Here is a 115,343-nt window from a genome sequence, read left to right on the forward strand (position 1 = left end):
GCGGCCGGTCCTGATCGTGATGATCGCGATCCCGCTCCTCATCCAGTCCTACGGCATATTCGCGTTGGCCTACGGCGCGGCGTGGCTGTGGCGGGTTCCCTTCAACGTCGCTGCGCCATGCGCGATGATCGGGACGTCCAACTTCTTCGAACTCGCCGTGGCAGTGGCCATCGGGCTGTTCGGCCTGCAGTCGGGCGCGGCTCTCGCGACGGTCGTCGGGGTGCTGGTGGAGGTGCCGGTCATGCTCTCCCTCGTCGCATTCGCCAATGCAACGCGGGTGCACTTCCCGCAAGGCTGAGTCCGGGTGGGTCTTCCGGCGGGTTCCGGAAGAGCCCGTTCAAGCGGCGACCGGAGTCGCCTACTCCCACTCGATGGTGCCGGGCGGCTTCGACGTCACGTCGTAGACGACGCGGTTGATGCCGCGCACCTCGTTGATGATGCGGGTCGCTGCATTGCCGAGAAAATCCATATCGAAATGGAAGAAATCGGCGGTCATGCCGTCGACGGACGTTACCGCGCGCAGCGCACAGACATACTCATATGTGCGCCCGTCACCCATGACGCCGACTGTCTGAACGGGCAAGAGCACGGCGAAGGCCTGCCAGATGGCATCATAGAGGCCTGCCTTGCGGATCTCGTCGAGATAGATGGCGTCAGCGTCCTGGAGAATGCGGATCTTCTCGCGCGTCACGCCGCCGGGGCAGCGGATGGCGAGTCCCGGCCCAGGGAACGGGTGACGGCCAATGAAGTGTTCCGGGAGGCCGAGTTCGCGGCCGAGCACCCTCACCTCGTCCTTGAACAGCTCACGCAGCGGCTCGACGAGCTTCATATTCATGCGCTCGGGCAGACCGCCGACATTGTGATGGCTCTTGATGGTCACCGACGGACCACCGGTAAAGGAGACGCTTTCGATCACGTCGGGATAGAGCGTGCCCTGCGCAAGGAAATCGGCGCCGCCAAGCTTCTTCGCCTCGGCCTCGAAAACCTCGATGAACAACTTGCCGATGGTCTTGCGCTTGGTTTCAGGATCGGCCTCGCCTTCCAGGGCGGAAATGAACGTGTCCGACGCGTCCACATGGACAAGCGGGATATTGTAATGCTCGCGGAACATGGAAACGACCTCGGCCGCCTCGTTCTTGCGCATCAGGCCATGGTCCACGAGGATGCAAGTCAGCTGGTCGCCAACGGCCTCGTGAATCAGCAGTGCAGCGACGGAGGAATCGACGCCGCCGGACAGGCCGCAGATGACACGGCCGGAACCGACCTGCGCACGAATGGCCGCGATCGCCTGTTCCTTGTAGGCGGCCATGGTCCAGTCGCCCTTCAGGCCGGCGATATTGTGGACGAAGTTGGCGAGCAGCTTCGCGCCGTCAGGCGTGTGAACGACCTCGGGATGGAACTGGACGGCATAATAGCCGCGCGACACGTCCGCGATGGCGGCGTACGGTGCTCCCGACGAGGTGCCTATGACCTCGAAACCTTCTGGAAGTGCGGCAACACGATCGCCATGACTCATCCAGACCTGGTGGCGCTCGCCAGCTTTCCAGACCCCATCGAAGAGCGGATTGTCCTTTTCGATATCCAGCCAGGCACGGCCGAATTCCCGGTGGTCGCTGGCCTCGACCCTGCCGCCGAGCTGTGCGCACATCGTCTGTTCGCCATAGCATATGCCTAGGACCGGCAGGCCGCTTTGCCAGATAACGTCCGGCGCGCGAGGGCTGCCGGTCTCGACCGTCGACGCCGGGCCGCCGGACAAGATAACCGCCTTCGGCTTCAGCCGCTCGAAGCCTTCCTCGGCGGACTGGAACGGCACGATCTCGGAATAGACGCCGGCCTCGCGCACGCGACGCGCAATCAGCTGCGTCACCTGACTGCCGAAATCGATAATGAGAACTGTATCGGGGTGGTGGGTCATGTCGGGAGCGCTCATGTCGAGCGTTTATGCCGATGCGGATCACGATGCAATCGCCAGTGTTGACCGCGCACCGGATTTTTTGCACCGCACACCGATCACGCCCTCATATCGTTTCGCGGATCACGCGCGGCCGGTTGTGATCGCCGGGCACCGCATACTGCATGAATACTCGGTCGCACCTGCCGCCGCTTGCCAGCGGCACGTCCTTCTCGATCTTCCGGGGAACGAAACCCATTTTCTCGTAGTAGGCGAGTCCGCCGACATTCCCGGCGCGCACGATCGCGCTCAGCATGGCAAGGTCGTATCTTTCCGCAAGTGCCGCAGTCTCGGCAAACAAGGCGGTGCCCACGCCGGTGAGGCGGGGCGATGCGCGTACGAACGTGGAGATATCGGCCCAGTCGTCGGGAAGCTGCTCGTGATAGGACAAGACCTGGAATCCGAGGATCTGCCCTCCCTCGTCCTCGGCGACGAGGCAGCTGATCATGATCTGCTGGTTGAAGAAGTGGTCGACGAAACCCGATACGGTGAATGGCGTTTCCAGCAGGGTGGTGCCGCCGATCCGAATGATCTCGTTGACCAGATCGCACAGTTCGGGAAGGTCCTCCGACCGGTACGGGCGGATCGCATGTTCGATGCGATCCTTACGCATCAGAGCGCGCCGTCCGCCAGCGCGGCCTCGACAAGGTCGACCACCGCCGCGAGTTTCTCGTCAACGACATGCAGATATTGCGTCCAGTTATCATAGTGGTGAAGGTCGGCGGCGCCGTCGGAAACACCGCGCAGCCCGATCAGCGGCACATCGAAGGTCATGCAGGCACGCAATATGGCAAAGGTCTCCATATCGACCATGTCGGCATCGATGGCATCATAGGCGGCTCCGGAAACGATGTTCGCTCCGGTCGAAAGACGCGCCGCCGGCAATCCTTCGAGGCGATAAGGCAGATCAACCTCCGCCGGCAGGTCGAGGAAAGGCGTACGGCCCTTCTCAAATCCCAGGGGCGAAGCGTCCATGTCGCGATAGGACACCGAGGCAACCTGGTATACCTCGGCCTGCTCAAGCGTGCGCGAACCGGCAGAACCAAGAGAAACGACAACGTCCGGCCTCGCCCGGCCGAGCGCCCGCGTCACGTTGACTGCCGCCTCCACAGGGCCGACACCGCACATCAGTGGCTTGATACGGTGCTGAAGATGCGGCCCGTACTCGGCATCGACTGCCATGACATAGAGGACGTTCCGGCCGCCGATGTTTTTCATGCCCGGCACCCAGTCGACTCTGGCGGCATTGATCCCGCGAAATTCCCGTTCATCCGAGTTTTGAAACACCCCATGGTCAGGCCCAGCGATCCCCATCGAGGACTGCCACGCGGACGGCCCAGGCCGGGTACAGCTGCTGCAGATCGGTACACTTACATCGCAACCGGAAGTCTACCAAAAGAATCGAAAAACAAACCGGCCATCAAAACAACCGCGAGATGCTTCCGTTCGGATGAAATCACGTTGAAAAAACACGGATATCCACATGAAATCACGTCAGGACAGATCGTCGCAAGCGCATGACGCAACGTCATGACTGGCCGGAGCTTCGCCGTCAGACGCGCCGCTGCATTACCGCGAAGAAAAATCCGTCAGTACCGGTAGCGCGTGGTGTCAGCGTGATGCACTTCATGTCACCTGACCATGGCTGCGGCTTGGCAAAGCCGAAAAGGTCCTGCCAGGCCTCGCCGGCCGACAGCAGCTCGTAATCATCGTGCCGGTCGCCAAACGCATAGACCTGATATTCGTTCTCCTGCGGAAAGAGCGAACAGGTGACATAGACCAGATAGCCGCCCGGCTTGACGTATCTTGATGCCGCATCGAGCACGGCAACCTGTTCTTCCAACCGCTTTTCCAGCGCGGATGGTTGCAACCGCCACTTGGCGTCGGGATTGCGCCGCCATGTACCCGAGCCGGTACAGGGTGCGTCGACGAGGACCCGGTCCATGGTCCCTTCGAGCGGCGACAAGTCGGCATCGGCCGCGTGAACCTGGACATTGCGTGTGCCAGCGCGCTTCAGACGGTCGAAGATCGGCGCAAGACGATTGCGATCGGCATCCCAGGCATGAACCTGGCCCTTGTTGTCCAGCGAGGCAGACAGCGCCAACGTCTTGCCGCCGCCACCGGCACAGTAATCCAGTATCTGCTCGCCGGGCTGGGCATAAACGAGATCGGCAACGATCTGGCTGCCTTCGTCCTGGATCTCGAACCAGCCTTTCTGGAAAGCCGGCTCGGCCTGGATGTTGGGAAGCCGTTCCGCGCCCTTGCCAGGCAAGATGCGCAGGCCATGGCGCGCGATCACTGTGGGCTTCGCGCCGAACTTGGCAAGCTGCTTCCGCACCTTCTCGCGATCGGCTTTCAGCGTGTTGACACGCACGTCAAGCGGCGCGCGCTCGGACAGGGCAGAGGCTTCCATGACCCATTCGTCATCGAAATTTTCCTCGAACAGATCGGCGCACCAGTCCGGAATGTCTGCCTCCACATGCGGCGTGGCAAATGCGAAATCGCGCTTCGCAGCCGCTTCAAGTACTTCGATCGGCACTTCCGGTGCAAAGCGATCACCGTCAAACAGCTCCTGCATCTCTTTCGGCGAAACGCCCCATTGGCGCCACAACGCACCGAATGCGAGCGAGGACGGACTGTCATCGTCCATCAGGTAGGCTGTCGAGAGCTTCTTGCGCAGCGCGTCATGAACAAGATTGCCGATGGCCGCACGGTCACCGGATCCCGCAAAGCGGTGAGCGAGCCCCCAATCTTTCAGAGCTTCGGCGGCAGGGCGCCGCCGATCCAATATTTCCTGCAGCACTTCTATTGCCGCGCTGACCCGTCCGCCGAGGCGCATGATTGTCCATCATCCGGTGATTTTCGTTTCCTTGGCGCAGCATCTAGCCGGAAGTGCGCGAAAAGGCCATCGTCTGGCCGAATGAACGGAAAATCTTGTGTCGGTTGATCCTGATCAATCCCTCCACAGAGTGCGAAGAATATTCCGTTCCCATGGGACCGATCAGGATCGTCCCATACCGGTTGATCAGCCGGGTGCGTTCCTCCTGACGGGAAGCTACCAGCCTCTTCCTACCCCTCCTCCCTCAGGCTGGGGCATCCCAACGAAAAGCCGGGGCAATTGCCCCGGCTCTTTTTCTCCGCGTTTCCGATCGAGATCAGGCGATGTCGAATCTGTCAGCGTTCATCACCTTGGTCCATGCGGCGACAAAATCGTGGACGAACTTCTCGCGCGCATCATCCTGCGCATAGACCTCGCAATACGAACGCAGGATCGAGTTGGAACCGAATACGAGATCGAGACGCGTAGCGGTCCACTTGACCTGATCGGTCTTGCGATCGCGAATCTCGTAGATGCCCTTTTCTGCAGGCACCCACTTGTAGGCCATGTCGGTCAGGTTGACGAAGAAGTCTGTCGTCAGGGCTCCCACGCGATCGGTGAACACGCCGTGGCTAGTGCCGCCGTGGTTCGTGCCAAGCACGCGCATGCCCCCGACGAGAACCGTCATTTCCGGACCGGTCAGCCCCATGAGCTGCGTGCGATCAAGCATCAGCTCCTCCGGGCTGACAGCATAGTCCTTCTTCAGCCAGTTGCGGTAGCCGTCATGAATCGGCTCGAGCGGGTCGAAGGATTCCGCATCGGTCATCTCGTCGGTCGCATCGCCACGGCCGGGCTCGAACGGCACCGAGATGTCGAAGCCGGCGGCCTTCGCGGCCAACTCGATCCCGACATTGCCGGCTAGCACGATGGTGTCGGCAATGCTCGCGCCTGCCTCCTTCGCCATCGGCTCAAGGATGGAAAGCACCTTTGCCAGACGTTCAGGCTCGTTGCCCTCCCAGTCCTTCTGCGGTGCCAGGCGGATGCGCGCGCCGTTGGCGCCGCCGCGATAGTCGGACCCGCGAAATGTGCGGGCGCTGTCCCAGGCGGTACAGACCATCTCGCTGATCGAGAGACCGCTTTCCGCGATCTTCCGCTTCAGGGCTCCAATGTCGTAGTTGGTAGGACCTTCCGGCACCGGATCCTGCCAGATCAGGTCCTCCTGCGGCACATCAGGCCCGAAATAACGCGACTTCGGCCCCATGTCGCGATGGGTCAGCTTGAACCAGGCGCGGGCGAATGTATCGCGGAAATATTCCGGATCGGCCATGAACTTCTCGCAGATGGCACGATAGGTCGGGTCCATCTTCATGGCCATGTCGGCATCGGTCATGATCGGGTTGTGGCGGATGGATGGGTCGCTGGCGTCAACCGGCTTGTCCTCTTCCTTGATGTCGACCGGCTCCCACTGCCATGCCCCTGCCGGACTCTTCTTCAGTTCCCATTCATAGCCGAACAGGAGATGGAAATACCCCATGTCGAACTGCGTGGGATTGGTCGTCCAGGCCCCCTCGATGCCCGACGTCACAGCGCGGCTGGCCAGACCATTCTGATTGGGATTGTGCCAGCCGAGACCCTGCATCTCGGGACCGGCCGCCTCCGGCTCGGGGCCGAGCGCACCGGCATCGCCATTGCCGTGGGTCTTGCCGACGGTATGGCCTCCGGCCGTGAGCGCGACGGTCTCCTCGTCGTTCATGGCCATGCGGGCGAACGTCTCGCGCACCTGCGCTGCCGTCCTCAACGGATCCGGCTGGCCGTTGACGCCTTCCGGGTTGACGTAAATCAGGCCCATCTGCACCGCCGCCAGCGGATTCTCCATTGTCGCCGGATTTTCGACGTCCTCGTAGCGGTTGTCGCTGGGGGCAAGCCACTCCTTCTCGGCACCCCAGTAGACATCCTTCTCCGGGTGCCAGATGTCCTCGCGGCCGAAGGCGAAGCCGAACGTCTTCAGCCCCATGGATTCGTAGGCAATGTTGCCGGCAAGAATGATCAGGTCAGCCCAGGAGACCTTGTTGCCGTACTTCTTCTTGATCGGCCAGAGCAAACGGCGCGCCTTGTCGAGGCTCGCATTGTCCGGCCAGGAATTCAGCGGCGCGAAGCGCTGGTTGCCGGTACCGCCACCGCCACGGCCATCGGCGAGACGGTAGGAGCCGGCAGCGTGCCATGCCATGCGGATCATCAGCCCGCCATAATGACCCCAGTCGGCTGGCCACCAGTCCTGGCTGTCCGTCATCAGGGCGTGAAGATCCTTCTTCAACGCCTCCACATCAAGCTTCTTCAGCTCTTCACGATAGTTGAAGTCCTTGCCCAAGGGATTGGTCTTGGTGTCGTGCTGATGCAGGATGTCGAGGTTAAGAGCATTCGGCCACCATTCCATGTTCGAAACGCCGGCTTCGGTGATCGAGCCGTGCATCACCGGACATTTGCCGGTCCTGTCAACTTTCGCGTCCATGATATCCTCCTGTCAGGGGTCGGGGCTCCATCTTTCTGGAACCGTTCCAAGGAAGGTGATGAGCCAGCAGCGCCATAATTTCAAATTGTAATTTCCGATATTGATGATAACTAAAACCTATGAAGTTGACACTCCGGCAAATGCACTACTTCGACGCGCTGGCGAGAACACTGCATTTCGGCAAAGCGGCCGCGGCGGTGAACATCTCGCAGCCCGCACTGTCGGCGCAGATCATGGACATGGAGGCCAAGCTTGAACGCAAGCTGGTCGAGCGCAGGCACGGGCGTATTCTGCTGACAGAGGCCGGACAGCGGCTGCTTCCGCACATACGCCGGATCCTGCGCGATGTGCAGACGCTGGAGGAGATGCTGCTGCAGGATCGGGGCCTGCTGGTCGGAGGCCTGCGCGTCGGCATGATTCCGACCATCGCACCCTATCTGCTGCCGCGGCTGATCCCGCACCTGCAGGAGCGCTTCCCCAAGCTGGACCTCAAGGTACGTGAAGCCATCACCGACACGTTGACGCGCGAATTGCTCGACGGTTCGCTAGACGCCATCGTCGCCGCGCAGCCGATCGACGAACCCGGCCTGCATGCGGAGCACCTGTTCCGGGACCGCTTCTTCATCGCAAGTGCCGCCAACGGTTCGGACGTGCTGCAGTCGCCGCTTACCGAAGACAAGGTCGCGCTGGACAGGCTGCTGCTTCTCGAGGAAGGCCACTGCCTGCGCGACCAGGCGCTCGCGGTATGTGGCAATGGCCGCGCAAATAGGATGGTCAATTTCGGGGCAACCTCGATGACGACGCTTTTGCAGATGGTTGTGAACGGCATGGGGCTGACCCTGCTTCCCGAAATCGCGATCCCTGCCGAGACCGAGGGCCTGCGCGGCCTGGCAGTCACGCCGTTCGCAGAACCGATGCCGCATCGCAACATCGCGCTGTTCTGGCGCAAGTCGTCGAAACGGCTACCGGATTTCGGCGCAATGGCACAGGCGATCCGCACCGTGGCAGGCGAAATTCTGACGGGCGGAGAAGACGGCCTAGCCGAAGAGCGCAAGGCGCAGCGCGAACCAGAGCCATAGCAGGGCCACCACCAGATAGCCGACGATGAAGACCCGCCGCCGCAGGATCACGATGTTCGACGTCACATGAACCCAGGCATGCGCAAGGCGCGCAGCAACGAAGAGCCATGCAAGGACCAGGGCGGCAAAATCGACGATGCCGACCTGATGGAAAGCCAGGCAGGCCACGTAGAACAGCACCGGAAGCTCGAACTGGTTGGAGACGTTGCGCGCGGCTGTCGCGCTCATTTCCGGATCCCTTGGAATCGCGAAGTCGCGGGGTTTCGCCTGACCGGCCTTCACGGCAGCGATGCGGCGCGCGCTCATGACGAGATACATCGCCAGCGAAAGAACCACCTGAACAATTACAGGCCAGAAGATCGCATTGGACTGCATTTCAAAAATCCTCCCAACCAAGCCGAAAAAAACCGAGACTCCGCAGGTTCACAAGGCCTTCTAACCCTGCGACGAGGAAACCGGCCTGCCCCGCCCGCGGAGTGCCGTCACCCCATCGCAGGCGGGAAACGTCGGCCATATTCGCCAATTCACATGCCACCCGGATAGTTCGGGCTCTCGCGCGTGATCTGGACATCATGAGCATGGCTTTCGCGCTGGCCGGCGCCGGTGATGCGGACGAAAGTCGCCTTCTCCGTAAACTCGACCAGCGTTTTGGCCCCCGTATACCCCATGGCAGCGCGCAAACCGCCAGCCAGCTGGTGAAGAACAGCTGCAACCGGCCCCTTGTAGGGCACCTGACCTTCAATACCTTCCGGGACGAGTTTCAGCGTGTCGCGAACCTCTGCCTGAAAATAGCGGTCCGCAGAACCGCGCGCCATTGCTCCAACCGATCCCATACCCCGATAGGCCTTGTAGGAACGGCCCTGATGCAGATAGACTTCGCCCGGGCTTTCATCCGTTCCGGCAAGCAGGGATCCGACCATCGCGGCCTTTGCACCCGCCGCGAGCGCCTTTGCAAGATCGCCCGAGAACTTGATACCGCCATCGGCGATAACCGGGATTCCGTGCTTGTCTGCCTCCTCGGCTGATGCCATCACGGCGGCAAGCTGCGGCACGCCGACCCCGGCGACAACACGGGTCGTGCAGATGGAACCCGGCCCGATACCGACCTTGACCGCGTCCGCACCGGCATCGATCAGCGCCTTCGTACCATGCACGGTCGCTACATTGCCGGCGATGATACGCACCGAATTGGACATCTTCTTCACCCGCCCGACGGCGTCGAGCACGCGCTGGGAATGACCGTGCGCGGTGTCGATGACGATAACGTCGACACCGGCGTCGATCAGGCGCTCGGCGCGCTCCTCGGCATCGGTGCCGACAGACACCGCGGCACCGGCGCGCAGTCGCCCTTGGGTGTCCTTGGCGGCGTTCGGATTGAGCTGCGACTTCTCGATGTCCTTCACCGTTATCAGGCCGACACAATAGCCCCGCTCGTCGACAACAAGCAGCTTCTCGATGCGATGCTGATGGAGCAGACGCTTCGCTTCTTCCGTGTCGACGGTCTCCCGCACGGTGACAAGGCCCTCCCGCGTCATCAACTCGTAGACCTTCTGGTCAGGATCGGAAGCAAAGCGCACGTCGCGATTGGTCAAGATACCGACGAGACGGCCGGGTTTCTGGCTGCCAGTCCCGGCGTCCTCTACGACGGGAATGCCGGAGATGCGATGCGCCTTCATCAGCGCAAGCGCGTCGGCCAGTGTCGCGTCCGGCCCTATGGTGACTGGATTGACCACCATGCCGGATTCGAACTTCTTGACCTGGCGAACTTCCTCGGCCTGTGCCTCGGGATTGAGATTGCGGTGAATGATGCCGAGACCGCCGGCCTGTGCCATGGCGATGGCAAGGCGCGATTCGGTCACCGTATCCATTGCGGAGGAGATGATCGGCAGCGTCAACTCGATGTCACGCGCGATCGTGGTGCTGATGTCGGTCTCACCCGGCATGACCTCGGAATGCCCCGGCTGCAGGAGCACGTCGTCAAATGTAAGCGCTTCCGCGCCGGTGATCGTCTGAAGGATGGTCGCCATCGCTGTTCGTTCCGTTTTTATCGATGAGCCGGGGAGGACTCGGCACTGCGTTGGCAGTGGCAGGTACCACGCTTGTCCGGGATGCGAAAGCCTTCGGAAGACGATTGACATCGCAATATATAACGATATAATTAGAAACATGGTTATTTTAGACAACATTCCCATCGAGGAAGCGGCACAGGGTTTTGCAGCCATCGGCTCGGAAGCCCGACTGCAGGTCCTGCAAACACTGGTCAAGGCCGGCCCGCCAGGCCTGACCGTTGGCGACATCCAATCGCGCACCGGCATGGCGGCTTCGACTCTTGCGCATCATCTGCGCTTTCTGGCCTCTGCCGGACTAATCACCCAGGAAAAGGAAGGACGCTCGGTAATCTCGCGTGCCGACTACGACCGGCTGGAGACACTGGCAGAGTTCATTCTCAAGGAATGCTGCAGTGACGCATGCAAAGGAGAGGACACATGAGTGATGCCCTGCAGGCACCGGCACCACGCCGGTTCGGTTTGAAAGAACGGCTCGCAACGCCTTGGACGATCACGATCGCCGCGCCGCTCCTGGTCGCGGCTCTCGATCCCGAACGCCTGGACGAGGTTCTCGCGATCGCGGCAAAGGCCTTCACGGGCACCCTGCCCTATATTGCGATTGCCGTGCTACTGATCGCCTTCCTGAAGGCATCCGGGGCCGAAAGCCTTGTCGCCAAGGCCTTCCAGGGCCGCGAAAACCGGATGATCCTGCTTGCCGCGCTGTTCGGCGGACTGGCACCATTCTGCTCCTGCGAGGTCATCCCCTTCGTTGCCGGCCTGCTGGCAGTCGGCGCGCCGCTGCCCGCAGTCATGGCGTTCTGGCTGTCCTCGCCGCTAATCGATCCGCCGACCCTGTTCATCACCGCCGGCGCGCTCGGCTGGGACTTTGCGATTGGCAAGGCGGTAACAGCGGTGGGTCTCGGCCTGTTCGGCGGCTTCGCGTTGCAAGCAATGATTGCCGGCGGCTGGTTCGCCGAGCCGCTGAGAGCGCGCTCGGGCGGCGGTTGTGGCTGTGGTCCCTCTCCGTTCGAGGGAACACCCGTATGGCGCTTCTGGCGCGAAGACGTCCGCATGGGCGTATTCCGCGGCGAACTCGCCGCCAACGCCATGTTCCTCGTCCGCTGGCTGGCCCTTGCCTATGTGCTCGAGGCCTTGCTGATCCTCTACGTGCCCGCTTCGCTGATTGCCGGTGTCGTCGGCGGTAACGGCATCGTACCCATAGCGATCGCCGCATTCGTGGGCATGCCTGCCTACCTGAACTCCTATGTAGCACCGCCACTGCTCGCCGGCCTGACGGAACAGGGCATGAGTGCAGGCGCGGCAATGTCCTTCATGGTAGCCGGCGCTGTCAGTTCCGTTCCCGCCATGGCGGCGGTGTGGTCGCTGGTCAGACGCGGTGTATTCGCGGCCTATCTCGGCTTGGGAGTCACCGGCGCCATCCTGTCTGGCGTACTGTTCCAACTGATCGCGTGAGGATTACATGGTCACCGCGGACATAACCGGCATCACGGTCGAGGTCGATCCGGAGCCCGCCTTGGACGGAAGACTGCTGGCCCCGGTCGGCATTCCGACCCCCTACCAGCTACCAGTAGCATTCACGGTCAAGGGCGGCACGTTCAGTTTGACAGGAGAGACGACGAGCGGGCAAACGATGGCGCTGATCGAGCCGGACGGAACCGGCAAGGTCACGCTCGGCTACCGCTTTGCGGAGATCGCCGGACACTATCCCGATCCGATCTTCCACCCCCGGGACAACCGCTACACCCGCGCGGCCGACGAACTCGTGTCCGACGCGCGCGGCATCGCCGGCAGGGCGCGCGACGGCCATGCGGCCATCGCGGCCATTGTCAATGACACGGCAGAGAAGTTTACCTACGGGCATCCGACGACTCGGTTCTACGAGGGCAAGGAAGAAATCCCGCATCTCGGCTGCGGCCTGACAGAAGGATCCTGCGTCGATATCAACACCTATCTGATCGCGGCGCTGCGAGCGGCCGGCTTCGAGGCAGGCTACGTTACGGGATATTTCTTTCCCGCGGAAAAGAACGGCTGCTGCGAGGACATGCATTGCTGGGTCGTCACGCGGCACGAGGGGGTAGTGCTGGAATGGGATATCGCCCACCACCTCAAGATGGGCAGGCGAGACATCTGCTCCGGCCTTAACCCGAAGCCCGGCAGCCGCGTCGCCATGGCCCATTCCATGGGGCTCGACTTTCCCGAACTCGGCATAGCCGAGCTCAAGCTGGTCGGCGAGCCCCTCTGGCTCGATGGCAATGGCGGTGTCATGCCCGCAACGCCGGACATCAGGATGGCGCGCATTCCGGCCGACGGAAACGCACAGCGCGCAAGCGGTTGACCGGAAGGACCGGCAGGGCACAGACGGACGAAGTCGTACCACTTGCCATATGCACGGCAATCGCCATAAGAGCGAGAGCCTCCCATCAAAGAAGACCGTCCGTTGACCCGTACAGTCCCCCTCGTCCTCGCGATCGCCCTGTTCATGGAACACATGGACTCCACGGTGATCTCGACCGCCCTGCCGGCGATCGCCGCGGATATCGGCACGACGCCGATCGCGCTGAAGCTGGCATTGACGACCTACCTGGTCGCGCTTGCCGTCTTCATTCCCATATCCGGATGGATGGCCGACCGCTTCGGCGCCCGCCGTGTATTCGCCAGTGCGATCGTGGTGTTCATGGTCGGATCAATAGCTTGTGCAGCATCCGGCTCGCTTGCCCAATTCGTCGTTTCACGCTTCCTGCAAGGCATGGGAGGGGCGATGATGACGCCTGTCGGCAGGCTGGTGTTGTTGCGTTCGACAGAGAAGTCGGACCTGGTCAATGCCATGGCATGGCTGACCATCCCCGCGCTCGTCGGACCGATGGCCGGGCCGCCGATCGGCGGTTTCCTGACGACGTTCTTCTCATGGCACTGGATATTTCTTGTCAACATCCCGATCGGGGTTGCGGGCGTGATCTTCGCGGTTGCCCTGCTGCCGACGGACAATCCGCCCCCGCCGCGCCGTGTAGACTGGACCGGCTTCATGCTGGCTGGCACTGCCGCCGCCGGCATCGTGTTCGGCCTGTCGGTGATTAGCCTTCCGGCCCTGCCCCCCGTTTGGGGCGTTGCCGCCACTCTGGCCGGCATTGCCGCCTTCGCAGGCTACGTCACCCATGCACGGCGTGCGACCGACCCGCTGCTCGATCCGAAGCTTTTTGCCAACCGGACATTCCGTTCCGCCATCATCGGCGCGAACCTGTTCCGGATCGGGGCCGGCGCGGTCCCGTTCCTGCTGCCGCTCATGCTGCAAATCGGTTTCGGATTGACGCCCTTCCAGTCCGGCATGGTGACATTCGTGTCGGCCGGAGGGGCCATCGTGATGAAATTCACCGTCAAACGCATACTCAGAACGGCCGGTTTCCGCATGGTGCTGATCGGTGCGGCCGGAGGGGCCGCCGTCTCGATCGCGGTCAACGGCTTCTTCACGCCGGCGACGCCGATCGCGGCGATCATGTTGCTGCTATTCGCAAGCGGCCTCGTTCGGTCGCTCTTCTTCACGTCCGCAAACGCGCTGACATTCGCCGACATTTCCGATAGGGAAGCCGCCCAGGCAACCGCCGTCACCTCGGCGATGCAACAGGTGTCCATCGCGGTGGGTGTTGCGCTGGCAGGCGGGGTGCTGGATGTGGTCACGATATTGAACGGCGGCGAACTGGGGCTGCCGGCATTCCACATGGGCTTCTTCGTCGTCGCGGCGATCTCGGCGCTGGCGATCATTCCCTTCCTCTACCTGCCGCCGGACGCCGGTCGAACGGTCTCGGGCCACGCACTGCGCGAAGCCGGATCGCGGGCCGCCTCACCCGTCCGCCAGTGAGGCCTCGTCGGTGTCACGGCCCTTGAACTCCTTGGCGAGAATGTAGAGTTCAACCGACTCGGCGCGCGATGCCGGCGGCTTCACGTGGATGACGCTCCGGAAATTGCGTTTCAGCAAATCCAGCAGCGCCTTTTCCGTGCCCCCCTGGAAGGTCTTGGCCAGGAAATGGCCTCCCGGCTTCAGCACGCGGATGGCGAAGTCGGCCGCCACCTCGATCAGGTGCATGGTGCGCAAGTGGTCGGTCTGGCGATGGCCGATGGTCGGTGCCGCCATGTCGGAAAGAACGACATCGGGCATGCCGCCAAGTGCCTCGATCAGCTTTCCGGGCGCTTCATCGTCTAGAAAGTCCATCTGCAGGATCTCCACGCCCGGTATCGGATCGAATTCAAGATAGTCTATGGCCGCGATGCGCTTGTCCTCGTCGGTGGAGCCTATCCGCGTTGCCGCCACCTGGCACCAGCCGCCGGGCGCGGCGCCGAGGTCGATCACCCGGTCGCCCTTCTTCAGGATGTGGTGCTTGTCGTCGATCTCGATCAGCTTGTACGCCGCCCGCGAACGCATGCCCTCAGCCTTGGCGCGCTGGACATAGGGATCGTTCAGCTGTCGCTCAATCCAGCGACGCGACGAGTTTTTCAGCCCCCTGCCCTTCTTGACACGCTGGTTGATCGAACGGCCGCCCCGCCCCGACAACGCACCGCCCCTGGTGGGTTTCCTGCCGCTCATTTGCCATTCCTCTGAGATCGATTGCGCCAGGGATTGGCGCCGCGCCGCCAGACACCGTCCGCGGCCATCATTTCGGTTAGTATGCCCTCGCGAAGACCGCGGTCGGCGACACGCAGGCGCCGGGACGGCCAAACGCGCCGGATCGCCTCCAGAATGGCACAGCCGGCGAGCACGAGGTCAGCACGATCCGCGCCGATACAGGGATTGGCAACGCGCTCGTCGAACGACCAGGAAAGAAGCCGAGCGTTCATGGCGTCGACCTCCTCCGAGGTCATCCACAAGCCGTCGACGCGACGGCGGTCATATTTCGGCAAGTCGAGATGAATCCCGGCAAGCGTAGTCACCGTGCCCGATGTCCCGAGAAGATGGAAACCCTCCATTCCGACCCTGTCGGCCAGCCGATCCCGCTCCTCGAAACGAAACAGGAGCTCGGTGGCGTAATCGGTCATGTCGGCGAAAACCTGCGGGCTGACATGGCGCCCGTCGAACTTTTCCGACAGCGTGACCACCCCCACCTGCAATGATGTCCATGCAACGATGTGATCGGCGAGACGACGCGAGCGGCGATCCTTGACATCGACAAGCGCAATTTCCGAGGAACCGCCCCCTATATCGAAAAGCACGACGGAATCGGTGTCGCGACCAACGAGCGACGAACAGCCACTCACGGCGAGCCGGGCCTCGGTCTCGCGATCCACGATTTCAAGCGCCAGACCCGTTTCCTCGCGCACCCGCTCGAGAAACTCCGTGCCGTTTTCAGCCGCCCGGCAGGCCTCGGTAGCTATCAACCGCATGCGGCGTATCTGGCGAGCCTGCAGCTTGTCGCGGCATATCTTCAGCGCCTCGACGGCACGCCCCATCGCGGCTTCCGACAGGCGGCCGGTACGCGACAACCCCTCGCCGAGACGTACGATCCGCGAGAACGAGTCGACGACGCGGAACTGGCCGGGTCGGGTCGGGGTGGCCACGAGCAGACGACAGTTGTTGGTACCGAGATCGAGCGCCGCATAGTAGTCCGGATACCGTTTTTCCCGCCCCGACGTCGCCTCTGTCGGTGATTTCGGCGAGACGGAAGCGCTCTGTCGGATGCCGGGAGTGGCATCCTGTCCGGAAACATGAACATGCGGCTTCTTGCGACCGCGCCGGCGCTTGCGGCGCTGCGGCGAGCCGGGAACCACCGGCTCGGCAGCATTTTTCGTCGGCGGCGACTCGCCAGCGGGAACCGATGCTTCCGCGGCAGGCTTTTGCCTGCCACGGCGGCGACGGCGGCGCTTGCGCCCTTTCTTTTCCTTATGGTGATCGAGCCTTCCATCCTGCGAAGCGTCGACGAAATCTGACGATTTTCCATCGCCGCCGAGCTTCCGTGCGGATTGCCCGGATGCGACCGCGGAAGAGTTGTCCGAGCGATCCCGTTGCACTCCGGCCGGTCCAGACCCCGCAGGATCGAAACCGGTGCGGGAAGGCGCCGATCCGGATGCCAACGCATCCGTGTCGGGGTCCTTCACTCTCTACCTTTCCTGCGCCGCGCTGCCTCAAGGGCGCTGCTTGCGCATCACGATTGTCGTTGAGAACATCGTATCAGCAGCCGGCAATTTCACCAAGTGCATTTGTCGCGGATCGGGAATTGCATTTTTTTTCCGAACGCTCTATATGGCCGGTCTCGACAGCGTTGGGGAATAGGTTAACGGTAGACCAGCGGACTCTGACTCCGTTAGTCCTGGTTCGAATCCAGGTTCCCCAGCCATTTTCCATTCAAGCGATTGATTTCATTGGGAAATCATCATCGCTGCGAATCCTTCGAAAGCCATCCGGACCACCTTGTGCACGAAACTGAGGCACAGGGCTGAGGCACATTGCGCGCCGAACGCCCCAACGAATCGAGCGGTTCGGTCATGGCAACGCGACACGAAGTGCAGAATCTCGTCCGGCGAGGACATCATTTCTACTGGCGGCCCCGCATCCCCGCACTGTTCCGGTCGGCACGCCGGTCATCCCATCTTTCACTGAGCCTTAGGCATTCCGATCATAGGAAAGCTGCGTGGATGGCCAGACGCCTGAACACGCTGCTGCATGAAATGAAACTGGGGCCGACCGCACATATGACGACCAGGGATCAGCTCGAAGCGCTGTTCCGCGCCGAGATCGACCGGATGACAGACCATCTCGATTCGCTGGTCTTTGCCGCACGCAGAAGCGGATCGGATCCGCGCGACAGCCTTCGCGCCGACCTCGAAGTCGGCTGGGCCTATCGGTTGATCCAGCTTTACGGAACCATGCGGCGACCTGACTTCGGAGAGAGTTGTCCGGCACGCGCGATCCTGCTCAAGGAAGGCATCCCGGAGAACATGATCCCGACCATCGCGGAGACGTTCAGGCAGGAACAGGTTGCATGCCGCAGCCGCGCCTTCGAAGACGCGCTTGTCGAGGACATGAAGCGCCACGGCATCGAAGACACGCTCGTCAATCGCGAAAAGGCGATCATGGAACTGATGCGCGCCAAGGCGGATGTCCTGCTCGACACTGCAGGCCGCTATCTTGAACCCGGCGTGTTTCCTCCTTCCGGCATCGTGCCAGCAGTCGATGAAAACGACCAAGCGCAGCACATGACCGACGTTGCGCAGGCAGTTCAGTTGCCGGAACATGATCCGGACGAAAAGTTTTCCGCGCAATCCGACGATGCTACCGAAACAGCGGAAGCGATCGGTTCAGCGGCAGGAGAGGCCAAGGCAGATCGGTACAAGGCTCCGGACTTGAAGCCCCTCCCCCGCCACGAAGGTCCGGCCAATCAAACCCGCGACGGGATTGAAGGCGAAATCTGCCCTGTTGCTCAACTGAACGACCTTATGGAGCGCTATGCACAATCGCGTGCACATGAGATCGACGAGGGTACTCTTAAGGACATCCGTGTCGCGGTACGCACATTCATCGGCGTATTGCAGGAACACGGCGTGGAATACACCAACGAGATCAGACAGTTCCATGCCGGAAAATTGTGCGAACACTTCAACAGCGTTCTGGCCGACTATGGCCGCAGTTCTCGACTGCGATCCCTGTCTCCGGCGGAACTGAGGGAAGCAACAGCAAAGCGGAAAGAATTGGCGGAAGCCAGAGGCGAAAGACCTCCCCGCATCGGCTTGGGGCCGCAAACCATCCGGAAGCATCTTGGCAACCTGGACGGTTTCCTGAAACACGTCCGGGGCAAGGGATACCAGATGCCGGAAATTTCCTTCGAGGGATTGCGCCCCAGAAAGCCCAGGCAGGGCGATATCCGCTACATGACCGACAAGCCGGAACCCGAACGTCTACGGCCCATGTTCAGGATCCCTATATTCACAGGCTGTCTTGGGTCGGAAGACCAGGGAACGAGCGGCCCTTATGTATTCCACTGTGCGAACTATTTCGTGCCGATGCTGCTTGCCTATCTCGGCGCGCGGCGCGAAGAAATCGCGGGGCTTTCTGTCGACGAAGTGACAGAAACGCCGAACGGCTGGGCGATCGACATCCGGCCTACTGCCCTGCGGCGCATCAAGAATATGCAATCCAACCGAATGTTGCCCGTTCCGGATGAACTGATCCGCCTGAATTTCATCGACTACGTACAGGCCATTCGCGAACTAGGCTATGAGGCCCTGTTCCCGGAACTCTATTCGCCTCACGGCACATCCAGGCCCGGAGATCGCTTCTACAAGGATTTCGTGCCCGCGGTGCTGCAGTCCCCTGAAATCAACAACGCCAAATGGAAACGGTTCCTGCACGCGCTCCGCCATGGTCATGCGAATACGCTGAAGCAGGCAGGCGTACACCCGGGCATCATTGACGATATCGCCGGGCGCATAGCGAAGGGCGAAACGAGCACGCGCTACACGAATGCCGCCGGCCTTCCGCTAATCCGTCAACATCTGGCCGTCTATCCCAAGATTACCGATCATCTCGAGCCGCAGCCAATCCGGCTGCTTCCGTGGGTGGCAGAGCGTCGGGCTCCCCCATGGGCGGGGAAAACGCCTGCACAAAAGCTGGAACATGCACGCAAGATGCGGGCGAAAAAGCGCGAAGGCGGGGAAATTCGTTAGCTCGTACAATAATGTTATCGACGTAGACAACGTTTCCGGTCGCGGGCATGGTACGCGCCCCCTCATGAAGGTGCATTTCAATCACCCCCCCAGGGCGACGCGTCTCGCAGCAGCCCTGCGCGCCGCCCGGGCGGCGTTTCAATCCACGCCCCCGCGGAGGGGGCGACCGCTCACCGAAGAACACATGCGCGTTGCGGTTCCCTGTCTGACGTCAGCGCCTATAGGACAAGTTTGAGTTTTTCGTAACGGCGGATTTCTGGTTCATCGCCGCCACCAAGGAGCGAAGATGAACAAGCAATCCGGAACCTCGATTGACGCGGCTACCAAGCTGGTCAAAGGGATCAAGCGCAAGACGCGCAAACAGTATTCTGCGGAAGAGAAGATCAGGATCGTGCTGGCGGCCTGCGCGGGGAGGAGAGCATTGCCGCGCTGTACCGGCGTGAGGGCATTAGCGAGAGCCTGTATTCCACGTGGTCGAAAAAATTCTCCGTAGCGGGCTCGCGCCGCCTGGCCAGGGATACCGCTCGCCAGGCGACATCGCCTGAGGTTACGGAGCTACGCTCGGAAACGGCTGCGCTGAAGGAAGTCGTCGGCGAGCTGACGCTGGAAAACCGCCTGCTCAATAAGGCATGACCGGGGATGGAGAGTGCGAGGCATGAGGTATCCGGCATCGGAAAAATCTGGAGGTAATCCGCACCGTCGAAGCCTCGCATCTGCCCGCCGTCAGACACTGGCCATGCTCGGCATCCCGCGCACGACCTAATACCGCTGGTGTGACCGATGGTCCTCAGGCGGGCTTATCGCGCTCAATGACACGGTGCCCCACCCGGAGTCCGTATTGGACATGATTGATGCCGTTCCCGGGAAGAGAGTTCAAGCTGTCATCCGCCTTGCTTGCGCACGCTTCAGCATACCAAAGATATCCTTTGGATCATCAGGATCGGCGATAATGTCTAGCATTTCGCGTCGTGTTGACATTGCCAAGCGATCCCGCAACCAGCGCAAGACAGAGAAGTCTTCGATCGCGAAGCCCACGCCGTCGAACAGGGTGATCTGCCGGGCATCGGTCCTTCCCGAGGCGGCGCCGGTTACCACCTGCCAAAGTTCTGTCACCGGAAAGTCGCTCGGCATCTGCTGAATTTCGCCTTCAATGCGCGTTTGCGGGGTGTATTCGACGAACACGGAAGAACGTTTCAGTATGTCTGCATGAAGCTCTGTCTTGCCGGGGCAGTCGCCACCTATGGCATTGATGTGCACCCCAGCGCCAACCATATTGTCATGGAGGACCGTGGCATTCTGCTTGTCGGCGGTGCACGTCGTAATGATGTCGGCCCCTAGTACGGCCTCTTCCGCGGATCGACAGGGTATTACTTTCAGGCCGCTATCAGCAAGATTTGCACCACACTTGCGCTCGGCATCCCCATCGGTGTCATAAAGCCGGACAGTTGTGATCCCGCATATCCTCTTTAGCGCAAGGGCCTGAAACTCTGATTGGGCGCCATTGCCAATCATGGCCATGACTTGCGAATCTGGTCGCGCCAGATGTCTCGTTGCCACGGCTGAGGCTGCGGCGGTACGAAGTGCCGTCAATATGGTCATTTCTGTCAGGAGGAGAGGATAACCGGTATCGACCGATGCCAAAAGCCCGAAGGCCGTGACAGTCTGAAGACCGTCTCGGGTGTTCTTGGGATGCCCATTGACATACTTGAACCCGTAGTCGACGCCATCCGATGTCGGCATCAATTCAATTACACCGTCACGCGAATGCGACGCAACGCGAGGCGTCTTATCGAATAATGGCCAGCGGCGAAAATCCTCCTCGATGTATACGGCGATCTGCGCCATCGCATCTTCGACGCCTTCGTCGAGGACGATCTGCATCATGTTTTCGACACTTACAAACGGGATCGTGGAAAGGTTGGATGAAAGCTTGGTCATGTTTTACCCACCGGCATCATAGGTTTGATTTCGAAACCGTCCCGTCGGACAGCAGTCTCCACGGCGTCACCGCTAACAGAAGCGATCTATCAGGTACGGGGTAGCGTCCTTGCCTGGACCGCCGCGCGCAATCATGCTTCGGATCATCCGCGCGGTCGTCGCAGCCATTGTGACACCCAAATGTCCGTGTCCAAACGCGTAAAACACATTGGGATTTCTCGGTGACGGCCCAATAACCGGAAGCGAGTCCGGCGTAGACGGCCTGAAGCCCATCCACTCATTCCCGACCGGCTGCCCCGTCAGAGCGGGCAGGACTTTGTGGGCCTGATTTTTCAGCTGGCGGATGCGGCGATAATCCGGCGGCGCATCAAGACCAGCAAGCTCGGTGCCATTCAAGACCCGAAGCCCACCGATCATCGGGGAAAGCACCATCCCAATGCCCGGGAAACAGACTGGTCTCGATAGCAGCGCGTCGCGGCCCGTCGCGAATATCATGTGATATCCGCGCTCGGCATCCAGCAGAACCCGATCGCCGACATCGCGAACCAGACGCCGTGACCAAGCTCCGGCCGCCACGACGATCTTGTCGAAGGGCCGGTTCATCCCACAGGCGCCGACTAGGCTGGGCCCGTCCTGCCTCGACACAATGCGGTCAACCTTGGCACGCACATGGCGCGCGCCTCGGGATTGCGCGGCCCGTGCAAAGGCCTCGGCCAAGCCTCGGGGATTCGCAACAAACCCGGACCGGCTCTGAAACAGACCCATGCGACAGACTTCGGGAGATAGCGCGGGTTCCAGGCGTAGCAAGGCATCCCTGTCCAGGACCTCGGCTTTGATTCCGGCTTTGGCCTGCAACCGCCGCTCAAGCCTGGTCGTCGCGAATTCTGCCTCGGAAGCATAGACTTTCAGCCAGCCAGCCTGCCTGATGCAATTATCTGCACCACTTAGCCGCAGAAGCGGCTGGTAGTCTTCGAGCGCTTGCGTGACGAGAGGCCCAAGCGCACGCGAGATGCGCTCGACCTCAGTGATCCGGCCAGCGCTGACAAAGCGCCAAAGCCAAGGCAGCGCGCGGGGCAGGTGCGCAAGCCGCAATACCGCCGGCCCATCCCGATCGAGCAGATAGCCGGGGATGGATTTCAGGACATCCGGTGTGGCGTTCGGCATGACAGAGCCCGTAACGATGGCTCCGGCATTGCCGAATGACGTACCCGAGCCCGGAGCGGCCGGATCATATACAGTGACGGTGTGGCCGTCTTCGGCCAGTGCCAGCGCGGTTGCGCTTCCCACGATACCGGCACCGATCACAGCGATCTCCAGACCGCCTCGGCTATTGTGGACAGCATTGTTTTTCATTGGATCATTCGACGACGAAAACAGGGCGCCGGCGCACCGGCTTTCCGGCCGCAGCGGCAGCGGTCAATGCCGCAATACCTGGCCCAGGAAGCTTTTTGTCCGCGCATTGACCGGAGCGTTGAAAAAGGTTTCCGGATCCGCTTCCTCGATGATTCGTCCGCCGTCCATGAAAACGACCCGATCGGCAACCGCCCTCGCGAAACCCATCTCATGAGTAACGCAGACCATGGTCATGCCGTCTTTTGCCAGCGAGACCATGGTTTCCAAGACTTCGCTTACCATTTCGGGATCAAGTGCCGAGGTCGGTTCATCGAACAGCATCACCTTGGGCGACATGCACAAAGACCGTGCGATAGCCACCCGTTGCTGTTGCCCGCCAGAAAGCTGGCCGGGATACTTGTCGGCCTGATCCGCAATACAAACGCGCTCAAGGTATTTCATGGCGTTTTCCCTAGCCTGACCCTTGGTCATACTGCGCACCCAGACCGGCGCCGCCATCAGGTTCTCCAGAACGGTCATGTGCGGAAATAGGTTGAAGTGCTGGAATACCATGCCGACATCGACACGAACCGCATCGATGTCTTTCATCTTGCGATGCAATTCCCGTCCGTTGACGACAATCCGGCCATTCTGGTGGGATTCAAGCCAGTTCAGCGTCCGGATAAGCGTTGATTTTCCCGACCCCGATGGTCCGCATATGACAATACGGTCGCCTTCGTTGACGGTGAAATTGATGTCCTTCAGGGCGTGAAAGTCGCCATACCACTTGTTGACGTTTTCCATGCGGATGATCGGATTCGTCATGTCTCGATCCTCAATGCGAAGCTCTGCGATAGTGGCGCTCGATTCGCGACTGGATGAGTTCCAGAACGATCGACAAAACCCAGTAAATCAGCGCGGCAGTGATCAGCATTTCCATGTGCTTGAAATCCTTTGCCCCCAGTGTGCGAGCAAGAAACATTAGCTCCCAGACGCCAATGACCGAGACAAGCGAACTATCCTTCAGCATGGAAATGAATTGGTTTCCGGTCGGCGGAATAATCAACGGCAATGCCTGGGGCAGTATGATGCTGCGCATCGTACGACCGAACTTCATGCCCAAGGACCGCGACGCTTCCCATTGCCCCTTGTCGATTGACTGAATTCCGGCGCGGAAAATCTCGGTCATGTAGGCGCCATAACACAGGGTCAACGCCAGAATGCCGGCCGGCACCGCGTCGATCACATAGCCCAGTTGCGGCATGCCCAGGTAGATCAGGTAGACTTGCATCAAAAGCGGCAAGCCGCGGAAGAATGAGGTGTAGAAACTGGCAATTGCAAAGGCAAAGCCATTTGCAGACAGTTTGGCGATAGCCCCGATCAAGGCCAGTGCAGAGGCGAGAACAATCGATATTCCCGAGATGTAAATTGTGGTCAGCACACCTTGGGCGACCATGAACCAGATCTTCGAGCGGATGAACGCGAAGTCGAGGTTGAAGCCATAGAAGAAGGCCAGGAACAGCCCCAAGAGTTCCATCCAGACAACGAACATCTGCACGCGAAACGCCAGGAAACTGACCAGGACAATGTTGATCCCCAAACAGATCGACAGGGCGAAGGCGACGGCAAGCCGACCGGTCATCCCCGACTGCGTCGGCTCCCCGATTGCAGGGCGAAGCAAGTCGCCAAAGATCGTGCCAGTCAGATCAATCACGCCGAACAGGACCGTCAGAACAGCGACGACTCCGGTCAGAAACAGCGGATTACGAACCAAAGGGCCTTGGACTACAGTGTCTTGGTAAAGCATAGCGCCCCCACGCGGAAAAGATGGTCCGGCGCGCACCGTCCGCGCCGGACCGGCATCCTCATTCGGCCTTGGTGTAATCGAATCCGTACCACTTCATCGAAAGAGCGGTCATGGTGCCATCGGCCTTCATGTCCGCGACGATGCCAGCCAGCACATCGTTGAATTCGCCGTCACCAAGATCAATCGCCAGCGCAAGGGGCTCATAAAACAAGGGCTCACCAATCACCTTGATCGGATAGCCAGTCTCGATGGCGTCATTGATGGCCGGCAGACCTTCAACCAAACCGTCCAAGCGCGTGCCGTTGCCAAGGCGCAGATCATCGAACGCAGGCTGCGGCCCCTGGTAAGAACGGATTTCGCCCGGTGCGATCTGGTATTCGAATGTCGGAACGCCCACAGCATCAATAGTCAGATCGCGCTTCAGATAGAGCTCATATGTGCAATTGGCACAGGCACCGACGACCTTGCCATCAAGATCGGATGGCTTGACGGCCTTGCTATCGCGATGCACGGCGACGGCAGCTGGCGTGTAGTAGTAAATTGCGGGAAAGGCGAGGACTTCTGCCCGCTTGGCCGTCGGCGTCATCGAGCCTACAGAAATGTCCCACCGCCCGTTCCAGTTGCCGGCCGTGATCACGTCCCAAGCTGGCGTCACAAACTCGACTTCGACGCCGAGCCGCTTGGCGATCTCCTTGGCAACATCGACGTCAAAACCATCCATTTCATTTTGTTCGTTCAGAAAGCTCTGGGGCGCCCAGTTGGCCGAAGTGGCCACCTTCAGCACTTTTGTTTCCATGACACGGTCCAGAGCTTCTCCGGCATAGGCCGTGGTGACAACGAAAGCGCAAGCAAGACCGGCCAACGCCATTTTGAAGTGTTCAGCAGGTTTCATGTTCCCTCCCTTGGAATACCGATGGCCCGGAGGCCAACGAACCACCCAGCCATGCCAGCAGTCGGCGGAGCTTCGGATGCGGACAGTGCGGGCTGATGCGAAGAGGCTAGGGCGGGAGTTGTCATGATACAAATGAATAGTTATCAGCTTCTCATAACCAAATGGAATTGCGCGCCGGAGCATGAACCGGTTCAGGATTGACCAATGAATATCAAGCACTTGCAGGTGTTTTCAGCCGTATACGAAACCGGATCCGTCACTCGGGCCGCGGAAACAATGCACCTCAGCCAGCCGGCAATAAGCAAGTCTCTGGCAGCGCTGGAAGCGGAAATCGGCTACAGCCTTTTCCGCCGTGAGGGGACCGGCCTGCAACCTACACCTGAAGCGAACCTGCTCATCGAAGACATTTCGGAGTTCCTGCACGGCTTTGAGCAGTTGACCGCCAGCTTCAAGCGCGCTGGCCGAGGAGACCGGGGGTTGGTCCGGATCGCGGCAACGCCGGGACCTTCATTGGGATTCCTGCCTGGTCTGGTAGCGGAGTTCATGCGCCAGAATCCCAGGACCAACGTCTCGTTGAAAATCCGAAACTCGGCCTCAATCCGCGAGTTGGTAGCAACGGGAAATGCAGATATCGGCATTGCCGACACCGGATTGCAGTCACCCCGCTATGACTCGCAGCCGCACCGAATGGTTTGTCTTTGCGCCGTCCACAGATCCCACCCGGCTGCCGCGCTTGATGTAATCCAGCCCGAGGATCTTGCCGGAACGAACTGGATCACCCTTGGTCAGGAACATGAAACCTTCCACCAACTGGCATCAGCACACCAGCAGGCCGGGGTGCAATTCAACTCGACCCTGACCGTCGACTCCAGCATTCAGGCCCTTTTGATGGTGGAACTTGGTGCTGGCGCCGCCGTTCTGGACCCGCTGAGCATCAGATTGTTCACCACGCGGAACAAAAGAGACAACCGCGACGTTGTTCTGAAACCGTTCCAACCGACCATTTACGAGTCGATAGACGTGCATTCTGTCAATGCGCGGCCTATGTCTGCAGCAGCAAGGTCGATGCTCTTGTACATTCTGAAGGCACTTGACGCCTAGCGGAACCGCCACTCCCCCAATGAATGAGTCCGCAGCGATGTTTACGAGGAGAAAAAGGCACGAAATTTCGAACGAGCGCACCGGCAGCCTGCCCCGGTAGCGCCGCGAGCCGGGACATGGATAAAAGTCATAGGCAGATTGACCAGCGCCATCATCGCTTTCGCCTGCGAACATCTGACCTGCCACTGGACTTCCATCCAATCGCAACTGAAGCCCAGTTGTTGAGTATGCCGATCCGCGCAGGTTGAACAATCGCCCACCGGAAAACTTTTCCTGCACTGCCCTGCCTCCCCCTAATATCTTCGCGATTCATCTGCAAATGGCGCTACGAGGAGTAACGGGGAGAACAGGCTGGAGGTTGGGCAAACGGAGTTTGCACGGGGATCGGGCGTTTGGTCCGGACACCGACATGACAAACCGACGCCGGATCAGAAACGGCGGAACCGTCAGTCAGACCTGACCGAAACCCGGCTGGGACCATAGAACACCGAGACCAAACCGACAGGGGCCCCGAGCCGGAACAGCAGCCCCCCTCGACCAACTCTCCTAATCTTGGGCACAGCCGGACTGCGTCACCTACCCTTTGCCGCGTGCTTCCGGATCAGCCTTTCTCGCTCCCGCCGTTGGCGCCGCCACGCCTGCCCTCGCCGTCTTTCCCCTCAGACAAGCTTCGAGAACCTGCGCTGGAAGCACCAACCGATCCAGTAGCGCACCCCATAATACGAAAGCGTCTACCTGCGCGCTTGGAATACCGTATCGCAGGCAAGAACCGGTGTCCGTAAATGGGTGGAACTCTAAGTCCAGATACAGTCCCACCCTTGGTGGCAAACAATCTACCGTGATCTAATGACAGGCTGTCGACCAACTCCAAACTGATCAGCAGGTGCGAAAACGCCGAAAACTGTCCAATGATCGGGGTACAGGTCATCCTGTCGCCCCCGACTTTCATCAATCTGTAGCGACCAGTCCAAGTTTTCTGTACTGAGCCCTGCAATAGGGAACAGAGGTAAGCAGATATCAGAAGCCGGCCCCTTAAGCGCGCATCTTACGTCGATCGCGTGCAGCAGGCCTGTTGAGCGCGGCTTTTATTCCGGCGAAGCTCCATAGGGAAAGCGTCAGGATACCCAGAATAGCGGACCCCGGACGCTCAAAGAACCCGGCAACAGAGCCCTGTGTGCTGATGAGCGACTGCATCAGGTTCTGTTCGACTATTCGGCCCATGACGATGCCCAGCACCGTTGGCGCGAGAGGCAAGCCCGAAGCATTCATCAAGAGCGCCAACGCACCAAGTCCAAGCATCACCAGCAGTCCGCTCATGTCATTGTTTATGGCGAAAGCTCCAAGACATGCGAGGACCAGTAGAGACGGCGCGATGATTGTTGTGGGCACCCTCAGCACAAATCCAGCGATCCGGATCGCCATCCAGCTGAAAGGCAGCAAAAGGAGATTGGCAAGGAAGAACACCAGAAAGACGGCGTATACCATCTGGGAATTCTCGACAAACACCATCGGCCCCGGATTCACCCCTTTCAGATAAAGCACGCCAATGGCGATGGCAGTGATCGTGTCTCCGGGGATCGCGAAAACCAGCGCCGGAATCCAGGCCCCCGCCAGCGCGGCATTGTTCGCCGAACCACCTGCCACGATGGGTTCGATATGGCCCTTGCCCCATTTTTCGGGCTCGCGACTGAAACGCCGGGTTACAGCGACCGAGATCCAGGCGGCAATGTCGGCCCCGGCACCGGGCAGAGAACCTATGGCGGTTCCCATGATCGAGCCACGCAGCGATGGCCACCAGTACCGGCGTCCCGCCCGCAGGACCTTGCCGGAAGCCGAACCTCCGTCACCTTTGTCAAGCTTCTGGACGCGCGGCACCGTCGCCATGAGACGGAATATCTCGGGCAGCGCGAACATGCCGATCAGCGCCGGAATGAAGGAAATGCCCTCGAGCAGCGCCCAGGATCCGAAGGTGAAGCGCGGATAACCGGTGGTGTAATCCATGCCCACGCATGCGATGAAGAGGCCGATCATGAGCGAAGCCATGCCCTTCAACAGGTCATCGCCCGCCACAAAAACCGCACAACTCAGACCGAGACAGCCGAGCCAGAAGAATTCGAAGCTGCTGAAGCTCAGCGCGAAATCCGCCAGGATCGGCGAGGCGGCTACAAGTATCACCGTCCCGATGCAGCCACCCAGCATCGAGAAGAATGCCGAAGCCCCGATCACGTATCCGGCCTCGCCCTTCTGCACGAGTGCGTTGGCGTCCTCCATGTATGCCGCCGAGGCGGGAGTACCCGGGATGCGCAGCAGCGCTCCCGGAACATCGCCGGCGAAGATCGACATGGCGGCTGCAGCAACGATCGACGCGATGGCCGCGATCGGCGACAGGAGGAAAGTGATCGGTATGAGCAGTGCCACTGCCATCGTTGCCGTCAGTCCCGGCAGCGCGCCCACCACGAAGCCGAAGAACGCCGCAACGACGATGGAAAGCAGCGTTTCCGGCGCGACAACGAGACCGGCCGCAGCGATCAGGTCCGTAAACATCAGATGAAGTCCTGCAGAAGGCCGGTCGGCAACGGCACCTTGAGAAGCACGCGAAAGGTCAGGTCGAAAAGCACTGTCAGCGCGATCGACAACGGAATGGAGACAGCAGGCCGTCCGTACCGGGCCAGCAGGCCCGACATCAGTATGGCCAGGATCAGAATCTGCGCGCCGATGATCTCGCCGAACAGCACCATCGACGCGACGGACGCCACGATGTAGAGCGCGGCCATCCCCCCGCGCCGAATTTCAAAAGCCGCCGGAATTGACATCAGCCGGGGCACCAGGCCTGCCCGCGCACGCCCTCGCAAGACCAGGGCGCCGCCCAACAGGACCAGTCCGGCGCCGATCAACCGAGGAAAAAGGTCGGGGCCATAATACTGGCCCGCGACCACCGGAAAGCTGCCCACATGCCAAATCACCACGGCTCCGAATAGCGCCAACAGTGCACCGATGAGAGCGTCATGGATTTGCATGGAGCTAACCTGCCTGTCTTATTTGCCCAGTCGATCGAAGATCGCCTGCATGTTTTCGAGATCTTGCGCCATGAAGGCCTCGAACTCTGCCCCGGGGCGCCACACGTGCTTGAAGCCTCTTTCGGCGAGCGTGGCCTTGAAGCTTTCGCTGTTGGCGGCCTTTTCCACTGCCGCCTCCAGGACAGCAAGCGCCTCCGGATCGAGCCCCTTGGGAGCGGTCACTCCGTGCCAGAGACCATAGGTGTATTCGATGCCCTGCTCCCTGAGCGTCGGCACCTCGGGGAAAATATCCACGCGCTCGGCTGCCATCGTGGCCAGCGGACGCAGCTTGCCACCTTCCACCAGCGCACGCGCTTCTACCAGCGACGCGGTCGAAAAGGTGCTGTTACCCGCCGCCACGTCGAGATGGCCCTTGGTGCCACCCTGCGTCGGCACCCAGATCACGTCTTCCGGTTCCAGCCCCAGGGCAAACATCAACCCGAGAAAACCCACATGCCAGCTCGCGCCCGGCGCTGCACCGGTTCCCTTGATCGTACCTGGGTTTTCCTTGATCGCATTTACCAGATCTTCCATCGTCTGATAGGGCGCATCCACGCTGACCATGACGCTACCCGCCAATTCATTGGTCTGGCCTATGGCGGTCATGTCGGCATAGGTCAGCGGAGCCAGTCCCTGCGGCTTGTACAGAGATATGTCCGAGGCGATTACACCGATCGTGTAACCATCCGGGCGAGCACGAGCGATGGCCGTCTGGCCGGGAATACCACCACCGCCATCGCGGTTGACCACGTTTACCGGCTGCCCCAGTTCCTTTTCAAGCTCCGTCGCCAGGGTACGCGCCACGATGTCGGTGCCGCCCCCCGCGGGATAGGGCACAATCAGCTGCACGGGGCGCTCGGGATACTCCGCCAGTGCGGCACTGGCGACGATCGTCATGGACAGACCGGCCAGAATGGCGGTCATGTTGCGGCGGGTTATCTTTTTCATTGCGAAGTCCTCCCTGGTCGCAGTCAAGGCAATATCAGCCCATAGGTTTTCGCGGCAGTGCCGGAGAAGAAGGCAGCCCTGTCGGCCTCCGGCAGCGCAGCAGTGATTTCGAGAAAGTCGTCGATGATGCCCGACAGGGGGCGAAAGAGAGCGTCAACCGGGCCGTTGGTGCCGAACATGCAACGCTCGGCACCGAAGATTTCCAGCGCGGCCAGCACGACTTCGCGATTACCGCCGGCGGTCCACTCCTTGCCAGGCACCCCCAATCCGCTGATCTTGAGCACGACATTGGGTTCCGCCGCCACGGTCGCAAGCGCCGCGCGCCAGGAGGCCAGCACCTCCGGGTCGCGACTGCCCGGCACGCCGGCATGATTCACCACGATCAGCGTCTCGGGAAATGAGCGCGCGAGTTCCGCGGCATCGGGAAGGTGCCAAAATGGCGTTTGCAACTCGAAATGCAGATTGTGTTTCGCAAGCAGCGCATAACCACGGCGAAAACGCTCGCAGCGCATCGAACCGGGAAGGGCATGATCGGAGCGCCACTCGGCCGCCGAGGCGAAGGCCTTCGGCTTGTGACGGAGGGAGCGCACGAGCGGAAAGCCCGCCTGCGCCGCAATAACATCCGCAGCATCGTCGCGATCAAGCCAGACCTGGCCGGTCATTGCCGCAGGAAACCCGGTTCTTGAATGCAATTCGTGAACCCAGCGGGTTTCCCCCAGCGGATCATCGGGCGACCACTCCGCCTCCATGTAGACGGACGCCACCACTTCATGCGGGGCAACGGCAGCCCGGTAATCGTCGGGCAGGAAATCGGCCTTTACCGCACTGTAGTCGCCGTAGCGATGCGGATACAAGGCGCCTGGCGCCAGCCATGGATGCTTGCCAAGAGACAGATCCCACACATGGCAATGCGCATCCACAATGGCAACACGGCCGGTTTCCAATATCTCGGTCAACACGCCTCCCGCCCGAGCGATTTTCTCTGGGCGGCGAGTTTTGCATGCAATCTATGGAGATTGTCAAAGGTTTTTTACGATCAGTCCGAGATTTTTCGCATTATTGAATGCAGTCAGCCATCCGCCAACGAGGATTCCAGGGCCTTGCGAGCAACCCTCCACCCCGAAAGATGATGCGCGCGCAGCAATTCCCGCAGCAATGGCCCCTCGCGCTGCGTCAGCGCGTCGAGAATCTGTTCATGCTCCTGTACCGCACGCGCCCAGCGCGCATGATCGCGATTGCCTGCAAATCGAAACCGCCGAATGCGCGCACTTTCGCTGGCATAGACACGCGACAGCGCCGGATTCTGTGCCGCATCTATGATTTTCTGATGGATGTCCTGATTGATATGGAAATACTCCATCAGTTCCCGCTTTTCGAAAGCCTCTACCATCTTGGCTTGGAGATCGGCGATTTCTTCGATCATTTCGGGCGTCGCGCGCTCTGCTGCACGCTCGGCACCGATGCTCTCCAGTCCAATAAGGATTTCAAGCGATGCCTCGACGTCCTCGGGTGACAGCACAACCACGGTGGCACCGGCATTCGGACGGATCGAGATCAACCCCTCCCCCTCCAGGATCTTGAATGCCTCCCGCAACGGGGTTCGCGAAATGCCGAGCGCATCGGTCAGGACACGCTCGTTGATTCGCGCACCCGGCGGAATCTCGCCGCTGACGATCATGTCGCGAACGTGGCTCGCAACCATCGCAGTCCGCTGACCGCGCGGCCATTTCCCGCCTCTCTCAGACAAGTCCGCCCCCTTCACCTTCGACATCCACTCCCCCAATCATTGCATGCAATCAGTGTAAAAACATGCAGGAAACTGGGCAAGCTTATTGACGATTGCTACTTTGCATGCAATCAAGCCAAAAGACGCCGTTAAATCGGATCGGCGACCGAAAGATAACAAAGATTGCGTGCAATATGAGAATGGTCGGGAATGCGGCCTCACCAGACACCGGGGCCAAAAAATGAATTTCCATGCCTACTTCAACGCTGACCGCCGAATCGTCGAGGCCTGCGTAATCGGTACCGGAGGCTTCGGACGCAGCTTGCTGGCGCAGGCGCGGAGAGTACCGCTTCTTTCCGTCCGTGTCGGCGTGGACATTTCGGCAGAGGCTGCCGCCGCCGCAATGCGTGACGTGGGCATTCCCGAAGCCGACATCCGCATCTGCGGCACGCCCGATGAAGCGGCGGCCGCCTTCGCGAACGGCGCACATGTCGCCGCCGGAGATTTCGGCATTGTGTCCGGCCTGCCCTTCGAAGTTGTGGTGGAAGCCACTGGCCACCCGGAGCACGGTGCCCGTCATGCAAAACTCGCGATCGAGGCGGGCAAGCATGTGGCGATGGTATCGAAAGAGGTCGACAGTGTCGTCGGCCCCGGTCTTGCCGCCCTGGCCGCCGAAAGGAATCTGATTGTCACACCGGTCGACGGCGACCAGCCATCGCTGCTGATCGGGCTCATAACCTGGGCCGAAACACTCGGCTTCGAGATCATCGCGGCGGGCAAGTCCAGCGAATACGACTTTGTCTTCGACCCCGAGGCGGGAACACTATGGTGCAACGGTCGCACCGTGGACGCACCGGACTTTGCCTCCGTCGCTCGCATGGGCGCCAGGACCGCTGCCGAACTGGTCGCTGCTCGCGCCAAGGCCGCGAGCGCACTGCCCCAACGCGCGGTTCCCGATCTCTGCGAAATGACGATCGTGGCCAACAATTGCGGCCTTGGCCCGGATCGCGCCGATCTGCATTGCCCCATAGCCCGCATCGACGAGGTTCCGGCAATATTTTGCGGCACCGAAGATGGTGGCCTCCTGAACCAGACAGGTGTGCTCGACGTATTCCATTGCTTGCGCGAGCCCGGCGAGATCAGCTTTGCCGGTGGAGTGTTCGTCGTTATTCGCTGCGAACACGCCGAGACATGGGAAGTTCTGCGCGAAAAGGGCCACATCGTCGCAGAAAATGGCAAGACCGCGATGGTGTTCATCCCTCGCCATCTGCTGGGTCTGGAAGCCGCCATCAGCATCCTGGAGGTAGCGCTCAACAAGGTGTCATCCGGGGCGATCGAGGTTAAGCATCACATCGACCTCGCCATCCACGCCGACCAGGATCTGCCTGCCGGGCATCTTCTGGAAATGGGCGGGCATCATCATTCCATCGCCGGTGTGTCGGCCCGGATGATTCCGGCTTTGCCACTCGATAACGACAGCCCCGCCCCCTTCTATCTCGCAGCGAACTGCCGCCTCTCGCACGACGTGAAGGCGGGGGAATTGATCCGCATGCGACATCTCGTGATCCCCGAGGGCAGCACCCTCGCCGAATTGCGGGCCCTGCAGGATTCCCGCTTCCACACAGTTCCCCGATTTCCTTGAACCCAAAACTTTGCAACGGGAGGATTCACATGACCCTTACACGACGTTCTTTCATGGCTGCTGGCGCAGCGGCGACCGGACTTCTGGCGACCCCTGCCATTCTGCGCGCGCAAGGCAAGCTGGCCTTGCGCATGGGACATCCGCACCCCGAGACCGACAGCTGGCAGGATACTGCCCTCTGGATGAGCGAGACGCTGGCCGAAAAATCCGGCGGCGAAATCACCCTTCAGGTCTTTCCCAACGGCCTGATCGGCAACGACCCGACCATGATCAACGCGGTCCGGGGCGGTTCGCTGGACATCATGGTAACCGGCAATCCGTTCTTCACCGGCCTTGCCCCCGAACTCAACGTGCTTGACCTGCCCTATCTCTTCCACGATCGCGACCATATCGCTCGCGTGCTTGACGGCGACATCGGCGACCGTCTGCGCCGAAATTTCGACGGCACCGGCCTTTTCGCCTTGTCACTCTGGGAAACCGGCTGGCGCCATGTGACCAATAGTCGTCGCCCTGTGGAAACACCGGACGACATCAAGGGTCTCAAGATCCGTACCACGCCCAACCCGGCACATATCGAGGCCTTCAAGCTGCTCGGCGCGGTGCCTACGCCGATGGCCTTCACCGAGCTTTTCACAGCGCTGGAAATGGGAGCGGTCGACGGCCAGGAAAATCCGACCACACTGATCCTCAACTCGCGGTTCTACGAGGCGCAGAAATATCTGTCGCTAACCCAACACGCCTTCACGGCGGCACCGTTGGTGACCAACGCCGACAAACTCGCGGCCATGGGCGAGGACCAGCGCAATCTCCTGATTGAGACTGCACGGGAAGGCGCAAAACGGCAGCGCGCAATGAATGTCGAGCGCGAAGGCAGCAGCCTTGCAAAGCTCAAGGCCGAAGGCATGCAGGTGGTTGATACTCCCGATCGGGATGCCTTCCGGGCGATCGTCGCCGAGTCGGTACAGGCAACATTCGCCAAGGAATTCGGTGCCGATCTGATTTCACAGATAAGCAGCGCAGCAGCCTGACGCCCTGAAAGAAGAGAAGTCCATGACAATCGTTGATCTGAGCATGACCGTCGGCCCGCACTTTCGCTGGGCTCCGGAAATCACGGTGAAAGGCGACAAGAGCGCGGGCGATCAGTTCCGTGTCACTCGCCTCGCCACGACCTGTCATGGCTTCTCTCACGTGGATGCTCAGGCGCATTTCATCGAAGACGGCCCTACCATCGAAAGCACTCCACTCGACCAGGTGGTAGGACCTTGCCGAATATTCAATCTCTCGGACGTTGCTGCGAACGAGGAAATCGACGCCGCACGTCTCAGAGCGTCGGATCCCGGTGGCGAAGAAGGCGAGATCCTTCTCCTCGCCAGCCACTGGGATACCAAACGCGATTTCCAGACGCGGGAATTCTGGACGGAGGCGCCTTGGCTCAACCGCGAAGCCGCCGAATACCTTTTGGCGCGGAAACCGAAGGCTGTTGCCGTGGATTTTCCTCAGGATTTCCCGATTCGCCTGCTGCTCGATGGTATCCGCGTGCCGGACGAAGAGCATGTGACACATGACGTGCTCCTGCGTGCGGGCGTGACGCTTATCGAATATGTCGTCAACACGGCGGCCCTGAAAGGCCCGCGCACCTTCCTTTGTGCCGCGCCACTCAAGGTGGCGAATGCCGACGGCGCCCCTGCCCGCATCTTTGCAATAGAGGGCTTCGCCTGATGTCAGGCCCAACCATCGTGCGTAAGGCCATGCGCGTCGCGGATGCCTTTCTCGCGCTGCTCGAAGCGCTGCTCGTCGCGGTTCTGGTCGCGATGATCGTGCTGGTCTTTTGCAACGTGGTCCTGCGCTACGGTTTTCGCAGCGGCATCGCCGTGACCGACGAAGTCTCACGAATGATGTTCGTCTGGATAGCCTTCGTGGGCGCTATCGCGGTTTCCCGTCGACATGAACATCTTGGAATCGACGCCGTTGTCGCCGTTCTCCCCGCGCCCATGAAACGTTTCGTGCATGCCCTCGGCAATCTGACAATTCTCGGTTGCTGCTTGGCCCTGGGGCACGGCGCTTGGGCGCAGATGCTACTGAATCTCTCGAATGCCGCCCCGATTTCAGGCCTTCCCATGGCACTGACCTACACGGCGCCATGGCTAGGCTGCATGGGCATCGGATGTATCGCGCTGACGAACGCGCTTGGCGCGATCCTGGGTCTGAGCGACGGGACCATGGCCTCCGGTAAGGAAGACCCCGGAGCATGACCACGATCCTTATCTTCCTTGGCGTTCTCCTCGTCGCCATCATCGCGGGCGTTCCGATCGCCTTCGGGCTCATGGTTGCCGGTATCGCGATGCTGTGGGACCTGGGCATGATGGACTGGCAGTCCATCGCGCTTCAGATGACCAACAGCGCGGACAGCTTCCCGCTGCTCGCGATCCCCTTTTTCCTGCTTGCCGGCGAGGTCATGAACGCAGGGGGGCTTTCTAGGCGTCTCGTGGACCTGGGCCTGGCCCTTGTCGGACATCTTCGCGGGGGGCTTGGCTATGTCGCAATCGTTACCGCCGTTCTCCTGGCGAGCCTGTCGGGCTCGGCAATAGCGGATACGGCCGTGCTTTCGGGAATGCTGGTGCCGATCATGCGCTCATCCGGCTACCCCATGGGACGCTCTGCAGGGCTTATCGCCTCGGGCGGCATTATCGCTCCGGTCATACCGCCGTCCATCGGCTACATCGTCTTCGGCGTGGCTGGCAATGTCTCGATTACCAAGCTGTTTCTGTCGGGCATCGTCCCCGGGATCGCGATGGCTCTGGCGCTCACCGCCACCTGGTGGTTTATGTGCCGACGCGAGACCATGGCCACCTTGCCACGCCGTTCCGGCGTCGAGATCCGGTCGGCCCTGATCAGGGCGCTGGTCGCGCTCATGCTGCCGGTAATCATCGTGGGCGGATTGAAACTCGGCGTGTTCACGCCCACCGAGGCAGGCGTTGTGGCGTGCGTCTACGCCATTTTCGCAGGCACCGTCATCTATCGCGAGATTACTCTCGCGGCGCTCTATCACTGCCTGCTCAGCAGCGTGCGCACCACCGCGTCGGTCATGCTGCTGATCGCTGCGGCGGGTATCTCTGCCTATGCAATCACGATCGCCGGCGTGCCACAGCAGATTGCCATGCTGCTTGGTCCGCTGGCACAACACCAGACCCTCCTCATGTTCGCCGTTGTGGTGATTGTCGTAGTGGTGGGCACGGCCCTGGATTTCATCCCAACGATCCTTGTGCTGACGCCGGTGCTCCTGCCTGTGGCGAAACAAGCTGGTGTGGACCCGGTCTACTTCGGCGTGATCTTCATGATGGCAGCAGCCATCGGTCTCCTTACCCCACCCGTCGGCGCGGTACTGAACGTCGTCTGTGCCGTGGCCAAGCTACGCTATTCGGACGTGGTACGAGGGGTCGCTCCCTTCATCCTCGTACAGATCCTGCTGCTCGCGATTCTCACGCTCTTTCCTGAAATTGTAATTCTTCCCGGGAACTGGCTCTACTGAGCCGCGCCCGCCCACCTACCGGAGCTGCCCCATGATCCTTGGCGCGATTGCCGACGACCTCACCGGCGCGACCGATTTGTCGCTGATCCTCTCCCGCAGCGGAATGCGCGTTGTGCAGGTGATCGGCGTTCCCAACAGTCTGGACGCTATAGCAGACAAGGCCGACGCGGTCGTGGTCGCGCTGAAGTCTCGCACCAATCCCGCTGAAGAGGCTGTGGCGATGTCTGTCGCCGCTGCAACAGCATTGCAAGAGGCTGGGGCGAAACAGTTGTTTTTCAAGTATTGCTCGACCTTCGACAGCACCGACGAGGGCAATATCGGTCCAGTGGCCGAGGCGCTGATGGACCATCTCGGCACCGATGTGAGCATAGCCTGCCCCTCCTTCCCGGAGAACGGAAGAACCGTATACAAGGGCCATCTCTTCGTCTTCGACCAGTTGGTGTCGGACAGCCCCATGAAGGACCATCCGCTCACCCCCATGCGCGACCCCGATCTGGTCAGTGTATTGGGACGACAGACGAAGATTCCGGTGCGACTAATTGCGCACGATATCGTGCGCGGGACAACCGAAGGCCTCGCCGCAGCGATCAGCGCCGCGCCGGGTATCAGCATCGTTGACGCCATCTCCGATGACGACCTGCGCAAGATTGGCCATGCGGCTGCAGACCTCGCACTGATTACCGGGGGCTCTGCAGTCGCGATGGGACTCGCCGAGGTCTATCGCGAGAAAGGCTGGCTAGAACCATCCTCGGGCAGCGACACCTTAGATCTGCCGGAAGGCAAGGGCGTCATTCTTGCCGGGTCGTGCTCGCAGATGACCCGCAAGCAAATTGAAAAGGCCCGTCTGACAGGCGTGCCCATGATGCAACTCGATCCGCTTCGCATCGCGAATGGCGAGACAAAAACGGAAGACATTGTCGCCTTTGTCGAATCCAACGCCGCAACGGGAAGGCTTCCCCCGCTTGTCTATTCCAGTGCCGATCCTTCGGTCGTGGCCGCGGCGCAACAGGCACTTGGCCGGCAACGAGCCGGCGAAATCGTCGAAAACCTTATGAGCGCAGTCGCCGCCGCGCTTGTCGCGCGCGGGTTCAACCGTATCATCTCGGCGGGAGGCGAAACATCAGGCGCAGTTGTGGCTGCGCTCGGAGCCTCGACGCTCGCTATCGGGCCCGAGATCGATCCCGGCGTGCCATGGGTCATGACCCTCGACGCCGATCGGCCCATGTTACTCGCGCTCAAGTCCGGCAATTTCGGCAGCGAAGATTTCTTCCTCAAGGCTTGGAGCATGCTGTCATGACCAACATACTGTCGGAAGTCACAAAAGTGCGTGACCGCATCTGCGCGGTTGGCAGGTCGGTATTCGATCGGGGGCTGACTTTCGGCTCCACCGGAAATATCAGCGCGCGACTTTCCGATGGCAGTATGCTGATGACACCTACCAACGCGAGTCTCGGCACACTGGACCCCGCAAAGCTGTCACGGTTCTCTCCCGAAGGAAACTTCATAGACGGCGACAAGCCCACCAAGGAGTCGTTCCTGCACATCTGCATGTACTGCAAACGCCCCAGTGCAGGTGCGGTCGTACACCTGCACTCCACGCACTCCGTCGCAGTCAGCGCCATGGCAGATCTGGATCCTGCCGACGTCTTACCTCCACTGACTGCCTACTACGTCATGCGGGTCGGGCGTTTGCCTTTGATTCCCTATTTCGCCCCTGGCGACGTTCAGCTGGCGCGGGCAGTCGAAGAAAAGGCAGAATCTCATCATGCAGTATTGCTGGCCAACCACGGCCCCGTGGTGGCAGGCAACACCCTCGAAGACGCGCAATATGCAACGGAAGAACTGGAAGAGACCGCACGTCTTTTCCTGCTGCTTCAGGGTCATCGCACGCGGCCTCTGACCGAGGAACAAGCCGACGCTTTGCGGCAACGCTGACATGTAAATTTCATTGCTGACGACATCATGGAAGCCGATTTACCTTGCAGCAAGAAAAGACGTCGTATTCAGTGGAGCAACCCTAAGTCCCGAAAACTTTTCGCACGCCTCCAGCTCCCCCGATTCACCTGCAAACGGCGTTACATGGAGTAACGGGGAGAACAGGTTGGAGGTTGAGCAAACGGAGTTTGCACCGAGGTCGGGCATTTGGCCCGGACACGGACATGACAGACCGATGCCGTATCGGGATCAGAGCGGCATCCAATCGCGACAGGTGTGATAGTTCCGGACGGCAGGACAGCGGGCAATAATTTGGCCAGATGGCCAAGTCCGGCAGATGAAGGCACCTCGACTGGTTCTCACGTGTCCGGACACATGGTCGACAGCCTTCTTTCCCTGCATGGTGCACCGCAGTTCCGGCTGGCGGGCATCCCTCCCCGCTTCCGGATCAGCCTTTTCCGCCGCCGCCGCTGGCTTCGCCACGCCCGCTGCTTGGCCCGCTTTCACCGTCCTCACTCATTACCCCATCCCCGTTCTCCGGGAACCTGCGCTGGAAGTCCCAGCCGCGCCTGTAGCGCTCGACGAGCTCGTCGAATGCCTCGTCGCATTTCTTCCTGTCGAAGCCCTGGGCGACCAGGATCGGGATGACGCGATCCCCGAGACGGTCGAGCTGGTCCTCGTCCTGCATGGTCTCGCGGATCGCCCAGTGCAGGGCTGCCCGGGCGATGTCGTCGCGCGACGGCTTGCGCGCCGCGCGCAGCCGCCTGCGGTATTCCCGCTGCCGCTCGCGTTGCCGCCTCAGCCGTTCCTCGCGTGACTGCGCCATGCCCTTATCCCCTCGTTTCTCGATTGCAGTGCCCATGCGCCTGCCGCCGGACCTGCCGTGCTTGTCTCTGCCGTCCTTGCCTCGGCCCCGGCCCCGGCCCCGGCCCCGGCCCGCGCAAACACCGTTTGTGCCAGTAACGGAATTCTCCGTTACGGAATCGTTGTTCACGCGTGTTGAATCGGATTTCCCGGGTTCCGAATCGAATGACCGCAAATCATCTCGATTTGAATCGCCTTCCCGGCACGGCATGTCACAGCACTCCGTCACGGCGTTTGCCGCTGAATCGGAGTTGCACGGCGCTGAATCGAATGTCCGCGGTCCGGAATCGAAAGAGCACAAATTGAATCAGTTTGCGGGCAAGGTGAGACGACTTCCCCGCAACCCGTTTCGGGTTGCGGCCAGGAGGCTGACGACCGGATTGCAGTCATGGGACGGAACTGCCTCCTCCCTCTCTCTGCGGCAACAGCCTGTGTAGCTCTTCGCCTTCCAGAACCTCCGCTTCCAGCAGCCGGACGGCCAGGTCGATCACGGCATCGCGGTGTTCCCGGACAATGCGGCTTGCCTGTCTCTCGGCCCGGCGCAGACGGCGGTCGATGCGGCGGACCAGCCCCTTCTCTTGTCCGCCCAGCAGCATGAACGGCTCGATGCGCCGATGAAGCAGCGGCCGTGTTCGTGCAAGACCGAGGACAGTCTCGATGTCGGCGGCAAGTTTCGTGGCCTGGGCAAGATCACTGTCATGATCCCCGCCCGCCCCCGCCGAGACCGTGCCCAGAATGACGCGTTCGGCCGCACGGCCCGCCAGGAGGACGGCAAGCCGGGCCATGAGGCGCGGCTCGACCTGCTCGTCTGCCGCGGTCTCCTCGGACCGGACATGTCCGGCCTCGTTTGACGTGACCGCGATGCCGACGCTGCGGATACAACCGATGCCGAGCAGATGGCCGACAATCGCGTGGCCCGCCTCGTGGATCGCGGCGCGGCGCCGGAGGCCATCCGTGATCTTCGGCCGCCCGGCTTCGAGCAGGCGCTCCAGGTCCGTCCATGACAGCGGCCGCTGTTCGCGGCGCGCCATGGCACGGGCTTCCCTGACCAGCCGCTCGATATCGGCGCCCGAGAGGCCCGCCGTCTTCAATGCAAGACGGCGCAGCAGCGTTTCCGCGGTCGCGGCCGCATTTGCCAGGTATCGTTCTCGTAGTGCTGCAGCTTCATTCATCGGTTCGTCCTGCTCCCCTGTCCGATCCCGATCCTCTTCTGCCGATCCACGCACCGATCCGTCCGCGCCATCCCCGGCGCCTGGCCACCTCCCTTCGCAGCGCCTCGGCGGCACTCGATCCGGCATTCCTACCGTCGGCTCCGCTTTCCGGTTCCGTGTCATCGTGGTCATCGACGTTTGTCGGTTTCGCGGGCGGTGCCGTCGCCAGCACGTTGACGAGATCGCTTGCCAGGTGATGTGCAAGAATGCCGATGCGGGCGTCCGTATCCGGCAATCCGATCCGGACATGGCGCTCGAGACGGCCGGAGCGCAGCAAAGCCGCATCCAGCTGTTCGGGCCTGTTGGTCGCGCCGACCATGATGATGCCCTCGCGTTCCTTTGCGCCGTCGATCAGTTCGAGCGCCCTGTTGACGACCGAGTTCCAGTAGTCGGCGTGCTCGCGGTCGAACGACTGGCGACTGCCCAGCGCGTCGATCTCGTCGATGAACAGGATGACGGGCTTCTTCTTCTCCGCCTCCTCGAAGGCCAGCTTCATGCGCCTGATCACGGAGCCGAGATAGCCCGGTTCCAGCCAGGTCGTGACGGAGGTGATGAGCAGCGGGATCTGCAGCGTGTTGCAAAGAGCCCTTGCGAAGGTCGTCTTGCCCGTGCCCGGCGGGCCCGACAACAGGATGCGGGTGCTCATGGCCGACCAGTCGAGCTTTCCCTCGCGCCAGAGCGCAAGATCATGCTTCACCCCACGGGCCCAGTCCGCGGCCTCGCCATATCCGGACAGGGTCTCGAGACCGAGATACGGCCCGGCAGCAGGCGGCTTGCCGACCCTGTCGGGTCCGGACTGCCCGTCCCTGCTGCTACCGGGTGCGGGCGGTTCTTCCGGCTTGATCAGCTCGCTGCCCGACGAACCCTCGTCGCGGCGCGACCAGGAGCTGCCGCCCTTGCCGATGCCGTCATCGTTCTCGTCTTCATTGGCGGCATCCTCGCGGCGTCGCTCGGCAAGCCGCGCCAGCGCGGCAATCGCATGATCCCGGCCGACGCCCGGACGGATCGCGGCGGTGAGATCGGCCAGCGTCAGCATCGAGCAATCGCCGATCCGCGCGCAGGCATCCGCATCAGTCTCTTCATTCGGGTCGACGGCCGCGTTTCCGATCACTTCCTCGATCACCCGACCGACAATGCACGCATCGAGCGGTCCGATGGACAGGTCGAGGTTGGTTGCAGCGGCAAGTTCGGCCGGGAGTTTGCGCTTTCCCTCCGCGATCGCGAGGATCGGCATGTTCGAGGAGACCGCCTGCGCGACATCGACCGCCAGGTCTTCGCCTTTCTCCGCATAGGCACGGTCGCGGCTGCGGAAGGCGATGATCGGCCGCCCCTCATCCGGACCGTCGGGATTCACGTATCGTCCGTAGTCGTGGAAAGAATAGCCTCCATATGACTTCACTGCCCGTGGCAGGATCACCCCGTCATGCAGCAGCCGGACCAGGGCATTCTCGACACCTGCGACCTGCGAGCGGATCGTGACGATCGGCGTCGGGGCCGCGAGACGCTCCCGCAGGACCTCCCATGAGAGACCGCTTTGCGAGACGGCGCGCGCCAGCAGCAGCACCGTCGCGACGTCGACCGGATCGGGCGACAGCCCGCACGCGCGCACGGCCCGCACGAAGCGTTCGCGCAGATCCGGGTCGATCGGTTGACCACGGCGCCCGGCGGGCTTGCGGGACGAGCGTCTTTTCCTTGCCGGGGCTTTTGCGGCACCGGATCCCGTCTCCTCGCGCATCAGAGAGGCGATTTCCGCCGTGGCCGAGAGCGCGCGTCTCGTCCTGTCCTCCGCGCTCGCCGTCCCGGTCTTCCTGGCAGTCTTGCCGCGACCGTCGACGGCGGCAGCGGCACTCTCCTTCTTCGGTCCGCCTCGACGCGCCTTTGCGGCCCGCAATTCCGCCGCGAGCGCTTCCAGCTCGCGATCGATGTCGACCGGGGCATCCGCGAAGGGGGCCAGGCGGCGACCGCCTGACCTTGTTGTCCCCCTGCCCTGTCCTGCCGAACGCAGCTTCGCAGGCAGCCCGAGCCTGCGCCGAAGGACGGCAAGCGGCACGGTGACGACGTCGACGATGACGTCGTAGACCGCTATCGCCGCAGCGGCGACCTTCACCTCGGAGCGCAGCAGCATGCCGCCAGCGACCGCAAGACGGAGTGCCTGGGCTCCTGCCCGGTGGCGAAGCCGCCTCAGGAAGAAGGTTGCAAGGCGCTCTTCGCTCAAGACAGCCTCCCGGGCCGGGCATCCGAACCGCCATCACGTGCAGGATCTTCAACCAGCCCCCGACGATGCAGCCGCTCGAGCATCATCCGGCAGGCTTCATCGCCCCTTCCTGCCCCCGCCTCGACCAGCCGGGCGATGGATTGCGTAAAGCGTGCCTTTCCGGCACGGGCAAACCGTTCGTAGCGGAGCGCGAGCGCGACGGCGACCGCGGGATCGTCGACGGGTTTCGTGGCGCAGTCGCACGTCACGATCAGGCCGCGCCGCATCCTGGCGATGCAGTCCGGACCGTGGCCCATCGCCATGTACATCACGTTCAGCGGGCTGTCGGAAGCCTCCACGGCAAGTGCATGACGGTCGACACGGTCCCCTTCGTCGGCAGCAAGCTGTACCTCATGGCGCTGGCGCGTCTCGCGCAGCCAGGGCGCAAAAGCCTGCAGGCCGGAATGAGTACGCCTGTTCTGCATGTCTGCGTCATCCCGTTTCGGGGTCTGTCGGTCTCGTTCGATCATCGTCTCGTTGCTCCTGTTCTCCTGCCCCAGCCGACCTGCCGCTCTGCGGGCGGACCAGCCGCGGGCATGTTCGTTCGGTCGGGACTGCAGTCAGTGCCGGGTTGCGGTGGCGGATGATGGCTCCGCCTCGCGCCTGCTCACGCTCGGGATCGCGAAGCCGACCCTGCGCGCCCTGCCCTGTGCCTTTGCCGTGCTGGCGGCCGCACCGTTCGTGTCCGCACCGATGTCCGCTTCGTCATTGGCCGCGGTGTCACTATCGCCGTCGAACCTCGGCGCGCCGTCCGGCGCATCCGCCCCGATGCCGGAACGCCGTTTTCCGGTCCCGGTTCCTCCGGACGCATCCGGCAGCAGTCGATCCATTTCCTGTTCGATGCGCAGTGCAAAGCGATCGCGCAGGTCCGCCATCCGGACGGCAAAACCAGGAACATCGAGCACCTGTTCCAAAGCGGCGAGCGGCATGATTCCGGTTTCGGGCTCGTCGAATGCGCCGGAGGCATCGAGGATCGCGATCCGCGTGCAGGCCACGCCGTGAACCCTGGCCCGCATCGACAGCCAGTCCGGCGCGACCAGCGCGGCGGCCTTGAGCCGCGTCATCAGGGCCCTGATGCGACTGATCTTGTTGTCGATGGCCCGCTTGATGTCGAGGAGATAGGCCGTCATGGACCGCCGATCGAGCACGACCAGGTCCGGCAGATAGCTGTCCTCGGCATAGACCCGCGAGGGCAACCGGATGCCTTCCAGCGTCGACCAGTCATTGCCTTGCAATGCCTCGAACGCGGCCGCCACCAGCGGAAACGGACGATCGAGACGGATGACCTGCAAATGCGCTTCGGCCTCGCACATCAGGATCGCCGCGTCCTCGATCAACCGCGCTTCGTGCCCATAGGCAAGATGGGCAAGCGCGATCGTCTCGCCATGGCGGCCGAACATCGGATCCGGCTTGCGTTCCACGGACAACATCCCGGCGACCGTCGCTTCGAGAAGGTCATCCAGGCGACGCTCGAGTTCGGGCGTCTCGTCACTCGGCGAAGTCCGGCATTCGGCAAGGACAGGTCTGGCGCGTCGGTTGCTGTTTGCTCTGGTCATGCGTTCGGTTCTCTCGTCGGCGAAACGGCTGGCGCACGGGGGGCCAAGGGGAAAGACGCGCAAGCGCCCTTCCCCGGCGGACAGCGGTCCCGGGCCGTGGCTCCCGCGCCCGCGTCTTTCGCGCGGGGTACGGGATAGCCGTTCGATGCGTGGTTTCCTGTGTCGAAGTCTGCCCGTCAGGCAGTCGCGGGCCTGGTGGCCGGGCCATGGCCGGAAGCTGGCGGCGGATCGCGATCCGGACGCCGCTCATCAACGCATGCGTTGGCCCGGCCCGTTTCCAGCGCCGTCACGACCGCGCCGAAGATGGTTTCGAGTTGGCGGCGCATCACGGCGCGCCGCCGTTCGGCCTCGTGGCCGCCTTCCCGCAAGGGGATCGATTGGATATCTGTCTTCACAGCCCGATTCCTTCCTCTACAAGGTCTTGGGTCAGGCCCTCTTCGGTGCGCCAACACCGTCGGGGGCCGCTCCGGTCGAACCGAAGCGAGGTCACCCTGGCAGGATCCGAAACGGATCTGAGCCCCAAAACTGAGCCCCGCCCGGACTTCCCGATCGCATGGTTAACGCCGGGCTCACGAAAGAGCGGGAACCACTGTGCCGCTTGCTCCGTTTCCGGCGCGGAAAAGTTTTCGGAGGCAAATCCGGGACAAGGCCGGATCCGAACCGCACGCCTGCAACGGCACGACGACGGGCTTTCATTCACACCGCGAATTCGAGATCCGCTTCCAGAGACGGTCAAACAGGAAACCCCCGCCGTTTCCGGCGGGGGTTGCAAACCCGGGCCCGACGTCCCGACGACCCTGTCCGGTTCGCCTTTCCGGCCTGGGCCTATCCTGCCTTCGTGGCGGTCTGCGCCTCCGTTTCGGCCGCGTCCCCGGCTTTCGGCTTGCGCCCGATCGCCCATTCCAGCGTCGGAATGACGTCATCCACCAACCAGGATCCGAGCTTGTCCGCAGCCGGCCAACTCTCGACCCCGCCGAGGCGGTAGAGAGTATCGGCGACATTCCGCCAACCACTATCGCTAGGGAAGATCACCGGGTGAACAAGCCACTGCGGCCCGTGCTCATTGGGTTCGACAAAGACCGCAACGCTCTGCAGCTCGCTGCGCGCCCGCCGCGCCTCGTACTGGACCGCCTTGGCGAGAGCCGACTTGCCGACCCGCTTGCCGCGCCAATGCGGCTCGAGTGCCGGCTCGATAGCGTCGAGAATGCCCGAGATCCGGTCGGCAAAGACCTTGGCGCCCGTTCTCACCTTGGCCATGCCAAGCGCCTTCAGCCCGGTCAGCCCGCCGACATCGGCCGGATCCGGCGCCGCCTCCTCGCTCGTCGACGCACTGCCGTTGACGAAGGCCTTGACCTCCGAGACCGTCGGGCGCTGCCCCCGCTCATAGCGACCCATCAGGTCCTCGATCACTTCCGCTTCGGCATTCGCCATCGCGTAGAGTGCGGCAGGCGGAACCCGGTTCTCGATCGCCCGCTCCCGGTAATCCGAGAGCTTGGTCGGAAGCGAGATGTAGTTCTCCGCCGAACGCGGGGTCATCTCGCATTTCCGCTTGACCCACTTCCGCCAGAGCGCATCGTTCGGCATGTAGCCCTTCACCTCATGCAGCATGGCTCCGATCTCGTAGGCCGCCTCGGTCGTCTTGCGGCCGAAGGCATGGTATCGCTCGACGATCTTCTCGACCTTGCGGCGGTCGGCGGGACTGACACCGGGCAGCGCCTCGACAAGCTCATCGTCGCTCATCGGCGGCTCGCCCCCGTCGACCGATGCGGCCTGCCCCTCGCCCGCGCTGAGCGCGGAGTCCACAGCCACTCGCTCCGCAGGCCCGTCGGCACCCTTGCGGGCCGATCCGCGCTTCCTTGCCGCCGAACGGCCGGCGGCCTTCTTCGCCTTCACGATCTCTTCGCGCGCGGTTTCGGAAGAGAGAGCCCCGGATGCGGACTCGATTTCGTGAGAATAAGGAATTTCATTCATTATAAAACCTCCATCTTTTCGAAAGACTGCCAGTCATCGAGTGCACCTCGACAACCAACAGCATAATTATTTCTCTAAAACACAAGTCTATCAAGACGCCCGAAAAAGACACCAACTCACGCTATCTTCAAATATACATAATATTACTTCGGATTTACACCGACGCGCCTTCCGCAATCAGCCCACAAGACGCCCTGTTAAACCCCCGTTAACGAAACAGGGATTTTTTCCACTTACCCGTTCAAGTATCCTCGAAGCACCAACAAGCCTCCCCGGCACGACCGGAAAGCCATTCAACTTCCCGCAAACGCCGCCAGGCGCCGCGAAGGATCGGCTTGACAAGAAAAACGCAGACGGGTGCCCGGCAGGCCGCTACAGGTCGATCCGATGGCGCCGTTGCCGAGCGGGAATCAGCGCTGCGAAAAGTTTTCGGCAAGGTGGGCCGCGTTCGGACCGAACGCTCAAATACGAGTGCGTCTACCTGCATGCTTGGGAGAGCAAATCGCAGGCTCGCGCCGGGATTCGGAAATGGATGGAGTGTACAACAGGATGCGACCGCATTCCGCCCTTGGCGGCAAACCGCCTGCCGTGATCTATTGGCAGGCGATCCTCCAACACCAACCCGATCAGCAGGTGCAGAGAGTAGCTTAACTTACACCAAAATCCGACCAACGATCGGGGAGTAGCTCAAACTTCCTTTTCCATGCGCAGAGAGAGTGTTGGCTCACGCCCAGCGGCTTCAAAGCCCCGCGACCGGATAGCCTCGCTCGGTGATCTGTGCCACCGCGTCTCGTTTGAAATCTTCGCTGAAATTGGCTTTGCTCATCATGCCCCCTTGCCTCAAAATTAGGAAAGAGAGCGCCTACGAATCTAGGGGCTATTCGCCGCGCAAAGTCCCCCTCGATCGCCACTGCCTCGAATTTACAGTAGGCAACGCCACCTGCTAGACAGGACATGAATGAGGCGCGGGAGTCGCGCACACATCAAAGGGACAACGAGCAAATGGATGGCGCTGAAGCACTCGCACTCGAAGATGAACGCACAGCCCTCTTTGATGCCATAAGGTCTGACCTCCTTGATGAGTATCGCCAAAACCATGACTGGCCTTGGATCATCGGATACTCGGGAGGGAAAGACAGCACTCTGGTGACACATCTAGTGTTTGAGATGTTGCTGTCATTACCGCCCTCACAACGTTCTCGCCCCGTGCACATCGTTGCCAACGACACGCTGGTGGAAAGCCCGCTTGTGGTTCAACACATCATCGAGAGCATCGAAGAGATCAAAAACGCAGCCAACGCGTTCGGCCTGCCAATCATCACCAAAATTACACGACCTGCTCCGGATCAGTCCTTTTGGGTAAACTTGATCGGACGCGGCTACCCGTCGCCCAACCGGTCCTTCCGGTGGTGTACCGACCGTATGAAAATCCTTCCCACCAGCCGCTACATCAAAAGCCAAGTTGATGCGGCTGGTCAGGTAATACTGCTGCTTGGCGTGCGCAGATCGGAAAGCTCAACGCGCGCCGCTTCTGTTGGCCGCTACGACAACGGTGAGCGTCTCAACAAGCACAACGATTTAGTCGGGTGCATGGTGTTTCGCCCGATCGTTGAGCTTCATACAGATGATGTGTGGGAGTTTCTTGCATTGAACGAACCACCATGGGGGGGCTCACATCTAAAGTTGATCGGGCTTTACAGAAACGCAAGCGGCGGGGAGTGTCCGGTTGTCACGTCGAAGGATGACGCCCCATCTTGCGGCACCACGTCATCGCGCTTCGGCTGCTGGACATGCACGGTAGTGGAGAAAGACCGAAGCCTCGAAGGATTTGTTGAGTCCGGCTATGCCGAGTTTACACCGCTTCTGGACTTCCGAGATTGGCTTGCCTCTATTCGAAACGACAAGGAGCGCCGGCAAGCTAGGCGACGTGATGGGCGCATCACAATTACCGAAGGTGGCACGTTTATTCCTGGGCCGTTCACGCTTCAGACCAGGGCTGAGATATTTGAACGTCTGCGCAACTTGGAAGCAGAGACCGGACAACGCTTGATCAGTGACGAAGAAGTTGACCTTATTCACCAACTTTGGTCAGAAGAGATCGCTGACCATGGTAAAGCAAGATCTTTGAATGTTCGCGAAGTCGTGAAGGGGAAGTAGATGCCACGCAATGTAGTCGTGATTCTCGACAATCCTGACGGCCGGGCCATGGTCAAGCAAGCCTGCAAGGAAAATGGCATGCATTTCTCTGAATTCGAAGAACTTGTTCAGGCGGAAGTCGAGCAAACAGGAAAACGGCGCCGCGCTGGCCTTTGGGACTCCTTTGACGATATCCTCGACCGCATTCATGTGGACGACAAATAGCCTATGCACATTTCACAGATTACGCTCCGGGATTGGAAAGCCTACACGTCTGCCAATTTCGACTTCCCTGCGCCGACCAAGGATAAGAATATTATTCTGATCGGCGCTCCCAACGGTTACGGTAAGACGAGCCTTTTCGAAGCCATTGTTCTTGGCATGTTCGGGCGGGATGGCCTGCCGCTCATCGCGCGCTCGCCGTTTTCAGGCGTAGATAAGGAACGCCTTGCCATCTCCTACAAGAACTTTCTCGAAAAAGCCCTGCATCGTGGCGCGACCGCGGCGGGCCGCACGTCATGCTCGGTCAAACTGGTCTTCACCGACGAAAATGATGAGCCGTTGGAGATCCAACGTATCTGGCATTTCAGCGATTCCGGCGTCTATCGCCCGCAGGACGAAGAGATTCACATCTATGAAGGCTCAACCCGCAAGGCGGTCGGACCTGGAGCATTGCAAGGCAATGACCGCGCGGATTGGTTCCGCGAGTACATTGCCGAGAACCTTCTTCCCTTCACGCTCGCGCATTTCTTCTTGTTCGACGGCGAACAAGTGAGCGTGCTGGCCGAGCGTGAGATGTCCGCGCAGGTGCGGGCCGGGATCGAAGGCCTCCTTGGCATTCCGGTGCTGAAGCAGCTTGCCAAAGACTTGCGGTCCTATGCAGAAGTTCGGCGCAGGGAATCGCCCAATGTTTCCGACAAGACCATCGAGAAGTTGGAGCTTGAGCGCCATACGCTGAATTTTGAGTATGAAAAGAAGGCGACGCGCCTGACGGAAATCGAGCCGCGCCGCGCCGCGCTAAGAGAAGAGCAAGAGCATCTGATCCGTGAGCTGGCAAGCTTCGGCGCAGGCTCGCAGGCGCTTCTTCAGGAGCAATTCGAGCAAATCAAGAACTATGAGCGGGCCATTGAAGATGGTCATGCGCGGCTCGAAGAGTTGATGATGAAAGATTTGGCTCTGGCGCTCTCAGGCCTCAGTCTCCGAAAGAGCGTCAAATCTAGGCTTCTGAGGGAGGGCGTGCTCGAGCGATGGGAAAGCGGCAAGAACCAAGGCGATAGCAATCTCGAGCGGTTCCTGTCCTCCGTCCAGGCAGGCATGCACGCGATCACCCCCTCCTTGAGCGATGGACAGCGTGAAAGCGTTCTCAATATTGCGCGTAATGCCTGGGAAAAGCTCTGGTATCCACCGCCGGACAACTGCGCCGATGAATATCTGCATCCCTATCTGAATGAGCTGGAGCGCTCGAAGGTCATCGACCGGCTGAATGAGCTGGATGAACTTGGCGCGCCTGGAATTGTCGAACTCTTGAACTCCATCGCGGCGAACGAGGAATCTCTGAAACGCCTGCAAGATGAGGTGACGCGCACAGAAGCGGTCGCTCCGCATATCGATAAGAAGCGCGAGCGCCTCACCCGAGTGAATGAAGAGCTCCAGCAATATGATCAGGAAATTGGCGCGCTGAAACGCGAGATGGCGTCTTTGGAGAGCCAGATCAACCAGAAGAACACGGAACTGACAAAGCTCTCCGGCCAGCTTGATCAAGCCGCGCCATCTGCAAGGCGCGCGGCACGTGCAAACAAGGTCGCGCTGATGGTGGATGAGATAGTTGCAAAGGCCGTCCCAAGCCAGATTGATGCCATTGCAGCTGCGATGACCGAGGCGCACCGCGCTATGGCGCACAAGAAGGATTTGGTGGAGCGGATTGCGATTGATGAGAACTGCGATGTGAAGCTGCTGAATGCCGATGACATGGATTTGCGCGGCTATGATCTATCGGCAGGTGAGAAACAGATTTTTACCCAAGCCTTGATCTCGGCGGTTTCGTCGGTCTCCGGGCGTGGCTTCCCAATGGTGGTAGATACTCCGCTCGGGAGGCTAGATATCGAGCACCGCAAGGGCGTACTCAATCATCTGGTGCAGCGGAACCACCAAGTCATCCTACTCTCGACCGACACGGAAGTGGTTGGTGAGTATCTGCGCGAAATCGCACCGCATGTTCAGAAGAAGTACTTGGTTCATTTCGAGCGGGTTGGTGACATCGGACAATCGAGCGTCAGGCTAGGTTATTTCGAAGATATGGAAGGCCAAGCATGAGCATCTCCCTCGTTGAATTGGCCGGAGCGAACTTCCGCACGGACTATGACAGCGACAAGCTGAACACCGATTTCATGGGGCGGCTCGGAATGCGCAAGCGCTACTTGCCAGCTCGTCTTGCAATCGCCCGCTCCCTTGCAATGAGCGCCCCGGTGGAGATACCAGCGGATGAGCTTGAGCAAGGCAAGGTGATCAAGGGTGATACCCTGTTCGGCACGGGCACGGCCCTATCGGTCTGGCTAGCGCTGATTGTAGAGCGCGCTGGAGAGCCCGATATTGACATCAAGCGTCTGGTCTCGCTGGTTGGAGCGCATTGGCGTCGCGGCTTGGCCAAACTTGATGAAGAATGGGAACAGGCCGGGGGAGACATCGCGCGCTTCGTGCAGCGATTGGTGGAAGTGGCTGAGTTGCCCACGGCTGGCGGCAGGCTGCCGATTGGCGGAGGCGCGGGCCCGTCGGATGCAACGTTCTCCAGCGGAGAAATCAAAGTTCCGCTCGGCGAGATCGGCGAAGACGTTTCGACCAAGGAGAAAGTCTTCTGGAGCCTGAACGGCAAGGGCAGCGCTCCGCACACCGCGATCATGGGCGGCAGCGGATCGGGGAAAACGGTTATGGCGGCAGCCATGCTGCGCGCGATCCGTGAGCAAACGCCAGTGCCGTTGATCGCATTCGACTTCAAGGGCGACTTGTCGGGCTTCACCGGTACGCAAGGGCAAATTCCTCTCGGCGAAGCATTTGAGGCCGAAGTCATCGAGCCGCCTCGGATGCCGATCCCGCTCGATGTTCTGGCGCTCGCGCAGCGCGATCAATTCGGCATTGATGAAGCGGCGCTTCGCTTTCGCGAGTCCTTCTCCCGTTTGAAGGGCTCCAAGCTTGGCGACCGTCAGAGGAACTATGTCCATGAAGCGGCAGCACGAGCGTTGGCAAGCGAAGAGCCTTGCGAGCTGCGTCATATCCGCGACCGCCTTCTGGAGGTTTATGAGGAGCACGAGGCTAAGGAAGACGGTGCAACCTCCAGCATGGAAGAGTTGTGCCGCTTTCCGTTATTCGAGCCAACGCTGTCTCCGGCAGAATTCTTCCAGAAGAGCTGGATTATCAAGCTTCCACCGAACGTGCCGGAAGATAGCCGCACCATCGTCGTCAACCTCCTTCTGGACGCGCTGGACCAGCACCTCAACGGGTTGGTCGATGCCGAGACAAGCCCGGATGGCGCGCGGGGTCTACGCATTCTCTGCATGATCGATGAGGCGCACCAGATACTCGGCACTAGGCTTCCGTCTCTATCCCGCCTGATCCGCATGAGCCGTTCGAAGGGCGGCGCGGTAATGCTCGTCTCGCAATCGCCGGACGACTTCTCCGGGGAAGATGACGAGTTCCTCGACAACATGGGACTGGTCGCAGCCTTTGCGACGAACGCTAAACCAGGGGCAGCAGCGCGCGTCCTCGGCAAGGGCGCGAACCTGACGAATTTGCAGACGGGACAATGCTTCGTCCGGTTCGACAAAACGACAAGAAAGATCAAAGCCTGGTAGGTATTTTTCCGGTGTAAGAGAAGAGTCAATGGAGAAAAAGAACTCGGAATATAATCTTGAGTTTTGGCGTGAGCTGAAGCGCCGAACGAGAGTACCTCTATCTGACCTTACCTTTATTTTCTATCTTGTGTTCGGCGTTGTCGTGTTCAGCGGGTTCGGCGTTGTTGTTGAACTTGTAAAGCACTCGTTCGCTGGCGCCCCGTTCGATGTCTCGTCCCTTACTGGTGTGCGGGCAGCGCTCTCAGTCTTCTATCCAGCACTTATCGGGGCAGCGACTTTGCAGTTGACACTTGAAGCCGTCAAGAAGTCCGAGTCTCTGATGGTGGTGTTCGCCATAACATCCCTTCTGGTTATGCTCGGCTTTGCAGTATTTCATGGGATTCAGGAATTTCGGCAGGAATCTCAGACGCAAGTTTTCTGGTTTTCGGTGATCTTATCAGTTTTTGGCATTTGGATTTGGACGATCGCAAATGCAGACAATCCAGACCTCAAGACCAAACCGAGAAATGATGACGCGGTTGGAGGCGGTGTGAACCGAAAACTCAAAGGAAGCACTGAAGGGTTTGTGCAATGACCGCCATTACATTTCCCTACGTTACAAAGGCTCTTAAAGTCGAGCAGCGGCTCAGCACGTTTTACGTTGCTGTTCTTCCAGCTGAGTTACTGTTGCAAGTTGCGGCAAGCGACACCATGCGCGCGATCATGAAGCCTGATGGCGATGGCTATGAGCTTAAGGGCACGCAACGTCTCATGCAGGATAAGCGGCTGACTGAGATTAGCGCCTACATCAACCGTGTTGATTCATCCTTTCCAAACTCGATCATCATTGCGGCGAATTACGACTTGGAGTCCGGTTTCGACCAAGGGGAATTGGAATATATTAGAGAAGAAGACACCGGCACTCCGGTTGCTGACTCCCGCGTCTGGTCTATCGAAGAATCCGATAATGGCTGCCATACTCTGACCATCCCAACTTCGGACAAGCTTGCTGCTGTGATTGATGGGCAGCACCGGCTGTTTTCATTCGCACGCGCCGAACCGGAAGCCATGCAGAGTATGGATTTGCTCTGCTCAATCTTCATCGACCTGCCTAAAGCTCTTCAAGCGCAGATATTTGCGACCATCAACTCCAATCAGAAAAAGGTCGATCGAAGTCTAACTTACGAACTGTTTGGCTACAACGTGTCGGATGAAGAAGAGAAATATTGGACGCCAGACAAGCTTGCGGTGTTCTTAGCGCGCAAATTGGCCACTGACCATGAGTCCCCACTACGAGGCCGGATCATGGTCGCCCCGAAACGCGACAAGGCGCTTGATAAACTGGCTGCGGAAGCGGACTGGAAGGTTTCCACGGCTGTTGTCGTAGACGGCGTACTTCGCCTTTTTTCAAGCAATCCCAAGCGCGATGCCAATGCGATGCGGAAGGGCAAGGCCAATCCGCGAAAGGTCCTCCGTGATGGACCGAAAGATCGATCGCCTCTTCGGGATGTTTATATTGAGGAAAATGACGCACTGATTTACAAGATGGTTCTCAACTACTTAAGGGCGTGTGAATCAGTTTTCTGGAAGGAAGCAAAGGCAGATTCGTTCATATTAAGGACGATCGGCGTTCAAGCTGTTTTTGACATATTGCGACAACTGGCCGGGCAGTCCTTAGCAGATCGGAACATCAGCGAGGATTATTTTAGCAGCAAACTGAAGGGCGCAAACGAGATTGATTTCTCCGAAGATCGCTTCAAGAATCCTTCTGGATCGGGCCGAACATACATTCGCAAAGTTATTGAAGAGGCCATTGGTCTGAACGCTTAGGGTCGAAACCCAATCAGCCTATCGGGTGATCTGCGCAAATCAGATTCAGAACCTGCAGAGGCTTTTCTGGAGGTGACAATGAGCAGGCTTTTTTGGCTGAGCGATGCGCAATGGGGCGGCGATTGAACCGCATTTACCGAAGAACCAGCCCGGCGCGCGGCGTGTCGATGATCGGCGCGTTATTTCGGGGATTATCCACGTTCTCAAGGTCGAATGCCGCTGGTGCGACTGCCCGCCGGAATACGCTCCCGCGACAACGATTTACAACCGGTTCAACCGCTGGTCACGCCGCCGTTTCTGGACAGGTCTGGTCGAGGCCTTGGCTGGTGCCGGCGCGATAACAAGAAGCACTTCCATCGATTCCACCTATATCAAGGAACATCGCTCGGCCCATGGCGGTAAAGGGGGGCGAAAGCGCAGGATATCGGCCAATCGCGCGGCGGCCAAACCAGCAAGCTCTATGCCCTGACTGACTCCTTGGGCGGCCCTTCGCCTTTGCCCTCACGCCCGGTAACGTCTCCAACATGAAAGCTGCTCCGGCGCTACTGTCACAACTGAATGGTGCTCGCTATCTCCTCGCCGACAAAGGCTATGATGCCAATGCCCTGCGAAGCGCCTTGCGCGGACAGGGAACCATTCCGGTCATTCCCGGTCGCGTCAACCGAAAGCGCACGATTGCCTATGACAAACGCCGGTACCGCGACCGTCACCTGATCGAGAATGCATTCTGCCGCATCAAGGACTTCCGCTACGTTGCAACGCGCTACGACAAGTTCGCGCGCAACTTCATGTCTGCTGTCGCCCTTGTCACGCTCATAGCCTTCTGGGATTAAACGAGTCTCGACCCTAGAAGATGCACCGAATATCGATCATGGGTTTCAACTTCTTGGCTTCCGATGTCTCGGAAACCAGAACAACTTTCGCTGTTTGACGGCCTCCGATGACCGAGAAATGCTCAGATATTCGTGAAACCGAAATATTGGGATCACTCTGATGACGAAAACTTTTCGCCCGCTTGACGCCATTTCCGGATCTTTGTACGAGCGTACGTATCGCAGCGCGCGAAATGTCAGAGATTTCATTCTTGATATCAATTACTTACGGAGATTAGAGGTTCCGCTCCCTCCTCCGCTATTCCCCTCCGCTTCCCATTCGCCCTCTTCTTCCTCGCCATCTTCTCGAAATCCAGTCCACGGAACACCGAGTAGTCGATCTCGGGGTTGAGCGGCAGGCGCACCATCTCCCGCGCCCGGGTTTCGCTGATCGCCTTGAAACCGTAATTGTCGTGCTCATCAGTGCCGACCGTGTGGCCCGCCTGCATCCGCCGATCGCGCGGATCGATCTTCGCGTCGCGCATGTCCTCGATGTTTCCTGCACGCAGCGAATGGAAGACCTCGCGCCGCCCCTTCTCGATGCCGGCCCTGAGAAAAAGTCGCTGCATATAGGACGACGCGCTCTTGCTCGGGTCCTTCAGTTTCATGAGCTCGGCAAACAGGAACCTGTCGCCCTGCGCTCTCGCCCATTCGATGAAGCCGATCTCTTCGAGGAAGCCATGCAGGACGAAGAATCTGGTGCTGGCATCCGTCTTGAACGGCACGCGTTTCCAGACACCATTCTGCTTGACGATGCCGTCGGTCTCCGCGACCCAGACGCCCGGATATTTCTCGCGGATGTCGTTGCCCGTCAGGTGGACCAGAAGACCGAGCCTGCGGCCCGTCAGGTGGCCCAGCAAGGGCAGCATGGCCTCGTCGAGCAGCCCGCTCTCCACGCCCGTCCTGAAAATCGACGAGATCGCCGCGGCACTGAGCGGCTGGGACGATTTCGGGCGCGCGGCCGTGCGCGGATAGTGAAGCCGGACCTTGTCGAACAGATTCCTGAAATCATGCTCCTGCGCGCCGTGGGAGACGACAGTCCGGACGATCCACACATAGCCGTTCTTCAGCGAACTCAGCGAAATCGGTTTCAGGTGAAGATCCCGGTTGTCCTCGATGATCTCGCGCGCGCTCTTGCCTTCCGGGCGCTTGTTGTTGTCGCCCGGCCAGAACTGCAGCAGCCGCACATAGGCCTGCAAGTCCCCGGCCTTGTATGTATCGATCGGATGATCGCCGATCAGCTCGGTAAACAGCGCCGCCCTGCGCCGCGCCGTACGGATGTCCTTGCTGTTTTCGCCCGCCTGGACGGCCCAGGACGCGAAATAGGCTTCCGCGACCTCGCTGAAACGCGGAAGGCTAGATGCAGGCCTCGGCACGAAACGACGGTCTTCGTCGAGCGGGTCCGTTTCCGACTTCGCGGGCGCATTGTCAGTGGCTGGCACAACCGTCGAGGCGTGATCGGAAACACTCGTGGTTTCCATGTCACCACCGCCCAGCGAGTACAGCTTTCCGGCATCCGGAACCGATGGCGCACTGACGGGCTCCGGCTGCCGTTCAAACTGCCTCGGAAAACTTTTCCGCGGCCCGGCGGCATCGGTTTCCTGTTTCCGTGACACTGTCGTCATCAGCCTGTCGGCATGGCGTTGCGCGATCAGGTCGGCATTCTCCCTGACGATCGGGTTGCCGTCCCCGCCCCTGGCGATCTCGCGCCCGCCTCCGAGATCCTTCGGTATCCTGATCTGGAAAATGTAAACGGAACCTGAGCGCACGAGACTAGGCCCTTGCCCGCGCGGCCGCGCGAAACACCGCCACGAGCCTCTCCGCACGATACGCGGGGACGATACACCGCCATCTCCTGCCGCAGGAAAATGCCCCCGAAACGGGTGGGCGGGCCTGAAACCAGCGGAAACGCGGGAATCCGTGATGGCGGGAAGTGCAAAAGCAAATGGCGGTGGGTATGGGACCGGAGTCAAATGATTTTCATGTCAGGTGAGCTGTTTGGTCCCAGCTCTAATGGTGCTGTCTTTCCTTCAGAACGGAAGGATGCGCCATAGAACATGGTTCAGCATGGTGACCGCCCTATCGCTCTACCCCCGCGTGATTGAATTGCAATCGCCCGGCCTCCCCGATGTCGTGGTGCCTTGTGCCAATCTTGTATGGCGGAGCGCGCAGCGTGGGGCATGTGTTGTACGCCTCAACCAAAATCTCTTGCGTGTATGCACATACGTGCTAATTTGCGGACGTATTGAATCGCTACAGACATGGTCGCAAAAATGCAAGATAGCCCCTGGAAGATCGCCCTCAATGAATTCCTGCATGTTGGCGGCGCGCTCGTCGTCATCATAGCAGTCGTGTCGGTGCTGACCGGCATCGTTCGAGAATACATCCCGCAAGAGAGACTACAGAAGAAACTGGCGAAACACGAAAAGCGCGGCCCCCTAATGGGAGCACTTCTGGGCACGCTAACGCCGTTTTGCAGCGCATCGATGGTGCCAGTGGTGATGGGCATGGCTGAGGTGGGAGCTTCGATGGGCACGATCTTCGGCTTCCTGATCTCGGCGCCGCTGTGCAACTTCGTGGTGGTCGGGCTGATCTTGGCGACCTTCGGCATCAACGTGACGCTCGTCTACATCGCCGTAACGCTGGGCGGGGCTGTTCTTTCGGGCTACCTGATCGGGCTCACCCCCCTGAAACACGCGGTCCGGCGCGACCTGACCTCGCCGGCGGCAAGTTGCAGCACCGCGCCCGCCACCGCTTGCAGCGCCCCCCCTGCCCCCACTTGCGCCGGAACGCCGGCCATGGCGTCGATGAACCTAGACCGCACGCTAACGGCACGCTGCGACGATACGGCCGTACCCATCGTCTGCTCTTCCGGCTCGGCGGTCACCACCCATACGGGGTTGCCGCATGCGGAACGCATCCGCGCTTCCATGCCCTTCGCTATGGCCCTGTTCAAACGGATCATCCCCTATGTACTGATCGGGGCAGTGATCAGCGCATTGTCGGCCGCCTTCCTGCCCGCGGGAATTGTCGAAAAATACGTTGGTAGCGACAGCTGGTACGCGATCCCGATCGCGGCGGGTATCGGCGTGCCGCTCTACCTGCGGATCGAGATGGCGCTGCCCCTGCTGCAGGTGCTGATCGCCAAAGGCATGGGCATGGGGGCGGCCATGGCCCTGCTGATCGGCGGCACGGGAGCCAGCCTGCCCGAGATCGCGATCATCTCGTCGATCCTCAAGCCCAGGGCCGTGGTGGCCTTCGTGGCCACCGTGCTGACGCTCGCCATGGTTGGAGGAGGCATCTTCGTAGTTATCGCCTAACGTTACTACCGCAATCGGTAAAGGAACCTGCACGGCATGAAGTTCAGCGTCCTCTTGAACCTGTGCCCCTATTCCCATCTCTGGCGGGCCGTGAGGCGCATGGTGACAGAGCACAAGCTGCCCGAGTCCGCGCGTCCGGGGGCCTGTGTCATGCTGCTGGGCGTGTTTTGCCCGTTCTTCTGGATCGCCTTGTTCACCGGGGCGAGCAGAAGCGAAACGATCTTTCACGCAACCCATTCCGGCGTGGTGATCCTGATCGGCGTCATCATGTTTCTGATCGCCCTAGCGAAGAGAAGTGGCGGGACCTGAAGCCGCCGCCGCGTTGCCGTTCGCCGGGCGTTCGGGTATTTCCCGGTGGAAAACAGCCAGAGGGATACGTGATGGACGATCGCTATGTCGAAGTACTGAAGGCCATAGCCGAGCCCCATCGCCTGCGGCTGTTCTGGCTACTGTTGCGGATCAACGAACGCATCTGCGTTGCCGAGGCGATGGATGTGCTCGGTGAGACCCATTACAATGTGTCTCGCAACCTCAAAATCCTGCTTAGAGCGGATCTTGTGCGGGCCGAAAAGGATGGCAAATGGGTCTTTTATACGCTCAGCAAAAAAGACGACGCCTTCCACCGCAGCCTTGCCGACGTCGTGCGCGCTATCCCCGCGCATGAGTTCGAGGACGAAATCAAGAGATGCCGCCTACGCCTGAGCCTACGCCAGGACGGGCATTGCGTCATAGGGCCGGGAAGCCCCGAATGGGAAGAAATCTGCCGAGCAGCAAAGGAGTAAACGGATGTGGGGACAAGACTTCCCCATGGATTATATTACTCTATCCAGTTGGCACATATTTGCTCCGGCATTGATACGACATCGAAGTGCTGAGATAAGACATGGAAAGCCTAGAGCAGCACCCCAGCTTAGTGACTCGGCGGGGATTCTCAAATCAGCGAATTGATGATTCATGATGTCTGCCGGGAGCAAGGAGGCCGGCGGACATGTCAAAGACGCTGTCGCTCGATCTTCGCATACGTGTTCTTGCCGCCGTTGCCGGCGGCCTCAGCCATCGTCAGGCGGGTGAACGCTTTGGCGTCAGCGCGGCCAGCGTGAGCCGCTGGCGGGCACGTGAGCGCGAGCAAGGCGATCCTCGTCCCAAGGCGCTCGGCGGCGATCGACGGTCGAGGTGCATCGACGCCTGCAAGGGATTGCTCCTGTCGCTGCTTGAGGAGACGCCCGACATCACGATCCAGGAGATGATCCGGGCGCTTGCCGCACGCGGCCACGTTTTCGGTTTCGGCACGATCCAACGCTTCTTCAAGCGTCACCGGATCACGCGTAAAAAGACCGCGCACGCCAACGAGCAGGACCGCCCGGACATCCTGAAGCGGCGACGGGTGTGGTTCGACGAACAGATCGACCTCAACTTGGCAAGATTGGTCTTCATCGATGAAACCTGGACCCAGACGAACATGGCGCGCACCCATGGCCGGGCTCCGCGCGGCGAGCGGTTGCGGGTGGGCGTGCCTCAGGGCCACTGAAAGACAACGACCTTCGTCGGTGCGCTGACACTGCGCGGCATGATCGCGCCCTTCGTGCTGAACGGGCCGATCAACAGGATCGCCTTCGAGGCTTATGTCGAGCAGGTGCTCGTGCCGGAACTGCGGCCGGGCGACATCGTGATCATGGACAATCTGTCCAGCCTTAAGGGTCCGCGGACTCGCCAGATGATCGAAACCGCGGGAGCCTCGTTGCTGTTTCACCCTACAGCCCGGACTTCAATCCGATCGAGAATGCCTTCTCGAAGCTCAAGGCAATGCTCAGGAAGGCAGCTGAGCGCACCATCGACCGCCTGTGGGACAGGATCGGCAGCCTGATCCCAACCTTCATGGCGCAGGAATGTGCCAACTACTTCGCCGCCGCCGGATACGATGCAGCATGAACGGATTCTGCTCTAAATCGTACAACACGAACTCTACGGGTGGCAATCTGCTCAGCCATGTTAAAGGTTCAACATGGCAACGACCGCCGTTGCGGGAATATATCCAACGTACTGATAGGGGAACGGATCAGAGCGGGGGGGATCAAATGCCGGCTTCTACCAACGAATACTTCACCAAGCTTCTTATATGGGCATGGACCGCACGACGAGCAGCCTTCGAATCGCCGGCATCCAGTGCGTCGATTATCTTCATGTGCTCTTCGGAATCTGGATCGACCCGCTCGGCCAATCCGGCGATTTCGAACAGTCGTGTGGTGCCGCGCAACCCCTTGATCAACCGGGCCATCACCGCATTGCCGCAATGATCGGCGATCAGATTGTGCACCGTATCGTCGGAATGCCAGTGGGCCTCAGTGTGGTAACGGACGGACTTTCTGAGAGACTCTATCTCGCTGCGCGCGGCGGCAATTGCTTCCGCAGGTACGCGCCCGGCCGCCAAGGCTGCCGCCTCGCTTTCGAGAACCTCGCGGGTCTTCAGGCTTTGAACATATTCGGTCAGGCCAATTTGCCTGACATTGTAGGACCGGCTGCCGTTCTTCACGACGAGCCCCTCGCCCTCCAGGCGCTGCAATGCCTCACGCAGCGGCGTCCGCGAAATCCCCAGCTCTTCCGCCAATCGCTGCTCGACGATACGTTCCCCGCTGCGCAGCTGACGATTGTGAATCAGCGCAGATATTGCCCTGTAGGCCCGCTCAGAAAGCGGATCCGCAGTTGCACGCGTTCGCAGCGGGACTTCAGACATTGCTCCCATGTCAGCCATAACCCGTTTCCATCCCAGTTTGATCTTTGCACATATTCACTACGAAACATACCGACACGAACAATATTCCATTCCCAAGGTGTTGATTTCACACCTTTTTCACACGCATCCCCGGAACTTGGGCGCTTGCGCGCCTTCCCGGGCGCTCCCGCTTCAATTGCCCCCCATCACCGCGTTCGGCAGAGCCAGAACGATCTCGGGAATGAAGGTAATGGCAAGCAGCGTTCCCATCATCGGCACCAGCGGGATCCAGACCCGTCTGGCCACCGACTGAATTGGACGCTCGGCCACCGATGACGCGACAAACAAGCAGATGCCATAAGGCGGGGTGATCATGCCGACCGCGAGGTTCAGGCAGACAACGACGCCGAAATGGGTTGGGTCAATTCCGAAGGAAAGCGCAATCGGCATCAGCATCGGCACAAGAATGACAATTGCGGAGATGCTCTCCAGAAACATGCCGACGAACAGAAGGAGCACATTAACAATCAGCAGGAAAACGACACGGGAATCCGTAACGTGCGATATCCAGCCACCAAGCAGCCCCGGAACATTCTGGCTGGCGATCAGCCAGGAGAATATCGAGGCCGTGGCTATAACCATCATGACGACCGCCGACAGTCCGGCCGTCCTGAGAATGAGGCCGGGCAGTTCCTTCAGCGACAGTTCGCGATATATCAGGACAGATACCGCCAACCCGACGACGACAGCAACGGCAGCCGCCTCAGTCGGTGTGAAGACCCCGCCGACAATGCCGCCGACAATGATGATCGGCAGGAGAAGAGCCGGAATGGCGGCAACCAATGCAGACAGGAATGCCGACAGGGTAAAGCGTTCATTGTCACGATATCGTTCGCCGCCACGGCGCGCAACGATATAGCCACAAAGCAGCAGCCCGATCGAGATCACCAGTCCTGGGACGATCCCCGCGAGGAAGAGACGCCCAACCGACAGATTGGAGATGGTCGCGACCACGATCATAAAGACGCTCGGCGGGATGATGGGCGCGAGCGATCCTGCGGCAGCGATCAGCGAGGTGGCGAGATCGATATCGTAGCCCCGGCGCCGCATTTCCGGGATCATCATCGATGCGATAGCTGCCGTATCGGCGGTGCCGGAACCCGAAATGGCCGAGAGCCCTGTACCCGTCACGGTCGAAACGCCATACAGAGAGCCCGGAATCCACCCGATCAGGGCTTGGGCTAGGCTGACTATCCTGCGGGCGATGCCGCCCGTTTCCATGATCAAGCCAGCCAGAACGAAAAACGGAATCGCCATGATCGGAAACGAATCGAGGCCGGCGAAGACACGCTGCGCAACGATCGCCAGCGGCGTATCGGTGGTGAATGCCAGAGCCACGGTCGCCGACACGCCAAGCGCGAAAACAATCGGGGCACCGAACAGGATGAGCAGCAGGAACGAGGAAAATGTCACAACCATCGATCAGCCCTCCCTGGAAGTGATGTCGTCGGGATCGTCCGTCCCCTTGAGGCGGTTCCATTGATGCAGGATCAGTTCGAAGGCGAAATATGCGGCACCGACGGGCAGCGACAGATATGGATAGAGCATCGGAATCTGGAGCGCCGGCGACTTCTGGATGACGCCGATCTTTATAAGGCGAAAACTTCCCTGAAAGACCACCCAGAGAAACCACAGCGCCATCGCCGTTATCAGAAGGGTGACAAGCTGCCGGACAATGCGGGGCAACAGCGGAAGAACGAGATCGATGCTAACATGCATGTCGCGGCGCATCGCGTAGCCCGCCCCCACGAGAACCATCCAGATCTGGGCGTAGGTGGCGGTTTCCGTTGCCCAGGCAATCGAATAGTTGAAGACGTAACGGCCGATCACCTGCGCGACCACCGCGATCGCCATGTAGGAAAACAGCAGGATGATCACCACATCGAAAAACCGTCGGACCACGGTCAGAATCGCGGATAGAGTTCGCTGCATCGTGTTCTTTTCTCTCTCCCCCGCAGGATTGGCGAGGAAAGCGGGCGTAAGCGCCCGCTTTCCGGTAGCGGCCTACTTCGTTTCGGCGATGATCTTCAGCAGACGCTTGCCATCCTCGGTTGTGATGAACTCGTCATAGACGGCCTGGGCCGCATCGCGGAACTGCTGTACGTCCGGCTCGGTGATATTCACGTTCTCGGCCTTTAGGGTCGCAAGCTTGTCCTCGTCGGTCTTCGCATAGGCAGCGCGCTCCACCTTCTCTGCCTCTGCTATGGCTGCATTGAAGCAATTCTTCTCTGCGTCGCTCAACGAAGCCCACTTTTCCTTCGACATGATCACGGGAACCACGAGAGCGGTCCAGGACACCAGTGCCCAGTTAGGTGCCACCTCGTAGAATTTCTTGGCCTCGTAGTTCGAGTTCGCTGCTTCAGCGCCGTCCACGACACCGGACTCCAAGGCCCCATACAATTCGCCATAGGCAAGTGGCGTCGCATTCGCGCCGAAGGCGTTGAACGAGGCGACATGGATCGGGTTCTGCATCGTCCTGATCTTCAGGCCCTGCATGTCCTCGATGGAATTGATCGGCTTGGAGGCGGTCATGATGTGGCGGATGCCGGCCTCGAAGAAACCCAACAGATGGAAGCCCGCCGCATTCACGGATTCGCCAAGCTCATCGCCGACCTCGCCGTCCATCACCTTGTACAGATGATCCCTGTCGCGGAAGAGGAACGGCAGGTCGAAAACGGCCAACTCTGGGACAAAGTTGGTGAGAACCGCGTTCGACGGCGAAGTGATGTCGATCGTTCCAAGCAGTACGCCCTCGATCATCTCCTTCTCGTTTCCAAGCTGGTTGTTCGGAAACACGTCAATCTTGATCTCGCCCGAGGTGCAAGCCGCGACATCATCGGCAAGCTTACTCAGACCGATATGATACGGTTCGGTATCAGCTGCCGAGTGAGCGGCCTTCAACGTCACCTCGGCAAATGAACTCCCGGCTTGCATCACAATGGCCGCGGAGGCGATGAGCATAGTCACGAGTTTCTTCATTATTTCTCCTTTCGGCGCGCAATGACGGCTCCCCGGGACGTTCGCCGCCCCGCCTCCCGCAAGAGGCTCCGGAACCGCACAAATTCAGACGCCCAAGCTGCACGGTCACTATTGACAGGCGAATTGAGTGCACATTATGTGCACAATTGCAATACAGAAATAATTCATTCTGAACGCAGACAGGCGGCACATAAGGCATAAGAGGGAATTTCATGACGCAACCGTTTCGCGGCACCTACACGGTCATGATCACGCCATTCACCGACGACGGCATAGACGTTCCGGCATTGCGTGAATTCGTGAACTGGCAGATCGACCAGGGAATCCACGGCCTCATCCCTCTCGGCAGCACCGGCGAATTCCTCTCGATGACAGAATCCGAGCGCGAACAGGTTGTGGAGACTGTCATCGACGAAGCGCGAGGTCGCGTGCCCGTGCTGATCGGAACGGGCGCCGAATGGACCGAGGATGCTGTGCGCTGGACCCGGCAGGCCGAGGTTGCCGGAGCGGATGGCGTGATGGTGATCCCGCCCTTCTACTCGACTCCGACCGAAGACGAGTTGTTTGCCCACTACAAGGCGGTCGCCGACGCGACATCGCTCCCGGTGATGCTCTACAATAACCCGGCGACGGCGAACGTCGACCTGACACCCCCGATCGTGGCGCGACTCAGCACCATCGACAACGTTTCCTACATAAAGGAATCGACAATGGACGTGACCCGCATTCGAGACATTCTCGATCTCTGCGGCGATCGAATGAATGTTTTCGGCGGCATCATGGGATTCGAATCCTTCCTCGCCGGCGCGATTGGCTGGGTCGCGGTCGGTTCGAACCTGATGCCCAAGGAATTCGCCAACCTCTTCACCGCAACCGCCGATGAAAAGGATCTCGAAAAGGCACGGGCGATATACCGGCAGGTACTGCCCGTCATCAGGCTTGTCGGCGGACACCGCTATGTTTCCGGATCCAAGGCCGGACTGGCCGTGCTCGGGCACCCGGTCGGCAGCCCCAGAATGCCGCGCCTGCCGCTTTCCGACGATGACCTGACCGCCGCGCGGGAGGCATTGCAACAGGCCGGCGCGATATGAGGGACCATGCCGCGAAAAGCGGACTGCGGCTAGAGCGTGGCCCCTTTCGGCGCCGGGGAAAACCGGTCACGATTCATTGGCGAGACCGGCCCCTGACCGCAATCGAAGGCGAGACCGTCGCCGCTGCGCTTATCGCTGCGGGAATCAAGGCCTTCCGCAGTTCGCGTGACGACCGCCCACACGGGTTCTATTGCGGTATGGGCGTGTGCAATGAATGCATCGTAGACATTGACGGGCGCGGCGGCGAACGATCCTGCATGACTGCCGTTCAAGACGGCATGAAAGTTGAACCCCACCAGCACGGGGGTGGGCTACAAGCCCTTGAGGCGCTTGGTCCCACGCCTTCGCAACAACCCGAAGAAACGCCTTTCGACTGCGCCGTAATTGGCGCGGGCCCCGCCGGTCTGGCTGCCGCGACCGAAGTGGCATTTGCCGGTGCCTCTGTCATCGTACTTGACGAGCGATCGGCACCGGGAGGGCAGTATCTCAAGCCCCTCTCCCCATCGCACGAGTTTTCGGCCGGCCCATCGGACCGCCAGTTTCGCGAACGTGAACGGGCCGTATCCGAAGCCATCAGGGCTGGCGCGGAAATCCGCACCGATGCAATGGTTTGGTTCGCAAGGCGCGACGAGACGAAGTTTCGTCTCGGCATTTACGGCAAAGACGGAGAGAGCCGTGTGGTGGCCCGCACTCTCGTGCTGGCCCAGGGCGCGCGAGAGAAACCCTGGCATGTTCCGGGATGGACGCTTCCCGGCGTGATGACGACCGGAGCCGCGCAGACACTTGCGCGCAGCTACCGCGTCGCGCCGGGGCATCGCATTGTTGTGGCGGGAAACGGACCGCTCAACCTCCAGGTTGCCGCCGAGCTTCTCGCCGGTGGCGCCAATGTGGTTGCCGTTGCCGAAGCGGCCCGATTGACCACTCCGTCCAAGATCGGCGCACTGCTGCGAGCCACGATACATGCTCCGGCGCTGATCGCTGCAGGTGCGCGCTATCGCACCATCCTTGCTCGGAAAGGCGTTCCACTTGTCGAAGGCGCGGTCGTTACCGCGATCGAAGGCCGGGAAAACGTCGAAAAGATCCGCCTGACACGTACGAACGGAGCCGGCCGCGACATCGTTTTCGAGACGGATGCCGTTTGCCTGGGTTACGGGTTCGATCCTTCCGACGAGATCGCTCGCCAACTGGGCGTGGACCTCGTCGCTGCTCCGAACGGCAACGGCTTGGTGATTTCGCGTGACGACGACGGATGGACCGGCGTGCCCGGCCTTTTCGTAGCAGGCGACGGGGCAGCCATCGAAGGTGCTGCTGCCGCGCGGGGTACCGGAGCGCTCGCGGGGATGGCGGCGGCCCATTACCTCGATCACGCGCCCGATGAGGTGCGCCAGACAACCGCGCGCCGCGTTCGCGACCGGGCACGGAAGTTCCAAGCAGCCCTGTGGACACTGTTTTCGCCCGCAAAACGACCGGAACCGACCAAGGACACTATCATCTGCCGCTGCGAGGACATCACGCACGGACAACTCGAGGATGCCGTTGAACGAGGGGCGCGGGACATCGGCACCCTGAAGCGCATGACCCGCGTCGGCATGGGACGTTGCCAAGGCCGGTATTGCTCCGCTCATGTTGCCGCCATGCTGGGCGCCGAACATCCCAAGGAAGCCCGGTTCATGCCGCAGGCCCCGACAAAACCGCTGCCGATCGGCGCAATCGCGCGGGAAAAGACGGAATGGAAGGGGCATCGCGAGGTCGCACCGCCCAAACTCCCCATAACCGCAGACCGCGACGCGCCACGAATCGATATCGAAGTCGAACTGGCAATAATTGGCGGCGGCATTCTCGGAGTATCGACGGCCCTTGCAGCGGCAGGTTCCGGACTGGACGTGGCGGTAATGGAGCGCGGCAACATCAACAGCGGCGCGTCCGGTGGCAATGCCGGCAGCCTGCATGTGCAACTGCTCTCCTACGACTTCGGTGAGCGCGCACAGGCCGGTGGAGGACCGGCGCTCTCGGCCCTGCCCCTGCAACGCGACGCCGTCAACTACTGGGCCGAGCTCGAACAGCGCCTCGACGCCGATTTCGAACGCTCCGTGAAGGGCGGCCTGATGGTTGCCGAAACGGAGGAGGATCTCCGCTTCCTCGAAGAAAAGGCCGCCTCCGAACGGGCACTGGGCATCGATACGCGTGTCATCGACAGCTCGGAGCTGCGATCGCTTGCGCCGAACATACAGGACGGATTTGCCGGTGCTGCCTTCTGCTCACAAGAGGGCAAGGTAAATCCGCTGATCGCCACGCATATCCTTGCCGACGCCGCGCGCGCCGCAGGAGCACGGATTGAGGAACGCGCGGGCGTTCTGGCGATCGAAGAGGACCGGGACGGCTATCTCCTGACCACCGCGCGCGGCTTGGTCCGTTGCGGGAAACTGGTCATTGCCGGCGGAGGCTGGAGTGCTGCCACCGGAGAGCTTTTGGGGCTCGACCTTCCGGTCAAGGGCGCTCCCTTGCAGATGATCGTCACCGAACCTGCCCCCCCGCTGATCGATCAGTTGCTCGCCCACGCCCGCAGACGCCTGACATTGAAACAGGCCAGAAACGGCAACCTGATCATTGGCGGTGGCTGGTCAGCCACGCTGGATCCGCTTCTCAAGCGAACGATCGTCGACATGGCAAGCCTGGAAGGCAACGCCTGGGTGGCATGCCGAACACTGCCTGCGGTGCGCGGCCTGCGCATGATCCGCAGTTGGGCTGCCATGAACGTCAATATTGACGGGGCCCCCCTGATCGGGCCGGTGCCGGGGCGTCGCAACCTGTGGGTTGCCGCCATGGCCAATGGCTATACGCTCGGTCCGATGATGGGGATGGAACTGGCCTCGATGATCTGCAGCGGAGAGGTTCCGGCGCGGCTGCGACCATTCACTCTCGATCGCTTCAACCGATCCACATAAACCGCAAACAAGGAAAGGTCTCGCAATCATGGTAATGGAAACCGCGATCTGCAAATATGTTGAGGAGCATCGCGACGACGCGGTCTCCATGCTGGCCGAGCTCGTCAGGACACCCTCGGACAACCCGCCAGGCGATTGCGCGGCACACGCCGAGCGCACGGCCGAGTTGCTTGAGGCCGCAGGGTTGACCGTGGAACGCCATCCTGTTCCCGATGAAGTGGTCAAACGCCACGGCATGATCTCGGCGACAAACCTAATCGTGCGCCATCGGTTCGGTGACGGCCCGGTGCTCGCGCTCAACGCCCATGGCGACGTCGTTCCGCCCGGCTCCGGCTGGTCCACCGATCCCTATGGTGGCGAGATTCGCGACGGTTGGATGTATGGCCGGGGCGCGGCCGTGTCCAAGTCCGATATTGCGTCCTACGCCTTTGCCATGAAGGCGTTGATCGAGACCGGCGCGAAATTGGATGGAACGGTCGAACTTCACGTCACCTATGACGAGGAGATCGGAGGCCATACCGGTCCGGGCTATATTCTCTCGCAAGGCCTGAGCAAGCCCGACTATGCGGTATGCGCCGCATTCTCCTATGCTGTCGTCACAGCGCACAATGGCTGTCTCCACCTGGAGGCGCGCATCAAGGGAAAATCCGCGCACGCAGCAATGCCGACAACCGGCCATGACGCGATCGCAGCGCTTGGACAGGTCATCGGCGCCATCTACGACTACGGCGATTCTCTGACACAGCGGAAGTCCACCTTCGACGGCATCGACCATCCAACCTGCATTGTCGGCCTCGTAAATGGCGGCATCAACACCAATGTGGTGGCCGATGGCGCCACCTTGCGGATCGACCGTCGCATCACTCCGGACGAGGACGCGGACGCGGTGGAGGCGGAATTGCGCGAAGTTCTGGCAGAATGCGCATCCCGGCTGGACGGTATCTCCATCGAAGTCGAGAGAATCTTGCTCGCCAGGCCGTTCAAGCCGGTAGAGGGGGCCGACTTTCTTGCCGATAGCATTGCGAAACGTGCCTGCCAGGTGCTTGGAGAATCGGTTGGCACGACCGCTGTTCCCCTTTACACGGACGCCCGACATTACAGCGAGCAGGGCATCCCGACTGTCATGTACGGTGCCGGACCCCGCACCCTGATCGAGGCAAACGGACACCGCGCGGACGAGCGGCTGCCGCTCGATACACTTGCCGTTTCCTCTAAGGTAATCGCGCTTGCCGCCTGTGACCTGCTGCGTGCGCGCTGAAAACATTTCCGGCTTTCCCCGACCGCTCGCGCTGATATCCGCGAGCGGTTTCGGCCGACTCGAGTAATTCCAGCCTGCCTGACCCAGGGTGCCTCAGCCAGCGCGCCGGCTGCATTTTCAAACTGAGACACCGCCTGATCCTCCCCCAATGCAGTGGTCCGCCATCATGTTTAGGAAAAGGGAGGATCTATGGGGCTATGTTCCGGGTGCAGAGGCCCGACGCTGGATTGCGGCCGGAAACTTAACGTCCATAGATATTGTGCCCGAAAGATTGCCGACCAAGGCTGCAACCAAAAGAGCCATCACTCGCTGACGTTTATGATCGCCCTCAGACGAAGTGAACAGTCTCAAGTGTCCTGGACACCCTCGGGCTACATTTCCTGCTGTCACTTGAACTCGACGGGTGACAGCATCCCGTTCATGACGTGCTTGCGCTTCGGATTGTAGAACTTATCGAAGTGGACAAACACGTCCTTCCTTGCCTCTTCGCATGTTCAGTAGGTCCTGCGCCATATCCTTTCGTGCTTAGGGAGATTGCAGAAGGTCTTCGCCACGGCATGGTCATGGCCGTTGCCGCTAAGGCTCATTGCTCAAGAATTTGGTGCTTCAGGAACGCCGCCCAGTCCATGCTGATGAACTACGCCCCCTCATAGGTATGGATCAGAACCTTGCTCCTCGGCTTTCTACGCCGCACCGCCATGAGCAACACCTGCAGCACGACATGAGTAGTCTGCCAACTCTGCAGCGACCAGCCGACGACGAGGCGCGAGAATAGGTCAATAAACATGGCCAGGCAGGCAAAGCTCTTCCGGGTCCGGATGTAGGTGTTGTTAGTCGCCCACGTCCTGTTCGGCGCGTCGACATCGCGCCGTCGGGCAAGGGTGCGGCTTGCCGCTCTAGGAACCGGGCCGACGCTTGTAGCCGAGATGCGCCTCGAATATCCGCACCAGCGTCAGGCGCTCACGCGCAGGCTTGTCCTCGTTCGTTGCTAGCAGCTGGTCGAGTTCCCCCGTCCACGCTCCCAGCTTCGGCCGGGGCTGGTGATCGCACTCGTAGCGAAACTCCGTCGCTTGCGAACGTACCACCTTGCTAACCACTTTGCGCGAGACCTTGAGTTCCCGGCAAATCGCCTTGATCGGCTTCTTCTGAATGAAATAGGCGCGACGCATCTTCGCAATCGCCTCCACAACCAGCATCCCAAATGAGGCTCTCCGTTAATCTCGAGAGCCTTTGTGAACCCTATTGTTTACGGGGTCCATTTTAGACGCCGGTCACCCCGAAAACGGGGGCCTTATTCCACGCCGATCAACAGATTGCCGTTCTCTTCCATCCGCTGATCATTGTCGGATGGACGCCGTACTTCCTGGCCAGCTCGGCCGTCGTCAACTCTTCGCGGATGGCTTCAAGCGCAACCTTGGCCTTGAACTCCGCCGAATAGCGTTTCCACTTTGTCATCTGGGGTATTCCTTCGTCAGTCGCTAAAGCTTAGCAACTGGCCCGAAATCTCGCGACCACCTCTGCGCTGTATGGTCGGTGTAGAGAAATTTTTCACCGCCAGGTACTTTTGGCGAAACCCATTTGCTACCAGCTTATCACCGTGCGGCTTACTGAAACGACGCACCTTTCCGTTCTCGCCCGCCCACCGAGATTGGTAGAACGACGGCAAGTAGTGGTGGTAACGCGGTTCCTCGGCCCTCATCGCTCGATCCGTTGGGACGCGCACTCCACACTAAGATCGAGTCGATTCGCCCCCTGACCGGTCCGACTGTCTCCGCCCGCGTTCTGTTTCGCAGACCAGTTTACCAATGCTGTGAAATCCCTCATTGCAGCGAAAACACAATACCCTGAACTCCCAGACTTATCACCGTGCCGCCTCTTTTCGGCAAAACAGGATTATTCGCTTACGCTCCGCTCCAGAGACCTGGCACACACGCTCCGCGGCGGAATTCCCATCGCGCAACGAAAAGTTTTCGCGCCGTCGGCTTTGCGCCCCATTTTAGTTATTATACGGTCGGATCGCGCTTCCCAAAATCAGCCATTCGTGGCTGCCGCATTATGACCGTATCTCAAAGCGCAACAATTGCGGTATGTTGTCGATCTGCCGGCCTTCGACAATCTTCACGATCATCTCGCCATATTCGTGCTAGCGCACCGTACCATCCCTCAATTCGTCTCAATGATTACCCAAGATGGTTCGGCCCGCAGATGCGCCTTCCTTGGAGCCTGCGGGCACGAATTGAGGGTCCCGAGACTTCGTAGACCTTACGCCCGAGCGCTCAAGTAAAAGCGCTAGCCTTGTTACTGGGCGGGAGCTGCTCCCGTCCCAGTCGGCGAACAAAGCTCGACAACTGGTTTGAGCGCAGCATCGCCTCCCACTACACGGAACGTGCTCGAAATATCGCGATGCCCTTCGGTAAGCGTAATCCTCATAGTTTCTGCAGCCTCTATACGAAGGATAATGTCTTCCGCAAACCGATCCTTTAATATCACGCCATTGCCGTTGTGTGTTTTGTACCAAACTGAACCTTTCGAAGGAAAGTCATCTATTTGGAAAGTGACAACCACTCCTGCTCTCTTTTCATTCTCAGCAACCCACTGAAAAACATCTTTTGGGGCATCGTCCGCGACCTCTCCCGTCGAGTTTGCCTCTGATGCTGTCGCTCCTGGCGCCGCTTCCGGAGACAATTGCCTCGGAAAGTAACCCAAGTATAGGTTCCCTCCAGAACAAATCGCCAAGAGCACCGCTGCATTCGGATCTTCTGGATCCCGATTGGAAGAGAAGTTCACAGCCAGTAGATCGTGTGATTCTGTAGAGCCCGAATTATCGTCAAACAGGCCCCACCAACCGAAGAACGACGCGCCGGCTCTATGGAGATCGCGGGCAAAGGGGATTGAATAGTCTATGTCTGGATATGCTGGGTCGCCCCATGTAGCGGCCTCGCGAGTACCCCCTTTGGGCGAGGCCGCGTTCTCGCGAGCCTGAGCGGCGGCTTCTCCTCCAAAAAGGAACAGAGTAAAGGCCATCACAACAAAGACTTCACAGCGAACCATCACCAGTACACCTCGGTCGGTCACTAATTCTATATTAGTGAACCAGTTTTATATGCAAATCAACCCTCGACAAAGAACATCCGGCGATACTAAGATGCTATTCTACTGCAGACCTCAGTATCAGCGAGAGCGCCATGCCAAGAGAAAATCGCCTGATTCTTTTGTGCTTTACGGCAAGTCTGTGCCTATTACCAACGCAGCTAGCTGCTTGGGATCTGGTGAAGGATTTAACCGGGAAGCCGATCCATGAGCACGGCGAAAAGCTGACCCGGGAAATCGGCAACGGATTACGGGATGTAGGTAAGGAAGCTGAGAAGCTCGGCAAAAAAACTATCAAGGAAATCGGTAACGCCGGAGAAGACCTTCGGATACTTGTTGAGGAAGGCAAGTGTGGAGGTGACATTTGCGACGCACTTGACGCCGTCGTGGTTTACGCGGAAGCGACGATAGAGGATGCAGCGAAGTCTATCGAACGGGCCGCAAAGAGAATCGAGGAGGGGAAGTTCATAGATGCGATCTGGCACTTGGGAGCAGACCCCCTGAATGACGCCCAGGAAAACGCAGCAGAAGCCGCTGCGCGAAGTTCGGTTCTACGAGCCGTTGGCCAAGTTGCAGCAGGCGCATATGGGGGACCGGCCGGGGCGGCCGCATATTCTGCTTGGCTAGCATACCACGCGACAGACGGTGACTTGGGCCTCGCTCTCCGCGCAGGCATCATAGCCGGCGCAACCGCTTTCGCCATGGCAGAAATCTCCGACGTTGAAGGAGTGGACGTCATTCAGGACGTCACGATCGACGAAACTATTCAGCGAGCCGTAATGTCAGGAGCAATCTCTGGCATGGCAGTGGCGGCGGCCGGCGGGGATCAGGCCGACATCGAGAATGCAGTCACCGCAGGCATGACTATGGCCGTGATCCGCGATGGTTACAAGGAACTTACCACGACAAACCTTGAGGACAATCTCAAGGCATCAACCGGTGAGCCCTACTGCCTTGCAGCCGACCCGAACTCGGGCTTGGATTGTTTGCCGCCACCGGAAGCCTATGTTCGACGTGCCGACGGAAGCATTAGTTATCGCGGCGGCAAACCAGAAATAGATGTGACTCGCCTCGACGCACAACGGCCGCACGTTGGAATGTTTGCAGAAACCCCGGACGACCCAGCATTTGCCCTGACTGAGACGAGCGAGTTCATGGAAGGCATCTCGAAGGTGCCGGGAATGAACGCGATGGCCGTCGGACATGACATCCTGGATAGCAACTACAATCGGATCGCTGATATCCCACTCAATGATACCACAATGGCGACCTTGGAGATGGCGGTACGTGTGGGCACGATCGCGCCATCGGTTGTCCTTACCTATGAAGGTGCAGGATATCGTGTTCACGAAATGATTCGGGAGGAAATTGCCAAATCAGCGAGACCTGACGGGAAAGGTAGCACACCCATTCCACCAGACTCCTTTACGGTTGGGAGCAACGGCTCGGATCCGAACGCCCCTGCAGAAAAAGGCGCGCCGGTTGCGAAGGAGCCCAGCAGCCGGACCATCGTAACGGATAAGCCTGCGGTTGAGATCCGTAACTTGGTCTGCAAAAGCCAGCGAGCAGAGAGCGCAGTATTTATGGAGACACACATAGATCTTGCTTCCGTCGAACCCTATGGACGAATCTGCTCGATCTATCGGCGCAAGGACTCAGGCTGGAGGTCAATTTGGCACGCCCACTACCAAACAGCGTTCTGCATAAGAAAATTCAACGATATTGCCCTCCGCGCTGTTGATCGTGGGATGCGGTGCGTATTCAGCGTAGGTTTACGATACGGGGACGGCGAGACTGTTGCAGATCTTGCTGCAAACACTGCGCAATAATTTTGGGTAGTGGGGGCGCTGCGGATTAAGTGTGGCGAAGCTGATAGCAAAGATGGCGGTCGCCGGCGATAAAGCTGACATATCATGCCGCCTTGCTGCCAGTTCTCTGAGATTTACGCAAAGAACTGCGCGCACGTGCGCGTCCAAGAGAACTTAGGCGAATCGTAAATTGTTGCGGCACAACGCGGGGGAAGCGGGACTCGAACCGTTCGACTGGTTATCAACCAGCTGCTTTCAGCCACTCGTCCACCGCCGATAGTCTGCCAATGACGGGATCAGCCCCAAAATGGCCTGTCAGCAAGGCGGTCATTTCACTCACTGCTGCCGAAGTCCGCTATCCTCCCAGTCCGAACGCTAACCACTCATGAGACGTGGTCTTCCAAGTGGCTCGGCGAAAAGTTTTCGCGCCGCTTGACGCCGCGCCCAGATCTGGATCACATGACTAGTGCACAATGCGGTATGACGGGTAGCTCCAGTAAGACCGGGATTTGGTGCGGATACACTGGCTGAGAATCCAGGTTCCCCAGCCATTTTCCATTCAAGCGATTGATTTCATTGGGAAATCATCATCGCTGCGAATCCGTCGAAAGCCATCCGGACCACCTTGTGCACGAAACCGAGGCACAGGGCTGAGGCACATTGCGCGCCGAGCTCCCGACGAATCGAGCGGTTCGGTCATGGCAACGAGACACGAAGTGCAAAATCTCGACCGGCGAGGACATCATTTCTACTGGCGGCCCCGCAACCCCGCACTGTTCCGGTCGGCACGCCGGTCGTCCCATCTTTCACTGAGCCTTAGGCATTCCGATCATAGGAAAGCTGCGTGGATGGCCAGACGCCTGAACACGCTGCTGCATGAAATGAAATTGGGGCCGACCGCACATATGACGACCAGGGATTAGCTCGAAGCGCTGTTCCGCGCAGAGATCGACCGGATGACAGACCATCTCGATTCGCTGGTCTTTGCCGCACGCAGAAGCGGATCGGATCCGCGCGACAGCCTTCGCGCCGACCTCGAAGTCGGCTGGGCCTATCGGTTGATCCAGCTTTACGGAACCATGCGGCGACCTGACTTCGGTGAGGGGTGCCCGGCACGCGCGATCCTGCTCAAGGAAGGCATCCCGGAGAACATGATCCCGACCATCGCGGAGACGTTCAGGCAGGAACAGGCCGCATGCCGCAGCCGCGCTTTCGAAAATGCGCTTGTCGAAGACATGAAGCGGCACGGCATCGAAGACACGCTCGTCAGGCACATCGCGATCGGTCGGCCTCCGTCATCACACACCGCATACAGTTTTGTGTTCAGCCCGCCCTTCGTGCGGCCAATGTGGCGGGAAAGCCCCCCCTTTTTTGAGGCTCGACGCAGTGAGGTGGGTCCTCAGATGTGTCGCGTTGATCATCAGTGTATCGGGGTGGACCGTCACTGGCTGCCAGGTTGCCGCAAATCCTGTCTAACACACCGAGTTCGGTCCAGCGCCGGAAGCGGTTGTAGCGCCTTGCGAGGCCCATGGGCCTTCGGTGCGTCCTTACACCATAGGCCGTGATTCAATACGTAGATGATCCCCGAAATCACCCGACGATCATCAACACGGGCAATTCCGTGCGACCTCGGGAAAAACGGCTCGATCCTCGCCCTCTGGGCGGCTGAGAGCAAAATCAAATCAGACATGGCAAACTCCTTTGCCATCCTGAATCACGCCGCTCGTCCTTATACGCAGGCTAGTGGGTCCTGAGCCTAGACCGAGGAGAATATCAACTTCGCGCGGTCACGTGCTCGCAACATCATCACGCATAGAAAAGTAATCAATCAGTCGGCGCGTCAACTTCTTCTGCGGGCTCAAGTCCGGCCACACTGCGTATACGCCAAGTTCGGGCACCGCAAATTCAGGAAGGATCTGAACAAGCCTGCCCGAAGCGATATCGTCGTTAACCTCGCTCAACGGGAACAGCCGAATGCCCAAGCCTGCAAGTACTGCGGACTTCGCCGCGGCGATGGAATCCACTTCCAGTCGCACATTCTCGGGCTCGAAAGACAGGGACGTATCGCCATCCATCAGTGTAACTGCATCCGGGATCATGGAAATCGCAATGAAGTCGCAGTGAACCAGGTCTTCAAGCGATACGACGGGCGGGCGCGATGCGAGATAAGCCGGCGATGCCACGAAAACACGGCGAAATACTCCGATGCGCTTGCACTTGAGTGAACTGTCCCTCAATTCGCCAGTTCTAATCGCCAGATCAAAGCCGTCCTTGATGATATCCACACGCGCATCGCTACTATGAAGCGAAATGGCGACCATGGGATAACGTCGCGCGAAATCCCACAATGTCTGGCGCAACTGTGTCTGTTCGCCCCATGCAGGCATTGCCACCCGCAATGAACCGACAGGCTCATCAGCATCTCCACCCAGAAGATCCAGTGCCTCCTCTCCGGCCTCAACCATCCGGCGCGCAGCATCGAGCGCGGCGCGACCTTCCGGTGTCAACGACATCGAGCGGGTGGAGCGGAAGAACAGCGTCACCCCGAGCTTTGCCTCAAGACGAGAAAGATGGTGGCTGACGACCGATGTGGATAGCTTCAACTGCCGCCCAGCTGCGCTGAGGCTGCCGGCATCCGCAACCGCGACGAACACGGCAAGCCCCCGGTAGTCATCCAGCATCTTTGCATCCTATCGAATAATACTTCCGACATTTTCTGGGTAATCGAAACACTGAGACCTGTCTATCTGTTTCCGGTAGACAGGAGATGATGATGGCGACCAGCACCACAACAATCACCACAACACGTGCTTCCACCTACCTCCAGCAGCTGTGCAAGCACTTCGCGCACAAGGTTCCCGTCGAGTTCACACCGGATCGAGGCACGATCACCCTGCCCTTCGGCACATGCACGTTGCGCGCCGACAACACCACCCTGACCATGACAACTATCGCCAAAGGCGACGACCTTGCGCGCATGGAGCAGGTCATCGGCGATCACTTCGCCCGCTTCTCCTTCCGCGAGAACATCGAAGTGAACTGGCAGAAACAGCACTAGCGCCAGCCGCCCTCCATTCCGGAACGCTCGAAAGGAAAAATTCCATGAAGATCGCGGTCACCGCCGCTTCCGGCCGGCTTGGAAGCGCCATCATCGAAGCCCTGAAAACCACCCGGGGTGCCGAAAGCGTCATCGCCCTTGCCCGCACCCCGGCGCGAGCCGAAGGACTGGGGGTCGAGGTGCGCCCCGGCGACTACGAGGCTCCCGACGTCCTGCGCACCTCGCTCGAAGGCGTCGATGCGGTGCTGCTGGTCTCGGGCCTCGATGCGCCGGAGAAGCGCATTCCCCAGCACCGCAACGTGATCAATGCCGCGACGGCCGCCGGCGTGCGCAAGATCGTCTACACCAGCATCCAGGGCCCCGAAGAAGGCACCGGCTTTTCTCCTGTAGTGCAAAGCAATCGCCAGACCGAAGCCGACATTCGCCAAAGCAGCTTGGACTGGGTGATCGGGCGTAACGGCATCTATATCGAGCCCGACGTGGAATATATCGACGGCTACCGAAAGCGGGGCGAGATTGCGAACTGCGCCGGTACTGCCCGCTGCGGCTATACCACCCGGCCCGAGTTGGCCGCCGCCTATGCCAATCTACTCGTCCGCTCGGATCTCGACGGCCGTACACTCAACCTCAATGGCACCGCGCTCACCCAAACCGAGTTGGCCGAACACCTGAACCGTGCCTTCGGCACCGCGCTCAGCTACCGCGAAATCAGCTTGGAAGACTTCGCCGCCGACCGTGCGGCCGAACTTGGCCCCTTCCTAGGCGGCATCATAGCCGGAATCTACGAAGGCATCCGCATTGGCGCCTTCGACAATCCCAGCGACTTCAAAACCGCGGCCGGGCGCCCCCACCAGTCCTGGGACGGCTTTTTCGCCGGTCTCGCGGCCTGACCCCCTGCGCCAGAGACCCTTCCAGCCAGAAAGCGACAGTTCCATGCTGAAACGAACCCTTCAGGCCTTGGTCGGCGCCGGGGTAGTGGCCTTCGGCGGCTATCTTGTCTTCGCCTACGAGCCCGAGATCGCCCCGATCGACCCCGCCGATATTCCCGCATATGACGCCGCCCTTGTCGAAAAAGGCCGCGTTCTCGCTGCCGCAGGATACTGCGCCTCGTGCCACACTGCCGCCGATGGCGCGCCCTATGCAGGCAATTATCCAATGGAGACGGGTTTCGGCACGCTCTACTCCACCAACATCACCCCCGATCCCGAAGACGGCATCGGCGCATGGTCCGAAGAGGCGTTCCTGCGTGCCATGCATGACGGTGTGAACCGCGAAGGCCAGCACCTCTTCCCGGCCTTTCCCTTCGACCACTTCACGAAGATGTCCGACGAGGATGCGCGCGCAATCTATGCCTACCTGATGACCGAGGTGGCACCGGCCACAACCGAGCAGGAGGAAAACGGAATCCCCTTCCCGCTGGGCCTGCGCATCTGGCAAGCGGGCTGGAAGCTGCTGTTTGTCGACTCTGGCCGCTTCGAACCCGATCCTGACAAGTCCGACGATTGGAACCGCGGCGCCTACCTGGTCGAGGGCGTGTCTCATTGCGGAGCCTGTCACACGCCTCGAAACCCTCTGGGCGCAGAAATCGCAAACCGGCAGTTCGAGGGCGCGGCCATAGACCGCTGGATCGCCCCGGCGCTGACAGCGCGCAACGAATCCGCCATCGGCTGGACGGCCGAGGACTTCGCCATCTACCTGAAGGACGGCGCGACCCGCCACCAGGGCGTCGCCGCCGGGCCGATGGCACCCGTGGTCCATGCCGGCCTGCGCGAACTTCCCGACAGCGATCTGAATGCCATCGGCATCTACCTTGCCGATGTCACCGGCAACGCGCCGGGCGAAGGGGAAACCGCCCGGATCGTGGCGACCAGCCTTGCCGCTGGTGCCCCGACGCCGGCATATCGCCTTGAGGACGGCGAACGCCTCTACGCCGCAGCCTGCGCCTCCTGCCACTACAACGCCGAGGACATCGCCCTTGGCCACCCCGACCTCGGAATCAACTCGGCCCTGCGAGTGGAGGCCCCAGACAACCTGGTCCACGTGATCCTCAACGGCGTTGCCAACGAGGAAGGAATTCCCGGCGTGGTCATGCCCGCCTTCCGCAACGCCCTCGACGATGACGAGATTGCCGCCATCGCCGCCTACCTGCGCGCCTCGCGCACCGATCTCGAACCCTGGCCCGAGTTGGTCCGGACCGTTTCCCAGATACGCATCGCCGAACCTGTCGTCCACTGAACCCCAGGAAAACGCACATGATCACTTTCACGCTCAATGGCCGGGAAGTCAGCATCGACACCGATCCCGATACCCCCCTGCTATGGGTCATCCGCGACGAGATCGGCCTGACCGGCACAAAATTCGGCTGCGGCATCGGCATGTGCGGAGCCTGCACCGTCCATGTCGGCGGACAGGCTACGCGCGCCTGCATCACCTTCGTGGGCGATGTCGAAGGCGCCGAGGTGACGACCATCGAGGGGCTTGATCCCTTGGGCAACCATCCCGTGCAGGAGGCATGGCGCAAACTGCGCGTGCCACAATGCGGCTACTGCCAATCTGGCCAGATCATGCAGGCAGCCGCCCTGCTGAAGGACATTCCCGATCCCAGCGACGACGACATCGACGCGGTGATGACGGGTAACCTGTGCCGCTGCATGACCTATCCCCGCATCCGCCGCGCTGTGCGCGAAGCGGCCAATGCCATGAAAGGGAACTAAGCCATGATGCCGATGAAGCAAGGCAACAACGCCTCGCCCCCCGACTTCACCCGCCGCGGCTTTCTTGTCGCGATGTCCGCTGCCGGGGCCGCTTTCGGGTTCCCTCGTGTCGCCCAAGCAGCTGCGCGCTTTGCCGCCAGCGAAGAGCCGTCGCCCCTCGCGCGGCAGGTTTTCGAGCCCAGCCTCTGGTACGCGATCGACGGTGAAGGCCGCGTCAACATAAACATTACCCGCGCCGAGATGGGCCAGCACATCGGCACCGCCCTTGCCCGCATCCTCGCTGACGAGCTGGGTGCAAACTGGGATGATGTGCAGATCACCTATGTCGATCACGAGAAGAAATGGGGCGGCGCCCCCACCGCTGGCAGCCGTTCGGTCTGGAGCATGTGGTCCGTCTATCGCCAAGCCGGCGCCGCAGGGCGCGTGGCGTTGATCGAGGCGGCCGCGCAGATGTGGGGCATCCCGGCCGAAGATTGCAGCGCCGAAGCGGACATAGTCACGGGCGGCGGCAATTCCATCACCTTCGCTGCGCTGGTGACCGAAGGCCTGTCGCGCAGCTTCACGCAGGACGAGCTGAAAGCGTTGCCGCTGAAACCCCATTCGGATTTCCGACTGATCGGGCAGGATGTCGCCGCGCTTGACATCGCCGACAAGACCACGGGCCGCGCGCTCTACGGCATTGATGCGGAGGTTGACGGCATGGTCTACGGCGTGCCGCTGATCCCGCCGACACGGCAGGGATCAAAGGTAATCTCCATCGACGACAGCGAAGCGAAAGGGCAGAAGGGTTATCTGCGCACCATCGACCTGCAGGATCCCTCCGGCATCGTGCCGGGCATGGTGGTCGTGGTCGGCGAGACGCTGATGGCCGCGAAATGGGCCTCGGAACTGATCACGGTCGAGTGGGAAGCGGGCGAGACGGCCACGGTCTCCGAGGATGACATCCAGGCCTTGTCGCGCGAGTTGATCGCTGACGAAAACGCCGGGACGCTGCTGGACACCGGCAATTTCAACACCGCCCCCGCCTTCGAGACCGCTGTCGACACGCTGGAAGCCGAATACACCACCTCCACGGTGCTGCACTTCGCGCTGGAGCCGATGAACGCGACCGCCTTCGTAAATGACGGGGGCCAATACGAAATTCACGCGGGCAGCCAATGGCCCGCACTGATGACCGACTGGGCGCAGCGCGCGCTTGGCGTCGGCCCCGACAAGGTGACAATGCGCACCTACATGCTCGGTGGCGGCTTCGGGCGGAGGGTGTTCGGCGACTACGTCGTCGCCGCCGCACTGACAACCAAGGCCCTTGGCGGCCGGCCCATCAAGCTGGTGTTCTTCCGAGAGGACGACAGCCTGATCGACTGCCCCCGCTCTCCCAGCGTCCAGAAGCTGCGCCTTGCCATAGATGACAACCAGGCCATCACCGCCATGGAGCATTCCGCCGCAGCCGGCTGGCCCTCCTACACCGTGCGCACCGAGGCCGACATGGCCAAGGGCGTGAATGGCAAACCCTATGACACGGCGGCCATCTCGGGCGCGGACCACTGGTACGAAGTCGGCGCGCACAGGGTGCGGGCGATTGCCAACCACCTTGCCAGCCAGACCGTGCGCACCGGCTTCCTGCGTTCCATCGCGCCGGGCTGGACCAATTTCGCGGTGGAGAGCTTCATGGACGAGGCCGCGCACAAGCTGGGTGTCGATCCGCTGGAATTCCGCCTCGCGCATCTTCGCGGCGAAGGCCGCAACGCCGGCGAAGGGCCGCATTCCGTCGGCGGCGCGAGCCGGCAGGCCGCGGTGCTCAGGCGCGTAGCCGAACTATCGGGCTATGGGCGGACAGACATCGGCCCCGATACCGCGATCGGGATCGCCAGCACCTACGGGCAGGAACGGGAAATGCCGACCTGGAACGGTACAGCCGTACAACTGCGCGTGGACCGCGAAACCGGCATGGTCGAGGTGCAGAAACTGTGGATGGTGATCGATTGCGGGACGGTGATCGACCCCGACGGCGCACGCGCGCAATGCGAAGGCGCCGCGCTCTGGGGGCTGTCCATGGCGCTCTACGAAGGGACCAAGATCGTGGACGGGCAGGTCCACGACCGCAACCTGGGCAGCTACGCGCCCCTGCGCATGATCGACACGCCCGAGATCGAGATCGAGTTGATGGAAAGCACCCACGCCCCTACCGGCCTCGGCGAACCCGGGGTGACGGGCGTCGCGCCCGCCGTGGCCAACGCAATCTTCAACGCCACCGGTGCCCGCCTGCGCCACCTGCCGATGACACCGGATGCGATCCTCAAGGCCCTGCAAACGTGATCACATGCAGCGCGGATATGCGAAAGCTCCAAAAGAACCGAAAAACACAAAACGGTCGCATGTCCGACACCTAGCCGGCGCAGGATGCGAAGTCACCTATCCCGGACAGCGCGCGAAATGGAACCGATGCAATGACCTGAATTCCCCTTTCCGGAATTCTCCGGTCGGTTGCGCATCGACTTGGCTGGAACGGTTTGATCCGCGTTCCAGCCTCGCGCCAAGCGTTCCCGGATTTTCGGCGCCGACGACGGTCATCGGGGCGATGCTGCCAAGCGCCTCGTGCGATGTACATCTCCGAGACGAAGGCACACCAGTTGGCGGGCGCGACTACGATACGACATCATGTCGGACCAGCAGGTTTCCCTGCTGGCCCGACGCATTCAGCTTGTCTCCCGACCTGCTTGCCTCAGAGGTTAACCTTGCCGCCGTCCACGTTCAGCGTCTGTCCGGTAACAAAATCGCTGTCGGACGTGGCGAGATAGAGGAGCGTGCCAAGCAGGTCTTCGGGAAGCATTTCACGTTTGATCGAACGCGACTGTACGGTAGGAGCTCGCGCGGGATCAAATCCCGAATGCCCCTGGAGTGCTTCGCTTTCGGTCAGGCCCGGCGCGATCGCATTGACCTGAATATTCTTGTCGCCCAGTTCGCGACCATGGCAGCGCGTCAGCGCGATGACCGCTCCCTTCGAGGCAGTGTAGTGCGACAGTCCCGGAGGGCCATAATAGAACGTGCCCGACGCGATGTTGATGATCTTTCCGCCTCCGGCGCGCAACATCGCCGGGACCGCCGCCTTCGTGGCCTGGTGCACCCCCCTGGCGTTGACCGTCATGACCCTGTCGAACTCGTCATTGTCGATCTGCATGAACGGCTTCGGCTCGAGCGCCGCAAAGATCGACGCATTGTTGACAAGGATATCGAGGCTGCCGAATTCCTTCTCGGCCGTCTCGACCATGGCGGCAAGATCGTCATCCGAGGTGACATCGACCTTCACGCCTATCGCGGAACCGCCTTGGCTCTTGATTTCTTCGACAGTCCTGTCCGTATCAAGAACATCCGCAACCACGACCTTGGCACCCTCCTGCGCCATTCGCTTTGCCATCACCGCTCCGATTCCGCGAGCGGCCCCGGTGATCACGGCAGTTTTTCCGTCCAGTCGGCCCATTGCCATCTCCTGTGCTCAAATTTCGATTTCGAGAATCTTCGCCACTTCGGGCCAGCTCTTGGCACCGTTTTCGCGAAGATCGTTGGTCAGGTCTTCCGGTACCCAGTCGATCAGGCACTTCCTGAAGTTGGGCAACGCCTCGATACGAGCGAACCAATTCTCGACATTGGGCAGGCGACCGCCTTCCCACATGCCGCGCATCGACATCATGGCTAGCCGATTGACGTAGGGCGTCATGGCAATGTCGGCGATGGAGAACTTGTTTCCGACAAGCCAATCGTTCCCGCCGTCCAAGGCATCCTCCATCTTGTGGAGATAGCTGTCGTAAAGCTTGACCTTCTCGGCCGCGCCGGGAGCCTCGAAACCGTAGCGGGTAAAGGCATCCTTCTGGCTCTTCCAGTCGGACGTCACCGAGAACGACGGAGTCGACGCAAGGAACTCCTTAACGCCTTCCGGTCCTAGATTTTTCAGAACAGTGTGCCGATGCGAGCAGACGAACGTGACGGCGCCGCAAGCGGGATGCAAGTCCTCGTCGACCGCCTTTGTCCAGTACCTGGCCTGCGCACGCTCCCAGGGGTCCGTGGGGTGAACGCTGGTTTCGGGGGCGATTTGATCGAGGTACTCGATGATGACCGTGCTGTCCTGGATCACCAGGTCATCATGAACCAGTGTCGGCACGACGCCCTTCGGATTGAGCTTCAGATACTCCGGGTCGAACTGCTCTCCTTTCAGGATATCAACATAAACCCCTTTCCATTCAAGCCCTTTCTCGGCCATCGCGAAGCGCACCTTGGCGGCGCAAACTGAGGATCCGTGGTGATACAGTGTGAACATGCTTTTTTCCCTGAATTACGGACCGAACATGGTGTTCGGCAGGAGAAGAGCGATCTGGGGGAAGAGGATCAGAAGGACGATCATCGCCCCCATCGCGAACCAGAACGGCCAGACACCCCGAAAAATGGTGTTCATGGGCACATCCGGAGCAATGCCCTTGACGACAAAGACATTGATACCGACCGGCGGCGAGATCAGGCCCATCTCAAGAACGATGACCATGAGAACGCCGAACCAGATCATGTCGAACCCGAAGCCTTCCAGCAGGGGTTGAAGGAGCGGAAGGGTAAGGACAAGAATGGCAAAGCCTTCCATGAACGTGCCGAGCACGATCAGGGCCAACAGGCAAAGGATGAGCACCGTGTAGGGACCTGCACCAAGGCCAACGACCCATTCGTTGAGAGCATCGGGTATGCCGCTCAAGGCCACGAAGGGCGTGAAAACGAATGCGCCCATCAGGATGTAGAAGGTGGTGGCCGTCGACGCGAGGGTATCGCCCAGGGCCTTCCTGATTTCCGGCCAGCGGAATGCACCACGCAAGACGGTCGCGACAAAGGCGAGAAATGCGCCGATGCCCGCGGCTTCAACTGCGGAAAATACACCGCCATAGATACCGCCCACGGTGATCACGACAATTCCGATGATCCAACGTGCGCGCAGCAATGCGCGGAACCGCTCACGTATCGGAACTTTCGCCAGCGCGTCGGGTGCCAGATCCGGATTTCGCATCACCTGGATCGTGATTGCCGCCATGAACAGGCCCATCAGGACAAGTCCCGGCAACACCCCGGCCATGAAAAGTCGGCCGATGCTTTCCTCGGTCAGAATGGCATAGATCACGAATCCGGCCGATGGCGGGATCAGGATCCCGAGCGTGCCGCCGGCAGCGACCGAACCGGTCGCAAGCGCGTCCGAATAGTGATACCGCTTCATTTCAGGAATCGCCACGCGCCCCATCGTGACAGCACTGGCGAGGGACGACCCTGACAGGGCCGAAAACCCGGCGCACCCCACGATCGTAGACGAGGCAAGACCGCCCTTGCGATGCCCGAACCAGGCGTGTGCCGCATCATACAGGTCCCGGCTCATCCCCGATACGCCGCTCAAGTTTCCCATCAGCACGAAGAGCGGCAGGATCGTCAGCGAGTAGAGCGAGGACACCGAGAAGCTCTCGCCTGCCAGCGTCGAAAACACGGCCACGTCGCCCCGCGGATGAAGCAGCCAAATCCCGCCTGCCCCGACAGCCAACATCGCCGTTCCCACCGGAACGCGTATCGCGAGAAGAACCAGCAGGAGGACAAAGCCAAGGAAACCGATCATGATATCCGACGGCATCAGAACTGCTCCCCGTCGTCTTCGGATGAATGCTCCTCGACCGGTGTGCCCGTGAACAGATCGACCAAGAGGATCAAACCGAACAGCGCCATGCTCAGCGAAAGCGCGAAATAGAATGGCATGTGCGGAATACTCAGATTTGGCGTGAAATAGCCGCAGGCCTTGCCACAAAGCCCCTTTGTAAACAGGGCATAAGAGGTAAGGAACGCAACCGCGATACCAACAAGCCGTGCGATCGTGTCGGTCACACGCAACACCCTGCGACCAGCCTGCATCGAGATCACGTCGACATGCACGTGCGCTCCACGCCTGGCGCCGTAGGCAATCGAGCCTGCTACGACAAACGCCAGCATTACCCGGGACACATCCTCAATGCCGAAAATGGGCTGACCGAAAACGTATCGGCCCGCCACGGCGACAACAGTCGTCATCACGAGGATCACCACTGCCAGCCCGGCCGCAAAGGCGAACAGGTCGCCAATGCGGGTAAGCCATCCTTTCAGCGACTTTCCGGGCATGGAGGTCACTCGCCCTTCATCGCCGCGTAGATATCGGCACCACTGACACCATTGAATGTTCCGGCCTTGAACTTGTTCAGCGGTGCTTCGAAGGCTTGTGTGATGCGCGCCACCTCTTCCGGCGACAGGGTGATGATTTCGACGCCCTCGTCACGGGCAAGCTGAAGCGCGGAAGCCGCCATACCTTCCGTCTTCACTGCCCCCGCCACGCTCAGTTCACGCCCTCCAGCGGCATCAACCCAAGCCCTTTCCTCGTCGGACAGCGCCTCGTAGCTCTGGTTGTTCATCAACATCCAGAACGGAAGACCGGCTGTCGGCATGCCCAACGTGATGTATTTGCCGGGCTCATAGAGCTTGAAGTCCCGCACCGAGGTTGGATCGATGGCGATCGCGTCAATCGTGCCGTTGGCGAGGTTCTGATTGATCTCTTCCACCGACTGGGATACCGGGGCCGCGCCCAGCGCGGACAGGAATTCGGCTTCGATATTCGAACTCACCCGGATTTTCAGGCCTTCGAAGTCCTCCAATGTCCTGATCGGCTTGTCACGCGTGACAATTGCCATCGGTTCATTGGACCACATGGCGATTATCTTGGCGTCGAACTCCTCATCTATCAGATCCTCGGCGCGCCAAAGAGCCTCGGTACAGTCGATGCCGGAATTGCAGATGCCGGGCACGCTGACAGAGCTGGAAATCGGAAACAGGTCGTAGGTATAGCTCGAAATACCAAACGCAATGTCCGTCACCCCCTCGACAACGGTCGAGTATTGCAGCGCGGGATTCGAGTTGAGCGTGCCACCGGGATACTGTTTGACGGTCAATGTGCCCCCGGAGAGTTCCGCAAGCTTCTCCGCGAACGGCGCGAAGAATGCCTCGTTGAACCGATGTTTCGGCCCCATGAAGTAGCTGAGGCTGAACTCGGTGTCGGCGTGCGCTGCACCAGCCAGAGTGCTTGCGGCCAATGCCGCCAGAAGTGCTTGTTTCAGTGTCATATTATCTCCTCCCAAGTGTTGAACGTGATTTTCAGCCTCACAACTGAACGGTGACCCACTTCAGTTCTGTCATGGCTTCCAGGTCAGCATCGGTACCTTCCCGACCGACACCAGATTCTCCGTTGCCGCCGAAGGGCACATGCGCTTCGTCATGAATGGTCGCGCCATTGATGTGGCACATGCCCGCGCCGATGTTCCGGGCAAAGTGGAAGGCTCGGTTGATGTCCTTCGTGAAGATTGCCGAAGAGAGCCCGTATTCGGTGTCGTTGGCCTTCTCGAGGCCTTCCTCGTAGCTATCGATCGGATAGATCGAGGTCACCGGTCCGAAAGTTTCCGTCTTGCACACGGTCATCTCCTCGGTCACGTCCGTCAGCAACGTCGGCTGGCAACGGTTCCCGATCCATTCCCCGCCGGTGACAACGGTAGCGCCCTTGGCGACCGCATCGGCAATGTGATCCCGGACGCGCTTTCGCTGACGTTCGGAAATGATCGGCGCGATAACCGTCTCGGGATCGCGCAGATCTCCCATCCCGACCTTGGAAGCGACCATTGCGAAACGCTTGACGAATTCGTCGTAGAGCGGGCGCTCGACGTAAAAGCGGCTGGAGCCAATGCAGGCCTGACCCGCAAACATGAAGATCGAGCGGGCCGCCATCGGCACGGCCTTGTCGAGGTCGGCGTCCGCCAGGATGACGGTCGGACTCTTGCCTCCCAACTCCAGCGTGTTGGGCGTCTTGTTCCTCGCGCAAATCTCGGCGATGTGCTGACCAACCACGGAAGAGCCGGTGAAGGTGACAAAATCCACATCCTTGTGACCGGTCAAATCATCGCCGATTTCATGACCGATGCCGGTCACGACGTTGTACGCCCCTGCCGGGAACCCGGCTTCAGCGACGATCTCCGCGAACAACACGGTCAGGTGCGGCGCCATTTCCGAAGGCAGATGAACGACCGTGTTGCCGACAGCGAGGGCATTGGCCACCAAACGGGCTGTCTTGATCAGCGGCACGTTGAAAGGCGTGATCACCGCGACGACCCCACGGGGCTCGCGGATCGACATCGAGAATTTTCCGGGCGCATCAGAGGGATACGTCTCTCCTCGCACTTTCCTGCACATGCCAGCGGCCGCCCGGACCATGGTCAGGCCCTTCTCATACTCAAACATGGCCTTCTGGATCGGGGAGCCGATCTCGTCGATCAGACAGTCGAACAGCTCGGCCTTCCGCTCTTCCATGATCTCGGCCACGCGCAGCAGCCAGCGCTCTCGATCTTTGGGCAGGGTTTCGCGATATTCCGGGAAGGCGGATTTGGCCGCTGCAACGGCCCGGCGAACATCATTCCCTGTACCCTTGGCCGCGCGAGCATAGAGACTGTCGTCGAGCGGATTCACCACATCGAAGAGACCGCCGTCTTCGGCATCAACCCATTCTCCGCCAATGAAGTGCTGCAATGTCCTGATTTCGGCTTTCGTATCCATGAGATGGCTCCTGTACCTGCTACCTGCGGACGATCGTCCGCGGCAGGAAAAGTGCGATTGGCGGAAAGAGGATGAGAAGGCCGACCATTGCAGCCATGGCGTACTCGATCAGATCGCAATCAAGTCCGTTGGCAACGGGGATCACGACCTGAATCGTGAGCGCCAGCATCGCCACGGATTCCAGCAGCATGCGGGAAAACATGTATGCCACGATTTCCTCCCCGAACCGGTTCAGCCGCGCGACGAAACTTGGGATCCCAAACGACTTCGCGACTGAACAAACCATCCACCTCCTCCGGCAGACAGCCCGAGAAAACACCATTTCGGGATCCCAAATCAAGAGGAAAAACGCAATTTCGATCAAAATTTCCGAGCGCTGGTTGACTTTGGGATCCTAAGTTCCCTGAATAGCCGCATGGAATCTTTTGACACGGAACTCGCGTCCCGGATCAGGGCCGACATCATCAATGGCATCTACAAGGAAGGCGAACGCCTGTCCGAGGCTCAGCTATGTGACACTCACCAAGTCTCGCGCACGCCCGTTCGCTTGGCGTTGCGCCTGCTCGAACGCGAAGGGGTCGTCCGTCGCGGCGAGGGTCGCGGCTACATAGTACAGAGCCCGACCGTGACGGACATCCTTCAAGCCGTGCAAGTCCGCGGCCATCTTGAAAGCCTCGCAGCCCGGCTCATGGCCCAGTCACCGGAACGGACCAAGCATCTTCCGGAAATGGAGCGAGCCATCGACACGATCGAGAGCCTTGTGCGACTGGGAAGACTCGACGATGCAGTGATCCGCCAGGCACAGGCGGCAAACAAGGTCTTTCACACCACGATCTTGGCCGCCTGCGGAAATGACTATGTCGGCTATACCTGCGGACAAATCAGTCATTTGCCCATGCTGGCGGCTGGATCGATGGTATTCGACCGAACCGTGGGGGACACACCCGAGCATGTGGAACGCGGGCTGTTCCGGTTGCGCCTCGGCAATGCCCAGCATCGGGTTATCTACGAAGCAATCGAGAAGGGCGATGCTGTTCGCGCCGAAGGCATGATGCGCGAGCATTCGCACACGATGATCGAATACATTCAATTGTTCGAGAAACGGGATGAAAACCTGACGGTTGCGGACCTGATCGCCTATTCAGGCATTGAATCCTGATCGACCTGTGTAGCCGAATGCCCGCCTATTCGAGACAATCTGTCCGAACGTCCGGTCCACGGTCATCACCGACGAGCCATTCCGACTCGGTTGCCCGGTTTTCTCATTGAGCCACCCGAAGCCCAATTTCGGAAACGGACGACACCACACCACCAATTCGCATCAGGGAGACATGCAAATGGCCAAGATCGGCGAAGACATCATCGGGACGAGCGGCCTGCCGCCGTTTTTCAAACTTGCCAATGCCGACGAGGTGTCGATCGACGCACCTCAGAATCGCAAGGGCGACGCATTGCGGACCTGGGTCCGCAGCCTGAGCGGTTTCCAGAAAGAAGCGCTCGTCCGTTCGGCAAAAACGGGAGAAACATGGCGCCTCGTTTCCGACGAAGGGCCGTATCTCAACGGCCATGACGCGGCCCCCTGCCCGCTCGCCTTTCTCTCCGCCGGTATGGTGGCGAGCTTCATGAACGAGATCCTGGCACTGGCCGAGCGGCAGGGAATCGATATCCGCAAGCTCAGGCTGGTCCAGGACAACTACTACACGATGAAAGGCTCCATGCCGAAACGCACCATGGTCGGCGGAGCGGAGAACATCGAGCTGCTGGTCGAAATCGATTGCGATCTGGACGACGCAGCGCTGAACGAGTTCTTGATCAACGCAACCTATGCCTCGCCCCTGAACGGGTTGATGCGCGGGCAACTGGAAAGTCTCTTCAAGCTTGGCAAGAACGGAACCGAACTGCCGACCAACAAGGTGGCGGAGCTTGACGGACCGCTGTTCCCCGATCCCGGCAATCACTTCGAAAAGGCGAAACCGGAACCCGGCGACCTGCCACTGATGGAGCCTGTCGGCCCCACACCGAAGAAGGAGGTGGCCAAGGGGACAGCATCGGGCGGTTCATCGCTCTCGGACGAACAGGACCGCCGGCTCAATATCGGCGCTGTTGCCACAATGCGCGAGGACGGGATCAAGGAGATCCAGCAGATGCAGTACTCGCCCTACGGCACCTCGTTCCGCTTCCTGAGTTCGGAAGACGGACGTGCGCCCGACGCCAACACCCTTATCTCGGCGGGGATCGGATTTTGCTTCATGACCCAGTTCGGACGCTTCGTGTCGATGCTGAAGCTCGACCTGCCGGATTACAGGATCGTGCAGGATACACATTTCAGCCTCGGGGGAGCTTCCGGCGGCACGGGCAAGGCCGGCGAAGCAGACCCGGTGGAAACCCATGTCTACCTGGAAACCTCGGAGTCCGACGAAACGGCACAGGAGATGCTGGATATTTCGGAGCAGACCTGCTTCCTGCACGCCTTCTGCCGCACAGACCTGAAGACAAAATTGAGAGTGCAACGTATCTGAAGCACCAATTGCGCTGGACGACGGCGCTGACCTGAAACCAAGTCCCGTACGTCCCCAGGTTGCGCCGAACTCTGCCAATTGTGGGAGACGATCCGGTGGGGCAGGTCACTCTCGAAAGGGGCGGAAACAGGTTTTGCAGCCCTGCCCCTTTCCGGCTCGGAAGAATTTTCGGGGGCCGGCCCGGGACAAGTCCGGATCCAAGCAGTGAGCCTGCAACAGCAGGAAGACTGGTTTTCCTCACCCCTCGACTTCGTGAACCGTTTCCGGAAGCAGCCTCTCCTCGTTTCCCGCAGGAGCTGCAGAGCCGGGACCGACGTCCAAACTACCATGTCTGGTCCGGATCGCTCGCTTCGGCTTTCTTTGCCTTCGTGGCGGTCTCCCCGTCCGGTTCGGCTACGTCCCCGGCTTTCGTCTCGCGGCCGATCGCCCATTCGAGCGTCTGGACGACTTCATCCACCAGCGAGATATGCGGGATTTTGGGTGATGCGGCCTGATCAGGCGGCGCTGAGGATCGACTTGACAAGAAAACCGGGGCAGCCGCACGGACGGCCAAAAAACGCCCATCAGTCACCTCGGTCGCAGGCGGCAATCAGCACTGTGAAAAGTTTTCGGAGGAGTTTTGAGGCAATGGAAAGTGACGCGATTCAGTCACTTGGTAAAATCGGCGCGTTCTGCTCCGACACCTTGGCCCGACCAAGATGGTTCAAAGATATCCTTAAGCTCGAGCCTACGCCTGAGAGGCCGACCTAAAAAATATAGTAATATTAGTAGGTTGTGGTTCCATCGGATTTGCGAAGATTCGATTGAGAGCACGATGCCCTGGACTGATATCACCCGGTCTCACCATGTGCGCCGGCACTGCCGTTATGCAAGCGATCTCAGCGATGCGGAATGGCGATTGATTCAACCGTTGTGCCGTTGCGGCGCCGGCTCGGCAGCCCTCGCAAGGCCAACTTGCGCGAGGTAATGAACGCGATCCTTTACATGGCCTCGACCGGTTGCCAGTGGCGCATGCTGCCGAAGGAGTTTCCACCGTTTACGACGGCGCAGAACTATTTCCACGACTGGCGCGACAATGGCATCCTGCGCTTGATCAGCAACACCCCGGTGGCCCAGGCCCGCGAGAAGGATGGCCGGGAAGCCATCCCTTCGACCGGCGTGATCGACATCCAGCGCGCCGCAGTTGAACGCGCCGGCTGCATTTTCAAACTGAGACACCGCCTGATCCCCCCCTAATGAAGTGGTCCGCCGTCATGTTTAGGAAAACGGAGGATCAATAGGGCAATGCTCCCGGTGCAGAGGCCTGACGATGGATTGCGGCCTGAAACTTAACATCCATTGATATTGTGCCCGGGAAGATTGCAGCCCAGAGCCGCCATCAAAAGCCATAACTCACTGATATTTTTGCTCGCCCTCAGGCGAAGGTAACCGTTTCCTCACGAATTCCATTTCAGGTGTTCTTCGAGTTCAAGAGGGGCAACCCGATGACGGGCACATTGCTTCAAACGACCATAAATCCGATCATTTCCCTGTTCCTGTTTTCCGTGTTGTTTGTCGTTTGGCGCAGGCAGCCAGACCTTCTTCACGTGTTGAACTGGTCATTCACATACGCGGTGGCCGGGCTCGGATTCGTATTCGCGGGAATCACCGCGCACTTTGGCGGTTGGTGGCTCAGCTGGATCGTCAACCTCCTGTTCGGCCTGGTGAGCCTCTTTACCGCGAGAGGCATGCAGATCCGCTACCAAGGCAGGCCCAACGACCGGCAGCTATTTGCGATCTACGGCGGCCTGATAGCTGTGGCGTCATGGTTCTCCTTTGTGCATCAGGACGTACTCCTGCGCGGAACATCCGTAAGCATCGGCATTATCGCATTTCTCGTGGTATCGGCCCTGGCGCTGATCAGAGCGCCCAAACGGGATCGAATCGACCTGTTGCTTCTCGCAGGAATTTGCTTTGCCGTACTGCTCATAGCAGCAAGAATGGCCGGCACGCTGGTCATGCGTGAACAACTCGATTCCGCGGGTCGGGTGGACTCGTTCTGGTTCCAGTCATTGCTGGTTGTTGCGCTATTCGGCTGGATTTCGCTAGCCATCCTGTTTCTGGTAAGGATCGCCACGGACGCCATGCGGGACGTCGCCGAGCAATCCGTGACGGACATGTTATCCGGTGTCAGAAACCGGCGTGGCTTCTTCAACGAAGCGGCAGCAATCTTGCACGGCAACCCAATGCATCGCCCGACTACCGTCGCCCTCTTCGACATTGATCACTTCAAACGGATAAATGATACCTGCGGACACGGTACCGGAGACAATGTCATCCGGGGACTCGCGCGGATTCTGAAGCAGACTGTCGCAGACCGAGGCATTGTCGGAAGATTGGGAGGCGAGGAGTTTGCCGTTATCCTGCCGGGGGTGGATGTCCCGACTACCCATGTGATTGCAGATGAAGTCAGAAATGCTTTCGCCAAGGGAAGGCATGAAGGAGTTCCGTCTTCCATTGCAACAACGGTTAGTGTGGGGGTCGCCGCCTGCCAGCATCAGGAAAAGATCGACGAGGTACTCGAGCGCGTCGATTCCGCTTTGTATGAGGCGAAGCGGAGCGGCCGAGACAGGGTGGTAATTTCAAAAGCGGCCTAAGAGACAAACCGCACCGCGCATACCGATCATGTTTTGGACCGGACACCGCCTTGTCCTCGGCCTCTGCACGGTGTCGCCGTCGAACGCCTCCTGGCCTTGGGCATTCCGATCACAGGAAGGCTGCGTGGATGGCCAGGCGCCTGAACACGCTGCTGCATGAAATGAAACCGGGGCCGGTAGAGCCAACAGCTCTACCGCATGACAGGCAGGGCCTATTGCGACCATGCACAGGATGTACCGACCGGCCTATATCGCAAAGCATGCACCGTCAGCGCCCATGAGACAATTGCGACAACGAGTCCTGACGCCCCGGAATTCAATCAGGAACCTGTCGCCTTCAAACCCAGCTGCTCAAGCACTTCGCGATTGTGCTCGCCAAGCAGCGGAGGCGGTCGGTCAAAGCTCAGGGAGGCCTCGGCGAATTTCATGGGCGAGACAACACTTGGCACGGTTCCCGAGAGCGGATGCGGCAGATGCCGCAACATCTCGCGATGCAGAACCTGCGGTTCTCCAAGCACCTGCGGAACCGAATTGATCGGCGCACAAGGGACCTGTTTTTCCGTCAGGATTCGGCGCCAGTCCGCCATGTCGCGTTGAGCGAGCAGTTCGCATATCCTCGGATGCAGCGTGTCAAGATTCCGAACCCGTTCCGCGTTGGTGGCATAGCGCGGATCGTGCGCCATTTCCGGGTCTCCCAGCGCCTCCGCGAAGCGCGCGAATTGTTCGTCGTTGCCGACCGCGAGCACCATGTGGCCGTCCCGCACGGGAAAGATGTCCTGCGGCTGGATGTTGGGATGCTTGTTGCCCCTTCTCTTCGGCGTCTCCCCCGATACGAGATAGTTCATCGCCTGATTGGCAAGCATGGACACCGCAACATCAAGCATTGCGATATCGACGAATTCCCCTCGTCCGGTTTCGTTCCTGCGCGACAGCGCTGCCAGTACAGCGACGCCGGCATACATGCCGGTCATGATATCGATGATCGGAATGCCTACCTTCTGGGGCCCCGCGCCGGGCTCGCCGTCCGGCACACCGGTGACAGACAACAGACCTCCCATGGCCTGGATCATGAAATCGTAGGCGACATCACCCGCCATCGGGCCGTCCTGGCCGAACCCGGTGATCGAGCAATAGACCAGCCGGGGATTCAGTGCGCGCAGCGCATCCGGCCCGAGTCCATATCGTGCGAGCGTGCCGGTCTTGAAATTTTCCAGAAGGATATCCGAACCGAGCGCAAGTTCACGAATGGCGTCCTGCCCGTCCGTGCTCGCGAGATCGATTTCCACCGACTTCTTCCCACGGTTGACCGAAAGGTAGTAACCGGATTCGCCGGTCTCCCTGCCGTCCCGGTCTTTCAGGTAAGGCGGGCCCCACCGGCGGGTATCGTCCCCCACCCCCTTTCGTTCGACCTTGATGACCTCTGCCCCCAGATCGGCAAGCAGCTGGCCGGCCCACGGGCCGGCCATGATTCGGCTCATGTCCAATACACGGATGTGCGAAAGTGGTCCTGTCATGTCTGTCCCTGACTTGAATCGCTACAGCGAAAGGACGGTGTCAGCGCCCCTTGAAAATCGGCTCGCGTTTCTCGACGACAGCCGCCGTCGCTTCGCGGGCATCTTCGGTCTTCATGAGCAGCGTGCTGTATTGCTGCTCGATCTGGTAAGCCTCATCCACCGGCAGGAACTCGATCTGGTTGAGCGCCTGCTTGCCCAGACGCAGGCCGATCGGTGCCTTGGCCGCGATCTTTGCAGCCAGCGTGTGAGCGATATCCATCAGTTCCTCCGGTGCCGTGACCTCCTGCACGAAACCGAGCCGCCAAGCCTCCTGTGCATCGATCGGTTCACCGGTAAAGAACATGCGTCGCAACATGCCCTGCGGGATGTGACGGCCCAGATGCGCTGCGCCACCGCAGCGCCCGACATTGATTTCGGGCATGGCAAAGCGCGCGTTACGGGAAGCTATGCGAATATCGCAGACCGACGCCAGGACCGCTCCCGCTCCCAGGGCCGGTCCATTGACAGCGGCGATGGTCGGTATCACGCAATCGCGGATCGACTTGAAACAACGACGCACAACGCGCGCGCGGGCAGGGTCCTCCTCGACCGTGGCGGCGAGGAACTCCTTCAGATCCAGCCCCGCGCAAAAGGCGCGCGTGCCGGCGGCGGTGAAGACGATGCAGTTGATGCCATCCCAACCGTCCGCATCCTCAAAGGTCTCCGCGATTTCCCGGTAGTCGGCAAGCGTGATCGCATTGACTGGCGGACAATCAATCGTGATCTCGGCGACTCCGCCCGAAAAGGTGGTCTGGATGCTCATTCCGGTTTCCTCTCCAAAAGTCTCGTTACCTGTTTCAGACGGACTGCAGCGAAATCGCTATGCCCTGCCCCACACCGATGCACATGGTTGCGAGCGCCCGTCGGCCTTGCCCGTCGGCAAGCAACCGCGCCGCGGTACCGGTGATGCGCGCCCCGCTCATTCCAAGCGGGTGACCCAAGGCGATCGCGCCACCATTCCGGTTCACATGTTCGGCATCGTCGGGCAGTCCAAGTCGACGCAAGACAGCCAGTGCCTGGCTGGCAAACGCCTCATTGAGCTCGATCACGTCGAAATCGGTCACATGCAGCCCCTGCATCGCGCACAGTTTCTCGGTCGCCGGGGCAGGGCCGATACCCATGATGCGCGGAGCCACGCCGGCCGTCGCGCCGCCGGCAATGCGCGCTAGCGGCGAAAGTCCAAACCGCTCGACGCCGGCTGACGAGGCAAGCAGAAGCGCTGCGGCGCCGTCATTGACCCCGGAGGAATTGCCCGCGGTCACGCTGCCCCCGGCCCGGAACGGCGCCGGCAGGGATGACAGCTTTTCGATCGAAGTTTGTCGCGGATGCTCGTCCGCATCAAACAGACGTGGAGGGCCCTTTCGCTGAGGCACTTCCACCGGGATCGTTTCGCCTGCAAAGAAACCGGACGCGGCAGCGGCGGCTGCACGCTCCTGACTGCGCAGCGCAAACGCATCCTGGTCACCCCTGTCAATGCAGAACTCGGCGGCCACGTTCTCGGCGGTTTCCGGCATGGAGTCCGTCCCGTGGAGGCGGTGCATCTCAGGATTGACAAAACGCCAGCCGATCGTGGTGTCCTCTACGGTTGCCCGGCGGGAGAAGGCTGCTTCCGCCTTCGGCATGACAAACGGGGCGCGGCTCATGCTTTCGACGCCACCGGCAATGGCCAGATCCCCTTCGCCCAGCGCTAGCCGGCGCCAGGCAGCAAGAACGGCATCCATACCCGAACCGCAAAGCCTGTTGATCGTGGTACCCGAAACGGTCTCGGGCAATCCGGCAAGCAGCAGGGCCATGCGCGCGACACAGCGATTGTCCTCGCCTGCCTGGTTCGCGCAACCGAGGATGACGTCAACCAGTTCGTCCCAGTCCAGACCGACATTGCGAGCCATGAGCGCACGAATCGGCACGGCAGCAAGGTCGTCAGCCCGGACGGAAGACAGACCGCCGCCATAGCGCCCGATCGGTGTTCGGACATAGTCGCATATGAATACATCCCTCATCGGCTATGCCCCTGTCCCGGCATCGAGTTCCGACAGGACATCCGCCACGCCTCCCGCGCGATGGCCCGGGCCGACGGCGTCGGCGAGATCCGCGAGTGCGCACTCTATTGAAGTCCTGTCCTGGCGGGTCGCCCAGTAAAGTGGTCCGCCCCGCCAGCGCGGGAAGCCGTATCCGTTGACGAATGCCACATCGACGTCGGATGCCCGCGCGGCAACGCCATCTTCGACGAGACACGCCGCCTCGTTGACAATTGCCGCCAGAAGCTGCTGTTGAATGGTCGATGTGTCGAAATCACGGGGAACCACGCCGGCGCGCGCCCGCGCCGCATCTATCAACGCATCGACTTCTGGATCGACCTTCGCACCGCCGCCGCTGTAGTCATACCAGCCCTTGCCGCTCTTGCGCCCTAGCCGTCCGGCCTCGCAAAGCAGGTCGGGGATCTCCACGTAGCGTGCCTCGGGATCGCGTGTCGCTGCCTGCCGCTTGCGCATCGCCCATGCGATATCGAGCCCCGACAGATCGGAGACCGCAAAGGGTCCCATGGCGAATCCGAACGCGGTTGCCGCCGCGTCCACGGCCTCCGGCGATGCGCCGTCGAGCACGAGCAATTCCGCCCGCCGGCGATATGCGGCATAAACGCGATTGCCTATGAAGCCCTCGGCGACCCTTGCGACAACCGGCTTCTTGTCCAGTTTTCGCGCAAGCTTCAGCGCCGTAGCCAGCACCGCATCGCTGGTTCGGCCCGCACGCACGATTTCCAGAAGCTTCATTATGTCGGCGGGACTGAAGAAATGCAGACCCAGAACACGTTCCGGTCGTGCAGTTCCCTCCGCCATGGCATCGATGTCGAGATAGGACGTGTTGGTCGCAATCAATGCATCGGGCGCCAACACGCTCTCGAGAGCCGTCACAACCTGGCGTTTTGCGGCCATGTCCTCGTAAACGGCCTCGATCGCGACATCGCACCCACCAACCGCCGATATATCGGTAGCCCCGTGCAAATTAAAAATGTGCGCCTGGTGTTCGGCTGCAGATATGCGTCCTTTTCGGACCTGCTCCGAAAGGTTTTCGCGTATTCGCGACAACGCATGATCCAGTGCGGCCGCATCACGCTCTATCAAAGTAACGGTCAGCCCGGCGGCAAGGAAGGCGAGGGTGATGCCCTGCCCCATCGTGCCACCACCAATCACTCCCGCACGCTCAATCGGGCGTGCCTCTGCCCGATCCAGCCCTGGGACAGAACCCGCGCGCCGCTCGGCGAAGAAAAGGTAACGGAGTGCCTTCGCCTCGTCACTACGACGCAACCTCTGAAACGTCGCACGCTCTTCGGCCAAAACACGGTCCGCATCCGGCTCTCTACTGCGACGGACAAGTTCCAGCGCAGCGACGACATTTGGGCGACGGCGCCCAAGGTGCAAAGCGCGCTCTGCAGCCGCTTCTATTTGCGTATCAGGCTCACGCGGCACTTCGATTGTCCGCAATACCCTTTTCGGTCGCCGTTCTGCGGACAAAAAATCCACGGCCGCCTGCAGCAAGTCTTCACCGGCCAGCATATCAATAAGATTCAAATCCAAGGCCTCTTCGGCCGAGATACGCTCCGATCCACAAACCATCGCGATAGCGCGACGGATCCCGATAAGTCGCGGAAGTCTCTGTGTGCCCCCCGCACCGGGCACAAAGCCGAGAGAAACTTCGGGTAGTCCCAGCTTGGTGCCGGGTGAAGCAATCCGATAGTCGCATCCCAGCGCCAGCTCCAGTCCTCCACCAAGAGCCACGCCATGCATAGCCGCAATGACCGGAAATGATACCGCTTCCAATGCCGCAATGACATCCGGAAGCTCGGGCCAGCGGAGCTTGTCATCAAACTCGCGCATGTCGGACCCCGCAACGAAGGTTCGCCCGGCCCCGATCAGAACCGCACCCTTCGCTCCCCGCATTTCCGCATCCTGCAGTGCCTTGATCAAGCCCGCGCGCACAGCGTGCGAACCGGCATTGACCGGCGGATTGTCGATGGTCAGGACAGCAATAGCGCCGCACATTTCCATGGTCACGCTCTGTTCGTCTTGAGGCGCGGCGGCTTGCTTGAGATGCGTGTTCACGGAAGAACTCCTCCCGGCTTTAGTCGATCCGAGCACAAATCCCGCGGCAAAGACGGCCAAAGGGCCGTTCGCTGACACCGCATGGTTCGTCGATGAAAAGAAGCTAGTGTTTTGATTGTTGACGGTAAAAGCCCGAATGCGAAAAGGTCCTTTTAAGTTTTCGACATCCCCAGCAACCGCGATTTCGCTTCGGCTCCCTTCAGAATTTGACATGCGGTATTCCGCGTGCCGCTTGCCCGAGCCGCCAAGGGGCGTTATGGCGCGAAGGTGTTTCCTGCGGGCGAGGTATATTTGGCACCATGAACTGGTTGCATGCGGTCCGGGTCTTCCGCGAAGTCGCCCATCTTGGTTCCTTGTCAGCGGCAGGACGCAGACTGGGCATGTCGCCAGCCACCGTTTCCCGCCATGTCACCGCGCTGGAACACGCCCTGAATGCGAGCCTGTTCCACCGCAGCAGCCGCCAAATGAGCCTGACCGAGGCCGGACGTACCTACAAGACAATGATCGAACCGATCATCGCCCAGATCGACGAGGCCAAACTGGCAGTCGAAGGTCTTCATTCGAATCCACGCGGCGTACTTCGTGTTCATTCACGGCAAATGGTAGGTGCGCAGTATCTGACGCCGCTTCTCCCGAAATTCCTTGATCGGTACCCGGAAATCGACGTCGATCTTGCGATGTCAAATTACGAAATCGACATCATCGAAAAAGGCATTGATGTCGACATCCGCATAGGAAAGTTGAGTGACAGCGCGCTCCACGCGCGCAAAATTGCCACGAGCAGGCGAATCGTTGTCGCGTCTCCCACCTTCCTCCAGATACATGGCGACCAGCTCAAGAGCCCATCAGGTCTCGTGAATGTCAGCTGCCTGACCTATCGGCTGAGCAAAGGCGCCGTCATCTGGCGGTTCCGTCGCGGATCCGAAGAGATCGAGGTTCCGGTAACGGGACGCCTGCAGTCCGACAGCGGAATGACCCTGTTATCCGCAGTCATGGATGGCGTTGGCGTAGCGCTAATGTCGGACTGGGCGGTTCGAGAAGCAATAGCCGACGGTCGGCTGGTGCCGCTCTTTACGGATTACAGCGCGAGTCACAGCGACTACGAAAACGGCATCTACGCGGTATTTGAGAAGCGCGAGTACTTGCCCCGCAAGACCAGGGTTTTCATCGACTTTCTATGTGACGAGTTGGCTTACCTGAACGACGACTGATCCTGCCCGGGTCATGCTGCCGGCTTTGCCACACGGAATCGGGTGGCGAGGGGGCGCAGGATGGGCAGCACAAGCATCACCACAGCCAGCCCCAGGAAGGTCGAGGAGATCGGGCTGGAGACAAGCGCCAGCGGATCGCCGCGCCCGATGAGCAGCGCCCGGCGGAGATTCTCCTCGATCATCGGTCCGAGCACGAACCCCAGCAGCAACGGGGCCGCGGGAAAGCCTCCGAGCATCATCAGAAAGCCCAGCGCGCCGAACCCTATCATCAGATAGACATCGAAGAAGCTGGCTCGCACCGTGTAGACACCAATGCAGATCAGGAACAGCATGCCCACGTAAAGCGCCCGGTATGGAATTTTCAGAATGCTGACGAACACGCCTATCAGCGGCAGGTTCAGCAGCAACAGCATCAGGTTGCCGAGCCAGAAGCTCATGATCAGACCCCAGAACAATTGCGGCTGATCCAACACCAGTCCCGGCCCCGGCGTGATGCCGTGGATCACCAACGCGCCCAGCAGAACCGCCATGATGGGGTCGCCGGGAATGCCGAGGCTGAGCGTCGGTACGAAGGCGGCCTGAACCGAGGCGTTGTTCGCGGATTCAGGGGCGGTGATCCCCTCGACGGCGCCCTTGCCGAATACTTCGGGCGTGCGGCTGACCCGCTTCTCGACCGCATAGGCAAGGAAGGAGGCAATGGTCGGGCCGGCACCGGGCAGCATCCCGATGAAATTGCCGATACCGGTCCCGCGCAGCATAGGCATTATGCTTTTGCGCACGTCTTCGCGGGTCGGCATCAGCGCCTTCAGGGAAACGCTGGTAACACGGGGATGGTTGGCGCTGCCAAGGACCAGATTATTGAGAATCTCGGCGACGCCGAACAGGCCCATGACCAGTGCCACGAGGCTCACTCCCTCGGCCAATTCGTTGAAGCCGAACTGGTAGCGCAGCGTACCGGAATAGATGTCCATGCCCACGCCGCCGAAAAGCAGGCCGACCACCACCATCGAAAGACTCTTGATCCTGGAACCGGAGGACAGACTCGATGCCACGACCAGGCCGAAGACCATGATCGCGAAATACTCCGCGGCGCCAAATTCATAGGCGAAGGCGGCAATCAGCGGTGCGAGAAGCATGAGAACAATGATGGCCAGCGAACCGCCGACGAATGACGCAATCGTCGTCATGGCAAGCGCGACACCTGCCCGTCCCTGCTGGGCCATTGGGTAGCCGTCAAGGCATGTGATCGCGTTGGTCGCGGTACCCGGCATGTTGAGTAGTATGGATGCGGTGGAGCCGCCATACTGCGCGCCGTAGAAAATACCGGCCAGCATGATGATTGCCGTGGTCGGGTCCATGTAGAAAGTCAGCGGCAGAAGCAACGAGATCGTCGACAACGCGCCGATACCCGGCAACAGCCCGATTACCGTTCCGACCAGAACACCGACGAAACAGAAGAGCATGTTGCCCGGCGCGAAAGCGACCTGTGAACCCAGCGCGATATTGTGAAAGATGTCCAAGGTGGATCCGTTCAATACTTGAATGCTGCCAGTGTCAGCCCGAGTCCCTTCACGAAGAGCAGGTAGCCGGCCCCGCAAAGTACGACGATCAGGCCAAGCAGGAGGCTCGGCCTGGGCCGCCCCGCAGCGAAGGAGGCCGCCAGTACCAGTGCCACGGTTCCCGGAACGAGCCCGAAACTCGGCGTCAGCACCGCCCAGGCCAACAGGCCGCCGAATACGGACAGTGCGGCATGCCAGCGGATTTGCCGCACAGGCAATTCGTCCTGCTGGCCGCCCAGTAGCGACGCCAGCACCAGTCCCAGCCCCAGAAGGGTGAGCGCGATCCCCGAGACAAGGGGAAACAGTCCCGGACCGATAGACCGCAAATTGCCCAGCCCGTACGACACGGCCTGCGCGGTGACGAGGAGGCCGACGGCGGTAAGAATACCGCCACCGGCCATGTTGCTCTTGTTCACGGTCACTGCTTGTTCCGTCCCGGAAAAGGGCCTGGACTACTTGATCGAAATGCCGGCCTCGCCGATCACCTTACTCCACAAGGCACGAGCGGAGGAGACGGTCTCGTCCAGATCTTCCGGCGTGCCGCCCTTCACGATCACGGACATGCTGGCGAGCTTCTCGCTTACCGCGGGATCGGCGAGCGCATCGTTGATCGCCGCGTTCAGCCAATTCACCGCCTCATCAGGCATTCCATCGGGACCTATAACGTAGACCATACCCGAGGCGACGAAGCCCGGAAGCGTCTCGTCGATTGTCGGCAGGTCGGGTTGGGTGGCGACGCGGTCCGGCGTTCCGACAGCAAGAAGTCGCATGCTGCCATCCTTGACCAGCGGCATCATGGCCGAATAGCTGTCGATCGCCATTTCGACGCGGCCTGCCACGAGGTCAACGATCGCCGCACCCGTGCCCTGGTAGGGAATGTGCTGAATGTCGACATCCGCCATCGATTTGAACAATTCGCCCGCAAGGTGGCTGGACGAACCGACACCCGAGCTGGAAAAGCTCACCTCATCGGGATGCGCCTTCAGATATTCGATGAATTCCGGCACTGTTTCGACCGGAATTTCAGGGTTCACCACAAGCAGGTTCGGCACCATGCCAATGTCGGCGACCGGTTGGAAATCGGCGGCGGCGTCATACGGCAGGGAGGAATAGAGAAACGGATTCAGAATCTGCACACCCGGCGTTGCGGTAAGAATGGTGTAACCGTCAGCCGCTGCAGAAGCCACACTCTGCGCCCCGACCGAGCCCCCCATACCGGGGCGGTTCTCGATGACGAAGGTCGCGCCCGTCTGCTCGGAAATCTTGCCGGTCACCATCCGCGCGATGGAGTCCGTTGCCCCGCCCGCCGAAAAGGGAACGACCACGGTTATCGGTTTTTCAGGGTACGATTGGGCGAACGACGCTCCCGACAAAAGCGACGCGCAAAGGCCGAGAGCAGTGGCCAGGACATGACGGCGAATAGGCATGATTTCCTCCTCCAAATCTCAATGGGTTGACCCTAAGGAGGCGACAGCGCCACGGGCAAGGCGCAGCGGACGACAAGCACCTTTTCAGAAAACAAAAATCAAGCGGTTCACCGCTCGGGATGCAGGAGTTTCGCAGCCCTGGACGAGCGCCAAAGCCTTGCGCCGGATGGAGACCGTGTGATGAGCGAGGCGCACAAGGCTCGGTTTTCCCTATCCGCGGGATATCGCATGGACGGAGAAGCGGGCATACGCACAAGAGGCAGGGCGGCACGAGTGAAGCATTTTTCCCGGCTTGACGCCGCACCCCGATCTCAACACATGGCTGCTGCACAATGCGGTTCGGTCATGGCAACGCGACACGATCGGCAACAGGGTATCCCGGGTGCGCAGACATGGGCACTCGCATTTGACCTTGATCCGCCTTGAATGGCTAAACCGTCTCCCCGACGGTTTTCCCGTTTCCTTTGCGGAGGATCATACGATTTCCAATGCGCCGATGGTCAGGGTGTAGGTTACCGCCTCATCGCTCAGATCGAGCCTGCCGGCTCCGTTGACTGCAGACGGCACGATGCGCTCGAGCATGATCTGCCCGAAGCTCTGCGGCCGCGACGCAGCATGAACCGCCCGGGGCGTTTCCGTCCATGTGAGAACGGCCCCCTCTTCGGACGGGCCCTGCTTGCAGCTAATGACGATCTTGCCGTCCGGCATGGTGAGGGCGCCATGGAGCACGGCGTTCGTCACCAGCTCGTGCAGGGCGAGCCCGACATGCATGGTTCCGTTGGGACCGAGCTCGAGATCGTCACCCGCGAAAGTGATCTGACCGTCGACGACCGGCACGACATCCTGCACCTGGCGACCGATCAGATCGGTTAGCGTCGATCCGCGCCAATCGCGATCCGTGATAATGTCCTGCGACTTGGAAAGCGACTGAAGCCGACCGGTGAAACGGCGCACGAACTCATCCTTGCTCGTGGCGACCCGCGCGGTCTGCGCAGACAGGCTCGACACCATTGCCAGCATGTTCTTGGAACGGTGCGCGATCTCGCGAAGAAGGTTCTTCAGTGTCTGCTCGCGCTGCACCTGTTCGGTGATGTCGATACAGGAGCAGATGAACCCCTCGATGCCTGATTGCTGGTCGACCGTCCTGTTGTATGTGAGGCGCAGGTTCCACTTCCGGACCCGGCCGTTCGCGGCAACCTCCCGCGCGACGATCTCGACCGTGCGCGGCTCGCCCGTCTCGGCAGCCTGCCGTCTCGTGCGGACCAGCCTCACGAGATCGGCATCGTCGACAATGTCCCGCTCGCAAGCGCCGACATGATCGCTCTGCGCCCATATCGACTGCGGATTGACGAACCACTGAAAAACGCCGGCCATGTCCTGGAAGAAGATGGTGACCGGCGTTCCGACAAGGGATTCGAGTATGATCGTCCGGTTCGGCATATCTGGTACTGCCTATGAAAATGGGCGGACCCGTCGGGATCCGCCCATGCTTCCGCTTTCTATATCCGCCGCGTGGCGCGAACGACGAGGCTGATCACGAAGAGGATCAGAAACACGAAGAACAAGATCTTCGCGATACCCGCCGATGCACCGGCGATACCGCCAAATCCGAGAGCCGCGGCGATAAGGGCGACAACGAGAAATGTAAGTGCCCATCCAAGCATGACGTATCTCCTTTTTCCTGCACGAGGGAACAACGCTGGAAGGCATGTTCGGTTCCCCTCTTTCCACGATCAGGCGGCGTTTTTTGCGCCGTCGAGGAAAAAGAGCGCCTGGCTGATCAGGGCGGATACCGCGGACGGCTCGAACGGCTTGGTCACCAGGAAAGCCGGTTCGGGCCGCTCTCCGGACAGGAGCTTTTCCGGGAACGCCGTGATGAAGATCACCGGCACACTGATTTGCCGCAGCATCTCGTTGACCGCATCGAGGCCGGAGCTGCCGTCCGCAAGCTGGATGTCCGCCAGCACGATGCCGGGGCGTTCCTCGCCGAACATTCCGACGGCTTCGTCATGCGTCCGGGCGATTCCGGTCACCGTGTGCCCGAGGTCTTCCACCATCGCCTGAATATCCATGGCGATCAGGGGCTCGTCCTCGATGATCAGAACCCTGGTCGCCACCTGAGCGGCGATGTCGCGATGCGCCCGGTCGAGCAGTTCGTCGAGTTCGGCCTCCTCGACGTCAAGAATGTAGGCGGCATCCTGTCGCGAAAATCCTTCGACGGAAACGAGAAGGAATGCCTGTCGGGGAAGCGGGGAAATTGCCTGCAGATTGCGCGTGGCGGTACTCTCCGTGCCGGCAACCCGGTTGTCGCGAAGGTTGATGTCGATCGAGGACCAGAGGGAAACGAACAACCTGTACAGATCCGATCTCGTATCCCTGAACCCGGTCAACGATGACGGATCGGATATGAGGGCTTCAAGCATCGCGGCGACGTAGTTGTCCGCACTCGCCTGGGATCCCATGACCGAGCGTGCGTAACGTCGCAAGTAGGGGATGTGGCCGGATAACTCGGCTGCTAGCGACATTTCGTTCCCTCCTGGTTGCCAATGTCCCCATCAAAACGGCTGCGGCGGAAAAAGGTTCCAACTTTTTTTGCAACCAATCTTGTCCGCGCGCGTTGAGCCCTAGATTGCAAAGGACATGAACCCATGAGCGCAGTGAACAATCAGGCACAGGACGACATGCCGGGACGCGATAGAAAAAAGCCCAGGCTGAACGATCTCGCCGCATCGCAGATCGGCAAGAAACTGCGGGCACAATTCGACGAGGTGCTCGCGGAGCCGGTTCCCGATCGGTTCGTCGCCCTGCTGAACGAGCTCGAGGCCGCCGAAAAGAAGACGGCGAAGGATGGCGACGATGGATGAGGCGCAAAACTTCAAGAACGGCCTGCTCGCCGCCATCCCCGGTTTGCGCGCATTTGCGATTTCGCTAAGCGGCGCGGTGGACAAGGCGGATGACCTCGTGCAGGAAACGCTCGTCCGCGCCTGGGACAAGCAGGCCAGTTTCCAGCCCGGCACCAATCAGCGGGCATGGCTGTTCACCATACTGCGCAACGAATTCTACAGCCAGATGCGCAAACGGGGCCGCGAGGTCTCGGATGCCGACGGCGCGTTGACGACCGCCATGGCCGCTCATCCCGAACAGAGCGGCAAGATGGACATGCAGGACTTCCGGACAGCCTTGGTGCAACTGCCGGAAGACCAGCGCGAGGCAATCGTCCTGGTCGGAGCCACGGGGCTCTCCTACGAGGAAGCGGCGGAAATCTGCGGCTGCGCGGTAGGCACGGTGAAAAGCCGTGTCTCGCGTGCGAGGACCCGGCTTTGCGAGATCCTGGGCGTCGATGACAGCAGCGAATACGGACCCGACGACGTGGCAACCCACGTGTTGAACCGCCCTTTGGTCGGTGACGCCGCCTGACCGGGCGGAGCGACTTTCCGGACACCCCGCCCCACCACGGCGCGCCTCTTCCAGAAAGGGGCGCGCCGTTTTCCTGTTGCGGCACGGAACCGGCAGTGTCGGAACGCGACGGCGTCGATGCCCGTCGCGGCCTCGCAAGGCGAAAAGCCCGCCTTTTGGGAGGCGGGCTTTTCCGAGGTGGCAGACGGATTACTGCGTTTACCTGCCGCGGGGGCCTATGAACAGCCAGAGCAGGAAGCCCAGCACCGGCAGCAGCAGGATGATGACCACCCACAGCACCTTGCGGCCCGTGGAAACGCCCGAACCCAGCGTCTTGATGATCGCGTAGATGTCGGCGATCAGGACGAGGAGTCCGAACAATCCTGTAACTTCGATTCCCATCAGCTTACTCCGTAACCAGCGCGCGAAGCATCCAGACAGCCTTCTCATGGAAGGTCAGCCGGGCGACCAGCATGTCATGCGAAACGAAGTCCTCATGTCCTTCGGCAACCTCTGCCGCATCACGCATTCTCCGGATCGTCGCTTCGTGCTCGTCGATCAGGTCGGCCACCATGTCGTGGGCGCTCTTCGCGGAGGTGTTCAGCGAAACGACCGCCTTGTCCGGACCGGCGGCATCCGCGATCGGGGCGTGGAAGCCCAGCGCCCGGATACGCTCCGCGATGACGTCGGCGGCAGCGAAGAGATCGCTGTAATGTTCCTCCGTAAGCACGTGAATTGCATGGAACATCGGCCCCACAACGTTCCAGTGGTAGACGTGCGACTTGATCGTAAGGAAATAGGTATCGGTCAGGACTGCGGAGAGATGCTCCGCGACTTCCCTTCGACCATCCTTCGACAGGCCGGTGTCGGGTTTCTCGGTTGCCGGTTTCGGTTTGAGGACGGCGTGCGGCATGGCTTTCTCCTTTTCCGTTCATTCGTTGTGCGCATGGGAAGCAACGTCCGCGAAAGGACATGGTTCCGGACTGGAATTGCGAATGGTGAGAGAAGGGTCGGCCGGCGCGAAGGCTAATCCGGCCGCCGTCAGTGTGCGCGGAAGGTATTGATGCCCCGATCAACGGGTGCGACCCGATTCCCCGACAAATTTGGAACCAGCGCCGCGACGGCGCGTTGATGGCAGGTACCCGGCAGCCAGTTCCTGGAAAGTCGTGGCCGCCGGGCATGCGAGCAGAAACACTCACAAAAGGAATTTACGATGAAAAAGCATCTCCTGGCCACCACCGCCGCCCTTGCGCTGATCGCGAAACCGGCTGCCTTCGCCCAGGACGCGTCAGGTGCAACGGAATCGTCGCCCGTGTTCTCGCGGGATTCCGGGCAATACCTGTCGCCCGTCGACGGTTTCTACAATGCCGACCCGAGCCAGGTGCTCGCCACCCGTTTCATCGGCGCCAACATCCACACGTCCACCGCCGAGAGCGCGGAAACGATCGGCGATGTCAACGACATCATCATGACGCCCGACGGTCGGGCCGTTGCCGTGATCGTCGGCGTGGGCGGTTTCCTCGGCATCGGCGAGAAGGAAGTCGCGATGTCGATCGACGAGTTGCAGTGGCAGAGCGGCGCGGATGGCGAGATGGTCCTGGTCGGCGGCTTGAGCAAGCAGGACCTGGAAGGCGCCCCGGCATTCGACCGCTCCGCCCTAGAACGCGACGAGATGGCTAGCGCCGAGACGCGCATGGAGGGCGACGCCGCGATGGACAAGGACGACACGATGACGTCGGCGACGCCGAAAATGGAAACGGTGCCGGCGAGCGAGGCACAGCTGGAAGCCAGCGAAATCATCGGCATGTCGGTCACCGGCGCCGGGGATGAAACGGTCGGCGAGGTCTCCGAGATCCTGATCGACAACGGTGGCAGGATCGAAGCCTTAATCATCGATGTCGGCGGCTTTCTCGGCATCAACGAGAAGCCGACCGCCGTCTCGCTGAACGACCTGCAATTCGCCCGTGCCGAGGGTTCGGACGGATGGTCGACCATCCGGACCGGCCTGACAAGGGAAAGCCTGGAGAGCCAGCCGGCATACTCCGAGGAAACGTACAAGTCCGACAGGGACGCGGTCATACTGATCGCTCCCGTCGAGTAACACCAACCCGGCCGCGCCCCGTTCCGGGGTGCGGCCATTCCTTATGCGGGAGCGACCGGAATGCTCACATTCGACAGCCTGCTGTTCCGCTCGCTCGCGACCCTCGCGCTCCTGATCGCGATCGTCGCGGCCCTTTATTTCGCCAGGCCGGCATTCCTGCCTATCGCGCTCGGCCTGCTGACAGCGCTGGTCCTGCATCTGCCGAGCAATGCGCTGGCAAGGCTCGGCATCCCCCGAACGATCGCCACCGGCCTTCTGCTCGCCGTCGTGGCCGCACTGCTGGTACTGGTGCTCGTGCTCATGGCCGGACCGGTGAACCGGATCGTCGACGCCTATCCCGAGATCATCACCGAGCTGCGGGCGAAACTGTTTCACCTGCGCCAGACCTTTGCCGCGGCCGAGCAGGCAGGCGACGCCATCTCGAGAGTCGCGGAAGACATGCAGGGCATGGCGAATGATCCGGGCGTCCAGGAAGTCATCGTACGCGAACCGGGCTTCCTGACACGGGCCGCCATTTCGTTCGCCGATGCCGTGACCGGTATTGTTGCGACGCTCACCATCGCTGCATTCGTCCTTGCGATACGAAGACCGTTCCTCACGCTGGCAACGATGCCATTCGCGAGCCGTGCCTCGAAACTGAATGCGGCCCGCATATGGAAGTGCATCGAGAGCGAGGTGAGCCACTATTTCCTCGTAACCACCCTGATCAACGCCGCGCTCGGCACCGCCGTAGGGCTGGTCCTCTGGGCATCCGGCGTGCCGCTGCCACACGCATGGGGGATAGGAGCCGCCCTGCTCAACTATGTCCTTTTCGTCGGGCCGGCGATCGGCATCCTCTCCCTGCTCGCCGCATCCATCATCCAGTTCGACACCCTGTTCCAGGTACTGGTGCCGCCTGCGGCCTATCTGACGATCAATTTCATCGAAGCGAATGTCGTCACGCCGCACTTCCTCGGCCGCCGGCTGAACATCGCGCCACTGGCAATCCTGCTTTCGCTCCTGTTCTGGGGATGGCTGTGGGGGATCGCCGGGCTGATTGTCGCCCTGCCCTTCCTTGTCGTGCTCAAGTCCATCGCCGACCGTGTGCCGGCGCTTGAAGGCGTTCGCAGGATCATCACGCCAAGACGACCAGCCGGCACGGCGATGGAACCAGCACGGCCGGCAGGCGTTGTTACTCCAGAAAGGAGATCATCATGACTGCAACCACTGCAACGAAATCCGCACGCACGAGCAAGAATGGCCGTGCCGGCGAAGTCGAACTGGCGCGCGAGGTCGAGGGGCTTCGCGAGGATCTTGCCGCACTTACCGAACGGTTTTCCAGTGTCAGCGACCTGGGGCTTCGCACCGCGCGCGATTTCACCCGCGAGAAAGGCGACGAAGCGTTCCGCCGGGGGGAAGCCGCCTATGAGGAAATCTCCGCACATGCCAGCGAACTGGAACGAAAGGCCGCGAACTCCATCCGCGAACACCCGCTGCAGGCGCTCGGCATTGCGGCCGGTGTGGGCTTTCTTGCCGCCCTGCTGACACGGCGCTGAACATGCTGGCCGGATTGCACATTCTCGCGCGGGCGGTGGGAACGGACATCGCCCGACTGCGCCAGCGCATGGCGACGACGGCCATCTGCTACGCCATCGCCGTCGTGGCCTTCGCCGCAGCCTTCGGGCTCGGCGTGGCCGCGGCCGTCATCATCCTCGTTGAGATTTACGGGGCCGCTGGCGGCCTCGTCTCGGCGGCCGTCATCCTGCTCCTCGCGGGAGTCGCAGCTCTGGCCGTGAATGCCGTCCTGCGGGTCCGCCAGCAGCGCCTGAAGCAACGTGCCACCGCGCTACGAACGGCGGCGATCGCCCAAACGGCGACCACCGGCGCCGCGCGAGCGCGGGAAGCGACGCCGGCCCTGCTGCCCGTCGCCGCCATTCTCGCCTTCGCATTCGCGAGTTCCCTGCTGAAACCGACCGACCGCGATCGCTAGGTGATGCCGATGTCCGCCTAGCCGATCGCGCTTGCAGGTATGGTGAAGGTGACGCTCATCCCGTCCGGGCCGAAACTGCGGTCGATCTCGCCGCCCAGTTCGCCGCGGATACTGGCCTCGACGAGACGGGATCCGAAACCTTTTCCTTCCGGCTCGCCCTCGACCACGTTGCCATCTTCGGTCCAGGTGAGCACGAGCGCGCAGCCCGGACCCTTGCCTTCATAGCGCCAATTCACCGACAATTCCGCCTCGCCATCGGCAACGCCACTGTATTTCAAGGCATTCGTTGCCATCTCGTGAAAGACGAGACCCAGCGCCTGCGTGGCCCGTTCGTTGAGATTGATTTCCGGTCCGTCGGCGATGGACCGCTGCCCTTCTTCACCGAACACCTGGCCCAGCTCGGTGCTCAGGAGGTCCGCGAGCTTCGCGCGCGCCCAGTGCGACCTTGCAAGCAGGTCCTGCGCCTTGGCCATCGCGCTCATTCGCGCCGAGAAGGACGTGTTGAAGTCTTCGAGACTGTCGGAGGAGGAAGCCGTCTGGCGGGCGATCGCCATCATGCGCGATATGGAATTCTTGATGCGATGCCGCATCTCCTGGACCAGCAGTTCCTTTTCCTCAAGCCCGCGCCGCGCGTTCTCGTGCAAGGCGAGGACGGATTCCACCGCCTTGTGCTGCCAGTGCACGCCGGCGGCGAGCGAGGCCGCCAGCACGGTCAGCACCACGCTCAAGGCATAGACCGGCAGGAAATCGGCATATTTGGCAATGCTGCCGGTCGAGTGCACCTCGAAACGCCAGTTGCGCCCGGCGACATCCGTATCGATCGTCGTCACAAGACCGTTCGCCGCTCCCAATCGCGCGAACGCCGGCGAACGGTAGAGCTCAACCGGCCCGTCACCGGACAGGTCGTAGACCTTCATGACGACCGGCATGACGGGCGGCGCTTCCAGTGCGGCGGCATGCAGGTCGCCCGCCCGGAACGGCGCATAGACGAAACCGTCCGGCATGCCATCTGCATCGGGTACCGCTCCCGTCTTCCGAAACGGCGCATAGACGAGAAATCCGACCTGCTTGACGCTGGTGATCTCCTGGACGAGTTCAACCGGTGCCGAAGCCGTCGCCAAGCCTGTTGCCATCGCGACCTGCATTGCCTGGCGCCGCGTCGCCTCGGAAAACATGTCGAAGCCGAGCGCGGTGTCGTTTCGTGGATCACGCGGCTCGAGGAGAACGATCGGCGTACGCCATTGCTGAGCGGTTTCCGCCGGCCATATCGCGCGCGGCAGATCGTATTCGGTTCTCACTTCGCTTTCGAAACGTCCGTCGCCGCTGGCCCCGAGTTTCGCATAGCCGATACCCTGGATGCCGTCATGACGCCCCTCGATATCCAGCCCCGACACGAAGATACGGAATGCAGCCGCATCCACCCGGCCGCCGCTTGCCTGCATGAAGGCCCTCGTCGCCGTGAGCAATGACAGGTGCTTGTCGAGCCGGCCGGTTACGCGGTCGACCGCGCCTTCGGCGAGCGACTGGAATTCCGCCTGCGCGGTATCGCTGATCGCCTTGTAAACGATCCACGTGATGCCGGCGCCCAGCAGTGCCACAACGACAAACACCAACGCGGAAAGATGACGCTTCATATGGCAGTTCCGGTGCGGCGATCCGAACCACTATGCGCCAAACGCGCGGCGATTGATAGCCGCGTCGGTCCCGTGTCCCGCGTGACAGCCATGGGGTGGCCGGGAACAGACACCCGCAACCAGGATGACGGAGCACGTTGACTCGTTTCGCCATCCCGAATAACCAGTCACGTATTCTCAGGGCGGGGTGAAATTCCCCACCGGCGGTGATAGCCCGCGAGCGCCGGCCTTCGGGTCGGGTCAGCAGACACCGGTGAAAATCCGGGGCCGACGGTTAAAGTCCGGATGGAAGAGAATGAAACGGTTCGGGTTAACGTCCGAGGCGTTTCTTTTGCTCTGGGATCTTGTCATGAGGAAAGGATCTGGAGCTATGGCAATATCCCCCAAATTCGCATTCATCAAGGCAGGCTGGCACGCGGAGATCGTCGACAAGGCACTTGTCGGTTTCAATGCACGCTTGGCCGAATTGCGCTGCGATGCCGAGGTCTCGGTGTTCGATGTTCCGGGCGCGTTCGAAATGCCGCTCCTGGCGCAGAAACTTGCCGAAACAGGAGCGTATGACGCCATCGCCGCAGCGGCATTCGTGGTTGACGGCGGAATCTATCGCCACGATTTCGTGGCGCAGGCGGTGGTCTCGGGGTTGATGGAAGTCGGACTGAAGACCGGTGTCCCGGTCCTCTCGGTGTCGCTCACGCCACACAATTTCCAGCCGAAGAGCGAGCACGAGGAATTCTTCCTCGCCCATTTCGTGACCAAGGGGCGGGAAGCAGCAGATGCGGCCATCGAGACATTGAAGGCTCACGCTGCAATCGAAACCGAACAGAGAAATGCGGCGGCCTGACGCGAACGAATTGTCGTATCGGACCGCATCGCGGTCCGATACGGAGTGTTATCGGCGCCGGAACAGATCGACCAGGATCGCGATCAGCACAACCAAACCGATAATCACGCGCTCCCAGTAGCCAGATACGTTCATCAGAACGATGCCGTTGGCGAGCACGGCCATCAAAAGCGCTCCGAAGATCGTGCCGGCGATGCTGCCTTGGCCACCCCTCAGGCTGGTGCCGCCGATAATGGCAGCGGTTATCGCCCCCATCAGCCACCCCTCGCCCACCGATGGCTGACCGGAGTCCATCCGGCTCGCATAGAGTATTCCAGCCAAGGCGGCGAGCATGCCGGCGAGTCCGAACACGATGAACTCGACCCGCCAGACCCGGATACCGACCAGTTCCGCCGCATCGCGATTTCCCCCGATGGCGTAGATGTTTCGGCCGAAGCGTGTGCGCGTAAGAACGAAGGTCAGAATCGCTCCTGCCACCAGAAATATCACGACCGGCACGGGCACGCCCCAGATGTCTCCCTGGCCAAAGACTCGAAAATCCTCACCGAGAGGGCGAATGGGATATCCACGCGTGATCACAAGTGTCGCCCCCGCGAATATCTCCCAGGATGCAAGCGTCACGATGAAGGGGTTCAACCGGAGACGCGCGACAAAGAAGCCGTTTATGCATCCGATGGCGAAACCGAACATCGCGGTCAGCGGCAGCACCAGATAGGGGTGGATTCCGGCCTTGGTCAGCATGAGAGACCCGACAATGGCCGAGAGTCCGGCTGCAGCGCCGACCGAAAGGTCTATGCCCCCGATCAGCAGCACCAGGGTCTGACCGAGCGCAACCAACCCCACGAAGGACGCCTGACGTGCGACGACACTCAGATTGTACTGCGAAAGGAATGCCGGCGCGGCAATGGCCAGCACCACGCAAAGGAAAACAAGCGCGACAAGGATGCCGCTGGCTTCCCAGCTGCGAAACCTTTCCAACGGCGCCTTCCCGCCAGAATTGCCGGCACGGATTTCCGGGTTCGCCGCGTCCTTCATCGATTTCTCCATTTTAGCTCATCGCCAGGGCGAGCAGAGATTCCTGCGTCGCACTGTCAGCAAATTCGGTTCCCTTGACCCGTCCCTCGTGCATGACAAGAATCCGGTCGGAGACATCCAGCACCTCCTGCAACTCGGAGGAGATGTAGACGATGGACAGTCCCTCCTCGGCCAGTCCGCGGAGCAGAGCCTGGATTTC

At 60.5% G+C, this 115,343-nt stretch carries 103 protein-coding genes, 1 tRNA gene, 7 pseudogenes and 1 riboswitch (2 of these 112 cut by a window edge); of the genes and pseudogenes, 51 read left to right on the forward strand and 60 right to left on the reverse strand.

Annotated elements, in window-relative coordinates; translation table 11 throughout:
• A protein-coding gene (gene arsB, locus HTY61_RS11015; protein WP_175276836.1) for an ACR3 family arsenite efflux transporter crosses the window boundary here: on the forward strand, positions 1–298 show its end. Its footprint begins 788 nt before the window's first position; only the last 298 of its 1,086 coding nucleotides appear in the window; its start codon lies off the left edge, out of view; it ends in the stop codon at positions 296–298.
• Positions 299–358: 60 nt separating this feature from the next.
• Here arsB and guaA read toward each other — a convergent pair whose 3' ends face one another.
• From guaA to katG, 5 genes are all read right to left on the reverse strand, one after another.
• The gene (gene guaA, locus HTY61_RS11020; RefSeq protein ID WP_175278520.1) at positions 359–1,915 is read right to left on the reverse strand and encodes a glutamine-hydrolyzing GMP synthase; all 1,557 of its coding nucleotides are present in this window, start codon (positions 1,913–1,915) and stop codon (positions 359–361) included.
• 103 nt (positions 1,916–2,018) lie between these two features.
• A complete protein-coding gene (locus HTY61_RS11025; RefSeq protein ID WP_175276837.1) occupies positions 2,019–2,564 on the reverse strand; it encodes a GNAT family N-acetyltransferase in 546 nt (181 codons plus the stop codon).
• The gene (locus HTY61_RS11030; RefSeq protein WP_175276838.1) at positions 2,564–3,169 is read right to left on the reverse strand and encodes a 5'-methylthioadenosine/S-adenosylhomocysteine nucleosidase; all 606 of its coding nucleotides are present in this window, start codon (positions 3,167–3,169) and stop codon (positions 2,564–2,566) included. Before HTY61_RS11030 ends, HTY61_RS11025 begins: the two co-directional genes overlap by 1 nt.
• A 334-nt stretch (positions 3,170–3,503) precedes the next feature.
• On the reverse strand, positions 3,504–4,790 hold the full coding sequence (locus tag HTY61_RS11035; RefSeq protein WP_175276839.1) for an RsmB/NOP family class I SAM-dependent RNA methyltransferase: 1,287 nt from the start codon (positions 4,788–4,790) through the stop codon (positions 3,504–3,506).
• Positions 4,791–5,106: 316 nt separating this feature from the next.
• The gene (gene katG, locus HTY61_RS11040) at positions 5,107–7,278 is read right to left on the reverse strand and encodes a catalase/peroxidase HPI (RefSeq protein WP_175276840.1); all 2,172 of its coding nucleotides are present in this window, start codon (positions 7,276–7,278) and stop codon (positions 5,107–5,109) included.
• A gap of 119 nt (positions 7,279–7,397) precedes the next feature.
• Between katG and HTY61_RS11045 the strand changes: the two genes are divergently transcribed.
• Positions 7,398–8,357, forward strand: a complete 960-nt coding sequence (locus tag HTY61_RS11045) for a hydrogen peroxide-inducible genes activator (protein ID WP_175276841.1) — start codon at positions 7,398–7,400, stop codon at positions 8,355–8,357.
• Here the strand turns inward: HTY61_RS11045 and HTY61_RS11050 are convergent.
• Both HTY61_RS11050 and guaB read right to left on the reverse strand, forming a co-directional pair.
• Complete coding sequence (locus tag HTY61_RS11050) at positions 8,316–8,732, reverse strand: MAPEG family protein (protein WP_175276842.1); 417 nt, start codon at positions 8,730–8,732, stop codon at positions 8,316–8,318. The two genes, HTY61_RS11045 and HTY61_RS11050, sit on opposite strands and share 42 nt — an antisense overlap.
• 149 nt (positions 8,733–8,881) lie before the next feature.
• On the reverse strand, positions 8,882–10,384 hold the full coding sequence (guaB, locus tag HTY61_RS11055) for an IMP dehydrogenase (RefSeq protein WP_175276843.1): 1,503 nt from the start codon (positions 10,382–10,384) through the stop codon (positions 8,882–8,884).
• A 139-nt stretch (positions 10,385–10,523) separates the two neighbouring features.
• On the opposite strand from guaB, the gene HTY61_RS11060 reads away from it, so the two are divergent.
• The 4 genes from HTY61_RS11060 (at position 10,524) to HTY61_RS11075 (ending at position 14,279) form a co-directional block, all read left to right on the forward strand.
• Positions 10,524–10,847 carry an ArsR/SmtB family transcription factor gene (locus HTY61_RS11060; RefSeq protein WP_175276844.1) on the forward strand — a complete coding sequence of 108 codons (324 nt, stop codon included), beginning with the start codon at positions 10,524–10,526 and terminating at the stop codon, positions 10,845–10,847.
• On the forward strand, positions 10,844–11,878 hold the full coding sequence (locus HTY61_RS11065; RefSeq protein WP_175276845.1) for a permease: 1,035 nt from the start codon (positions 10,844–10,846) through the stop codon (positions 11,876–11,878). The genes HTY61_RS11060 and HTY61_RS11065 overlap by 4 nt, the downstream gene beginning before the upstream one ends.
• Positions 11,879–11,885: 7 nt before the next feature.
• On the forward strand, positions 11,886–12,761 hold the full coding sequence (locus tag HTY61_RS11070; protein WP_175276846.1) for a transglutaminase-like domain-containing protein: 876 nt from the start codon (positions 11,886–11,888) through the stop codon (positions 12,759–12,761).
• 102 nt (positions 12,762–12,863) lie between these two features.
• On the forward strand, positions 12,864–14,279 hold the full coding sequence (locus HTY61_RS11075; RefSeq protein WP_175276847.1) for an MFS transporter: 1,416 nt from the start codon (positions 12,864–12,866) through the stop codon (positions 14,277–14,279).
• Here HTY61_RS11075 and HTY61_RS11080 read toward each other — a convergent pair.
• Positions 14,262–15,002 carry an RlmE family RNA methyltransferase gene (locus HTY61_RS11080; RefSeq protein WP_175276848.1) on the reverse strand — a complete coding sequence of 247 codons (741 nt, stop codon included), beginning with the start codon at positions 15,000–15,002 and terminating at the stop codon, positions 14,262–14,264. The two genes, HTY61_RS11075 and HTY61_RS11080, sit on opposite strands and share 18 nt — an antisense overlap.
• The gene (locus HTY61_RS11085; RefSeq protein ID WP_175276849.1) at positions 14,999–16,507 is read right to left on the reverse strand and encodes a Ppx/GppA phosphatase family protein; all 1,509 of its coding nucleotides are present in this window, start codon (positions 16,505–16,507) and stop codon (positions 14,999–15,001) included. Before HTY61_RS11085 ends, HTY61_RS11080 begins: the two co-directional genes overlap by 4 nt.
• Before the next feature lie 165 nt (positions 16,508–16,672).
• Between HTY61_RS11085 and HTY61_RS11090 the strand changes: the two genes are divergently transcribed.
• The 3 genes and pseudogenes from HTY61_RS11090 to HTY61_RS19505 form a co-directional block, all read left to right on the forward strand.
• Positions 16,673–16,746 (forward strand) — tRNA-Gln (locus HTY61_RS11090).
• Positions 16,747–16,855: 109 nt separating this feature from the next.
• The gene (locus HTY61_RS11095; RefSeq protein WP_175276850.1) at positions 16,856–19,072 is read left to right on the forward strand and encodes a site-specific integrase; all 2,217 of its coding nucleotides are present in this window, start codon (positions 16,856–16,858) and stop codon (positions 19,070–19,072) included.
• Positions 19,073–19,358: 286 nt separating this feature from the next.
• A pseudogene (locus tag HTY61_RS19505) lies at positions 19,359–19,832 on the forward strand (transposase); the annotation flags it as partial.
• Positions 19,833–19,945: 113 nt separating this feature from the next.
• Here the strand turns inward: HTY61_RS19505 and HTY61_RS11105 are convergent.
• From HTY61_RS11105 to HTY61_RS11125, 5 genes are all read right to left on the reverse strand, one after another.
• Entirely contained in the window at positions 19,946–21,010 is a 1,065-nt protein-coding gene (locus HTY61_RS11105) for an ornithine cyclodeaminase (protein ID WP_175276852.1), read from the reverse strand.
• Positions 21,011–21,082: 72 nt separating this feature from the next.
• On the reverse strand, positions 21,083–22,363 hold the full coding sequence (locus HTY61_RS11110; protein ID WP_175276853.1) for an NAD(P)/FAD-dependent oxidoreductase: 1,281 nt from the start codon (positions 22,361–22,363) through the stop codon (positions 21,083–21,085).
• Between the two features lie 63 nt (positions 22,364–22,426).
• Positions 22,427–23,167, reverse strand: coding sequence for an amino acid ABC transporter ATP-binding protein (locus HTY61_RS11115; protein ID WP_175276854.1), 741 nt, complete (start codon positions 23,165–23,167; stop codon positions 22,427–22,429).
• A 10-nt stretch (positions 23,168–23,177) separates the two neighbouring features.
• Positions 23,178–24,149, reverse strand: a complete 972-nt coding sequence (locus HTY61_RS11120; protein WP_175276855.1) for an amino acid ABC transporter permease — start codon at positions 24,147–24,149, stop codon at positions 23,178–23,180.
• A gap of 58 nt (positions 24,150–24,207) precedes the next feature.
• Positions 24,208–25,041 carry a transporter substrate-binding domain-containing protein gene (locus HTY61_RS11125; protein WP_175276856.1) on the reverse strand — a complete coding sequence of 278 codons (834 nt, stop codon included), beginning with the start codon at positions 25,039–25,041 and terminating at the stop codon, positions 24,208–24,210.
• Between the two features lie 204 nt (positions 25,042–25,245).
• Here HTY61_RS11125 and HTY61_RS11130 point away from each other — a divergent pair, with 204 nt between their 5' ends.
• The gene (locus tag HTY61_RS11130) at positions 25,246–26,142 is read left to right on the forward strand and encodes a LysR family transcriptional regulator (protein ID WP_175276857.1); all 897 of its coding nucleotides are present in this window, start codon (positions 25,246–25,248) and stop codon (positions 26,140–26,142) included.
• Positions 26,143–27,174: 1,032 nt separating this feature from the next.
• On the opposite strand, the gene HTY61_RS11135 is transcribed toward HTY61_RS11130, so the two are convergent.
• From HTY61_RS11135 to HTY61_RS11155, 5 genes are all read right to left on the reverse strand, one after another.
• Positions 27,175–28,686 carry a tripartite tricarboxylate transporter permease gene (locus HTY61_RS11135; protein WP_175276858.1) on the reverse strand — a complete coding sequence of 504 codons (1,512 nt, stop codon included), beginning with the start codon at positions 28,684–28,686 and terminating at the stop codon, positions 27,175–27,177.
• Positions 28,686–29,159 carry a tripartite tricarboxylate transporter TctB family protein gene (locus HTY61_RS11140; RefSeq protein ID WP_175276859.1) on the reverse strand — a complete coding sequence of 158 codons (474 nt, stop codon included), beginning with the start codon at positions 29,157–29,159 and terminating at the stop codon, positions 28,686–28,688. Before HTY61_RS11140 ends, HTY61_RS11135 begins: the two co-directional genes overlap by 1 nt.
• 18 nt (positions 29,160–29,177) lie before the next feature.
• Positions 29,178–30,146 (reverse strand): tripartite tricarboxylate transporter substrate binding protein, encoded by a 969-nt coding sequence (locus HTY61_RS11145; protein WP_175276860.1) that lies wholly within the window; start codon positions 30,144–30,146, stop codon positions 29,178–29,180.
• A gap of 23 nt (positions 30,147–30,169) precedes the next feature.
• Positions 30,170–31,102: an amidohydrolase family protein gene (locus HTY61_RS11150; RefSeq protein ID WP_246272783.1), complete on the reverse strand. Its 933-nt coding sequence runs from the start codon at positions 31,100–31,102 to the stop codon at positions 30,170–30,172.
• 113 nt (positions 31,103–31,215) lie between these two features.
• Positions 31,216–31,824 carry a GntR family transcriptional regulator gene (locus tag HTY61_RS11155; RefSeq protein ID WP_246272784.1) on the reverse strand — a complete coding sequence of 203 codons (609 nt, stop codon included), beginning with the start codon at positions 31,822–31,824 and terminating at the stop codon, positions 31,216–31,218.
• Between the two features lie 289 nt (positions 31,825–32,113).
• Between HTY61_RS11155 and HTY61_RS11160 the strand changes: the two genes are divergently transcribed.
• The 7 genes from HTY61_RS11160 to otnC are packed head-to-tail and all read left to right on the forward strand — an operon-like array spanning position 32,114 to position 38,978.
• Positions 32,114–33,514: an NAD(P)H-dependent oxidoreductase gene (locus HTY61_RS11160; RefSeq protein WP_175278522.1), complete on the forward strand. Its 1,401-nt coding sequence runs from the start codon at positions 32,114–32,116 to the stop codon at positions 33,512–33,514.
• A 29-nt stretch (positions 33,515–33,543) separates the two neighbouring features.
• Positions 33,544–34,542, forward strand: coding sequence for a TRAP transporter substrate-binding protein (locus HTY61_RS11165; RefSeq protein WP_175276862.1), 999 nt, complete (start codon positions 33,544–33,546; stop codon positions 34,540–34,542).
• A 43-nt stretch (positions 34,543–34,585) separates the two neighbouring features.
• Positions 34,586–35,233 carry a cyclase family protein gene (locus tag HTY61_RS11170; protein ID WP_246272785.1) on the forward strand — a complete coding sequence of 216 codons (648 nt, stop codon included), beginning with the start codon at positions 34,586–34,588 and terminating at the stop codon, positions 35,231–35,233.
• On the forward strand, positions 35,233–35,766 hold the full coding sequence (locus tag HTY61_RS11175; RefSeq protein ID WP_175276864.1) for a TRAP transporter small permease: 534 nt from the start codon (positions 35,233–35,235) through the stop codon (positions 35,764–35,766). Before HTY61_RS11170 ends, HTY61_RS11175 begins: the two co-directional genes overlap by 1 nt.
• A complete protein-coding gene (locus tag HTY61_RS11180; protein WP_175276865.1) occupies positions 35,763–37,043 on the forward strand; it encodes a TRAP transporter large permease in 1,281 nt (426 codons plus the stop codon). Before HTY61_RS11175 ends, HTY61_RS11180 begins: the two co-directional genes overlap by 4 nt.
• 31 nt (positions 37,044–37,074) lie before the next feature.
• Positions 37,075–38,340: a 3-oxo-tetronate kinase gene (gene otnK / locus HTY61_RS11185; RefSeq protein ID WP_175276866.1), complete on the forward strand. Its 1,266-nt coding sequence runs from the start codon at positions 37,075–37,077 to the stop codon at positions 38,338–38,340.
• Positions 38,337–38,978, forward strand: coding sequence for a 3-oxo-tetronate 4-phosphate decarboxylase (otnC, locus tag HTY61_RS11190; protein ID WP_175276867.1), 642 nt, complete (start codon positions 38,337–38,339; stop codon positions 38,976–38,978). Before otnK ends, otnC begins: the two co-directional genes overlap by 4 nt.
• Positions 38,979–39,426: 448 nt before the next feature.
• Here the strand turns inward: otnC and HTY61_RS11195 are convergent, their stop codons facing one another.
• From HTY61_RS11195 to HTY61_RS11225, 7 genes are all read right to left on the reverse strand, one after another.
• Positions 39,427–39,804, reverse strand: coding sequence for a hypothetical protein (locus tag HTY61_RS11195; RefSeq protein WP_175276868.1), 378 nt, complete (start codon positions 39,802–39,804; stop codon positions 39,427–39,429).
• A gap of 424 nt (positions 39,805–40,228) precedes the next feature.
• Complete coding sequence (locus HTY61_RS11200) at positions 40,229–41,014, reverse strand: ATP-dependent metallopeptidase FtsH/Yme1/Tma family protein (RefSeq protein ID WP_175276869.1); 786 nt, start codon at positions 41,012–41,014, stop codon at positions 40,229–40,231.
• A complete protein-coding gene (locus HTY61_RS11205; protein ID WP_175276870.1) occupies positions 41,007–43,268 on the reverse strand; it encodes an AAA family ATPase in 2,262 nt (753 codons plus the stop codon). The genes HTY61_RS11200 and HTY61_RS11205 overlap by 8 nt, the downstream gene beginning before the upstream one ends.
• Positions 43,265–43,732 carry a hypothetical protein gene (locus HTY61_RS11210; protein WP_210268610.1) on the reverse strand — a complete coding sequence of 156 codons (468 nt, stop codon included), beginning with the start codon at positions 43,730–43,732 and terminating at the stop codon, positions 43,265–43,267. The genes HTY61_RS11205 and HTY61_RS11210 overlap by 4 nt, the downstream gene beginning before the upstream one ends.
• Before the next feature lie 135 nt (positions 43,733–43,867).
• Complete coding sequence (locus HTY61_RS11215) at positions 43,868–44,863, reverse strand: hypothetical protein (RefSeq protein ID WP_175276872.1); 996 nt, start codon at positions 44,861–44,863, stop codon at positions 43,868–43,870.
• Between the two features lie 176 nt (positions 44,864–45,039).
• Positions 45,040–45,258 carry a hypothetical protein gene (locus HTY61_RS11220; protein ID WP_175276873.1) on the reverse strand — a complete coding sequence of 73 codons (219 nt, stop codon included), beginning with the start codon at positions 45,256–45,258 and terminating at the stop codon, positions 45,040–45,042.
• A 430-nt stretch (positions 45,259–45,688) separates the two neighbouring features.
• Positions 45,689–46,834, reverse strand: a complete 1,146-nt coding sequence (locus HTY61_RS11225) for a hypothetical protein (protein WP_175276874.1) — start codon at positions 46,832–46,834, stop codon at positions 45,689–45,691.
• A gap of 454 nt (positions 46,835–47,288) precedes the next feature.
• On the opposite strand from HTY61_RS11225, the pseudogene HTY61_RS19510 reads away from it, so the two are divergent.
• Positions 47,289–47,485, forward strand: a pseudogene (locus HTY61_RS19510) (integrase core domain-containing protein); the annotation flags it as partial.
• A gap of 38 nt (positions 47,486–47,523) precedes the next feature.
• Here HTY61_RS19510 and HTY61_RS19515 read toward each other — a convergent pair.
• Positions 47,524–47,663 (reverse strand): annotated as a pseudogene (locus HTY61_RS19515) (transposase); the annotation flags it as partial.
• Positions 47,664–47,836: 173 nt separating this feature from the next.
• On the opposite strand from HTY61_RS19515, the gene dndC reads away from it, so the two are divergent.
• The 7 genes and pseudogenes from dndC (at position 47,837) to HTY61_RS11260 (ending at position 55,457) form a co-directional block, all read left to right on the forward strand.
• Positions 47,837–48,991, forward strand: coding sequence for a DNA phosphorothioation system sulfurtransferase DndC (gene dndC / locus HTY61_RS11230; protein ID WP_175276875.1), 1,155 nt, complete (start codon positions 47,837–47,839; stop codon positions 48,989–48,991).
• Positions 48,992–49,195 (forward strand): hypothetical protein, encoded by a 204-nt coding sequence (locus HTY61_RS11235; RefSeq protein WP_175276876.1) that lies wholly within the window; start codon positions 48,992–48,994, stop codon positions 49,193–49,195.
• Between the two features lie 3 nt (positions 49,196–49,198).
• Positions 49,199–51,283 (forward strand): DNA sulfur modification protein DndD, encoded by a 2,085-nt coding sequence (gene dndD, locus HTY61_RS11240; RefSeq protein WP_175276877.1) that lies wholly within the window; start codon positions 49,199–49,201, stop codon positions 51,281–51,283.
• Positions 51,280–52,815 (forward strand): type IV secretion system DNA-binding domain-containing protein, encoded by a 1,536-nt coding sequence (locus tag HTY61_RS11245; protein WP_175276878.1) that lies wholly within the window; start codon positions 51,280–51,282, stop codon positions 52,813–52,815. The genes dndD and HTY61_RS11245 overlap by 4 nt, the downstream gene beginning before the upstream one ends.
• Positions 52,816–52,843: 28 nt before the next feature.
• On the forward strand, positions 52,844–53,389 hold the full coding sequence (locus HTY61_RS11250) for a hypothetical protein (RefSeq protein ID WP_175276879.1): 546 nt from the start codon (positions 52,844–52,846) through the stop codon (positions 53,387–53,389).
• Positions 53,386–54,624, forward strand: coding sequence for a DNA phosphorothioation-associated DGQHR protein 1 (locus HTY61_RS11255; RefSeq protein WP_175276880.1), 1,239 nt, complete (start codon positions 53,386–53,388; stop codon positions 54,622–54,624). Before HTY61_RS11250 ends, HTY61_RS11255 begins: the two co-directional genes overlap by 4 nt.
• Positions 54,625–54,702: 78 nt before the next feature.
• A pseudogene (locus HTY61_RS11260) lies at positions 54,703–55,457 on the forward strand (IS5 family transposase).
• A 257-nt stretch (positions 55,458–55,714) separates the two neighbouring features.
• On the opposite strand, the gene HTY61_RS11265 reads toward HTY61_RS11260, so the two are convergent.
• A complete protein-coding gene (locus HTY61_RS11265; protein ID WP_175276881.1) occupies positions 55,715–57,265 on the reverse strand; it encodes a site-specific integrase in 1,551 nt (516 codons plus the stop codon).
• A gap of 504 nt (positions 57,266–57,769) precedes the next feature.
• Here HTY61_RS11265 and HTY61_RS11270 point away from each other — a divergent pair.
• The 4 genes and pseudogenes from HTY61_RS11270 to HTY61_RS11285 all read left to right on the forward strand — a co-directional run bounded on the left by HTY61_RS11270 (position 57,770) and on the right by HTY61_RS11285 (position 60,745).
• Positions 57,770–58,816 carry a permease gene (locus tag HTY61_RS11270; RefSeq protein ID WP_175276882.1) on the forward strand — a complete coding sequence of 349 codons (1,047 nt, stop codon included), beginning with the start codon at positions 57,770–57,772 and terminating at the stop codon, positions 58,814–58,816.
• 36 nt (positions 58,817–58,852) lie between these two features.
• Positions 58,853–59,125 (forward strand): hypothetical protein, encoded by a 273-nt coding sequence (locus HTY61_RS11275; protein ID WP_175276883.1) that lies wholly within the window; start codon positions 58,853–58,855, stop codon positions 59,123–59,125.
• Positions 59,126–59,196: 71 nt separating this feature from the next.
• The gene (locus tag HTY61_RS11280; protein WP_175276884.1) at positions 59,197–59,598 is read left to right on the forward strand and encodes a metalloregulator ArsR/SmtB family transcription factor; all 402 of its coding nucleotides are present in this window, start codon (positions 59,197–59,199) and stop codon (positions 59,596–59,598) included.
• Between the two features lie 206 nt (positions 59,599–59,804).
• Positions 59,805–60,745: pseudogene (locus tag HTY61_RS11285) on the forward strand (IS630 family transposase).
• 142 nt (positions 60,746–60,887) lie between these two features.
• On the opposite strand, the gene HTY61_RS11290 reads toward HTY61_RS11285, so the two are convergent.
• The 4 genes from HTY61_RS11290 to HTY61_RS11305 all read right to left on the reverse strand — a co-directional run bounded on the left by HTY61_RS11290 (position 60,888) and on the right by HTY61_RS11305 (position 64,565).
• Positions 60,888–61,565, reverse strand: a complete 678-nt coding sequence (locus HTY61_RS11290; protein ID WP_246272786.1) for a GntR family transcriptional regulator — start codon at positions 61,563–61,565, stop codon at positions 60,888–60,890.
• A gap of 153 nt (positions 61,566–61,718) precedes the next feature.
• Positions 61,719–63,005, reverse strand: a complete 1,287-nt coding sequence (locus HTY61_RS11295; RefSeq protein WP_175276885.1) for a TRAP transporter large permease — start codon at positions 63,003–63,005, stop codon at positions 61,719–61,721.
• Between the two features lie 3 nt (positions 63,006–63,008).
• Entirely contained in the window at positions 63,009–63,518 is a 510-nt protein-coding gene (locus HTY61_RS11300) for a TRAP transporter small permease (protein ID WP_175276886.1), read from the reverse strand.
• Positions 63,519–63,590: 72 nt separating this feature from the next.
• A complete protein-coding gene (locus HTY61_RS11305) occupies positions 63,591–64,565 on the reverse strand; it encodes a TRAP transporter substrate-binding protein (protein WP_175276887.1) in 975 nt (324 codons plus the stop codon).
• 212 nt (positions 64,566–64,777) lie between these two features.
• On the opposite strand from HTY61_RS11305, the gene dapA reads away from it, so the two are divergent.
• Genes dapA through HTY61_RS11320 form a run of 3 tightly spaced genes read left to right on the forward strand, consistent with a single transcriptional unit; the run spans position 64,778 to position 69,859 of the window.
• Positions 64,778–65,656, forward strand: a complete 879-nt coding sequence (dapA, locus tag HTY61_RS11310) for a 4-hydroxy-tetrahydrodipicolinate synthase (RefSeq protein ID WP_175276888.1) — start codon at positions 64,778–64,780, stop codon at positions 65,654–65,656.
• Entirely contained in the window at positions 65,653–68,601 is a 2,949-nt protein-coding gene (locus HTY61_RS11315) for an FAD-dependent oxidoreductase (RefSeq protein WP_175276889.1), read from the forward strand. The genes dapA and HTY61_RS11315 overlap by 4 nt, the downstream gene beginning before the upstream one ends.
• A 28-nt stretch (positions 68,602–68,629) precedes the next feature.
• The gene (locus HTY61_RS11320; RefSeq protein ID WP_343045193.1) at positions 68,630–69,859 is read left to right on the forward strand and encodes an ArgE/DapE family deacylase; all 1,230 of its coding nucleotides are present in this window, start codon (positions 68,630–68,632) and stop codon (positions 69,857–69,859) included.
• Positions 69,860–70,496: 637 nt separating this feature from the next.
• Here HTY61_RS11320 and HTY61_RS19705 read toward each other — a convergent pair.
• The 4 genes and pseudogenes from HTY61_RS19705 to HTY61_RS11340 all read right to left on the reverse strand — a co-directional run bounded on the left by HTY61_RS19705 (position 70,497) and on the right by HTY61_RS11340 (position 72,883).
• Positions 70,497–70,787, reverse strand: a complete 291-nt coding sequence (locus tag HTY61_RS19705) for a DDE-type integrase/transposase/recombinase (protein WP_175278525.1) — start codon at positions 70,785–70,787, stop codon at positions 70,497–70,499.
• Positions 70,788–70,791: 4 nt separating this feature from the next.
• Positions 70,792–71,055, reverse strand: a pseudogene (locus HTY61_RS11330) (IS21 family transposase); the annotation flags it as partial.
• 115 nt (positions 71,056–71,170) lie between these two features.
• Positions 71,171–71,314 (reverse strand): annotated as a pseudogene (locus HTY61_RS11335) (transposase); the annotation flags it as partial.
• A gap of 843 nt (positions 71,315–72,157) precedes the next feature.
• The gene (locus HTY61_RS11340) at positions 72,158–72,883 is read right to left on the reverse strand and encodes a hypothetical protein (RefSeq protein ID WP_210268611.1); all 726 of its coding nucleotides are present in this window, start codon (positions 72,881–72,883) and stop codon (positions 72,158–72,160) included.
• Between the two features lie 161 nt (positions 72,884–73,044).
• On the opposite strand from HTY61_RS11340, the gene HTY61_RS11345 reads away from it, so the two are divergent.
• Positions 73,045–74,778: a hypothetical protein gene (locus tag HTY61_RS11345; protein WP_210268612.1), complete on the forward strand. Its 1,734-nt coding sequence runs from the start codon at positions 73,045–73,047 to the stop codon at positions 74,776–74,778.
• Between the two features lie 935 nt (positions 74,779–75,713).
• Positions 75,714–76,322: a hypothetical protein gene (locus HTY61_RS19710; RefSeq protein ID WP_175276893.1), complete on the forward strand. Its 609-nt coding sequence runs from the start codon at positions 75,714–75,716 to the stop codon at positions 76,320–76,322.
• A 222-nt stretch (positions 76,323–76,544) separates the two neighbouring features.
• Here the strand turns inward: HTY61_RS19710 and HTY61_RS11355 are convergent, their stop codons facing one another.
• Positions 76,545–77,438 carry a LysR family transcriptional regulator gene (locus HTY61_RS11355; protein WP_175276894.1) on the reverse strand — a complete coding sequence of 298 codons (894 nt, stop codon included), beginning with the start codon at positions 77,436–77,438 and terminating at the stop codon, positions 76,545–76,547.
• 92 nt (positions 77,439–77,530) lie between these two features.
• On the opposite strand from HTY61_RS11355, the gene HTY61_RS11360 reads away from it, so the two are divergent.
• From HTY61_RS11360 to HTY61_RS11380, 5 genes are read left to right on the forward strand one after another with little or no spacing between them, the layout of a single operon-like run.
• A complete protein-coding gene (locus tag HTY61_RS11360) occupies positions 77,531–77,815 on the forward strand; it encodes a DUF2218 domain-containing protein (protein ID WP_175276895.1) in 285 nt (94 codons plus the stop codon).
• 44 nt (positions 77,816–77,859) lie between these two features.
• On the forward strand, positions 77,860–78,705 hold the full coding sequence (locus HTY61_RS11365) for an NAD(P)H-binding protein (RefSeq protein ID WP_175276896.1): 846 nt from the start codon (positions 77,860–77,862) through the stop codon (positions 78,703–78,705).
• Positions 78,706–78,748: 43 nt separating this feature from the next.
• Positions 78,749–80,050: a cytochrome c gene (locus HTY61_RS11370; RefSeq protein ID WP_175276897.1), complete on the forward strand. Its 1,302-nt coding sequence runs from the start codon at positions 78,749–78,751 to the stop codon at positions 80,048–80,050.
• Positions 80,051–80,067: 17 nt separating this feature from the next.
• Positions 80,068–80,529 (forward strand): (2Fe-2S)-binding protein, encoded by a 462-nt coding sequence (locus HTY61_RS11375; protein WP_175276898.1) that lies wholly within the window; start codon positions 80,068–80,070, stop codon positions 80,527–80,529.
• A 3-nt stretch (positions 80,530–80,532) separates the two neighbouring features.
• Positions 80,533–82,845, forward strand: a complete 2,313-nt coding sequence (locus tag HTY61_RS11380; RefSeq protein WP_175276899.1) for a xanthine dehydrogenase family protein molybdopterin-binding subunit — start codon at positions 80,533–80,535, stop codon at positions 82,843–82,845.
• A gap of 406 nt (positions 82,846–83,251) precedes the next feature.
• Here HTY61_RS11380 and HTY61_RS11385 read toward each other — a convergent pair whose 3' ends face one another.
• The 7 genes from HTY61_RS11385 to HTY61_RS11415 are packed head-to-tail and all read right to left on the reverse strand — an operon-like array spanning position 83,252 to position 89,374.
• A complete protein-coding gene (locus HTY61_RS11385) occupies positions 83,252–84,007 on the reverse strand; it encodes an SDR family NAD(P)-dependent oxidoreductase (RefSeq protein ID WP_175276900.1) in 756 nt (251 codons plus the stop codon).
• Positions 84,008–84,022: 15 nt separating this feature from the next.
• Positions 84,023–84,841, reverse strand: a complete 819-nt coding sequence (locus tag HTY61_RS11390; protein ID WP_175276901.1) for a glutathione S-transferase family protein — start codon at positions 84,839–84,841, stop codon at positions 84,023–84,025.
• Positions 84,842–84,856: 15 nt separating this feature from the next.
• On the reverse strand, positions 84,857–86,176 hold the full coding sequence (locus tag HTY61_RS11395; RefSeq protein WP_175276902.1) for a TRAP transporter large permease: 1,320 nt from the start codon (positions 86,174–86,176) through the stop codon (positions 84,857–84,859).
• Positions 86,176–86,694: a TRAP transporter small permease gene (locus tag HTY61_RS11400; RefSeq protein ID WP_246273037.1), complete on the reverse strand. Its 519-nt coding sequence runs from the start codon at positions 86,692–86,694 to the stop codon at positions 86,176–86,178. The genes HTY61_RS11395 and HTY61_RS11400 overlap by 1 nt, the downstream gene beginning before the upstream one ends.
• 5 nt (positions 86,695–86,699) lie before the next feature.
• On the reverse strand, positions 86,700–87,686 hold the full coding sequence (locus HTY61_RS11405; RefSeq protein WP_175276904.1) for a TRAP transporter substrate-binding protein: 987 nt from the start codon (positions 87,684–87,686) through the stop codon (positions 86,700–86,702).
• 37 nt (positions 87,687–87,723) lie between these two features.
• Entirely contained in the window at positions 87,724–89,136 is a 1,413-nt protein-coding gene (locus tag HTY61_RS11410; RefSeq protein ID WP_210268613.1) for an aldehyde dehydrogenase family protein, read from the reverse strand.
• 46 nt (positions 89,137–89,182) lie between these two features.
• The gene (locus tag HTY61_RS11415) at positions 89,183–89,374 is read right to left on the reverse strand and encodes a hypothetical protein (RefSeq protein WP_175276906.1); all 192 of its coding nucleotides are present in this window, start codon (positions 89,372–89,374) and stop codon (positions 89,183–89,185) included.
• A 204-nt stretch (positions 89,375–89,578) separates the two neighbouring features.
• Here HTY61_RS11415 and HTY61_RS11420 point away from each other — a divergent pair, with 204 nt between their 5' ends.
• Both HTY61_RS11420 and HTY61_RS11425 read left to right on the forward strand, forming a co-directional pair.
• Positions 89,579–90,322, forward strand: a complete 744-nt coding sequence (locus HTY61_RS11420) for a GntR family transcriptional regulator (protein WP_175276907.1) — start codon at positions 89,579–89,581, stop codon at positions 90,320–90,322.
• A 178-nt stretch (positions 90,323–90,500) separates the two neighbouring features.
• Complete coding sequence (locus HTY61_RS11425) at positions 90,501–91,682, forward strand: OsmC family protein (protein ID WP_175276908.1); 1,182 nt, start codon at positions 90,501–90,503, stop codon at positions 91,680–91,682.
• A 322-nt stretch (positions 91,683–92,004) separates the two neighbouring features.
• Here HTY61_RS11425 and HTY61_RS19615 read toward each other — a convergent pair whose 3' ends face one another.
• Positions 92,005–92,139, reverse strand: a complete 135-nt coding sequence (locus HTY61_RS19615; RefSeq protein WP_281367540.1) for a hypothetical protein — start codon at positions 92,137–92,139, stop codon at positions 92,005–92,007.
• 434 nt (positions 92,140–92,573) lie between these two features.
• Between HTY61_RS19615 and HTY61_RS11430 the strand changes: the two genes are divergently transcribed.
• Together HTY61_RS11430 and HTY61_RS11435 are read left to right on the forward strand one after the other, a co-directional pair.
• Entirely contained in the window at positions 92,574–92,918 is a 345-nt protein-coding gene (locus HTY61_RS11430; RefSeq protein ID WP_175276909.1) for a transposase, read from the forward strand.
• A 248-nt stretch (positions 92,919–93,166) separates the two neighbouring features.
• Positions 93,167–94,318, forward strand: a complete 1,152-nt coding sequence (locus tag HTY61_RS11435; protein ID WP_175276910.1) for a GGDEF domain-containing protein — start codon at positions 93,167–93,169, stop codon at positions 94,316–94,318.
• Between the two features lie 320 nt (positions 94,319–94,638).
• Here the strand turns inward: HTY61_RS11435 and HTY61_RS11440 are convergent, their stop codons facing one another.
• Genes HTY61_RS11440 through HTY61_RS11455 form a run of 4 tightly spaced genes read right to left on the reverse strand, consistent with a single transcriptional unit; the run spans position 94,639 to position 100,184 of the window.
• Positions 94,639–95,832 carry a CaiB/BaiF CoA transferase family protein gene (locus tag HTY61_RS11440; protein WP_175276911.1) on the reverse strand — a complete coding sequence of 398 codons (1,194 nt, stop codon included), beginning with the start codon at positions 95,830–95,832 and terminating at the stop codon, positions 94,639–94,641.
• Positions 95,833–95,872: 40 nt separating this feature from the next.
• A complete protein-coding gene (locus tag HTY61_RS11445; protein ID WP_175276912.1) occupies positions 95,873–96,634 on the reverse strand; it encodes an enoyl-CoA hydratase-related protein in 762 nt (253 codons plus the stop codon).
• 34 nt (positions 96,635–96,668) lie between these two features.
• Complete coding sequence (gene pcaF / locus HTY61_RS11450; protein WP_175276913.1) at positions 96,669–97,871, reverse strand: 3-oxoadipyl-CoA thiolase; 1,203 nt, start codon at positions 97,869–97,871, stop codon at positions 96,669–96,671.
• 3 nt (positions 97,872–97,874) lie between these two features.
• Positions 97,875–100,184 (reverse strand): 3-hydroxyacyl-CoA dehydrogenase NAD-binding domain-containing protein, encoded by a 2,310-nt coding sequence (locus HTY61_RS11455; protein WP_246272788.1) that lies wholly within the window; start codon positions 100,182–100,184, stop codon positions 97,875–97,877.
• Positions 100,185–100,270: 86 nt separating this feature from the next.
• On the opposite strand from HTY61_RS11455, the gene HTY61_RS11460 reads away from it, so the two are divergent.
• The gene (locus HTY61_RS11460; RefSeq protein ID WP_175276914.1) at positions 100,271–101,182 is read left to right on the forward strand and encodes a LysR family transcriptional regulator; all 912 of its coding nucleotides are present in this window, start codon (positions 100,271–100,273) and stop codon (positions 101,180–101,182) included.
• 11 nt (positions 101,183–101,193) lie between these two features.
• On the opposite strand, the gene HTY61_RS11465 is transcribed toward HTY61_RS11460, so the two are convergent.
• The 6 genes from HTY61_RS11465 to HTY61_RS11490 form a co-directional block, all read right to left on the reverse strand.
• A complete protein-coding gene (locus tag HTY61_RS11465; protein ID WP_175276915.1) occupies positions 101,194–102,702 on the reverse strand; it encodes a tripartite tricarboxylate transporter permease in 1,509 nt (502 codons plus the stop codon).
• Positions 102,703–102,713: 11 nt separating this feature from the next.
• Positions 102,714–103,163, reverse strand: coding sequence for a tripartite tricarboxylate transporter TctB family protein (locus HTY61_RS11470; protein ID WP_175276916.1), 450 nt, complete (start codon positions 103,161–103,163; stop codon positions 102,714–102,716).
• 30 nt (positions 103,164–103,193) lie between these two features.
• Positions 103,194–104,168 (reverse strand): Bug family tripartite tricarboxylate transporter substrate binding protein, encoded by a 975-nt coding sequence (locus tag HTY61_RS11475; protein WP_175276917.1) that lies wholly within the window; start codon positions 104,166–104,168, stop codon positions 103,194–103,196.
• A gap of 474 nt (positions 104,169–104,642) precedes the next feature.
• Positions 104,643–105,608 (reverse strand): sensor histidine kinase, encoded by a 966-nt coding sequence (locus tag HTY61_RS11480; RefSeq protein WP_175276918.1) that lies wholly within the window; start codon positions 105,606–105,608, stop codon positions 104,643–104,645.
• Positions 105,609–105,667: 59 nt separating this feature from the next.
• Positions 105,668–105,832 carry a DUF1328 domain-containing protein gene (locus tag HTY61_RS11485; protein WP_175276919.1) on the reverse strand — a complete coding sequence of 55 codons (165 nt, stop codon included), beginning with the start codon at positions 105,830–105,832 and terminating at the stop codon, positions 105,668–105,670.
• Between the two features lie 69 nt (positions 105,833–105,901).
• Positions 105,902–106,693 carry a response regulator gene (locus tag HTY61_RS11490; protein ID WP_175276920.1) on the reverse strand — a complete coding sequence of 264 codons (792 nt, stop codon included), beginning with the start codon at positions 106,691–106,693 and terminating at the stop codon, positions 105,902–105,904.
• Positions 106,694–106,816: 123 nt separating this feature from the next.
• Here HTY61_RS11490 and HTY61_RS11495 point away from each other — a divergent pair, with 123 nt between their 5' ends.
• Positions 106,817–107,032: a NepR family anti-sigma factor gene (locus tag HTY61_RS11495; RefSeq protein ID WP_175276921.1), complete on the forward strand. Its 216-nt coding sequence runs from the start codon at positions 106,817–106,819 to the stop codon at positions 107,030–107,032.
• Positions 107,016–107,585 carry a sigma-70 family RNA polymerase sigma factor gene (locus HTY61_RS11500; RefSeq protein ID WP_175276922.1) on the forward strand — a complete coding sequence of 190 codons (570 nt, stop codon included), beginning with the start codon at positions 107,016–107,018 and terminating at the stop codon, positions 107,583–107,585. The genes HTY61_RS11495 and HTY61_RS11500 overlap by 17 nt, the downstream gene beginning before the upstream one ends.
• 198 nt (positions 107,586–107,783) lie before the next feature.
• On the opposite strand, the gene HTY61_RS11505 is transcribed toward HTY61_RS11500, so the two are convergent.
• Together HTY61_RS11505 and HTY61_RS11510 are read right to left on the reverse strand one after the other, a co-directional pair.
• Positions 107,784–107,966, reverse strand: coding sequence for a PLDc N-terminal domain-containing protein (locus HTY61_RS11505; protein ID WP_175276923.1), 183 nt, complete (start codon positions 107,964–107,966; stop codon positions 107,784–107,786).
• Positions 107,967–107,970: 4 nt separating this feature from the next.
• Positions 107,971–108,477, reverse strand: a complete 507-nt coding sequence (locus HTY61_RS11510; protein WP_175276924.1) for a Dps family protein — start codon at positions 108,475–108,477, stop codon at positions 107,971–107,973.
• 300 nt (positions 108,478–108,777) lie between these two features.
• Between HTY61_RS11510 and HTY61_RS11515 the strand changes: the two genes are divergently transcribed.
• Genes HTY61_RS11515 through HTY61_RS11530 form a run of 4 tightly spaced genes read left to right on the forward strand, consistent with a single transcriptional unit; the run spans position 108,778 to position 111,634 of the window.
• The gene (locus tag HTY61_RS11515; protein ID WP_175276925.1) at positions 108,778–109,665 is read left to right on the forward strand and encodes a PRC-barrel domain-containing protein; all 888 of its coding nucleotides are present in this window, start codon (positions 108,778–108,780) and stop codon (positions 109,663–109,665) included.
• A gap of 60 nt (positions 109,666–109,725) precedes the next feature.
• A complete protein-coding gene (locus HTY61_RS11520; protein WP_175276926.1) occupies positions 109,726–110,862 on the forward strand; it encodes an AI-2E family transporter in 1,137 nt (378 codons plus the stop codon).
• The gene (locus HTY61_RS11525) at positions 110,859–111,200 is read left to right on the forward strand and encodes an ElaB/YgaM/YqjD family protein (protein ID WP_175276927.1); all 342 of its coding nucleotides are present in this window, start codon (positions 110,859–110,861) and stop codon (positions 111,198–111,200) included. Before HTY61_RS11520 ends, HTY61_RS11525 begins: the two co-directional genes overlap by 4 nt.
• 2 nt (positions 111,201–111,202) lie before the next feature.
• Complete coding sequence (locus tag HTY61_RS11530; protein WP_175276928.1) at positions 111,203–111,634, forward strand: hypothetical protein; 432 nt, start codon at positions 111,203–111,205, stop codon at positions 111,632–111,634.
• Positions 111,635–111,651: 17 nt separating this feature from the next.
• Here HTY61_RS11530 and HTY61_RS11535 read toward each other — a convergent pair whose 3' ends face one another.
• Entirely contained in the window at positions 111,652–113,268 is a 1,617-nt protein-coding gene (locus tag HTY61_RS11535) for a CHASE domain-containing protein (protein WP_175276929.1), read from the reverse strand.
• 169 nt (positions 113,269–113,437) lie between these two features.
• A riboswitch (FMN riboswitch) is annotated at positions 113,438–113,569 on the forward strand.
• A 69-nt stretch (positions 113,570–113,638) separates the two neighbouring features.
• Between HTY61_RS11535 and HTY61_RS11540 the strand changes: the two genes are divergently transcribed.
• Complete coding sequence (locus HTY61_RS11540; RefSeq protein ID WP_175276930.1) at positions 113,639–114,109, forward strand: 6,7-dimethyl-8-ribityllumazine synthase; 471 nt, start codon at positions 113,639–113,641, stop codon at positions 114,107–114,109.
• Positions 114,110–114,157: 48 nt separating this feature from the next.
• On the opposite strand, the gene HTY61_RS11545 is transcribed toward HTY61_RS11540, so the two are convergent.
• Positions 114,158–115,144: an ABC transporter permease gene (locus HTY61_RS11545; RefSeq protein ID WP_175276931.1), complete on the reverse strand. Its 987-nt coding sequence runs from the start codon at positions 115,142–115,144 to the stop codon at positions 114,158–114,160.
• A 13-nt stretch (positions 115,145–115,157) separates the two neighbouring features.
• Positions 115,158–115,343: the 3' end of a sugar ABC transporter ATP-binding protein gene (locus HTY61_RS11550; protein WP_175276932.1), read on the reverse strand. Its footprint extends 1,299 nt past the window's final position; 186 of the gene's 1,485 nt are visible here — the last part of the coding sequence; its start codon lies beyond the right edge, outside the window; it ends in the stop codon at positions 115,158–115,160.

This window comes from Oricola thermophila (genome assembly GCF_013358405.1).
GTDB lineage: Bacteria > Pseudomonadota > Alphaproteobacteria > Rhizobiales > Rhizobiaceae > Oricola > Oricola thermophila.

Bases quoted from the DNA above. Each gene is read 5' to 3' on its own strand.
- guaA (WP_175278520.1), bottom strand. From the start codon at position 1,915: ATGACCCACCACCCCGATACAGTTCTCATTATCGATTTCGGCAGTCAG.
- HTY61_RS11025 (WP_175276837.1), bottom strand. From the start codon at position 2,564: ATGCGTAAGGATCGCATCGAACATGCGATCCGCCCGTACCGGTCGGAG.
- HTY61_RS11030 (WP_175276838.1), bottom strand. From the start codon at position 3,169: ATGAAAAACATCGGCGGCCGGAACGTCCTCTATGTCATGGCAGTCGAT.
- HTY61_RS11035 (WP_175276839.1), bottom strand. From the start codon at position 4,790: ATGCGCCTCGGCGGACGGGTCAGCGCGGCAATAGAAGTGCTGCAGGAA.
- katG (WP_175276840.1), bottom strand. From the start codon at position 7,278: ATGGACGCGAAAGTTGACAGGACCGGCAAATGTCCGGTGATGCACGGC.
- HTY61_RS11045 (WP_175276841.1), top strand. From the start codon at position 7,398: ATGAAGTTGACACTCCGGCAAATGCACTACTTCGACGCGCTGGCGAGA.
- HTY61_RS11050 (WP_175276842.1), bottom strand. From the start codon at position 8,732: ATGCAGTCCAATGCGATCTTCTGGCCTGTAATTGTTCAGGTGGTTCTT.
- guaB (WP_175276843.1), bottom strand. From the start codon at position 10,384: ATGGCGACCATCCTTCAGACGATCACCGGCGCGGAAGCGCTTACATTT.
- HTY61_RS11060 (WP_175276844.1), top strand. From the start codon at position 10,524: ATGGTTATTTTAGACAACATTCCCATCGAGGAAGCGGCACAGGGTTTT.
- HTY61_RS11065 (WP_175276845.1), top strand. From the start codon at position 10,844: ATGAGTGATGCCCTGCAGGCACCGGCACCACGCCGGTTCGGTTTGAAA.
- HTY61_RS11070 (WP_175276846.1), top strand. From the start codon at position 11,886: ATGGTCACCGCGGACATAACCGGCATCACGGTCGAGGTCGATCCGGAG.
- HTY61_RS11080 (WP_175276848.1), bottom strand. From the start codon at position 15,002: ATGAGCGGCAGGAAACCCACCAGGGGCGGTGCGTTGTCGGGGCGGGGC.
- HTY61_RS11105 (WP_175276852.1), bottom strand. From the start codon at position 21,010: ATGACCAAGCTTTCATCCAACCTTTCCACGATCCCGTTTGTAAGTGTC.
- HTY61_RS11110 (WP_175276853.1), bottom strand. From the start codon at position 22,363: ATGAAAAACAATGCTGTCCACAATAGCCGAGGCGGTCTGGAGATCGCT.
- HTY61_RS11115 (WP_175276854.1), bottom strand. From the start codon at position 23,167: ATGACGAATCCGATCATCCGCATGGAAAACGTCAACAAGTGGTATGGC.
- HTY61_RS11120 (WP_175276855.1), bottom strand. From the start codon at position 24,149: ATGCTTTACCAAGACACTGTAGTCCAAGGCCCTTTGGTTCGTAATCCG.
- HTY61_RS11125 (WP_175276856.1), bottom strand. From the start codon at position 25,041: ATGAAACCTGCTGAACACTTCAAAATGGCGTTGGCCGGTCTTGCTTGC.
- HTY61_RS11130 (WP_175276857.1), top strand. From the start codon at position 25,246: ATGAATATCAAGCACTTGCAGGTGTTTTCAGCCGTATACGAAACCGGA.
- HTY61_RS11135 (WP_175276858.1), bottom strand. From the start codon at position 28,686: ATGTTTACGGACCTGATCGCTGCGGCCGGTCTCGTTGTCGCGCCGGAA.
- HTY61_RS11140 (WP_175276859.1), bottom strand. From the start codon at position 29,159: ATGCAAATCCATGACGCTCTCATCGGTGCACTGTTGGCGCTATTCGGA.
- HTY61_RS11145 (WP_175276860.1), bottom strand. From the start codon at position 30,146: ATGAAAAAGATAACCCGCCGCAACATGACCGCCATTCTGGCCGGTCTG.
- HTY61_RS11155 (WP_246272784.1), bottom strand. From the start codon at position 31,824: ATGATCGTCAGCGGCGAGATTCCGCCGGGTGCGCGAATCAACGAGCGT.
- HTY61_RS11160 (WP_175278522.1), top strand. From the start codon at position 32,114: ATGAATTTCCATGCCTACTTCAACGCTGACCGCCGAATCGTCGAGGCC.
- HTY61_RS11165 (WP_175276862.1), top strand. From the start codon at position 33,544: ATGACCCTTACACGACGTTCTTTCATGGCTGCTGGCGCAGCGGCGACC.
- HTY61_RS11170 (WP_246272785.1), top strand. From the start codon at position 34,586: ATGACCGTCGGCCCGCACTTTCGCTGGGCTCCGGAAATCACGGTGAAA.
- HTY61_RS11175 (WP_175276864.1), top strand. From the start codon at position 35,233: ATGTCAGGCCCAACCATCGTGCGTAAGGCCATGCGCGTCGCGGATGCC.
- HTY61_RS11180 (WP_175276865.1), top strand. From the start codon at position 35,763: ATGACCACGATCCTTATCTTCCTTGGCGTTCTCCTCGTCGCCATCATC.
- otnK (WP_175276866.1), top strand. From the start codon at position 37,075: ATGATCCTTGGCGCGATTGCCGACGACCTCACCGGCGCGACCGATTTG.
- otnC (WP_175276867.1), top strand. From the start codon at position 38,337: ATGACCAACATACTGTCGGAAGTCACAAAAGTGCGTGACCGCATCTGC.
- HTY61_RS11195 (WP_175276868.1), bottom strand. From the start codon at position 39,804: ATGGCGCAGTCACGCGAGGAACGGCTGAGGCGGCAACGCGAGCGGCAG.
- HTY61_RS11200 (WP_175276869.1), bottom strand. From the start codon at position 41,014: ATGAATGAAGCTGCAGCACTACGAGAACGATACCTGGCAAATGCGGCC.
- HTY61_RS11210 (WP_210268610.1), bottom strand. From the start codon at position 43,732: ATGCAGAACAGGCGTACTCATTCCGGCCTGCAGGCTTTTGCGCCCTGG.
- HTY61_RS11215 (WP_175276872.1), bottom strand. From the start codon at position 44,863: ATGACCAGAGCAAACAGCAACCGACGCGCCAGACCTGTCCTTGCCGAA.
- HTY61_RS11225 (WP_175276874.1), bottom strand. From the start codon at position 46,834: ATGAATGAAATTCCTTATTCTCACGAAATCGAGTCCGCATCCGGGGCT.
- dndC (WP_175276875.1), top strand. From the start codon at position 47,837: ATGGATGGCGCTGAAGCACTCGCACTCGAAGATGAACGCACAGCCCTC.
- HTY61_RS11235 (WP_175276876.1), top strand. From the start codon at position 48,992: ATGCCACGCAATGTAGTCGTGATTCTCGACAATCCTGACGGCCGGGCC.
- dndD (WP_175276877.1), top strand. From the start codon at position 49,199: ATGCACATTTCACAGATTACGCTCCGGGATTGGAAAGCCTACACGTCT.
- HTY61_RS11245 (WP_175276878.1), top strand. From the start codon at position 51,280: ATGAGCATCTCCCTCGTTGAATTGGCCGGAGCGAACTTCCGCACGGAC.
- HTY61_RS11250 (WP_175276879.1), top strand. From the start codon at position 52,844: ATGGAGAAAAAGAACTCGGAATATAATCTTGAGTTTTGGCGTGAGCTG.
- HTY61_RS11255 (WP_175276880.1), top strand. From the start codon at position 53,386: ATGACCGCCATTACATTTCCCTACGTTACAAAGGCTCTTAAAGTCGAG.
- HTY61_RS11270 (WP_175276882.1), top strand. From the start codon at position 57,770: ATGCAAGATAGCCCCTGGAAGATCGCCCTCAATGAATTCCTGCATGTT.
- HTY61_RS11275 (WP_175276883.1), top strand. From the start codon at position 58,853: ATGAAGTTCAGCGTCCTCTTGAACCTGTGCCCCTATTCCCATCTCTGG.
- HTY61_RS11280 (WP_175276884.1), top strand. From the start codon at position 59,197: ATGGACGATCGCTATGTCGAAGTACTGAAGGCCATAGCCGAGCCCCAT.
- HTY61_RS11290 (WP_246272786.1), bottom strand. From the start codon at position 61,565: ATGGCTGACATGGGAGCAATGTCTGAAGTCCCGCTGCGAACGCGTGCA.
- HTY61_RS11295 (WP_175276885.1), bottom strand. From the start codon at position 63,005: ATGGTTGTGACATTTTCCTCGTTCCTGCTGCTCATCCTGTTCGGTGCC.
- HTY61_RS11300 (WP_175276886.1), bottom strand. From the start codon at position 63,518: ATGCAGCGAACTCTATCCGCGATTCTGACCGTGGTCCGACGGTTTTTC.
- HTY61_RS11305 (WP_175276887.1), bottom strand. From the start codon at position 64,565: ATGAAGAAACTCGTGACTATGCTCATCGCCTCCGCGGCCATTGTGATG.
- dapA (WP_175276888.1), top strand. From the start codon at position 64,778: ATGACGCAACCGTTTCGCGGCACCTACACGGTCATGATCACGCCATTC.
- HTY61_RS11315 (WP_175276889.1), top strand. From the start codon at position 65,653: ATGAGGGACCATGCCGCGAAAAGCGGACTGCGGCTAGAGCGTGGCCCC.
- HTY61_RS11320 (WP_343045193.1), top strand. From the start codon at position 68,630: ATGGTAATGGAAACCGCGATCTGCAAATATGTTGAGGAGCATCGCGAC.
- HTY61_RS11340 (WP_210268611.1), bottom strand. From the start codon at position 72,883: ATGGCCTTTACTCTGTTCCTTTTTGGAGGAGAAGCCGCCGCTCAGGCT.
- HTY61_RS11345 (WP_210268612.1), top strand. From the start codon at position 73,045: ATGCCAAGAGAAAATCGCCTGATTCTTTTGTGCTTTACGGCAAGTCTG.
- HTY61_RS19710 (WP_175276893.1), top strand. From the start codon at position 75,714: ATGACAGACCATCTCGATTCGCTGGTCTTTGCCGCACGCAGAAGCGGA.
- HTY61_RS11355 (WP_175276894.1), bottom strand. From the start codon at position 77,438: ATGCTGGATGACTACCGGGGGCTTGCCGTGTTCGTCGCGGTTGCGGAT.
- HTY61_RS11360 (WP_175276895.1), top strand. From the start codon at position 77,531: ATGGCGACCAGCACCACAACAATCACCACAACACGTGCTTCCACCTAC.
- HTY61_RS11365 (WP_175276896.1), top strand. From the start codon at position 77,860: ATGAAGATCGCGGTCACCGCCGCTTCCGGCCGGCTTGGAAGCGCCATC.
- HTY61_RS11370 (WP_175276897.1), top strand. From the start codon at position 78,749: ATGCTGAAACGAACCCTTCAGGCCTTGGTCGGCGCCGGGGTAGTGGCC.
- HTY61_RS11375 (WP_175276898.1), top strand. From the start codon at position 80,068: ATGATCACTTTCACGCTCAATGGCCGGGAAGTCAGCATCGACACCGAT.
- HTY61_RS11380 (WP_175276899.1), top strand. From the start codon at position 80,533: ATGATGCCGATGAAGCAAGGCAACAACGCCTCGCCCCCCGACTTCACC.
- HTY61_RS11385 (WP_175276900.1), bottom strand. From the start codon at position 84,007: ATGGGCCGACTGGACGGAAAAACTGCCGTGATCACCGGGGCCGCTCGC.
- HTY61_RS11390 (WP_175276901.1), bottom strand. From the start codon at position 84,841: ATGTTCACACTGTATCACCACGGATCCTCAGTTTGCGCCGCCAAGGTG.
- HTY61_RS11395 (WP_175276902.1), bottom strand. From the start codon at position 86,176: ATGCCGTCGGATATCATGATCGGTTTCCTTGGCTTTGTCCTCCTGCTG.
- HTY61_RS11400 (WP_246273037.1), bottom strand. From the start codon at position 86,694: ATGCCCGGAAAGTCGCTGAAAGGATGGCTTACCCGCATTGGCGACCTG.
- HTY61_RS11405 (WP_175276904.1), bottom strand. From the start codon at position 87,686: ATGACACTGAAACAAGCACTTCTGGCGGCATTGGCCGCAAGCACTCTG.
- HTY61_RS11420 (WP_175276907.1), top strand. From the start codon at position 89,579: ATGGAATCTTTTGACACGGAACTCGCGTCCCGGATCAGGGCCGACATC.
- HTY61_RS11425 (WP_175276908.1), top strand. From the start codon at position 90,501: ATGGCCAAGATCGGCGAAGACATCATCGGGACGAGCGGCCTGCCGCCG.
- HTY61_RS11430 (WP_175276909.1), top strand. From the start codon at position 92,574: ATGGCGATTGATTCAACCGTTGTGCCGTTGCGGCGCCGGCTCGGCAGC.
- HTY61_RS11435 (WP_175276910.1), top strand. From the start codon at position 93,167: ATGACGGGCACATTGCTTCAAACGACCATAAATCCGATCATTTCCCTG.
- HTY61_RS11440 (WP_175276911.1), bottom strand. From the start codon at position 95,832: ATGACAGGACCACTTTCGCACATCCGTGTATTGGACATGAGCCGAATC.
- HTY61_RS11445 (WP_175276912.1), bottom strand. From the start codon at position 96,634: ATGAGCATCCAGACCACCTTTTCGGGCGGAGTCGCCGAGATCACGATT.
- pcaF (WP_175276913.1), bottom strand. From the start codon at position 97,871: ATGAGGGATGTATTCATATGCGACTATGTCCGAACACCGATCGGGCGC.
- HTY61_RS11455 (WP_246272788.1), bottom strand. From the start codon at position 100,184: ATGTCAAATTCTGAAGGGAGCCGAAGCGAAATCGCGGTTGCTGGGGAT.
- HTY61_RS11460 (WP_175276914.1), top strand. From the start codon at position 100,271: ATGAACTGGTTGCATGCGGTCCGGGTCTTCCGCGAAGTCGCCCATCTT.
- HTY61_RS11475 (WP_175276917.1), bottom strand. From the start codon at position 104,168: ATGCCTATTCGCCGTCATGTCCTGGCCACTGCTCTCGGCCTTTGCGCG.
- HTY61_RS11480 (WP_175276918.1), bottom strand. From the start codon at position 105,608: ATGCCGAACCGGACGATCATACTCGAATCCCTTGTCGGAACGCCGGTC.
- HTY61_RS11485 (WP_175276919.1), bottom strand. From the start codon at position 105,832: ATGCTTGGATGGGCACTTACATTTCTCGTTGTCGCCCTTATCGCCGCG.
- HTY61_RS11490 (WP_175276920.1), bottom strand. From the start codon at position 106,693: ATGTCGCTAGCAGCCGAGTTATCCGGCCACATCCCCTACTTGCGACGT.
- HTY61_RS11495 (WP_175276921.1), top strand. From the start codon at position 106,817: ATGAGCGCAGTGAACAATCAGGCACAGGACGACATGCCGGGACGCGAT.
- HTY61_RS11500 (WP_175276922.1), top strand. From the start codon at position 107,016: ATGGCGACGATGGATGAGGCGCAAAACTTCAAGAACGGCCTGCTCGCC.
- HTY61_RS11505 (WP_175276923.1), bottom strand. From the start codon at position 107,966: ATGGGAATCGAAGTTACAGGATTGTTCGGACTCCTCGTCCTGATCGCC.
- HTY61_RS11510 (WP_175276924.1), bottom strand. From the start codon at position 108,477: ATGCCGCACGCCGTCCTCAAACCGAAACCGGCAACCGAGAAACCCGAC.
- HTY61_RS11515 (WP_175276925.1), top strand. From the start codon at position 108,778: ATGAAAAAGCATCTCCTGGCCACCACCGCCGCCCTTGCGCTGATCGCG.
- HTY61_RS11520 (WP_175276926.1), top strand. From the start codon at position 109,726: ATGCTCACATTCGACAGCCTGCTGTTCCGCTCGCTCGCGACCCTCGCG.
- HTY61_RS11525 (WP_175276927.1), top strand. From the start codon at position 110,859: ATGACTGCAACCACTGCAACGAAATCCGCACGCACGAGCAAGAATGGC.
- HTY61_RS11530 (WP_175276928.1), top strand. From the start codon at position 111,203: ATGCTGGCCGGATTGCACATTCTCGCGCGGGCGGTGGGAACGGACATC.
- HTY61_RS11535 (WP_175276929.1), bottom strand. From the start codon at position 113,268: ATGAAGCGTCATCTTTCCGCGTTGGTGTTTGTCGTTGTGGCACTGCTG.
- HTY61_RS11540 (WP_175276930.1), top strand. From the start codon at position 113,639: ATGGCAATATCCCCCAAATTCGCATTCATCAAGGCAGGCTGGCACGCG.
- HTY61_RS11545 (WP_175276931.1), bottom strand. From the start codon at position 115,144: ATGAAGGACGCGGCGAACCCGGAAATCCGTGCCGGCAATTCTGGCGGG.